The 112,919-nt window shown below is 72.8% G+C and carries 101 protein-coding genes (1 of these 101 running past the window's edge); 34 read left to right on the top strand and 67 right to left on the bottom strand.

What is annotated here, in order from left to right:
* Nucleotides 1–144 precede the first annotated feature (144 nt).
* Together ACFXG1_RS05750 and ACFXG1_RS05755 are read right to left on the bottom strand one after the other, a co-directional pair.
* Nucleotides 145–2,607, bottom strand: a complete 2,463-nt coding sequence (locus ACFXG1_RS05750) for an MFS transporter (RefSeq protein ID WP_384718738.1) — start codon at nt 2,605–2,607, stop codon at nt 145–147.
* A gap of 564 nt (nt 2,608–3,171) precedes the next feature.
* A complete protein-coding gene (locus tag ACFXG1_RS05755) occupies nt 3,172–3,618 on the bottom strand; it encodes an SRPBCC family protein (protein WP_384718740.1) in 447 nt (148 codons plus the stop codon).
* Nucleotides 3,619–3,787: 169 nt separating this feature from the next.
* Between ACFXG1_RS05755 and ACFXG1_RS05760 the strand changes: the two genes are divergently transcribed.
* On the top strand, nt 3,788–4,837 hold the full coding sequence (locus ACFXG1_RS05760) for an Rv2578c family radical SAM protein (protein ID WP_384718742.1): 1,050 nt from the start codon (nt 3,788–3,790) through the stop codon (nt 4,835–4,837).
* A gap of 62 nt (nt 4,838–4,899) precedes the next feature.
* Complete coding sequence (locus ACFXG1_RS05765; RefSeq protein ID WP_384741308.1) at nt 4,900–5,430, top strand: GNAT family N-acetyltransferase; 531 nt, start codon at nt 4,900–4,902, stop codon at nt 5,428–5,430.
* A 6-nt stretch (nt 5,431–5,436) separates the two neighbouring features.
* On the opposite strand, the gene ACFXG1_RS05770 is transcribed toward ACFXG1_RS05765, so the two are convergent.
* A complete protein-coding gene (locus ACFXG1_RS05770) occupies nt 5,437–6,795 on the bottom strand; it encodes a helix-turn-helix domain-containing protein (protein ID WP_384741310.1) in 1,359 nt (452 codons plus the stop codon).
* A 229-nt stretch (nt 6,796–7,024) separates the two neighbouring features.
* Between ACFXG1_RS05770 and ACFXG1_RS05775 the strand changes: the two genes are divergently transcribed.
* The gene (locus tag ACFXG1_RS05775) at nt 7,025–7,615 is read left to right on the top strand and encodes a hypothetical protein (protein ID WP_384720726.1); all 591 of its coding nucleotides are present in this window, start codon (nt 7,025–7,027) and stop codon (nt 7,613–7,615) included.
* 120 nt (nt 7,616–7,735) lie between these two features.
* Here ACFXG1_RS05775 and ACFXG1_RS05780 read toward each other — a convergent pair whose 3' ends face one another.
* Complete coding sequence (locus ACFXG1_RS05780; protein ID WP_384720723.1) at nt 7,736–8,317, bottom strand: HEAT repeat domain-containing protein; 582 nt, start codon at nt 8,315–8,317, stop codon at nt 7,736–7,738.
* A 384-nt stretch (nt 8,318–8,701) separates the two neighbouring features.
* On the opposite strand from ACFXG1_RS05780, the gene ACFXG1_RS05785 reads away from it, so the two are divergent.
* From ACFXG1_RS05785 to ACFXG1_RS05830, 10 genes are all read left to right on the top strand, one after another.
* A complete protein-coding gene (locus ACFXG1_RS05785) occupies nt 8,702–10,504 on the top strand; it encodes a 3-hydroxyacyl-CoA dehydrogenase family protein (RefSeq protein WP_384741313.1) in 1,803 nt (600 codons plus the stop codon).
* A 143-nt stretch (nt 10,505–10,647) separates the two neighbouring features.
* Nucleotides 10,648–11,484, top strand: coding sequence for a TetR family transcriptional regulator (locus tag ACFXG1_RS05790; RefSeq protein WP_384741315.1), 837 nt, complete (start codon nt 10,648–10,650; stop codon nt 11,482–11,484).
* Nucleotides 11,485–12,291: 807 nt separating this feature from the next.
* Nucleotides 12,292–13,629: a crotonyl-CoA carboxylase/reductase gene (ccrA, locus tag ACFXG1_RS05795; RefSeq protein WP_384715314.1), complete on the top strand. Its 1,338-nt coding sequence runs from the start codon at nt 12,292–12,294 to the stop codon at nt 13,627–13,629.
* A 12-nt stretch (nt 13,630–13,641) separates the two neighbouring features.
* Nucleotides 13,642–15,690 (top strand): protein meaA, encoded by a 2,049-nt coding sequence (locus ACFXG1_RS05800; protein WP_384715311.1) that lies wholly within the window; start codon nt 13,642–13,644, stop codon nt 15,688–15,690.
* A complete protein-coding gene (locus ACFXG1_RS05805; protein ID WP_384715308.1) occupies nt 15,687–16,658 on the top strand; it encodes an HpcH/HpaI aldolase/citrate lyase family protein in 972 nt (323 codons plus the stop codon). Before ACFXG1_RS05800 ends, ACFXG1_RS05805 begins: the two co-directional genes overlap by 4 nt.
* Before the next feature lie 5 nt (nt 16,659–16,663).
* Entirely contained in the window at nt 16,664–17,179 is a 516-nt protein-coding gene (locus ACFXG1_RS05810) for a MaoC family dehydratase (RefSeq protein WP_384715317.1), read from the top strand.
* The gene (locus ACFXG1_RS05815; protein ID WP_384715305.1) at nt 17,176–18,384 is read left to right on the top strand and encodes an acyl-CoA dehydrogenase family protein; all 1,209 of its coding nucleotides are present in this window, start codon (nt 17,176–17,178) and stop codon (nt 18,382–18,384) included. Before ACFXG1_RS05810 ends, ACFXG1_RS05815 begins: the two co-directional genes overlap by 4 nt.
* A gap of 178 nt (nt 18,385–18,562) precedes the next feature.
* Nucleotides 18,563–19,219, top strand: coding sequence for a phosphatidylserine decarboxylase (locus tag ACFXG1_RS05820; protein ID WP_384715302.1), 657 nt, complete (start codon nt 18,563–18,565; stop codon nt 19,217–19,219).
* The gene (pssA, locus tag ACFXG1_RS05825; protein ID WP_384715298.1) at nt 19,212–20,078 is read left to right on the top strand and encodes a CDP-diacylglycerol--serine O-phosphatidyltransferase; all 867 of its coding nucleotides are present in this window, start codon (nt 19,212–19,214) and stop codon (nt 20,076–20,078) included. The genes ACFXG1_RS05820 and pssA overlap by 8 nt, the downstream gene beginning before the upstream one ends.
* A gap of 161 nt (nt 20,079–20,239) precedes the next feature.
* On the top strand, nt 20,240–22,093 hold the full coding sequence (locus tag ACFXG1_RS05830) for an AMP-binding protein (RefSeq protein ID WP_384741317.1): 1,854 nt from the start codon (nt 20,240–20,242) through the stop codon (nt 22,091–22,093).
* Between the two features lie 57 nt (nt 22,094–22,150).
* Here ACFXG1_RS05830 and ACFXG1_RS05835 read toward each other — a convergent pair whose 3' ends face one another.
* Entirely contained in the window at nt 22,151–23,839 is a 1,689-nt protein-coding gene (locus tag ACFXG1_RS05835; protein ID WP_384741319.1) for a GNAT family N-acetyltransferase, read from the bottom strand.
* A 66-nt stretch (nt 23,840–23,905) separates the two neighbouring features.
* The gene (locus tag ACFXG1_RS05840; RefSeq protein ID WP_384741320.1) at nt 23,906–25,048 is read right to left on the bottom strand and encodes a glycerate kinase; all 1,143 of its coding nucleotides are present in this window, start codon (nt 25,046–25,048) and stop codon (nt 23,906–23,908) included.
* Between the two features lie 139 nt (nt 25,049–25,187).
* Here ACFXG1_RS05840 and ACFXG1_RS05845 point away from each other — a divergent pair, with 139 nt between their 5' ends.
* From ACFXG1_RS05845 to ACFXG1_RS05860, 4 genes are all read left to right on the top strand, one after another.
* Nucleotides 25,188–26,306: an ADP-ribosylglycohydrolase family protein gene (locus ACFXG1_RS05845; protein ID WP_384718580.1), complete on the top strand. Its 1,119-nt coding sequence runs from the start codon at nt 25,188–25,190 to the stop codon at nt 26,304–26,306.
* Between the two features lie 146 nt (nt 26,307–26,452).
* Nucleotides 26,453–26,959: an NUDIX domain-containing protein gene (locus ACFXG1_RS05850; protein WP_384718582.1), complete on the top strand. Its 507-nt coding sequence runs from the start codon at nt 26,453–26,455 to the stop codon at nt 26,957–26,959.
* A gap of 208 nt (nt 26,960–27,167) precedes the next feature.
* Entirely contained in the window at nt 27,168–27,770 is a 603-nt protein-coding gene (locus ACFXG1_RS05855; RefSeq protein ID WP_384741322.1) for a DUF6506 family protein, read from the top strand.
* Nucleotides 27,771–27,841: 71 nt separating this feature from the next.
* Nucleotides 27,842–28,588 (top strand): NAD-dependent deacetylase, encoded by a 747-nt coding sequence (locus tag ACFXG1_RS05860; RefSeq protein ID WP_384718586.1) that lies wholly within the window; start codon nt 27,842–27,844, stop codon nt 28,586–28,588.
* 53 nt (nt 28,589–28,641) lie between these two features.
* Here the strand turns inward: ACFXG1_RS05860 and ACFXG1_RS05865 are convergent, their stop codons facing one another.
* The 6 genes from ACFXG1_RS05865 to ACFXG1_RS05890 form a co-directional block, all read right to left on the bottom strand.
* Nucleotides 28,642–29,109 carry a hypothetical protein gene (locus ACFXG1_RS05865; RefSeq protein WP_384718588.1) on the bottom strand — a complete coding sequence of 156 codons (468 nt, stop codon included), beginning with the start codon at nt 29,107–29,109 and terminating at the stop codon, nt 28,642–28,644.
* A 108-nt stretch (nt 29,110–29,217) separates the two neighbouring features.
* Nucleotides 29,218–29,736 (bottom strand): methylated-DNA--[protein]-cysteine S-methyltransferase, encoded by a 519-nt coding sequence (locus ACFXG1_RS05870; RefSeq protein ID WP_384718590.1) that lies wholly within the window; start codon nt 29,734–29,736, stop codon nt 29,218–29,220.
* Nucleotides 29,733–31,244 (bottom strand): AlkA N-terminal domain-containing protein, encoded by a 1,512-nt coding sequence (locus tag ACFXG1_RS05875; RefSeq protein WP_384741325.1) that lies wholly within the window; start codon nt 31,242–31,244, stop codon nt 29,733–29,735. Before ACFXG1_RS05875 ends, ACFXG1_RS05870 begins: the two co-directional genes overlap by 4 nt.
* Nucleotides 31,245–31,380: 136 nt before the next feature.
* Complete coding sequence (locus ACFXG1_RS05880; RefSeq protein ID WP_384718244.1) at nt 31,381–31,914, bottom strand: O-acetyl-ADP-ribose deacetylase; 534 nt, start codon at nt 31,912–31,914, stop codon at nt 31,381–31,383.
* Between the two features lie 64 nt (nt 31,915–31,978).
* Entirely contained in the window at nt 31,979–33,406 is a 1,428-nt protein-coding gene (locus tag ACFXG1_RS05885; RefSeq protein ID WP_384718242.1) for a phytoene desaturase family protein, read from the bottom strand.
* A 108-nt stretch (nt 33,407–33,514) separates the two neighbouring features.
* Nucleotides 33,515–34,336 carry an inositol monophosphatase family protein gene (locus ACFXG1_RS05890; protein ID WP_384718240.1) on the bottom strand — a complete coding sequence of 274 codons (822 nt, stop codon included), beginning with the start codon at nt 34,334–34,336 and terminating at the stop codon, nt 33,515–33,517.
* Nucleotides 34,337–34,530: 194 nt separating this feature from the next.
* Here ACFXG1_RS05890 and ACFXG1_RS05895 point away from each other — a divergent pair, with 194 nt between their 5' ends.
* Entirely contained in the window at nt 34,531–35,595 is a 1,065-nt protein-coding gene (locus ACFXG1_RS05895) for a lipoate--protein ligase family protein (RefSeq protein WP_384718238.1), read from the top strand.
* Between the two features lie 23 nt (nt 35,596–35,618).
* On the opposite strand, the gene ACFXG1_RS05900 is transcribed toward ACFXG1_RS05895, so the two are convergent.
* The 6 genes from ACFXG1_RS05900 to ACFXG1_RS05925 all read right to left on the bottom strand — a co-directional run bounded on the left by ACFXG1_RS05900 (nt 35,619) and on the right by ACFXG1_RS05925 (nt 41,546).
* Nucleotides 35,619–36,626: a TIGR03842 family LLM class F420-dependent oxidoreductase gene (locus ACFXG1_RS05900; protein WP_384741328.1), complete on the bottom strand. Its 1,008-nt coding sequence runs from the start codon at nt 36,624–36,626 to the stop codon at nt 35,619–35,621.
* 78 nt (nt 36,627–36,704) lie between these two features.
* Nucleotides 36,705–38,111, bottom strand: coding sequence for a dihydropyrimidinase (gene hydA / locus ACFXG1_RS05905; RefSeq protein ID WP_384741330.1), 1,407 nt, complete (start codon nt 38,109–38,111; stop codon nt 36,705–36,707).
* Between the two features lie 150 nt (nt 38,112–38,261).
* The gene (locus tag ACFXG1_RS05910; protein ID WP_384719208.1) at nt 38,262–39,509 is read right to left on the bottom strand and encodes an aspartate aminotransferase family protein; all 1,248 of its coding nucleotides are present in this window, start codon (nt 39,507–39,509) and stop codon (nt 38,262–38,264) included.
* A 137-nt stretch (nt 39,510–39,646) separates the two neighbouring features.
* Nucleotides 39,647–40,489, bottom strand: coding sequence for a nitrilase-related carbon-nitrogen hydrolase (locus ACFXG1_RS05915; protein WP_384719206.1), 843 nt, complete (start codon nt 40,487–40,489; stop codon nt 39,647–39,649).
* A 141-nt stretch (nt 40,490–40,630) separates the two neighbouring features.
* Complete coding sequence (locus tag ACFXG1_RS05920; RefSeq protein WP_384719204.1) at nt 40,631–41,056, bottom strand: PPOX class F420-dependent oxidoreductase; 426 nt, start codon at nt 41,054–41,056, stop codon at nt 40,631–40,633.
* Between the two features lie 79 nt (nt 41,057–41,135).
* Nucleotides 41,136–41,546: a winged helix-turn-helix transcriptional regulator gene (locus tag ACFXG1_RS05925; protein ID WP_384719202.1), complete on the bottom strand. Its 411-nt coding sequence runs from the start codon at nt 41,544–41,546 to the stop codon at nt 41,136–41,138.
* Nucleotides 41,547–41,637: 91 nt separating this feature from the next.
* On the opposite strand from ACFXG1_RS05925, the gene ACFXG1_RS05930 reads away from it, so the two are divergent.
* The gene (locus ACFXG1_RS05930) at nt 41,638–42,318 is read left to right on the top strand and encodes an NAD(P)-dependent oxidoreductase (protein ID WP_384719200.1); all 681 of its coding nucleotides are present in this window, start codon (nt 41,638–41,640) and stop codon (nt 42,316–42,318) included.
* Between the two features lie 70 nt (nt 42,319–42,388).
* On the opposite strand, the gene ACFXG1_RS05935 is transcribed toward ACFXG1_RS05930, so the two are convergent.
* Nucleotides 42,389–42,640, bottom strand: a complete 252-nt coding sequence (locus tag ACFXG1_RS05935) for a helix-turn-helix domain-containing protein (RefSeq protein ID WP_384719198.1) — start codon at nt 42,638–42,640, stop codon at nt 42,389–42,391.
* 50 nt (nt 42,641–42,690) lie between these two features.
* Here ACFXG1_RS05935 and map point away from each other — a divergent pair, with 50 nt between their 5' ends.
* Nucleotides 42,691–43,458 (top strand): type I methionyl aminopeptidase, encoded by a 768-nt coding sequence (gene map / locus ACFXG1_RS05940; protein WP_384741333.1) that lies wholly within the window; start codon nt 42,691–42,693, stop codon nt 43,456–43,458.
* A gap of 76 nt (nt 43,459–43,534) precedes the next feature.
* On the opposite strand, the gene ACFXG1_RS05945 is transcribed toward map, so the two are convergent.
* The gene (locus ACFXG1_RS05945; protein ID WP_384721487.1) at nt 43,535–44,284 is read right to left on the bottom strand and encodes a glycoside hydrolase family 75 protein; all 750 of its coding nucleotides are present in this window, start codon (nt 44,282–44,284) and stop codon (nt 43,535–43,537) included.
* A gap of 247 nt (nt 44,285–44,531) precedes the next feature.
* A complete protein-coding gene (gene ggt, locus ACFXG1_RS05950; protein ID WP_384741335.1) occupies nt 44,532–46,361 on the bottom strand; it encodes a gamma-glutamyltransferase in 1,830 nt (609 codons plus the stop codon).
* Between the two features lie 136 nt (nt 46,362–46,497).
* Between ggt and ACFXG1_RS05955 the strand changes: the two genes are divergently transcribed.
* A complete protein-coding gene (locus ACFXG1_RS05955) occupies nt 46,498–47,250 on the top strand; it encodes a hypothetical protein (RefSeq protein ID WP_384741337.1) in 753 nt (250 codons plus the stop codon).
* Between the two features lie 385 nt (nt 47,251–47,635).
* Here the strand turns inward: ACFXG1_RS05955 and ACFXG1_RS05960 are convergent, their stop codons facing one another.
* From ACFXG1_RS05960 to ACFXG1_RS06030, 15 genes are all read right to left on the bottom strand, one after another.
* Nucleotides 47,636–48,523, bottom strand: coding sequence for an amino acid ABC transporter permease (locus tag ACFXG1_RS05960; protein ID WP_384721974.1), 888 nt, complete (start codon nt 48,521–48,523; stop codon nt 47,636–47,638).
* A complete protein-coding gene (locus ACFXG1_RS05965; RefSeq protein ID WP_384721971.1) occupies nt 48,520–49,164 on the bottom strand; it encodes an amino acid ABC transporter permease in 645 nt (214 codons plus the stop codon). The genes ACFXG1_RS05960 and ACFXG1_RS05965 overlap by 4 nt, the downstream gene beginning before the upstream one ends.
* 16 nt (nt 49,165–49,180) lie before the next feature.
* Complete coding sequence (locus ACFXG1_RS05970) at nt 49,181–50,191, bottom strand: glutamate ABC transporter substrate-binding protein (RefSeq protein ID WP_384741340.1); 1,011 nt, start codon at nt 50,189–50,191, stop codon at nt 49,181–49,183.
* Between the two features lie 14 nt (nt 50,192–50,205).
* Complete coding sequence (locus ACFXG1_RS05975) at nt 50,206–50,952, bottom strand: amino acid ABC transporter ATP-binding protein (protein WP_384741342.1); 747 nt, start codon at nt 50,950–50,952, stop codon at nt 50,206–50,208.
* Between the two features lie 162 nt (nt 50,953–51,114).
* Nucleotides 51,115–51,549: a DUF6278 family protein gene (locus ACFXG1_RS05980; RefSeq protein WP_384724239.1), complete on the bottom strand. Its 435-nt coding sequence runs from the start codon at nt 51,547–51,549 to the stop codon at nt 51,115–51,117.
* Nucleotides 51,550–51,674: 125 nt separating this feature from the next.
* A complete protein-coding gene (locus tag ACFXG1_RS05985) occupies nt 51,675–52,454 on the bottom strand; it encodes an exodeoxyribonuclease III (RefSeq protein WP_384710178.1) in 780 nt (259 codons plus the stop codon).
* Nucleotides 52,455–52,809: 355 nt separating this feature from the next.
* Nucleotides 52,810–53,436 carry an MBL fold metallo-hydrolase gene (locus tag ACFXG1_RS05990; protein WP_384710175.1) on the bottom strand — a complete coding sequence of 209 codons (627 nt, stop codon included), beginning with the start codon at nt 53,434–53,436 and terminating at the stop codon, nt 52,810–52,812.
* Nucleotides 53,437–53,448: 12 nt separating this feature from the next.
* A complete protein-coding gene (pcaC, locus tag ACFXG1_RS05995) occupies nt 53,449–54,690 on the bottom strand; it encodes a 4-carboxymuconolactone decarboxylase (protein WP_384710184.1) in 1,242 nt (413 codons plus the stop codon).
* 231 nt (nt 54,691–54,921) lie between these two features.
* On the bottom strand, nt 54,922–55,506 hold the full coding sequence (locus ACFXG1_RS06000; protein WP_384710172.1) for a hypothetical protein: 585 nt from the start codon (nt 55,504–55,506) through the stop codon (nt 54,922–54,924).
* 102 nt (nt 55,507–55,608) lie between these two features.
* Nucleotides 55,609–56,769: an ROK family glucokinase gene (locus ACFXG1_RS06005; RefSeq protein WP_384741346.1), complete on the bottom strand. Its 1,161-nt coding sequence runs from the start codon at nt 56,767–56,769 to the stop codon at nt 55,609–55,611.
* A gap of 195 nt (nt 56,770–56,964) precedes the next feature.
* Nucleotides 56,965–57,795, bottom strand: a complete 831-nt coding sequence (locus tag ACFXG1_RS06010; protein ID WP_384741347.1) for an ATP-binding cassette domain-containing protein — start codon at nt 57,793–57,795, stop codon at nt 56,965–56,967.
* Nucleotides 57,792–58,856 (bottom strand): ABC transporter permease, encoded by a 1,065-nt coding sequence (locus ACFXG1_RS06015; protein WP_384710166.1) that lies wholly within the window; start codon nt 58,854–58,856, stop codon nt 57,792–57,794. Before ACFXG1_RS06015 ends, ACFXG1_RS06010 begins: the two co-directional genes overlap by 4 nt.
* Nucleotides 58,853–59,869 carry a sugar ABC transporter substrate-binding protein gene (locus ACFXG1_RS06020; protein WP_384710163.1) on the bottom strand — a complete coding sequence of 339 codons (1,017 nt, stop codon included), beginning with the start codon at nt 59,867–59,869 and terminating at the stop codon, nt 58,853–58,855. The genes ACFXG1_RS06015 and ACFXG1_RS06020 overlap by 4 nt, the downstream gene beginning before the upstream one ends.
* Nucleotides 59,870–60,012: 143 nt before the next feature.
* Nucleotides 60,013–61,008 carry a substrate-binding domain-containing protein gene (locus ACFXG1_RS06025; protein WP_384710160.1) on the bottom strand — a complete coding sequence of 332 codons (996 nt, stop codon included), beginning with the start codon at nt 61,006–61,008 and terminating at the stop codon, nt 60,013–60,015.
* Between the two features lie 127 nt (nt 61,009–61,135).
* Nucleotides 61,136–61,909 (bottom strand): GntR family transcriptional regulator, encoded by a 774-nt coding sequence (locus ACFXG1_RS06030; RefSeq protein WP_384710157.1) that lies wholly within the window; start codon nt 61,907–61,909, stop codon nt 61,136–61,138.
* A gap of 101 nt (nt 61,910–62,010) precedes the next feature.
* Between ACFXG1_RS06030 and ACFXG1_RS06035 the strand changes: the two genes are divergently transcribed.
* Entirely contained in the window at nt 62,011–63,018 is a 1,008-nt protein-coding gene (locus ACFXG1_RS06035) for a Gfo/Idh/MocA family oxidoreductase (protein WP_384741350.1), read from the top strand.
* Nucleotides 63,019–63,117: 99 nt separating this feature from the next.
* On the opposite strand, the gene ACFXG1_RS06040 is transcribed toward ACFXG1_RS06035, so the two are convergent.
* Nucleotides 63,118–63,810: a response regulator gene (locus ACFXG1_RS06040; RefSeq protein WP_384741352.1), complete on the bottom strand. Its 693-nt coding sequence runs from the start codon at nt 63,808–63,810 to the stop codon at nt 63,118–63,120.
* Nucleotides 63,807–65,063 (bottom strand): sensor histidine kinase, encoded by a 1,257-nt coding sequence (locus tag ACFXG1_RS06045; RefSeq protein WP_384721277.1) that lies wholly within the window; start codon nt 65,061–65,063, stop codon nt 63,807–63,809. Before ACFXG1_RS06045 ends, ACFXG1_RS06040 begins: the two co-directional genes overlap by 4 nt.
* 145 nt (nt 65,064–65,208) lie before the next feature.
* On the opposite strand from ACFXG1_RS06045, the gene ACFXG1_RS06050 reads away from it, so the two are divergent.
* Nucleotides 65,209–65,430 carry a hypothetical protein gene (locus ACFXG1_RS06050; RefSeq protein ID WP_384721280.1) on the top strand — a complete coding sequence of 74 codons (222 nt, stop codon included), beginning with the start codon at nt 65,209–65,211 and terminating at the stop codon, nt 65,428–65,430.
* A gap of 78 nt (nt 65,431–65,508) precedes the next feature.
* Here the strand turns inward: ACFXG1_RS06050 and ACFXG1_RS06055 are convergent, their stop codons facing one another.
* Nucleotides 65,509–66,132 (bottom strand): hypothetical protein, encoded by a 624-nt coding sequence (locus ACFXG1_RS06055; protein ID WP_384721283.1) that lies wholly within the window; start codon nt 66,130–66,132, stop codon nt 65,509–65,511.
* A complete protein-coding gene (locus tag ACFXG1_RS06060; RefSeq protein ID WP_384741355.1) occupies nt 66,104–67,588 on the bottom strand; it encodes an MFS transporter in 1,485 nt (494 codons plus the stop codon). The genes ACFXG1_RS06055 and ACFXG1_RS06060 overlap by 29 nt, the downstream gene beginning before the upstream one ends.
* Before the next feature lie 72 nt (nt 67,589–67,660).
* Between ACFXG1_RS06060 and ACFXG1_RS06065 the strand changes: the two genes are divergently transcribed.
* Entirely contained in the window at nt 67,661–68,260 is a 600-nt protein-coding gene (locus tag ACFXG1_RS06065; RefSeq protein ID WP_384718250.1) for a TetR/AcrR family transcriptional regulator, read from the top strand.
* A gap of 132 nt (nt 68,261–68,392) precedes the next feature.
* Here ACFXG1_RS06065 and alc read toward each other — a convergent pair whose 3' ends face one another.
* Nucleotides 68,393–69,553 (bottom strand): allantoicase, encoded by a 1,161-nt coding sequence (gene alc, locus ACFXG1_RS06070; RefSeq protein ID WP_384741357.1) that lies wholly within the window; start codon nt 69,551–69,553, stop codon nt 68,393–68,395.
* Between the two features lie 2 nt (nt 69,554–69,555).
* Nucleotides 69,556–70,941, bottom strand: a complete 1,386-nt coding sequence (allB, locus tag ACFXG1_RS06075; protein WP_384741359.1) for an allantoinase AllB — start codon at nt 70,939–70,941, stop codon at nt 69,556–69,558.
* 283 nt (nt 70,942–71,224) lie between these two features.
* Here allB and ACFXG1_RS06080 point away from each other — a divergent pair, with 283 nt between their 5' ends.
* Complete coding sequence (locus ACFXG1_RS06080; RefSeq protein WP_384713123.1) at nt 71,225–72,028, top strand: IclR family transcriptional regulator; 804 nt, start codon at nt 71,225–71,227, stop codon at nt 72,026–72,028.
* Between the two features lie 116 nt (nt 72,029–72,144).
* Here ACFXG1_RS06080 and ACFXG1_RS06085 read toward each other — a convergent pair whose 3' ends face one another.
* The 3 genes from ACFXG1_RS06085 to ACFXG1_RS06095 all read right to left on the bottom strand — a co-directional run bounded on the left by ACFXG1_RS06085 (nt 72,145) and on the right by ACFXG1_RS06095 (nt 75,321).
* Nucleotides 72,145–72,834, bottom strand: a complete 690-nt coding sequence (locus ACFXG1_RS06085; RefSeq protein WP_384713126.1) for an alpha/beta hydrolase — start codon at nt 72,832–72,834, stop codon at nt 72,145–72,147.
* 144 nt (nt 72,835–72,978) lie between these two features.
* Nucleotides 72,979–73,242 carry a DUF5955 family protein gene (locus tag ACFXG1_RS06090; RefSeq protein WP_384741362.1) on the bottom strand — a complete coding sequence of 88 codons (264 nt, stop codon included), beginning with the start codon at nt 73,240–73,242 and terminating at the stop codon, nt 72,979–72,981.
* A gap of 207 nt (nt 73,243–73,449) precedes the next feature.
* Nucleotides 73,450–75,321, bottom strand: a complete 1,872-nt coding sequence (locus ACFXG1_RS06095; protein WP_384741364.1) for a protein kinase — start codon at nt 75,319–75,321, stop codon at nt 73,450–73,452.
* A 130-nt stretch (nt 75,322–75,451) separates the two neighbouring features.
* On the opposite strand from ACFXG1_RS06095, the gene ACFXG1_RS06100 reads away from it, so the two are divergent.
* From ACFXG1_RS06100 to ACFXG1_RS06110, 3 genes are all read left to right on the top strand, one after another.
* A complete protein-coding gene (locus ACFXG1_RS06100) occupies nt 75,452–76,087 on the top strand; it encodes an NTP transferase domain-containing protein (protein ID WP_384719967.1) in 636 nt (211 codons plus the stop codon).
* Between the two features lie 129 nt (nt 76,088–76,216).
* Nucleotides 76,217–77,842 carry a malate synthase A gene (gene aceB, locus ACFXG1_RS06105; protein ID WP_384719965.1) on the top strand — a complete coding sequence of 542 codons (1,626 nt, stop codon included), beginning with the start codon at nt 76,217–76,219 and terminating at the stop codon, nt 77,840–77,842.
* A gap of 288 nt (nt 77,843–78,130) precedes the next feature.
* Nucleotides 78,131–79,135, top strand: a complete 1,005-nt coding sequence (locus ACFXG1_RS06110) for an alpha/beta fold hydrolase (RefSeq protein WP_384741366.1) — start codon at nt 78,131–78,133, stop codon at nt 79,133–79,135.
* Nucleotides 79,136–79,200: 65 nt separating this feature from the next.
* On the opposite strand, the gene ACFXG1_RS06115 is transcribed toward ACFXG1_RS06110, so the two are convergent.
* The 7 genes from ACFXG1_RS06115 to ACFXG1_RS06145 form a co-directional block, all read right to left on the bottom strand.
* Nucleotides 79,201–80,160, bottom strand: coding sequence for a fibronectin type III domain-containing protein (locus ACFXG1_RS06115; protein ID WP_384741368.1), 960 nt, complete (start codon nt 80,158–80,160; stop codon nt 79,201–79,203).
* A gap of 99 nt (nt 80,161–80,259) precedes the next feature.
* On the bottom strand, nt 80,260–81,183 hold the full coding sequence (locus tag ACFXG1_RS06120) for an ABC transporter ATP-binding protein (protein ID WP_384717820.1): 924 nt from the start codon (nt 81,181–81,183) through the stop codon (nt 80,260–80,262).
* Between the two features lie 4 nt (nt 81,184–81,187).
* The gene (locus ACFXG1_RS06125; protein WP_384741370.1) at nt 81,188–82,291 is read right to left on the bottom strand and encodes a FecCD family ABC transporter permease; all 1,104 of its coding nucleotides are present in this window, start codon (nt 82,289–82,291) and stop codon (nt 81,188–81,190) included.
* A 4-nt stretch (nt 82,292–82,295) separates the two neighbouring features.
* Nucleotides 82,296–83,357, bottom strand: coding sequence for a FecCD family ABC transporter permease (locus tag ACFXG1_RS06130; RefSeq protein WP_384717832.1), 1,062 nt, complete (start codon nt 83,355–83,357; stop codon nt 82,296–82,298).
* Nucleotides 83,358–83,617: 260 nt separating this feature from the next.
* The gene (locus tag ACFXG1_RS06135; RefSeq protein ID WP_384717826.1) at nt 83,618–84,703 is read right to left on the bottom strand and encodes an iron-siderophore ABC transporter substrate-binding protein; all 1,086 of its coding nucleotides are present in this window, start codon (nt 84,701–84,703) and stop codon (nt 83,618–83,620) included.
* Nucleotides 84,704–84,777: 74 nt separating this feature from the next.
* Nucleotides 84,778–86,685, bottom strand: coding sequence for an ABC transporter ATP-binding protein (locus ACFXG1_RS06140; RefSeq protein ID WP_384741373.1), 1,908 nt, complete (start codon nt 86,683–86,685; stop codon nt 84,778–84,780).
* Nucleotides 86,682–88,403: an ABC transporter transmembrane domain-containing protein gene (locus ACFXG1_RS06145; RefSeq protein ID WP_384721726.1), complete on the bottom strand. Its 1,722-nt coding sequence runs from the start codon at nt 88,401–88,403 to the stop codon at nt 86,682–86,684. The genes ACFXG1_RS06140 and ACFXG1_RS06145 overlap by 4 nt, the downstream gene beginning before the upstream one ends.
* 240 nt (nt 88,404–88,643) lie before the next feature.
* On the opposite strand from ACFXG1_RS06145, the gene ACFXG1_RS06150 reads away from it, so the two are divergent.
* On the top strand, nt 88,644–89,246 hold the full coding sequence (locus ACFXG1_RS06150; RefSeq protein WP_384723343.1) for a TIGR03086 family metal-binding protein: 603 nt from the start codon (nt 88,644–88,646) through the stop codon (nt 89,244–89,246).
* Here ACFXG1_RS06150 and ACFXG1_RS06155 read toward each other — a convergent pair.
* The 8 genes from ACFXG1_RS06155 to ACFXG1_RS06190 form a co-directional block, all read right to left on the bottom strand.
* The gene (locus ACFXG1_RS06155; RefSeq protein ID WP_384741376.1) at nt 89,209–91,419 is read right to left on the bottom strand and encodes a hypothetical protein; all 2,211 of its coding nucleotides are present in this window, start codon (nt 91,417–91,419) and stop codon (nt 89,209–89,211) included. The genes ACFXG1_RS06150 and ACFXG1_RS06155 overlap by 38 nt on opposite strands.
* Nucleotides 91,420–91,615: 196 nt before the next feature.
* Nucleotides 91,616–93,094 carry a nucleobase:cation symporter-2 family protein gene (locus ACFXG1_RS06160; RefSeq protein WP_384720365.1) on the bottom strand — a complete coding sequence of 493 codons (1,479 nt, stop codon included), beginning with the start codon at nt 93,092–93,094 and terminating at the stop codon, nt 91,616–91,618.
* Between the two features lie 262 nt (nt 93,095–93,356).
* Entirely contained in the window at nt 93,357–94,733 is a 1,377-nt protein-coding gene (locus ACFXG1_RS06165) for an 8-oxoguanine deaminase (protein WP_384720359.1), read from the bottom strand.
* A 106-nt stretch (nt 94,734–94,839) separates the two neighbouring features.
* Nucleotides 94,840–95,763 (bottom strand): factor-independent urate hydroxylase, encoded by a 924-nt coding sequence (pucL, locus tag ACFXG1_RS06170; protein WP_384720560.1) that lies wholly within the window; start codon nt 95,761–95,763, stop codon nt 94,840–94,842.
* Between the two features lie 5 nt (nt 95,764–95,768).
* A complete protein-coding gene (gene uraH, locus ACFXG1_RS06175) occupies nt 95,769–96,167 on the bottom strand; it encodes a hydroxyisourate hydrolase (protein WP_384720557.1) in 399 nt (132 codons plus the stop codon).
* A 123-nt stretch (nt 96,168–96,290) separates the two neighbouring features.
* Nucleotides 96,291–96,836, bottom strand: coding sequence for a 2-oxo-4-hydroxy-4-carboxy-5-ureidoimidazoline decarboxylase (uraD, locus tag ACFXG1_RS06180; protein WP_384720566.1), 546 nt, complete (start codon nt 96,834–96,836; stop codon nt 96,291–96,293).
* A gap of 258 nt (nt 96,837–97,094) precedes the next feature.
* A complete protein-coding gene (locus tag ACFXG1_RS06185) occupies nt 97,095–97,415 on the bottom strand; it encodes a helix-turn-helix domain-containing protein (RefSeq protein WP_384720563.1) in 321 nt (106 codons plus the stop codon).
* Nucleotides 97,416–97,579: 164 nt separating this feature from the next.
* Nucleotides 97,580–97,831: a hypothetical protein gene (locus ACFXG1_RS06190; RefSeq protein WP_384720554.1), complete on the bottom strand. Its 252-nt coding sequence runs from the start codon at nt 97,829–97,831 to the stop codon at nt 97,580–97,582.
* Between the two features lie 205 nt (nt 97,832–98,036).
* Here ACFXG1_RS06190 and ACFXG1_RS06195 point away from each other — a divergent pair, with 205 nt between their 5' ends.
* Both ACFXG1_RS06195 and ACFXG1_RS06200 read left to right on the top strand, forming a co-directional pair.
* Entirely contained in the window at nt 98,037–98,879 is an 843-nt protein-coding gene (locus ACFXG1_RS06195; RefSeq protein WP_384741379.1) for a TIM barrel protein, read from the top strand.
* Nucleotides 98,880–98,937: 58 nt separating this feature from the next.
* Nucleotides 98,938–99,831 (top strand): 2-hydroxy-3-oxopropionate reductase, encoded by an 894-nt coding sequence (locus ACFXG1_RS06200; RefSeq protein ID WP_384723631.1) that lies wholly within the window; start codon nt 98,938–98,940, stop codon nt 99,829–99,831.
* Between the two features lie 482 nt (nt 99,832–100,313).
* Here ACFXG1_RS06200 and ACFXG1_RS06205 read toward each other — a convergent pair whose 3' ends face one another.
* Nucleotides 100,314–100,622 (bottom strand): hypothetical protein, encoded by a 309-nt coding sequence (locus ACFXG1_RS06205; RefSeq protein WP_384721628.1) that lies wholly within the window; start codon nt 100,620–100,622, stop codon nt 100,314–100,316.
* Nucleotides 100,623–100,763: 141 nt separating this feature from the next.
* On the bottom strand, nt 100,764–102,542 hold the full coding sequence (gene gcl / locus ACFXG1_RS06210) for a glyoxylate carboligase (protein ID WP_384721631.1): 1,779 nt from the start codon (nt 102,540–102,542) through the stop codon (nt 100,764–100,766).
* 303 nt (nt 102,543–102,845) lie between these two features.
* Here gcl and ACFXG1_RS06215 point away from each other — a divergent pair, with 303 nt between their 5' ends.
* Nucleotides 102,846–103,628: a hypothetical protein gene (locus ACFXG1_RS06215; protein ID WP_384741382.1), complete on the top strand. Its 783-nt coding sequence runs from the start codon at nt 102,846–102,848 to the stop codon at nt 103,626–103,628.
* A gap of 15 nt (nt 103,629–103,643) precedes the next feature.
* Here the strand turns inward: ACFXG1_RS06215 and cydC are convergent, their stop codons facing one another.
* Genes cydC through ACFXG1_RS06235 form a run of 4 tightly spaced genes read right to left on the bottom strand, consistent with a single transcriptional unit; the run spans nt 103,644 to nt 109,606 of the window.
* Entirely contained in the window at nt 103,644–105,374 is a 1,731-nt protein-coding gene (gene cydC / locus ACFXG1_RS06220; protein ID WP_384741384.1) for a thiol reductant ABC exporter subunit CydC, read from the bottom strand.
* A complete protein-coding gene (gene cydD / locus ACFXG1_RS06225) occupies nt 105,371–107,125 on the bottom strand; it encodes a thiol reductant ABC exporter subunit CydD (RefSeq protein ID WP_384741386.1) in 1,755 nt (584 codons plus the stop codon). The genes cydC and cydD overlap by 4 nt, the downstream gene beginning before the upstream one ends.
* Before the next feature lie 28 nt (nt 107,126–107,153).
* Nucleotides 107,154–108,257: a cytochrome d ubiquinol oxidase subunit II gene (locus tag ACFXG1_RS06230; protein WP_384715162.1), complete on the bottom strand. Its 1,104-nt coding sequence runs from the start codon at nt 108,255–108,257 to the stop codon at nt 107,154–107,156.
* Nucleotides 108,258–108,316: 59 nt separating this feature from the next.
* On the bottom strand, nt 108,317–109,606 hold the full coding sequence (locus tag ACFXG1_RS06235) for a cytochrome ubiquinol oxidase subunit I (protein ID WP_384715165.1): 1,290 nt from the start codon (nt 109,604–109,606) through the stop codon (nt 108,317–108,319).
* A gap of 229 nt (nt 109,607–109,835) precedes the next feature.
* Between ACFXG1_RS06235 and ACFXG1_RS06240 the strand changes: the two genes are divergently transcribed.
* Entirely contained in the window at nt 109,836–110,765 is a 930-nt protein-coding gene (locus ACFXG1_RS06240; RefSeq protein ID WP_384715168.1) for a LysR family transcriptional regulator, read from the top strand.
* Between the two features lie 47 nt (nt 110,766–110,812).
* The gene (locus tag ACFXG1_RS06245) at nt 110,813–111,337 is read left to right on the top strand and encodes a GNAT family N-acetyltransferase (RefSeq protein ID WP_384741389.1); all 525 of its coding nucleotides are present in this window, start codon (nt 110,813–110,815) and stop codon (nt 111,335–111,337) included.
* Nucleotides 111,338–111,420: 83 nt separating this feature from the next.
* Here ACFXG1_RS06245 and ACFXG1_RS06250 read toward each other — a convergent pair whose 3' ends face one another.
* Nucleotides 111,421–112,919 carry the 3' portion of an AMP-binding protein gene (locus ACFXG1_RS06250; protein WP_384709604.1) on the bottom strand. 220 nt of this gene lie beyond the right edge of the window, so only the last 1,499 of its 1,719 coding nucleotides appear in the window; its start codon lies off the right edge, out of view; its stop codon occupies nt 111,421–111,423.

A 112,919-nucleotide genomic window follows, 5' to 3' on the forward strand; every position in this document is an offset into this window, starting at 1 on the left:
TACACTTCTTTGGGGTGGTCTTTTTTTTTTTAATAACAGCCCCCCCCCGCGCGGGGGTTTGGGCGGGGGGGGCCCCGGCGCCCCCCCCCCCCCCCCGGGGGGCGGGGGGGGGTCGACGGGGCGGCCTCCGAGGTGCGGAAGGGGTCAGTCCGCGTGGCCGAGTTGGAGATCGCGTTCGGTCCTGCCGCCGCCCGCCATCCGAAGGACGGTGGCCACGGGCGGATACCCGGCGGCGATGACCGTGTACTCGCCGGACGACAGATCGACGAAGCGGAACGTGCCGTCGGGGCCCGTCGTCAGGGTGTCGACGACGTTCCCGGCCGCGTCGAGCAGGGTGACCCGGGCCTCCTCGACGGGCCTGCCGCCCCCGGCGCGTACGGTCCCCCGCAGGACGGCGCCCCCGGCGAGTTCGATGTCCTGCCGGGTCTCGCGCGACGCCTGCACGCTGACCGGGAGCGCGGCGGGCCGGAAGGCGGGGGCGCTGGCCGCCAGCGTGTACTCCCCGGCGACGAGTTCGGTCATCACATAGCCGCCCTCGCGTCCGCTGCGCGCGGTGGCGACGACGTCCCCGCGGACGTCCGTGAGCGTGACGGTCGCGTCCCGTACCGGAATGCCGTCGGCGGTACGGACCGCGCCCGCGAGCCGCCCCGCGCCGCCGAGGACGACATCGAGGTCGACCGGGCGCTCGCCGACGGTGACGGTCACGGCCTGCGGCTGGTGCCCGCCGGCCGCGGCGATCATCACATACGACCCGGGCCCCGGCACGCTCAGCGCGTAGCGCCCGTCGTCGCCGGAGGCGCCCCGTCCGATCTGCTGTCCGCGGACGTCGATCAGCGTCAGCGCCGCACGGGGGACGCTGGTGCCGTCGTGGTGCTGGACGGTGCCGCAGACCGGGACGCCGAAGGAGACCGGCGGCGCGGGCGCGCTCCGGGCCGGTGGCACGGCGGCCGGGGACGCGTACGGGACGCTCGGGGTGGTCGGGGTGCCGGGTTCGGCGGTGGGGGCGTTCTGGGACACCAGTGGTTTCTCCTTGAGGAAGAAGGCGATCAGGAGGCCGAGCACCAGCACGGGCACGAGATAGAGGAAGATCCTCGGCATGGCCTCGGCGTAGGCGGCGATATACGCGTCGCGGACGTCCGGCGGCAGACCGTGGACGAGTTCCGGGGTGACCGACTCGGGGTCGGTACCGGGCGGCAGCCCGGCACCGCCGGGGAGCCGGTCCGCCAGGGCGTCCGTGAGCCGGTCGGCGAAGAGGGTCCCGAAGACGGCGGCGCCGACGCTGCCGCCGATCTGCCGGAAGTAGGTGTTGGCGCTGGTGGCGGTCCCGAGGTCGGCGGGGCGTACGGAGTTCTGCACGGCCAGGATCAGGACCGGGATCACCAGCCCGACGCCGATGCCGAGGAGGGCCTGTCCGACGCTGTACTCCAGCCGGGAGGTGTCGGCCTCCAGCCGGGACAGCAGCCACATGCCGACGACGGAGAACAGACCGCCGATGACGGGGTACTTCCGGTAGCGGCCGGTCCTGCTGGTGAGCTGCCCGGCGACGATCGAGGCGACCACGACCCCGCCCATCATCGGCAGCATCAGCAGTCCGGACTCGGTGGCGGACGCCCCGTCGACCATCTGGAGGAAGGTCGGCAGATAACTCCCCGCGCCGAACAGGGCGATCCCCACGACCGCCCCGACGAGGCCGGTGACATTGAAGACCGAGTCGCGGAACAGCCGGAGCGGGATGACCGGTTCGGGGGCGTACGCCTCCACGACGACGAAGAGCAGAGCCGTGACGGCGGCCCCGGCGGCCAGGCCGATGATGGTCGCGGAACCCCACGCGTACTCGGTACCGCCCCAGCTGGTGAGCAGGACGAGACAGGTCGAAGCGACGGCGAGCAGCAGGGCGCCGAGGACGTCGAGACGGGCCCGGACGGCCGGCTTGGGCAGCTTCAGCACAACACTGACGACGAACAGCGTCACCAGGCCGAAAGGGACGTTGAAGTAGAAGCACCAGCGCCAGGAGACATGGTCGGTGAAGAAGCCGCCGAGCAGTGGTCCGGCGACGGAGGCCAGCCCGAACACGGCGCCGATGAGACCCATGTAACGGCCCCGGTCCCGGGGCGGGACGATATCGGCGATGATCGCCTGCACCCCGATCAGCAGCCCGCCCGCGCCGACGCCCTGGAGGGCGCGGAAGGCGATGAGCTGGTCCATGGTGCGGGACCAGCCCGCGAGCGCCGAGCCGATGACGAAGACGACGATGGCGAACTGGAAGACGCCTTTACGGCCGATGAGGTCGCCGAGCTTGCCGTAGACGGGGAGGGTGATCGTGGATGTGAGGAGGTAGGCGGTGACGGCCCAGGACATCCGGTCCAGGCCCTGCAACTCTCCGACGATCTTCGGCAGCGCGGTGGCGACGATCATCTGCTCCAGCGCGGCGAGCAGCAGGGCGAGCATCAGCCCGAAGAAGACGAGGCGTACCCGGCGGGAGTCGAGTTCCGGGCCGGGTTCCAGGGCGGGTTCCGGGCCGGGTTCCGGGCCGGGTGGGGGGAGCGCGCCACCGCCGGAGGCCGGCGGTGCGGTCCGTCCGCCCCGCACCGGAGTGCTGCCGCCCACGTCCTGGCTCCCCTCGTTCGACGCCGCCGTGTCTCTGTGCGGGCGCCATTCTGGGGGTGCGCGGTACGACGGCTCGCCCGCCGCCGACTCGCCGGGGCGGGCCTAGCGCCCACGTTCGACGACCATATGTCGGGCGCGAACAGGGGGTTTGCCGCGAGCGGCGGCGGGGCGGGCGGAGGGGGAGGCCGACGCGAGTTCCCCCGAACCAGTGACGGGCGCCTCCCGCTGTGGGGTGCGGTGGGGGTGGTTGCCGCTGACCCTCGCGTTTCGGGCGCGGCCCGTCCGTGGCTTGTCGCGCAGTTCCGCCCCCTATGCCTTCGGCAATGGGGGGACCCCCAGCGCCTTGGCTACCCGGGGTCAGGGTCGATGCCGGAGGCGTCCGGCATGCACAGGTGCTCTTCGGCCCGCAGGCCGGTGGGTGGCTTGTCGCGCAGTTCCCCGCGCCCCTGGATTCCGTGGCCTGCGCCCTGCGTGAGGCGCAGGCCCTCCTGTATCCGGGCATGACCGGGGCAGCGGGTACTTTTACGCACCGGGGCCCCGGGGCTGGGGCCCCGGGGTGGGGGGTCAGGCGGATTCGACCTCGGCGGCGAGGCGGGCGAGGACGCCGTCGTAGATACGGGCGAGACCCTTGGGGGCGAACGTCCGCTCGAAGAAGCCGCCGATCCCGCCGGCACCGTCCCAGACCGTCGTGACGACCGCCTTCGACTTGCCCTCCCCCGCCGGCGTGACCGTCCACGTCGTCACCATCGACGAGTTGCGGTCCTTCTCCACGAGCTGGCCGTCCGTCGGCTCGGTGACCTCCAGCAGACAGTCCCGTACCCGCTTCTTCGTGGCCTGGAGCCGCCAGTGGACCAGGGTGCCCTCGCCGTCGCCGCCCTCCCGGACCTCGTACTCGCTGAACTGCTCCGTCAGCAGCTTCCCTCGGCTGTTCTCGTAGTCGGCCAGGGTGTCGAAGACCGTCTCCGCCTTCGCCGAGATGATCCGTTCCGTGGTGGCCTCGACCTGCGCCATTGCCGTTCCTCCAGCCATCGGTACTTCGGGGGTGGCGCTAGCCAACCACCTCGCCGACGCGGGCCCAAATCCGGGGTCCCCGGACGGCACCCCGGCCCGGCGCGCCCGACACCGATCATGGGAACATATGTTCTATTGTGTGGTTCGAGCACCACCGAGGAGGCCGACCATGCGCTGGAACCACCTGGCCGACGACCCCACCCGCGCCCCCGGCGCCGCGAACCCCGCCCTGTTCGGTACGTCCGCGGTGACCACCCGCACCTTCGACACCCCCGAGTTCCGCGGGATCACCTTCCACGAAGTGCGGGCGCGTTCGATCGTCAACCGCGTGCCCGGGGCGTCCCGGATGCCGTTCGAATGGACGGTCAATCCGTATCGGGGCTGCTCCCACGCCTGTGTGTACTGCTTTGCCCGGAAAAGTCATAGCTATCTCGACCTCGACACCGGACTCGGCTTCGACTCCCAGATCGTGGTGAAGGTCAACGCCCCCGAACTGCTCCGGCGCGAGCTGGCCGCGCGCCCGTGGCAGGGCGCGCATATCGCCATGGGCACCAATGTCGACTGCTATCAGCGGGCGGAAGGCCGGTATCGCTTGATGCCGGGCATCATCGACGCCCTGCGCGACCACGCCAACCCCTTCTCGATCCTGACCAAGGGGACGCTGATCCTCCGCGACCTGGATGCGCTGTGCCGGGCCGCCGATGTCACCGAGGTCGGGATATCCGTCTCCGTCGGCTTCGTCGACCCCGAGCTGTGGCGCACGGTGGAGCCAGGCACCCCCTCGCCCGAGCGGCGGCTCGACGTGGTCCGCGCGCTCACCGCGCGGGGCCTCGGCTGCGGGGTGCTGATGGCGCCCGTGATCCCGTTCGTCGGCGACCGCCCCGAGCAGTTGCGCGCCACGGTCCGGGCGATCGCCGCGGCGGGCGCGACCTCGGTCACCCCGCTCGTCCTCCATCTGCGGCCCGGCGCCCGTGAGTGGTTCATGGAGTGGCTGGCCCGGCACCATCCCGGACTCGTATCGCGGTACGAGCGGTTGTACGCGGCCGGGGCCTACGCCCCCACCTGGTACCAGCGGCGGATCACCCGCCAGGTGCATGAACTGGCCGCCGAGTACGGCATCGGGCCATCGGGCCGGGGAGCGGCCCGCCGGATCGCCCCACCGGCACCGCCCGCCCCGGAGGCCGCGCCCGCCGGGCCCACCCAGCTCACCCTGCTGTGAGGCCGCCCGCCGGTGCCGTAATCCACTGGCTCACCCGGCCGCGTACCGGCGAGGATGCCGGGATGAGCGCGCACCCCCTGATCAGAACGCTGACGGACGACGACTGCGAGGCGGTGGCCGAGGTCCGGGTCCGCGGCTGGCAGTACGCCTATGCCGGTCTCGTACCCCAGCCGTATCTCGACGGGATGGACGTCGGCACGGAGGCCGAACGGCTCCGGGGCCTGATCGCGGCGGGCTCCGGCACCGTCACCCATCTCGTCGCCGAACGGGACGGCGCCGTCGTGGGCTGGGGCTGTACCGGCGCCGCCCGGGACGACGACACGGCCCCCGGCGAGGCCGAGCTGTACGCGCTCTACGTCCGCCCGGCCCGGCTCTCCACCGGGGTGGGCCGCGCCCTGCTCGCCGAACTGACCGCCCGCGCCCGAGCCGCGGGCCACCCCGCGATGCGGCTGTGGGTCCTCCGGGAGAACGTCCGCGCCCGCCGCTTCTACGAGAAGGCGGGCTTCCGCCCCGACGGCGCCGAGGAGCCGTTCGACGTGGGCGGGGCGTCCGTGCCCGAGGTGCGGTACGTACGCGACCTCGGCACGGACTAGGGCCTCTTACTCGGGGCGCGTGTACGGGATCCAGCGCCGGGCCGCCGTGTCGTACTCGTATACGGGACGCCCCGCGACCCCGCTGGTACGGAACGGGCGCCCGGCGTCGTCGATCCGTACGACACCCCGGCGCCCGCCGCTGGACCACTCCAGCTCCAGATACCAGTCGCAGTCGCACTCCCGGGCGTTCGCGGTGACCAGCAGGACCTCCGGGTCGGACGCCGACACCCGGTAGGGGAAGGAGACCGCCGGGATCGGGCCGTTCTCGCCGTGGCCGGGGACCGAACGGGCCAGGGGGCGCCGCCGGTCGAGATCCACCGCGAACGTACGGGGCGTGAGCACTCCCCCGCAGCCCTGGTCCATCCGGTACACATCGCCCGTCCTGGGCGGCTCGCGGCGTTCCGCCGTCCGTACCTGGAGGCCGTGGAGGACCACCGCCCGGTCGTCGGTGCCCTGTACGGTGATCCGCACCCGGGTCTCCCCGCCGTGCACGGCCCCCACCGAGCGGGCCCACTGCGGGGCGTCGGCCTCGACGGGCGGCGGCGGCACCGCGGACGGCCCGCCGCCGACGAGATACGCGTGACCGCAGCCGTACGCCCAGACATGCTGCTCGACACCCCAGGTGAACGGCGCGCCCGCGACCGGATGCGCCACCGGCGGCTCGGCGGCCCCCCGCGTACCACCGCCCGTCATACCCTTCGTCCGGCTCGCGCCGGGCGCCGTTCCGGGCTTCGGTACGGCGGATCGTGAGGCCGACGGGCTCACGGACGGCGCGGGGCCGCGGCTCGTGGGCGGCCCGCCGTCGGGGCCGCCCGCCTGTTCGCCGCCGTAGGTGCGCTCCCGCGGTTCCGCCCCGGCGCCGGGCCGCCCGTCCGGCCGGTTCCCGTACACCACGAGCGTGACGACAAGACCGACGGCGAGCGCCACCACCCCGGCGGCCAGGGCCGCGCGGCGAACGGCACGCGGCTGCCGGGACCCGCGCCCGGTTCTGTTCCCGCTCCCGAGTACCACGGTGCCGGCCGGCTCCTCCGCCACGGCGGGCCCGGGTGTCCCGGGCGGCTCGGGCGCGGCGACCCGGGGAGCGGTGGCGGCGGCCTCCTGGCGGCGGGTCCGTTCCTCGTCCGCGAGCACCCAGGCCTCGTGCAGGGCGATCAACTCGTGCCCCGTACAGCCGCAGAGCCTGGCGAGCCGTTCGACCGGGGCGAACTCCGCCGGGACCGTGGCGCCCGAACAGTAACGGTGGAGCGTGGAGGCGCTGACACCGATACGGCGCGCGAGGGAGCCGTAGCTCCGGCCCGAGCCGTCACGCAGCTCCCGCAGCCGCCGGGCGAACTCACCGGCGGCCGAACCCTCCACTGCCCCCACGGCCTTCCCCGCCTCCGTATCCGTGCCCGCCGTTCCGGGCGGCGTTCCACCCCCCTGTGTTCTCCCACGTCAATGGGGGTGGAACGGTTCCAGCGCGGCGAAGACTTGTGGACGCCTGGTCGCCGTACCGAAGCTGATGACCACTCCCCGGCGCACCGGCACAGCCCGGCGTCCCCGGCCGTGCCGGGTTCGAGCGCCCTATCCGTACCGAGCAAACGGGGTTCACCAGATGAAGACGCTCCGCTCCGCCGCCGTGAGCATCGCGGCCATCGGACTCACCTTCACATCGCTCTCCTGGGCGAGCGCGGCCCCCGGGCCCGCGTTCCTCTCCGCGTCCCAGCTGCCCGCGGCCCTCACCGCGTGGACCGCGGGCCCCGTGACGGCGGGCCTCCCGGACGACTTCTGCACCGGTGCGACGGCGCCGGGGGCCGCCAGCAAGTACCGCCTGTTCCATACCGAACTGGACACCAACGCCCGCCAGACGATCACCGTGGCGGCGAGTGAGGCCAAGGCCAGGCAGCTCGTCACCAACCTCCGCCAGCGGATCGCGACCTGCTTCGACCGGATGCGCGCCGAGAACCCGGACCTGGTCGGCGAATCCCTCTTCTACGGCGCGCTGCCGGTGGAGGAGGGCGCGTATGTCTACGGCATCGACACCGCCGACCCGGTGGGCGGCGCGAACGACGTATCGCTGTACTCGGTCGGCCGCGACGGCCGCACGGTGACGGTGGTGGCGTGGGGTCAGCTGGGGGACGGCTCGGACGCGGCGGTCACGGCGTTCCGCAAGACCACGACGACGGCGGTGAACAAGCTCCACTGATCCGCCCCACCGATCCACCGGTCCGTGCCCCGGGTCCCCGTGCCCCGGGCGCGGACCGGTGCCCTGCCCGTCCGCGACGGGCCGCACCCGAAGACGCGGAGGCCACCGGCGACGGCACCCTCAGCGGGCGGCGACCACCCTGGCGAGGGACGCCTCGGCCGCCGCCGCGAGATCCGCCCGGGTCCGCGCCGCCGTCAGGACGTCCCGGCCGCGGGGGTCGCCCAGCGCCCCGAGTCCCTCCACGCACGCCAGGGCCAGGCGCCCGTACGGATCACCCGGCACGAGCCGGCGGCGCAGGACGGTGACGAGCGCGGGCGCGGACTCCGGCGCCCGGAGCCGGATCAGCAGCCGGACGGGGACGAGCGCGTACGCCACCCGCAGTTCGTTCGTGGCGAGGGCCGCCGCCGCCCGAGGTGTCCTCGGGTCGGACAGCTCGTACAACGCGTGCGCCGCTGAGGCGCACCGCTCCGGGTCCCGGTGGTTGAGCAGCAGCACCAGGGCCTCGAACGCCCGGCGGTCCCCGGCGCGACCGAGCCGGAACGCGGCCAGCTCCCGCGCCCACAAGGGACGCCCGGGCGCGGTCAGCACGGCCGCCAACTCCTCCTGGTCCGCCGTCACCAGGAGTCGTTCGTACAGGGTCGAGGCGCCCGACTCGTGCCGCAGACGCCGGGCCAGTGACCGTAACTCGTCGTCGTCGTCCATAGTCCGAGCGTAGCGACGTTCCGTGGCGGCCCGGTCGCGGATCGCGACCCGGATCACACCGAAGCGTGCCCACCGGGGTCTGGCGCGCTCGTTACCCGCCGGTTAACCTCAACTGAGCGGGTATCCCCCGTGATACGCCCCGCGGCGGCCTGGTGACGCAGCCGCCGCGAGTGCGGTCGGTTCGGCGAGCAGCAACGGTACGGCGCGTGAGTCGGTCACGCGCCGCGTACGGCACGGCCCGGGACGGGGCCCGCCGCCCACGCACCTCGGGTGCGATCCGCACGCCCCGGGCGCAACACCGCGCGCCGGTCACCGCTCGGCCGGCGCGCGGCCCGCCCCCGCCGGTACCTCATCAGTCGTCACTCACCCCCTTGGAGTCCCCTGATGGACCCGATGGACACTCCCAGCACCCCGTTGCGCACAATCGCCGTCGTCGGTCTCGGCACCATGGGTACCGGTATCGCGGAGGTGCTCGCGCGCGCCGGCCGCGAGGTCGTCGGCATCGACGTCGACGAGTCCGCCGCGCGGCGCGCCGTCGCCGCGATCGAGGCGTCGACCGAGCGCGCCGTGGCGCGCGGCCGGATCACCGGGGCGGAGCGCCGGGCGGCGCTCGCCCGCCTGCGGACCACCACCACCCTGCGCGCCGCGGCCGGCGCCGATCTGGTGATCGAGGTGGTCCCCGAGTCGTACGAGGCGAAGCAGCAGGTCTTCCGGGAGCTGGACGAGATCGTCCGGCCGGGGACGATCCTGGCGACCGGTACCAACGCCCTGTCGGTGACCCGGCTGGCGGCGGACTCCCGCCACCCGGAGCGGGTGCTCGGGATGCACTTCTTCAACCCGGCCCCGGCGATGAAGCTGGTGGAGGTCGTCTCCTCGGTGCTGACCGCCCCCGCGGCGGTCGCCGCGGTCACGGGGCTCGCCCGGGAGCTGGGCAAGGAGCCCGTCGCGGTCGGCGACCGGCCCGGTTTCGTCGCGGACGGGCTGCTGTTCGGCTATCTCAACCAGGCCGCCGCGATGTACGAGTCGAAGTACGCGTCCCGGGAGGACGTCGACGCCGCGATGCGGCTGGGGTGCGGGCTCCCGATGGGCCCGCTGGCCCTGCTCGATCTGATCGGGATCGACACCGCCCGTACCGTGCTGGACGCGATGTACGCCGAGACCAGGGACCGGCTGCACGCGCCCGCGCCGATCCTCCGCCAGCTGGGTGCGGCCGGGCTGACCGGGCGCAAGGCGGGCCGGGGTTTCTACACCTACGCCGGGCCCGGCTCGGCCGAGGCGGTGCCGGACGCGCTGACGCCGTCCCCGGCGGCGACGACCGGTGCCGTGCCCCGGGAGGTGCGGTCCGTCGGGGTCGCCGGGTCAGGGACGATGGCGAGCGGTATCGCGGAGGTCTTCGCCAAGGCGGGGTACGAGGTGGTGCTCGCGGCCCGCTCGACGGCGAAGGCCGAGGCCGCGAAGGAGCGTGTCGCGGCGTCGCTGGCCCGCTCCGTCGACCGGGGCCGGACGACGGCGGCGGCCCGGGACGCGGCCCTGGCCCGGATCTCGGCCGCCGGGTCGCTGCACGCCCTGGCCGGGGCGGATCTGGTGCTGGAGGCCGTCGCGGAGGACCTCGCCGTCAAGCGGGCCCTGTTCGGGGCGCTCGACAAGATCTGCAAGCCCGGGGCGGTGCTCGCCACCACGACGTCGTCGCTGCCGGTGGTGGCCTGTGCCCGGGCCACCTCCAGGCCGCGGGACGTGATCGGGATGCACTTCTTCAACCCGGCCCCGGCGATGAAGCTGGTGGAGGTGGTGCGGACCGTGCTGACCGGGGACGACGTCCACGCCACGGTCCGGGCGGTGACCGCGACGATCAAGAAGCATCCGGTGGACTGCGGCGACCGGGCCGGATTCATCGTGAACGCGCTGCTGTTCCCGTATCTCAACAACGCGGTGAAGATGCTGGAGCAGCACTACGCGTCGGTCGACGACATCGACGCGGCGATCAAGCTGGGCGGCGGCTATCCGATGGGGCCGTTCGAACTGCTCGACGTGGTCGGCCTCGATGTGTCCCTGGCGATCGAGAAGGTCCTGCACGAGGAGTTCCGCGACCCCGGTCTGGCGCCGGCGCCGCTGCTGGAGCACCTGGTGGCGGCGGGATGCCTGGGCCGGAAGACGGGGCGCGGTTTCCGCGAGTACGCCCGCCGGTGACCGGGTCGCCACCGGGGCCGCCCGTGGCCGGGGACGGGGCCACGGGCGGCCCGCGGGCCCCCGGCCGGGCCGGTGCGCCCGTGCCGGTGTCCACCGGGCGGCCGAAGGCGCGGGCGTCCGTACGCATGCAGTACGTTCGGGTCATGGCCCAGCCCGCTGATCCCCGCAGTCGTACGACCCGACCGAAGTCCGCCACGGACGCGCCCGAGAGCGCCGCGGGCACCCGCGCGGCGGCGCAGCGTCTGAAGATGCGCCGCGAACTGGCGACGGCGGCGATGGAGCTCTTCGCCACCAAGGGGTACGAGGCGACGACCGTCGACGAGATCGCGGCGGCGGCCGGGGTCGCGCGGCGCACCTTCTTCCGCCACTTCCGCTCCAAGGAGGAGGCGATCTTCCCGGACCACGACGACACCCTGGTCCGCGCGGAGGCGGTGCTGAACGCGGCGCCGCCGCACGAGCATCCGCTGGACACGGTCTGCCGGGGCATCAAGGAAGTGATGCGGATGTACGCGTCGTCCCCGGCCGTCTCCGTCGAGCGCTACCGGCTGACCCGTGAGGTGCCGACGCTCCGGGAGCGGGAGATCGCGTCGGTGGCGCGGTACGAGCGGCTCTTCACCCGCTATCTGCTGGGCCACTTCGACGAGCGCGACCACCACGACGGCAACGACGATCCGCTGCTGGCGGAGGTCGCCGCGTCGGCGGTCGTCACGGCGCACAACCATGTCCTGCGGCGGTGGCTGCGGGCGGGCGGACAGGGCGATGTGGAAGCCCAGCTGGACCACGCCTTCGCCATTGTCAGGGACACTTTCGGTACGGGCATCATGGCGGGCCGGCCGCCGGCCGTGGAGACGCCGATGGTGACGGTGGCGACGCCGCACGAGGAGGTCCTGGTGGCGGTGGCGCGAACGGACGCGCCGCTGCCGGACGTCATGCGCACGATCGAAAAAGCCCTCCAGTCCCACCGGACCGCCTCCCGCTGAGGGTTCCCCCACCCCGGGGGCACCCGGTACCCCCGGGGCGCGGTGCCCCAGCCCCGTTCCCCGCGCCCCTGCAATGGCTTGCCCCTCCGGGCAGGATTGCGTTTCGGGCCCGGCCCGGCGATGGGCTTGTCGCGCAGTTCCTCCCCCTGCGCCTGGCGGCGCGGGGGGACCCCCACCTATGCCTTCGGTGATGGGGGGACCCCCAGCGCCTTGGCTACCCGTGGCCCGGGTCCCAGGACCGGACGCGTCCGGCGTCCACCGGTGCTCTTCGGCCCGCAGGCCGGTGGATGGCTTGTCGCGCAGTTCCCCGCGCCCCTGGATGCCCGACATCCCGTCCTGCGGAAGGTGGAGGCTTTTAGGGGCGCGGGGAACTGCGCGAGCAACCACGCACCGGGCCGCGGCCGAAACAAAACCCCGCCCCGTGGGGCGAGCACTTGACGGGGGCGGGGCGCCGGAGGTCCCGAGGGGCGAGCACTTGACGGGGGCGGGGGCCCCGGGGAAACCCCTCGCGAAAGAACTGGCACGGAGTGTCTTGTCAGTTGGCACGGCGTGCCATACCTTGAAGGCGTCCGGGCGGCCGGCCCGTAGTCACCAAACTCTCGCCGGTCCCGTCCCCGCGGCCCGCGCACCGCGCGGCCCGTGTGCCCGGACGCCTGCGTCACAGGCTTTCCGCCGCGCGACCGCGCGGGCCACGCACCACCGCTCCACCCGCCGAACCGACGGCACACCTCCACAGCAGCAGCACCGCCCCTCACCCTCTTCGGGGTCCGCGATGACACCCCGACGCGCTTTGCCGGAGGCAATACCGTGAAGGAAATCCTTGACGCGATCCAGTCGGCGGACTCCACGCCCGCGGACTTCGCGGCGCTGGCCGTCCCCGAGTCCTACCGCGCGGTCACCGTGCACAAGGACGAGGCCGAGATGTTCTCGGGCCTTGAGGGCCATGAGAAGGACCCCCGTAAGTCACTGCACGTCGAGGACGTCGCGGTGCCGGAACTGGGCCCCGGCGAGGCACTCGTCGCCGTGATGGCCAGCTCCGTGAACTACAACTCCGTGTGGACCTCGATCTTCGAGCCGGTCTCCACGTTCGGCTTCCTGGAGCGGTACGGGCGGGTCAGCGACCTCGCCCGGCGGCACGATCTGCCGTACCACGTCATCGGCTCGGACCTGGCGGGCGTCGTCCTGCGCACCGGTCCCGGCGTGAACGCCTGGCGGCCCGGCGACGAGGTCGTCGCGCACTGCCTCTCCGTGGAGCTGGAGTCCTCGGACGGGCACAACGACACCATGCTCGACCCGGAGCAGCGCATCTGGGGCTTCGAGACCAACTTCGGCGGTCTGGCGGAGCTGGCGCTGGTCAAGTCGAACCAGCTGATGCCCAAGCCCGCCCACCTCAGCTGGGAGGAGGCCGCGGCGCCGGGTCTGGTGAACTCCACCGCGTACCGCCAGCTCGTCTCCCGCAACGGCGCCCAGATGAAGCAGGGCGACAATGTGCTGATCTGGGGCGCGAGCGGTGGACTCGGCTCGTACGCCACCCAGTTCGCGCTGGCCGGCGGCGCCACCCCGATCTGTGTGGTGTCGAGCCCGAAGAAGGCGGAGATCTGCCGGGCGATGGGCGCCGAGGCGATCATCGACCGGAACGCGGAGGAGTACCGCTTCTGGAAGGACGAGCGGAGCCAGGACCCGCGCGAGTGGAAGCGGTTCGGCGCCCGGATCCGGGAGCTGACGGGCGGCGAGGACGTGGACATCGTCTTCGAGCACCCGGGCCGGGAGACCTTCGGCGCCTCGGTGTACGTGACCCGCAAGGGCGGCACGATCGTCACCTGCGCCTCGACGTCGGGCTATCGGCACGAGTACGACAACCGCTATCTGTGGATGTCCCTGAAGCGGATCATCGGCTCCCACTTCGCCAACTACCGGGAGGCCTGGGAGGCCAACCGGCTGATCGCCAAGGGGAAGATCCACCCCACGCTCTCCAAGGTCTATCCGCTGGCGGAGACCGGGCAGGCGGCGTACGACGTGCACCGCAATCTCCACCAGGGCAAGGTCGGGGTGCTGGCGCTGGCGCCCCGGGAGGGTCTGGGGGTGCGGGACGAGGAGACCAGGTCCCGGCACCTCGACGCCATCAACCGCTTCCGGAACGTCTGAGGCGCGGGGCGGATGACCGACTCCCGGAAGGACCGGAAGGACCGGAAAGAGGCGCCGCGGCCGAAGGACCGGCCGTGGCTGATGCGGACGTACGCCGGGCACTCCACCGCCGAGGCGTCCAACGAGTTGTACCGGCGCAATCTCGCCAAGGGCCAGACCGGTCTGTCGATCGCGTTCGACCTGCCGACGCAGACGGGGTACGACCCCGATCACGTCCTGGCCCGCGGCGAGGTCGGCCGGGTCGGGGTGCCCGTGGCACATATCGGCGATATGCGCCGGCTGCTGCGGGACATCCCCCTGGACCGGATGAACACCTCGATGACGATCAACGCCACCGCGATGTGGCTGCTGGCGCTCTACCAGGTGGTCGCCGAGGAGCAGGGCACCGATATCTCCACCCTCCAGGGCACCACCCAGAACGACATCGTCAAGGAGTACCTGTCGCGCGGAACGCATGTCTTCCCGCCGGGTCCGTCGCTCCGGCTGACCACGGACATGATCGCCTACACGGTCAACCACATCCCGAAGTGGAACCCGATCAACATCTGTAGCTACCACCTCCAGGAGGCGGGGGCCACCCCGGTCCAGGAGATCAGCTACGCCATGGCGACGGCGGTCGCCGTACTGGACGCCGTCTTCGCGTCCGGGCAGATCCCCGACGACCGCAGGGGCGAGGTGGTGGGCCGGATCTCCTTCTTCGTGAACGCGGGCGTCCGCTTCGTCGAGGAGATGTGCAAGATGCGGGCCTTCGGCCGGATCTGGGACCGGATCACCCGGGAGCGGTACGGCGTCGAGGACGCCAAGCAGCGCCGCTTCCGCTACGGCGTCCAGGTCAACTCCCTCGGTCTCACCGAGGCCCAGCCGGAGAACAACGTCCAGCGGATCGTGCTGGAGATGCTGGCGGTCACGCTCTCCAAGGACGCCAGGGCCCGGGCCGTACAGCTCCCGGCGTGGAACGAGGCGCTGGGGCTGCCCCGGCCGTGGGACCAGCAGTGGTCGCTGCGGATCCAGCAGGTCCTGGCGCACGAGTCGGATCTGCTGGAGTACGACGACATCTTCGCCGGGTCCCATGTGATCGAGGCCAAGGTGGCCGAGCTGGTCGAGGAATCGCTGGCGGAGATCGGCCGGATCGAGGAGATGGGCGGCGCGATGGCCGCCGTGGAATCCGGCTATCTCAAGTCCCGGCTGGTGTCGTCGCACGCGGAGCGCCGGGCCAGGATCGAGGCCGGCGAGGAGAAGATCATCGGGGTCAATGTCTTCCAGGCCACCGAGGAGAGCCCGCTGACCGCCGATCTGGACACCGCGATCATGACGGTGGACCCGGCGAACGAGGCCCGGGTGGTGGCCGCCCTGCACGCCTGGCGCGAGGCACGCGACGAGCCGCGGGCGACCGAGGCGCTGACCGTACTGAAGAAGACGGCGATGGGCACCGGGAATCTGATGGCCGCCACCGTGGAGTGCGCCCGGGCGGGCGTCACGACCGGCGAGTGGAGCTGGGCGCTCCGGGACGTGTTCGGGGAGTTCCGGGCGCCGACGGGGGTGTCGGGCGCGCCGCTCGCGGTGACCGCCGAGCCGGGGACCCCGCTGGCCGCGGTCCGCGAGAAGGTGACGCGTACGGCCGCGGAGCTGGGCGCCGGGCGGCTGCGGCTGCTGGTGGGCAAGCCGGGCCTCGACGGGCACTCCAACGGCGCCGAGCAGATCGCCGTACGGGCCAGGGACGCCGGGTTCGAGGTGGTCTACCAGGGCATCCGGCTCACGCCCGAGCAGATCGTGACCGCCGCGCTGGCGGAGGACGTCCACTGTGTGGGGCTCTCCATCCTGTCGGGCTCGCACGCCGAGCTGGTGCCGGATGTCGTGGCGCGGCTGCGGGCGGCCGGGGCGGGCGATCTCCCGGTGGTGGTCGGCGGGATCATCCCGGGCGCGGACGCGGCCCGGCTGCTGGCGGACGGGGTGGCCGCCGTCTTCACCCCGAAGGACTTCGGTATCACGGAGATCATCGGCCGTATCGTCGACGAGATCCGGCAAGCGCATCAGCTCGACCCTCTGGAGGTCCCCGTATGATCCGCCCCCTCGCCGACCGGCCGCTGCGGCCCCGCCGCTCCTGTCTCGCGGTGCCCGGCTCCAATCCCCGGTTCCTGGAGAAGGCCCAGGGCCTCGCGGCCGACCAGGTCTTCCTCGACCTGGAGGACGCCTGCGCCCCGCTGGCGAAGCCGGAGGCCCGGCATACGATCGTGAAGTTCCTCAATGAAGGGGAGTGGGGGAACAAGACCCGGGTGGTCCGGGTGAACGACTGGACCACCGAGTGGACCTATCGCGATGTGGTGACGGTCGTCGAGGGCGCCGGCGCGAATCTCGACTGCATCATGCTGCCGAAGGTGCAGGACGCCCAGCAGATCGTGGCGCTGGACCTGCTGCTCACCCAGATCGAGAAGACGATGGGCCTCGACGTCGGCCGGATCGGTATCGAGGCGCAGATCGAGAACGCCCGGGGCCTGGTGAATGTGGACGCCATCGCGGCGGCTTCGCCCCGGCTGGAGACGATCGTCTTCGGTCCCGCCGACTTCATGGCGTCGATCAATATGAAGTCGCTGGTGGTGGGCGAGCAGCCGCCGGGCTATCCGGCGGACGCGTACCACTACATCCTGATGCGGATCCTGATGGCCGCCCGGATGCACGACCTCCAGGCCATCGACGGCCCCTATCTCCAGATCCGGAACGTGGACGGCTTCCGCGAGGTCGCCGGGCGGGCCGCCGCGCTGGGGTACGACGGCAAGTGGGTGCTGCACCCCGGCCAGGTGGAGGCGGCGAACGAGGTGTTCTCGCCGTCGCAGGAGGACTACGACCACGCCGAGCTGATCCTCGACGCCTACGCCTACTACACCTCGGAGGCGGGCGGCAGGAAGGGTTCGGCGATGCTCGGCGACGAGATGATCGACGAGGCCAGCCGGAAGATGGCGCTGGTGGTCTCGGGCAAGGGCCGCGCCGCCGGTATGACGCGTACCGGCTCCTTCACACCCCCGGAGGCATGAGCACGATGCAGTTCGGCCGCACCTACGAGGAGTTCGAGGTCGGCGCCGTGTACAAGCACTGGCCCGGCAAGACGGTCACCGAGTACGACGACCACCTCTTCTGTCTGCTGACCATGAACCACCATCCGCTGCATCTGGACGCGCACTACGCGGAGGGCTCGACGGACTTCGGGCGCAATGTGGTGGTGGGCAACTACGTCTACTCCCTGCTGCTGGGGATGTCGGTGCCGGACGTCTCGGGGAAGGCGATCGCCAATCTGGAGATCGAGTCGCTGCGGCATGTGGCGCCCACCTTCCACGGCGACACGGTCTACGGCGAGACGACGGTCCTCGACAAGACCCCGTCCCGGTCGAAGAGCGACCGGGGGATCGTCTCGGTGGAGACCCGGGGCTACAAGCAGGACGGCACCCTGGTCTGTGTCTTCCGGCGCAAGGTGATGGTGCCGAACGCGTCGTACGTCGAGGCGCGCGGCGGCGAGCAGCCCGGCCGCCCCGAGCCGAAGGAGCGGGTGGCGCGATGACGGGACGGCTGGCCAGGACGGACGGGCTGACCGAGGTCCAGCGGGAGATCCTGGCGACGGTCCGGGACTTCGTCGACAAGGAGATACTCCCGGTCGCGACGGATCTTGAGCACCGGGACGAGTATCCGCTGGCGATCGTGGAGGGCCTGAAGGAGCTGGGCCTGTTCGGGCTGATGATCCCGGAGGAGTACGGCGGGCTCGGTGAGTCCCTGCTGACGTACGCCCTGTGCGTCGAGGAGCTGTCCCGGGGCTGGATGTCGGTCTCGGGCATCGTGAACACCCACTTCATCGTCGCGTACATGCTCAAGCAGCACGGCACGCCCGAGCAGAAGGACGCTTTTCTGCCGAGGATGGCCGCGGGCGAGGTGCGGGGCGCCTTCTCGATGTCGGAGCCGGGGCTCGGCTCGGATGTGTCGGCGATCACCTCCAAGGCGGTCAGGGACGGTGACGAGTACGTCCTCACCGGACAGAAGATGTGGCTCACCAACGGCGGCACGTCGTCGCTCGTCGCGGTTCTGGTCCGCAGTGACGAAGGCCACCCCGACGGCACCGCCCCGCATAAATCGATGACGACCTTCCTTCTGGAGAAGGAGCCCGGGTTCGGCGAGGTCAAGCCGGGTCTGACCATCCCCGGCAAGATCGAGAAGATGGGCTACAAGGGTGTCGACACCACCGAGATGATCATGGAGGGGCTGCGGGTCCCGGCCGACCGGGTACTCGGTGGCACCACGGGCCGCGGCTTCTACCAGATGATGGACGGCGTCGAGGTGGGCCGGGTCAATGTCGCCGCACGGGGCTGCGGCGTCGCCCGGCGCGCCTTCGAGCTGGGGATCTCGTACGCCCAGCAGCGCCACACCTTCGGCAAGCCGATCGCCGAGCACCAGGCCGTGCAGTTCAAACTGGCCGAGATGGCTACCAAGGTCGAGGCCGCCCATGCGATGATGGTGAATGCTGCACGCAAAAAGGACTCCGGGGAGCGAAACGACCTGGAGGCCGGGATGGCCAAGTATCTGGCGTCGGAGTACTGCAAGGAGGTCGTCGAGGACGCGTTCCGAATCCACGGCGGTTACGGCTTCTCCAAGGAGTACGAGATCGAGCGCCTGTACCGGGAGGCCCCGATGTTGCTGATCGGTGAAGGGACCGCCGAAATCCAGAAAATGATCATCGGACGCCGACTGCTGGAGGAGTACCGAATCCAGGGTTGATCGTCACGTTCGCCCGGGTTTAAACCTCCCGATGACGCGAAGTGGATCACATCCTGTGCTCGGCACCCCGTCGCCGACTCGGCTTCTGGCTTTCCCAGTTGCTGCCCGCAACCGCTAGCATCGCCGGAAAGCCGCCGTCCCCGACAACCGCGGCATTCATCCGCTACGAAGGTCATCCATGCCCCACAGCCAGAACTCTGCATCACGCGCCGGATTCCCCAAGGGACGTCTGGCCCGCGGATCGTCGCCATGGCTTCTGCCGACCGTCGCCACCGCGGCCGTCAGCCTCGCCCGGGCCCGCCGTTCCCGCGGTGCCGCGATCGTCGCCGTGCCCGCCACCGCCCTGGCGGCGGGCATGCTGTGGTTCTTCCGCGACCCCGAGCGGGAGATCGCGGAGGGCCGGGTCATCTCGCCCGCCGACGGTGTGGTGCAGAGCATCATGCCGTGGAAGGACGGCCGGACCCGGGTCGCGATCTTCATGAGCCCGCTGAACGTGCATGTGAACCGGGCCCCGCTGGCGGGCACGGTGACCTCCGTCGAGCATGTGCCCGGCGGCTTCGTTCCGGCGTTCAACAAGGAGAGCGAGAACAACGAGCGGGTCGTCTGGCACTTCGACACCGAGCTGGGCGACATCGAGATGGTCCAGATCGCGGGCGCCGTGGCCCGGCGCATCGTGCCGTACATCCCGGAAGGCACCAAGGTCGAGCAGGGCGACCGCATCGGCCTGATCCGCTTCGGCTCCCGCGTGGACATCTATCTGCCCGAGGGTGTCGAGGTCGCGGTCGAGGTCGGTCAGACCACCACCGCGGGGGTGACTCGCATTGACCGTGATTGATCCTGATACCCAGGCCCCCGGCTGGTCCGGGGAGAAGGCCGCCGACACCACGGCGGCCGATCACGACGCCGAGGAGATGCCTCTCTCCCTGCGGCTCTCGATAGCGGATACCCTCACCCTGGGTAACGCGACCTGCGGATTCATGGCGGTGTACTTCACCACCACCGGGATCCTCATCCCGCATATGCAGGGCAGCACGGAGTCCGGCATGGCGCGGCACAGCGCCGCGACCGCGGTGATCCTGATGCTGCTCGCCGCGATCTTCGACCTCTGCGACGGTCTGGTCGCGCGCAAGCTGCGCAGCTCGCCGATGGGCGCGGAGCTGGACAACCTCTCCGACCTGATCAGCTTCGGGCTGGCGCCGGCGTACTTCGTGCTGGTCTACGGCATGGTCGCGGACGACGCCCATCAGCGGGTCTCGGCGGTGGCCGCGATCGTGGTGCTGTTGGCGGTCGTCCTCAGACTCGCCAGATTCTCCTGCGTCACCATGAAGGACGGCATGTTCCAGGGCATGCCGAGCCCCTTCGGGGCGCTGACGGTCGTCTCCATCGTCCTGCTGGAGCTGCCGTTCATCCCGACCCTGCTGGCGATCATCGGTACGGCATGGCTGATGGTGAGCCGGGTCGAGTACCCCAAGCCCCGCGGCGTCCTCGCGGTGGCGATGCTCGGCTGGATCGTCTCCGCGATGGGGCTGCTCGCGGCCTGGGCGTTCGACGCGCCCGGCGGCCAGCTGCTGCTCCAGACCGGCTGCGCGCTCCAGGTGGTGCTGGGCGCGGTGATCCCGCTGTTCGCCACCGCGCGCCGGGTGAACACCTTCCGCTACAACCGGCGGGAGGCCAGGGCGGCGCAGCTGCCCTAGGGTCTTCCCTTCGGATCAGCCGGATCGGCCGGGGACGGCGACCTTTGTACGAGGCCGGGGCCCGGGACACCTGAGGTGTCCCGGGCCCCGGCCTCTCGCATGCCTTCTTCGGCCTGTTGTCCCCTCCCGGCGGGCGCCGGCTTCTGGGAGCATCGGCGGTCATGGCAGCAGGGGGAACGCTCCACGAACTGTTCGACGAGGGGATACGGGCCGCCGGACGGGACCGTACCGCCGTGATCACCGACCGTGTCCGGCTGTCCTACGGGCAGCTCGACATCCGGGCCAACCGGCTGGCCCGCCATCTGACCGAGACCGCGGATATCGGGCCCGGGGACCTGGTCGCGATCCGGACGCTCCGGGTCCCCGATGTGATCGTCGCGGCGCTGGCCGTGCTGCGGACCGGGGCGGCCTTCACCGTGGTGTCCCCCGGGGACCGTGAGCCCGCCGAGCTGGCCGGCGCCCGGGCGGTCGTCAGCCATCGCGTCCACTCCGGGCGGCTCGTGCCGTCCCTCACCCGGCCCCTGGTCTTCCTGGACGGGGACTCGGCCGCGATCGACGCCCGGTCGGACGCGCCCCTCGACCCGCCCGCGGGCCCGGATGCGGCGCTGCTGTTCACGGCGGGCACCACGGGCCCGCCGCGCGCCGTGCCCGTATCGCACGCCCGTCTCCGCGCCGCGTACACGGCCTGGGCCGAGGTCTTCCGGCTCGGGACCGGCGACCGGGTCCTGGTCACGGCGGCGCCCGACACGGCCGCCTTCACGGCCGCCCTGGTCCGCGTGCTGGGCGCGGGCGCGACGCTGGTCCTGAGCGCCCGGGAACCGTACGACGTCGCCGATACGGACCCCGTGACCGCCGACTCCCTCACGGCCGGTCCCGGCGGCCCGCCGGACGGGCTGCGACTGCTGGTCGTCGGCGGGGAGCGGGTCCGGCTGGCCGACCATGTGGCGCTGGAGCGGCGGCTGGCGCCCGGGGCGCGGCTGATCGGTCTCTACGGCCCGGCGGAGGTCACGGGGTGCGGTACGTGGTTCGAGACGGCGCAGCTGACCGGGCCGGTACGCGAGCCCGGGCGGCACGCGTACCTGGGGCGCCCGTTCACCGGGGTCACGGTCGAGCTGCGCGGCAAACGGATCTGGCTGACCCCGCCCGACGGCGGCGACGCGGTCCCCACCGGCGATCAGGGACGCGTCGACGGCGACGGGCCGCTGGAGTTCCTCGGCCGGGCCGCCGACCGCTTCAAGGCGGGTGGCCGTACGGTCGACCCGTACCGGGTGGAGGCCGCGCTGGTCGCCCATCCCGCGATCCGGGACGCCCTGGTCGGCCCGGGCGGATCGGCGGGCGACCGCCCGATCGCGCATATCGTGGCCGAGCCGGGACACACCCCCGACGAGCCCCTGGTCCGCGCGTTTCTCGCGACGACGGGGCACGGGGCGGAGACCCCGGCGGTGGTGGTACGGATCGCCGCGCTCCCCCGGACCGCGGCGGGCCGTCTCGACCGGGGCGCCCTCACCCGCCCGGCGCCCCGGCCCGGGGCGCGCTCCGGCCGGATCGTGTCCAGCGGCAAGGGCGCGCCGCTGACCCCGGACGAGACCCTCCAGTCGGTCGCCGGACCCGTGGCGCTCATCGCCCTGGTGGTGTCCGTGATGCTCACGGACGTCCTGTGGCCCGGATCCACGGACCTGGCGATGGTCCCGGACCCGTGGGCCTGGTTCTTCCGCGGCCTGTACGCCGCCGAACACCTGGCCTTCGCCGCGGGCGTCGGCTTCCTGATCGCGGGCCGCACGATGATGCCCCGGCACGCCGCGCCCAGGTCGCTGACGGCCGCCGCCCATCTGGCGATCGTCTATCTGCTGGCGTCCTGGTGGCCCCAGGACAACTTCTACCGCCTGGCGGCCAAGGACGACTGGGACCGCCAGGCCGCGCTGGTCTACGCCTTCAACATCCCCATGATGCTCGCCGCGGCGGTGGTGGCGCTCTGGGCGTCCTTCGCGGGCTTCCGCGAACGGGAGGAGGGCTAGGCCGTCTCTGGGGGATCGTGCCGGGCCTGCGGGGTCCGGCGACGCTCCCCCGCCCCCTCAGACGCGCAGCGCCCGGCACTCCGCCCGTACCAACGCGTCCACCGCCGCCAAGTGGTCGGCCGTCGGCGCGGCCAGTGCCACGCCCACATACGGTTCCGGCTCGTACGCCGCCGTCGGGATCGTGGGGACGAGGACCGTGCCGATCGCGGCGCAGCGCGCCGCGAGCCGCTCCAGGAAGGCGATCAGCTCCGCGTCCGGCAACCGCGCGCCCAGCGGTACCCGGTCGACGGTCCTGACGAGCGGCAGCCCGTCCGCCACCTCCGCCAGCCTTCGGTGGATCATGAACGCCGCCGAAGGACCGGTCAGCCGCAGATTGGTCTCCGTGGGCGCGAGCTGCCCGGTGCCGTCCGCCACGAAGTCGACGTCGAACCAGCCCCGGTAGCCCGTGGCGGCGAGTTCGCGCCCGACGGCACGGCCGAAGCGCGCGGCGCGGTCCGCCGTGTCGTCGGGTACGGCCCCGGGGCCTACGGTCGCGCCCCCGTAGGCCGTACCGTCCATGGTCATCGCGGCCACGCCGACGTCGTGGACCGTGCCCGCCGCGTCGACCAGGCCGTCGTAGGTGGGGTGGCCGCCGCCGGTGACGTACTCCTCCAGCAGCAGCGGCCCCCTGGGCAGGGAGCGGGCGCGGGGCCGCGCGGTGTGGACGACGGTGCCCGAGCCGCCCGCGCCGTGTTCGGTCTTGGCGACCGTGCCGGCGCCCGCGCGGGCCCTGGCGGCGATCAGCCGGGCGGCGGCCCGCCGGTGGGGCGGGGTCCAGCGGTCGGGTACCCGGATCCCGGGGTGGCCGGGCGCCAGGCGGGTGAAGAGTTCGTGGGAGGCCAGCTTGGACTCGTACCGCAGGGCGCCCGGTGGAAGGGGTGTCCCGGTGAGCGCGGCGACGGCCGGGGTGTGGCCCCAGGCGACGACGGGGGTGCCGTGCCAGCGCTCCCCCAGGCCGCCCCGGGCGACGAGGGCCGCCTCGGTGGTCTCGTCGTAGACCTCCACGGACGACCACCGCAGGCGGCGGGCGACGAACGCGAGCCAGCCATCGGGGACCCGGCGCGGCAGGACGACGGCGGCGGGGTGGAGTCCGGTGAAGGCGGCGAGACAGGCGTAGTGGGCGGCGGCCTCCCGCCCACGCCCGGTGGCGTCCCGGCGCCGCGCGGGCACCGGCGGGCCGAACTGTCCCTGGAACTCGGCGACGTTCCCGAGGTGGACCGCGCGCCGTCCGCCCGCCCAGGCGCGGGCCCAGCCGGGCCGGACGGGGACCGGGACCGTCAGGGCGGGCAGCGGAGCGCCGGCCGTGCCGGGTACGGGGCGGGCGCCGAGGGCCCGGTAGAACCCGACGGCGTGGGGGTCGGACTCGACGGTGAGACCGGTGAAGCCGAGCGCCCCGGCCTCCTCGACGAGATGGGCGTACAGCGCCCGGCCGAGCCCGGCGCCCATCGCGTACGGCGCCACGAACAGCAGGCCGATCCGGCCGTGCGGGGGTGTGCCGTCGAGGCCGGCGACCCCGGCGAACTCCCCGTCCAAGTCCTCGGCGACGACGATCCGCCGCCTCGGGACGTCGGCGGCCGTGACGGTCAGTTCGTCCCGGCAGGCGGCGAGGAACGCGTCGTCGTACCCCCAGTGGGCCTTGGAGGCGAGGACGAGCGCCGTGGCGGCGCTCGCCTCGGCCTCCGTGGGCCGGGCGGGACGGATCCACACCCTCGGTGTCCTCTCGCGAGACGGCGGACGACCCGACCCGTTCAGGTGAAGTCGGGTCGGGTCGGGTCAGGTCAGGAAGTCCCGGGCGATGTCCTCGGCGACCCGTTCCAGCAGTTCGCCCGCGTGGGTCATACAGCGTTCGGGGTCGGGTTCGACGGCCAGGAGGGGGTAGGCCCGGCGGATCCCGGCCCTGCCGAGCTCCTCCGGGGGCAGGGCGAGCCGCCCGCAGACGGCGACCACGTCGACCCCTCGCGCGCGGGCCGCGGCGGCGACCCCGGCCGGGGCCTTGCCGTGCAGGGTCTGGGCGTCGAGGGAGCCCTCTCCGGTGATGACCAGGGTGGCGCGGGCCAGCGCCGGGGCGAAGCCCAGGACGTCGAGGAGGACCTCGATACCGGGGCGGAAGACCGCGCCGAGCGCGACGAGCGCGCCGTAGCCGACGCCTCCGGCGGCGCCCGCGCCGGGCGCGTCGGCGAACTCCGGGCCGAGGACGTCCGCGTAGTGGGCCAGGGCCCGGTCGAGCGCGGCGACTTCGGCGGGTCCCGCGCCCTTCTGCGGCCCGTAGACGGCGGCGGCGCCCTCGGGCCCGGTCAGCGGATTGTCGACGTCGCTCGCGAGCACCAGATCGATGTCCCGGAGCCTTGGGTCGAGCCCGGTCAGATCGGCGGTGGCGAGGGCGGTCAGCGCCCCGCCGCCGGGTGGCAGGGGGGTGCCTCCGGCGTCCAGCAGCCGGGCGCCGAGGGCGGTGAGCAGGCCGGCGCCGCCGTCGGTGCCGGCGCTGCCGCCGATGCCGAGTACGACGGTCGCGGCGCCCGCGTCGAGCGCCGCGCGGACCAGTTCGCCGCAGCCGTGGCTGGTCGCCGTCAGGGGGGCGAACACACCGTCGGGGAGGAGCTGGAGCCCGGAGGACTCCGCGAGTTCGAGGACCGCGGTGCCGTCCCGCAGGGCGTAAGCGGCGGTCACCGGCTCCCCGAGCGGCCCGGTGACGCGTACCGTACGCCGCTCGAATCCGGCGGCCACCGCGGCCGCGACCGTGCCGTCGCCGCCGTCGGCGACGGGCAGGGACTCCACGTCGAGGCCGGGCACGACCCGCCGCAGCCCCGTCGTCACCCGTTCGGCGACCTGTACCGCCGTGAGGGATCCTTTGAATTTGTCAGCCGCGACGAGCACCCTGGGAGCGCCCGCGGGCTGGTTCACTGCGCCGTCCGTCACCTTGCGTCCTTTGCTGTCGAACAGGCAGTCGCGCCGGTGCGACCCTATCGGGGCGCCGGCGGCGCCGACCAGAGCGTGACGGGGCCCGAACGGCCCCCGGCCGCGCGGACGGGCCGCCCCGAACGGGTACACGGCCGGTATGAACACCACGAACGAAGCCGCGGGCGCGGACGGGCTCGCCGACCGGGTCCTCGGCGGCTGGCTGGGCCGGATCGCGGGCAATATGCTCGGCAAACCCGTCGAACGCGGCGACTACTGGACGCGTGGGCGCATCGACGCCTACCTGCGCCGGACGGACGCGCTGCCGCTCACCGACTATCTGCCACCGCCCCCGGCGGACGCGGCGCCCGGCGAGTTCGAGCTGCGGCCCGAGTGGCGGGAGTGCGTACGGGGGCGGGTGCGCGGCAGTTGCCGGGACGACGACGTGGACTACACGATCCTGGGGCTGCATCTGCTGGAGACGTACGGCTTCGGGTTCGATACCGAACAGCTGGGGCGGGTGTGGCTGGAGCGGTTGCCGTATCTCCAGACGTTCACGGCGGAACGAGTGGCGTACCGCAATCTGGTGAACGGCGTCGAGCCGCCGGAGACCGCCGGGCACGACAATCCGTACCAGGAGTGGATCGGCGCGCTGATCAGGGCGGATATCTACGGCTTGACGAGTCCGGGCGATCCGGCCGGGGCGGCGGCCCTGGCGCGGCGGGACGCGGCGCTCTCCCACCGGGCCAATGGTGTGTACGGGGCGATGTGGGCGGCGGCGACGGTCGCCGCGGCGTTCACCGCGGACGGGCCGCGGGCGGCGGTCACGGCGGGCCTGGCCACCGTCCCCGCGGACTCCCGGCTGGCGCGGACCGTACGGCACACGGTCGCGCTCCACGACTCGGGCGCCGACTGGTCAGCGACGCTCGACGAGATGGAGCGGCGCACGGCCGGTCTCGGCTGGATCCACGTCGTACCGAACGCCGCCGTCCTGACCGCGGGACTGCTGTACGGGGCGGGCGACTTCACCCGGACGATCGCGCTGACCGTCCGCGGCGGGCTCGACACCGACTCCAACGGGGCGACCGCGGGCTCGGTCGCGGGTGTGCTGTGCGGCGCGGCCCGGCTGCCCGCCCGGTGGACCGAGCCCCTGGAGGACCGGGTGCGTAGCGCCGTCTTCGGTTTCGACGGGGTACGGATCTCCGAACTCGCCCGCCGTACGGTCCGTCTGACGGCGGAACGGACGGCGACCGGCCGTGCGGCCGTGGTGTCCGGGTGACGAAAGTGGCCGGGGTGACCGGGGTGATCATGGTTTCGGGGCGGACCGTCCCGGAACGGGAGAATCCGTGAACGCTCGCCCGTGAAATTGCATCGGAACCGGAATCCGGGCCCCGTAACCCCTGGGTGTGCACCTAGGCTGCGGGGGTGACCACGGATCATGACAGCGACAGCGCGTACAGCGCCTATATCGCCACCCTGCCCCGTGTCCTGTCCGCCGCGGGGATACTGCTCCGGGACGAACTGGGCCGACTGCTCGTCGTCGAGCCCAATTACCGCGACGGCTGGGCGCTGCCCGGCGGCACGGTCGAGTCGGACGGCGGCGAGACGCCGCGTGAGGCCGCTCGGCGCGAGACGCTGGAGGAGATCGGGCTCGACGTGGAACCGGGCAGGTTGCTGGCGGTCGACTGGGTACGCGGCCCGCTGCGGCCGCCGATCGTGGCCTATCTGTACGACGGCGGAGTCCTGTCCCCCGGGACGCTGGACGCCATCCGCCTCCAGGAGGACGAGCTGCTGTCCTGGCGGCTGATCGACCGGAAGCACGTCCCCGACTATCTCCTGCCGCCCCTCGGTCACCGGGTCGCGGCGGCGCTGGACGCGCTGGACTCGGGGTGCGGGGCGGTCGAGCTGGTGGACGGGCATCCGCTCCGCTGAGCGGGGCGGGGGATGCGGAGCCCACGGTCGATCCGATCCGATCCGATCCGATCCGGTCCGATCCGGTCCCGGCCCGGCGGCCGGTGCGGGAATTCCCTTGCCGCCGGGCGGTGTTGACATGATCGACAGCGCCGCACGGCGACAGCGGACCGCGACCGGTCCCGCGGTGGTACGCCGGTGAAGCGGCCCGAGAACGGGGAGGCACGACATGGCCGGTGACACGGCGATCATCTTCCGGTCCGAGGAGCCCGGTGACCCGGGCGATCCGGGCCGGGACCCGGCCCCGGTCCGTACCGGGCCCGACGGCGCGGCCACCCATATCCTCACCGCGCCGACCCCGGCCGCCGCGGCGGCCCTCGCCGCCGAGTACGCGGACCGCGGGACGACGACCGTCGAACTGTGCGGCGCGACGGGCTATCCGTGGGTCGCGGAGGTCGAGGCCGCCGTCCGGGGCCGGGCCCGGGTCGGGACGGTGCTCTACGGCTTCGAGTCCCTGATCGACGTCGCCCGCTACAAGGAGCGGGCGATCGCGGGCGAGGCGCTGCGGGATCTGTTCCTGTACGTCCAGCCGGGCGCGGATCCGGCGAAGGACCGGTTCGTCCGCACGGCGGGCCCGAGCACCTCGACGTACGTCGCCGTACCGGAGGCGTCGGCGGGTGCGGCGGTCGCGGCCGAGTTCGCGGACTCCGTCCAGTTGATCGAGTTGTACGGCGGCTGGGACGGTCCTTCGGCGGCGGCGGTGATCCGGGCGGTGGACGAACGCGTCCCGGTCGGTGTCGCGGTCCACTCGGCTCCGCCGCCGGCGGGCTGACGGCGTTACGGGGCCGCGCGGCCGGTGAAAGCCGTTCGCGCGGACCCCGCTCGCCTGTTTAGGGTCGCGGTATGACTCTCGTCGCCCTGCTCAGCGGTGCGGGCATCTCCACCGACTCCGGGATCCCCGACTACCGAGGCCCGAACGGCCTGTGGCGGCGCGATCCCGAGGCCGAGAAGCTCGTCACGTACGACACCTACATGGCCGATCCGGAGATCCGCCGCCGCTCGTGGCGGATGCGCCGGGACAACGCCGCGCGCGGCGCCCGGCCGAACGCGGCGCATCTCGCGGTCGCCGAGCTGGAGCGGCGGCCGGGGATCGCGGTCCGGGTGATCACCCAGAACGTGGACGGTCTCCACCAGGCCGCGGGCCTGCCCGACCGCAAGGTCCTCGAACTCCACGGCACCACGCACTCCGTGGTCTGCACGGGCTGCGGCGCCCGTTCGGCTATGACGGAGGCGCTGGCCCGGGTCGACGCGGGCGAGGCGGACCCGGCGTGCCGGTCGTGCGGCGGGATCCTCAAGTCCGCGACGGTCATGTTCGGCCAGCCGCTGGACTCGGAGGTGCTGGCCCGGGCGGTGGCGATCGCGAAGGCGTGCGAGATCTTCATCGCGGTGGGCAGCAGCCTCCAGGTGCAGCCCGCGGCGTCCCTGACGGGGATGGCGGCGGAGGCCGGGGCGCGGGTCTCCATCGTGAACGCCGAGCCGACCCCGTACGACCCGGTCGCGCACGAGATCGTCCGCGACCCGATCGGCACGGCGCTGCCGGAGCTGCTGCGCCGGGTGGCCGACGAGGCCGGCGGTCCCGGGGACGCCTGACGCCGCGCCCGGAGGGCCCCGGAAACCGTCGGGCGTCCGTCATCAGTCGTCCGTCAGTCGTCGGCGTCCGGGGCCATGCCGGAGGCGCGCGCGATGCCGTCGACCTCCAGCCGGTCCGTACGGTCCTGGTCCTCCCGGCCGTCGATCCGGTCGCGCAGATCGCGCAGCCGGTCGGGGTCGGCGGCCATGTCGGGCGGAACGAGGGACATGACCTCCTTGGCGTGCTCGCCGTCGCCGAGCCGGGCCACGACATGGTCTGCCCGGTCCTCGTGGCCGGGGCGCATCGCGCCGATCAAGCCGATGAGCTGGAGCAGTTCCTGCCGTACCTCGGCGGTGAACAGCTCCTTCTCCTCGTCGTCGAGGCTGAGCCTGGCCGTACCGCCGCCCTGGGCGGCCCACAGCCGGACGACTTCCATCAACAGCCGGAACTGGGGCTCGGGCATCCGGGCCCGCAGTGTGTCGACGTAGAGCAGATAGCGCCGCAGCGCCAGTTCCTCCCCCGGTTCGTTCGCCTCCGCCACGACCTTCCCCCTCTCACCACCGGGCCCGGTGACCGGACCGCCGGTTCCACGGAGGGTGTCTGCCCGGCCGTGCCGCTGTCGACACGGCTCCTGGACCGACACGAAGTCCTAGAACAAGGCGTCCTCGGTCCCCGTGCGGCCCGACTCGAAGGCGAGCAGCCGCTGTTTGCGGTCGAGTCCGCCGCCGTAGCCGATGAGGTTTCCGGTCGAGCCGATCACCCGGTGGCAGGGGACGATGATGCTGATCGGGTTCTTGCCGTTGGCGAGGCCGACCGCGCGGGAGGCGTTGGGGTTGCCGAGGTCCTCGGCGAGTTCGCCGTAGGTGAGGGTCTCGCCGTACGGGATGCCCAGCAGCCGCTCCCAGACGCGGCGCTGGAAGTCGGTGCCCAGGAGCCGCATCGGCAGGTCGAACTCGGTCAGTTCACGGGCGAAGTACGCGTCGAGCTGCCGGATCGTCTCCCCGAAGGGTTCCGTCGCGCGCCCGCCGAAGGTCTCGTCCGCGGGGCGGTGGCGCTGCTCGGTCATATAGAGGGCGCTGAGGACGCCGTCGGTGGCCACGAGGGTGAGCGGCCCGTACGGGCTGTCGATCACCGTGTGCTGCCGGACGGCGCCGGTCGTGCTCTTCATGCGGGGACCTTCTCGTCGTGCGGGAGGTGGTTGATGGGGTGGTCGTCGGTGGCCCACAGGTACTGGACGGCGTAGGCGCGCCAGGGCCGCCAGGCGGCGGCGTGCGCGGTGAGCGCGGCCGGGGTGGCGGGCAGGCCGAGGCCCGCGGCGGCGCGGCGGGTGCCGAGGTCGGTGGGGAGGAAGGCGTCCGGGTCGCCGAGCGCGCGCATGGCGATCACCTCCACGGTCCAGGGGCCGAAGCCGGGGAGCGCCGACAGTCCGGCCCTGGCCTCCTCCCAGTCGCTGTCCACGCCGAGGGCGAGGGCGCCGTCGGCGAGGGCGGACACGAGGGTGGTCAGCGTCGTGCGTCTGCTGCGGGGCAGGGCGAGGGCCTCGGGGTCGAGTCCGGCGAGCGCCTCGGGCGTCGGGAAAAGCCGGGTGAGGCCGCCCTCCGGGTCGTCGACGGGTTCGCCGTGGGCGGTGACCAGTCGGGCCGCGTGAGTCCGGGCGGCGGCGGTCGACACCTGCTGGCCGAGGACCGCGCGGACGGCGAACTCGGCCGCGTCCACGGTCCTCGGGACACGGCGCCCCGGGGCCTTGTCCACCAGCGGGCGCAGCAGGGGGTCGGTCCTCAGCTGCTCGTCGACGGCGACCGGGTCGGCGTCGAGGTCGAGCAGCCAGCGGCAGCGGCTGATGGCGATCGTCAGATCGCGGGTGTCGGTGAGCAGCAGCCGGCAGGCGATGTGGTCCGGGCGCGGGGCGAGGGCGACGACGCCGGTGCCGTACGGCAGCCGGAGGGTGCGCCGGTACGCGCCGCCGCGCCACTCCTCCACGCCGGGGACGGCGGTCGCGGCGAGATGTCCGAAGAGGTTGTCGGGGTTGAGGGGCGTCCGGAACGGCAGCCGGAGCGTGATCACCCCGGGGGTGCCGGGGCCGGCGCCGTTCGCCCCGCGGGCCCCGGGGCGGCGGGCGGCCCGGGTCCGCAGCTCGCCCGGGGCGAGGGCGAAGACCTCGCGGACGGTGCCGTTGAAGGTACGGATCGAGGAGAAGCCCGCGGCGAAGGCGATCTCCGCCATGGGCAGAGCGGTGGTCTCGATCAGTACCCGGGCGGTCTGGGCCCGCTGGGCGCGCGCGAGGGCGAGGGGTCCCGCGCCCAGTTCGGCGCGGAGCTGGCGCTCGATCTGCCGGGTGGAGTAGCCGAGCCGGGACGCGAGCCCCGGAACACCGTCACGGTCGACGACGCCGTCCCGGATGAGCCGCATGGCCCGCGCCACGGTGTCCGCGCGGGCGTTCCACTCGGGCGACCCCGGGCTGGTGTCGGGCCGGCACCGCTTGCACGCCCGGAACCCGGCCTGCTGACAGGCGGCGGCGCTGGGGTAGAACGTCATGTTCTCCGGCTTCGGGGGGACGACCGGGCAGCTCGGGCGGCAGTAGATCCTCGTGGTCAGTACGGCGGTGAAGAACCAGCCGTCGAAGCGGGCGTCCTTCGACTGCACGGCGCGTACGCACCGCTCGGTGTCGGTGTGCATGCCTCCAGGATCCCCCACCCGGGCGCACCGGGCTGGCGAGAATCCGACATGGCCCTCGGGGCCCGGTTCTTCCCCTCCCGCGCCCGGGCCTGGCCCGGGCCACGGGTAGCCGAGGCGCTGGAGGCCCCCCGGAGGGTCAGAGCGCCGTGGCGGCGACGGCGGCGGAGAACTCCTCGTAGGCGTACTCGTCGAACAGGACGAAGCGGACCTCCGTCACCGGCGGGCGCGCCGACTCGCGGACCGTCCGGACCGCGATGCGCGCCGCCTCGTCCATCGGCCAGCCGTAGATGCCCGTGGAGATCGCCGGGAAGGCGACCGTCCCGGCGCCCAGCTCGGCCGCGAGCCGCAGCGACTCGCGGTAGCAGGAGGCGAGCAGTCCGCCGCGGTCGTGCTCGCGCGACCAGACGGGTCCGGGAGTGTGGATCACGTGGCCCGCCGCCAGCCGGCCGGCCGTCGTCGCCACGGCCTGCCCGGTGCGCAGGCCCTTGCCGTAGTGCGATGCCCTCAGCTTCCGGCAGGCCGCGAGGATCTCGGGACCGCCCGCGCGGTGGATCGCGCCGTCGACCCCGCCGCCGCCGAGGAGGGAGGTGTTCGCGGCGTTGACGATGACGTCGGCGTGCTGTTCGGTGATGTCTCCGCGCACGAGGACGATGGCGGGTCGCTGGCTCATGGCGTCATCATCCCACCGCCCACCGACAGTTCGGCACACGACCGCCGGGCTCCGCCGCCCCGGTTCAGCCCGCCGCGGACGCCGCGCGCAGCCGCCGCCAGACCGCTTTGGCGGCCCAGTGTCCGGACATCCCGTGGACTCCCGGCCCCGGTGGGGTCGCGGCCGAGCAGAGGAAGACGGCCGGGTGGGCGGTGGCGTACGGGACCCGGGCCAGCTTGGGCCGCAGGACCGTCTGGAGTCCCGAAAAAGCGCCGCAGGCGATGTCACCGCCGACGTAGTTCGCGTTGTGCGCGGCGAGCCGCGGCGGTCCCGCGACGGCACGGGCGAGGACGAGATCGCGGAAGCCGGGCGCGAAGCGTTCGATCTGACGCTCGATCATCTCGGTGGCGTCGCCCTCCCAGCGGGCGGGGACATGTCCGTACGCCCAGAGGATGTGCTTGCCCTCCGGGGCGCGGGAGGGGTCGACGAGTGTCGGCTGGGAGGTGATGAGGAACGGTGTCCGCGGATCGCGCCCCGTGACGGCGGCCTGGAGGGCGGCCTCGATCTCGCCGGCCGTCGGGCCGATGTGGACGGTCCCGGCGGACCGGGGCTCCTTCGCGGTCCACGGTACGGGGCCGGACAGCGCGTAGTCGATCTTGAAGACGGAGGCGCCGTAGCGGTAGCGGTCGTACGCGCCGCCCAGCCCGGCGATCCTGGCCAGGGCGGTCGGTGAGGTGTCGAAGACGTATGTCCGCGCGGGCGGGAGTTCGTCCAGCCGCTTCACCTCGACACCGGTGTGGATCGTGCCGCCCAGATCGCGGATGTACGCGGCGAGCGCGTCGGAGATCGCCTGCGAGCCGCCGCGCGGCAGCGGCCAGCCGCGTTCGTGCGCGGCGAGCGCGAACATCATCGCGATGCCCGTCGTGGCGACGCCCGAGGTGGAGGCGATGGCATGGGCGGCGAGCCCCGCGAGGAGCCCGCGCGCCTTGTCGCCGTCGAAGCGCCGCATCGTCCAGGTCGCGGGCCGGAGCGCCGTGAGCCCGAAGCGGGCGAAGCGGTACGGGTCGCGGGGCAGCCCCTCCCAGGGGGTGCGCAGGAAGTCCGCCGCGAGATCGTCCCAGTGTCCGAGGTAGGGCTCGACCAGCCGCCGGTACGCGCCCGCGTCGCGGGGCCCCAGGGACATGGCGCTCTCCCCCACGGAGCGGGTGAGCACGGCGGCGGTCCCGTCCGGGAAGGGATGGGCGAGCGCCACCTCGGGGTGCAGCCACTCCAGCCCGTACCGCGCCAGCGGCATCGCGGAGAACGCGGGCGAGCCGATGCCGAGGGGGTGCACGGCGGAGCACGGATCGTGCCGGAACCCCGGCAGGGTCAGCTCCTCGGTCCGCGCGCCGCCGCCGACGGTGTCGAGGGCCTCGAACACGGCGACGGAGAAACCGCGACGGGCCAGCTCGGCGGCGGCGGTGAGTCCGTTGGGCCCCGCGCCCACGACGACGGTATCGAGCATAGACGGCACCTCAGCCACTCCCTCCGTCAGCCGACAACCGGCTCCCCCCAGGGTATTCCGCCCCGCCGCGCGCCCCCGGGCGGGGTTGCCTTCCTGGCGCGCCCGGCGGCTCGGGCGTCAGACGCGGAGGGCCTTCAGGACGCGCGCCGCCGTGGCGGCGTCGCGGGCCGCGGTGAAGGGGAGCGCGTTGGCGCCGCCGATGGCGAACGGCTCGCCGTCGAGCGTCAGATGCGCCCCGCCCGCCTCGGTGACCAGCAGGAGCCCCGCCGCGTGGTCCCACGCCGCTTCCCAGGAGAAGGCGACGGCGTCCAACGCGCCCCGGGCGACGGCCAGGTACTCCAGTCCGGCGGAGCCGCAGGGCCGGGCGCGGAAGCCCGGCGCCCGGAGGCCCAGGAGCGCCTTCTTCTGGTCGTCGGTGGTGTAGTCGGGGTGCGACGTGGCGACGTCGAGGACCGCGTCCGCCGCCGGCGCCCCGGAGCGCAGGGCCGCCCCGTCCAGATACGCGCCACCGCCCCGTACCGCCGTGGCGAAGGTGTCGAGCGCGGGGGCGTAGGTCCACGAAGCGAGCAGTTCACCCCGGTGGGCGAGCGCCACGAGCGTGCAGAAGCCGTCCTCGCCGCGGACGAACTGGCGGGTGCCGTCGACCGGGTCGACGATCCAGACGGGCGCGTCGCCGGTGACGGCGCCGTACACGGCGGGGTCGGCGTGCACGGCCTCCTCGCCGACGACGACGGAGCCGGGCAGCAGCCGGGTCAGCGCGGCGGTGAGGTGCTCCTCGGCGAGCCGGTCGGCGGTGGTGACCAGATCGTGGGGGCCGCTCTTCTCGACGACGTCGTCCGCGGCCAGTTGCCGGAACCTCGGCATGATCTCGGCGGCCGCCGCCTTGCGCAGCGTCTCCTCGACATCGGACAGGTCCCCGGTGAGAAAGTCATCGATCATATGTCCAGCTAAGCACGTCCATGCAGGTGACCGGCGTGCGATCGGCGGTCCGCAACCCGAAGTTCACCACGAATCGGTCACATGTTCGCCACCGGGCGGCGGGCCGCCCCCGGTCAGGTCGCGGGAACAACACTCTCCGGGAGACCGTTGACGTCGACGGCAGGACCCGGTGGTGGGAACGGTGGAGGCGCGCGGTGCACGGAGAGTACAAGGTCCCCGGCGGCAAGCTGGTGGTGGTCGATCTGGCGGTCGAGGACGGCCGGCTGAAGGACGTCCGGGTGAGTGGTGACTTCTTCCTGGAACCGGACGATGCCATCGAGCTGATCGACACGGCGCTGGAGGGCGCTCCCGCCGATACCGACACCCCGGGTCTGACGGCCAGGATCGACGCGGCGCTGCCCGCGTCGGCCGTCCTGTTCGGCTTCTCGTCGGAGTCCGTGGCGATCGCGGTGCGCCGGGCGCTGGCCCAGGCCACGGACTGGCGCGACTACGACTGGCAGCTGATCCACGAGCCGCCGCAGTCCCCGGCCCTGCATATGGCGCTGGACGAGGTGATCACGGCCGAGGTCGCGGCCGGTCGGCGCCCGCCGACGCTGCGGGTGTGGCAGTGGGACGCCCCGGCGGTGATCATCGGCAGTTTCCAGTCGCTGCGGAACGAGGTCGACCCGGAGGGCGCGGCCCGGCACGGGGTGACGGTGGTCCGGCGGATCTCCGGCGGCGGCGCCATGTTCGCGGAGCCGCAGAGCACCATCACGTACTCCCTCTCGGTCCCGGACTCCCTGGTGTCGGGGCTGTCGTTCGCCGACTCGTACGCCTATCTGGACGACTGGGTGCTCGGCGCCCTCGGGGACATGGGCATCCGCGCCTGGTACCAGCCGCTGAACGACATCGCGACGGAGATCGGGAAGGTCGCGGGGGCCGCGCAGAAGCGGATGGTCGGCCCGGGCGGCGGTCCCGGCGCGGTGCTGCACCATGTGACGATGGCGTACGACATCGACGCCGACAAGATGACCGAGGTGCTCCGCATCGGGCGGGAGAAGCTCTCCGACAAGGGCACCAAGAGCGCGAAGAAGCGGGTGGACCCGCTGCGGCGGCAGACCGGGCTGGCGCGCGAGGCGGTGATCGAGCGGATGATCGAGTCGTTCCGGGCGCGGTACGGCCTGTCGGCGGGCAAGGTGACCGACGGGGAGCTGGCGCGGGCCGAGGAACTGGTGCGGACGAAGTTCGGCCACGAGGAGTGGACGACCCGCGTCCCGTAACGGCCGGCGGGGGCCGGCTCGCGTCACCGGCCCGCCAGCGCCGGAATGACCTCCTCCGCATAGCTGTCGATCACGGTCTCCCTGGCGTCGTGCATGGCGTAGACGGCGAAGTGGTCGACCCCGAGGTCCCGCAGCTCCCGCAGCTTGGCGATATGCGCGTCGACGGGTCCCAGGACGCAGAAGCGGTCCACCACCTCGTCGGGCACGAAGTCCGCCGACGGGTTCCCGGCCCGGCCGTGGTGACCGTAGTCGTAGCCGTGCCGGGCCCGGATGTACGAGGTGAGGGCCTCGGGCACCAGATCGGAGTGCTCCCCGTAGCGGGCGACCAGGTCGGCGACGTGGTTGCCGACCATCCCGCCGAACCAGCGGCACTGGTCCCGGGCGTGGGCGAGATCGTCGCCGATGTACGCGGGCGCGGCGACGCAGATCGTGATCGTGTCCGGGTCGCGGCCCGCATCGGCGGCCGCCGCCCGGACGGCGGCGATCATCGTCCGGGTCAGATACGGGTCGGCGAGCTGGAGGATGAAGCCGTCGGCCTTCTGTCCCGCCAATGCCAGAGCCTTCGGCCCGTACGCCGCCATCCAGACGGGCAGCCGGGCGCCGTCCGGGACCCACGGCAGCCGTAGCGGCTGGTCGCCGACGACGGCCTCGCGGCCCTCGGCCAGGTCGCGGATGACATCGATCGCCTCGCCGAGCCGGGCGAGGGTGTTGGGTCTGCGGCCCGCGACCCGCATCGCGGAGTCGCCGCGGCCGATGCCGCAGACCGTGCGGTTGCCGTACATGTCGTTGAGGGTGGCGAAGGTGGAGGCGGTGACCTCCCAGGTCCGGGTGCCGGGGTTGGTGACCATGGGGCCGACGACCAGCCGTTCGGTGTGGTCCAGGATCCGGCTGTGGATGACGAACGGCTCCTGCCACAGCACCGCCGAGTCGAAGGTCCAGCCGTGGGTGAAGCCGCCGCCTTCCGCGCGCCGCATCAGCTCGACGACGGCGGACGCGGGCGGATCGGTCTGGAGGACGAGTCCGAAGTCCATAAGCCTGTCCTTGGGTACGGGTGAGGTGCTGGTGAGGTACTGGTGAGGTGGGTGCGGTGAGGTGAGCGGTACGAGGGGTCAGTCGAGGTACTGACTGGTGGCGCGGGCGATGTACCGGCCGTGCCCGGCCCGGCCGGTATAGGTCCCCCGGTCGATGACGACCTCCCCGCGCGACAGCACGGTCTCCACCCGGCCGGTGACCCGTTTGCCCTCGTAGACGGAGTAGTCGACGTTCATGTGGTGGGTCTCGGCCGACAGGATCTGTGCCGTGCCGGGGTCGTAGATCACCACATCGGCGTCCGATCCCGGGGCGATGGTGCCCTTCTGCGGATAGAGGCCGAACATCCGGGCGGGGGCGGCACAGGCGATCTCGATCCAGCGGCGGCGCCCGATGTGCCCGTCGACGACGGCCTGGTGGAGGAGGTCCATCCGGTGCTCCACTCCCGGGAGCCCGTTGGGGATCTTGGAGAAGTCGCCCCGGCCCAGCTCCTTCTGTCCGGCGAAGCAGAAGGGGCAGTGGTCGGTGGAGACGACCTGGAGGTCGTCGGTGCGCAGGCCGCGCCAGAGCGCCGCCTGGTTCGCCTTGGGCCGCAGGGGTGTGCTGCAGACGTACTTGGCGCCCTCGAAACCGGGCTCCGCCAGCTCGTCAGTGGAGAGGAAGAGGTACTGCGGACAGGTCTCGCCGAAGACCGGCAGATCCTTGTCGCGGGCCGCGACGATCTCGGCGACGGCCTCCTCGGCCGAGACATGGACGACGTACAGCGGGGCGCCCGCGACCCGGGCCAGCTGGATCGCCCGGTGGGTGGCCTCGGCCTCCAGCAGCGCCTTGCGGACCTCCCCGTGGTAGCGGGGGTCGGTCCGGCCCGCGGCCAGGGCCTGTTCCACCAGGACGTCGATGGCGATGCCGTTCTCGGCATGCATCATGATCAGCCCGCCGTTGTCCGCGGCGCGCTGCATCGCCCGCAGGATCCGGCCGTCGTCGCTGTAGAAGACGCCCGGATAGGCCATGAAGAGCTTGAAGGAGGTGATGCCCTCCTCCACCAGCCGGTCCATCTCCCTGAGGGACGAATCGGTGACGTCGGAGAGGATCATATGGAAGGCGTAGTCGATCGCGCAGTTGCCGTCGGCCTTGGCGTACCAGGCATCGAGGCCCGCCCGCAGGGAGCGGCCGACGGACTGGATCGCGAAGTCGACGATCGTGGTGGTGCCGCCCCAGGCGGCGGCACGGGTCCCGGTCTCGAAGGTGTCGGCGGAGAAGGTGCCGCCGAACGGCATCTCCATATGGGTATGGGCGTCGACACCGCCCGGAACGACGTATTTGCCGGTGGCGTCGACGACCCGGTCGGCGGTCCACGCGTCGGCGGCGGCCGAGCCGTGGGTGGCGAGCGCGACGATCCGGCCGTCCTCGATCAGGACGTCGGCATGGGTCTCCTCGGCCGCGGTGACCACCAGTCCGCCGCGGATCAGGGTGCGGTTACTGCTCATGACGGGTGCGCTCCCTCTCGTACGCAGGGCTTCGAGACCGCCACCGCCACCGCTGTCGGCGACGGGCGACGACCGGCGGGCGACGAACGGCGGCCGGTGGACGGTGGACGGACGGTCCGCCCGACCGGTCGGACCGGGACGGACGGGGCGTCAGACGGCGCGCAGGGCCTGCTCGATCACGGCCGCGCCCTCCTCCGCCTCGGCGACGGTGAGGGTCAGCGGTGGGGCGATCCGCAGCACGCTGGTGTCGTGGCCGCCGCCCTTGCCGACGAGGAGTCCGCCCTCCCGGGCGGCTTCCAGCACGGCAGCGGTGGCCACCGGGTCGGCCAGGCCGGTACCGGGCCGGACGATCTCGATACCGATCATCAGGCCCCGGCCGCGCACCTCCCGGACGGCGGGTACCCCGGCGGTGATGCCGCGCAGCCGCTCGATGAGCAGTCCGCCGACCCGGCGGGCGTTGCCCTGGAGGTCGTGTTCCAGCAGATAGGAGAGGTTGGCCAGGCCCGCGGCCATGGTGACGGGCGAGCCGCCGAAGGTGGAGATGGAGTTGGCGTCGATGGCGTCCATGATCTCGGCGCGGGCGACGACACCGCCGACGGACATGCCGTTGGCGATGCCCTTGGCGAAGGTGACGAGGTCGGGCGGGCCGTTGCGGTCATGAGCTCCCCAGCCCCAGAAGTGGTCGCCGGTACGGCCCCAGCCGGTCTGCACCTCGTCGGAGATCCACAGCACGCCGTGCCGGTCGAGCACCTCGCGGAACGCGGCGTACAGCCCGTCGGGCGGCGAGGTGAAGCCCCCGACGCCCTGGATGGGCTCCGCGATCAGGGCGGCGGGTGGCCTGCCCTGGCCGATGAGGTCCTCCAGATCGGCGACGCACGCCTCGATGAAGCGGTCGTCGGTGAGGTGGGCGTACGGTCCCCGGGTGCGGACGCCGCCGTGGACGTACAGGGTCTGGAGCGGGGAGAGACCGGTCGGGGACCAGGCGCGGTTGCCGGTGATGCCCACGGACGAGAAGGACCGGCCGTGGTAGCTGTTGCGCATCGCGAGGATCTGCGGGGAGCCGCGGTACGCGGTGGCGAGGAGCAGGGCCGTGTCGGTGGCCTCGGTACCCGATGTGGTGAAGAAGACCCGGGCGTCGGGGATGCCGGAGAGCGCCGCGATCCGCTCGGCCAGCTCGATCATGGGCCGGTTGAGGTAGAGGGTCGACGAGTGGACGATCCGGCCGGCCTGTTCGCCGACGGCCCGGACGACCTCGGGCAGGGCGTGGGCGGTCATGGTGGTGAGGATGCCGCCGAAGAAGTCGAGGTACTTGTTGCCCTCGGTGTCCCAGACGTACCGGCCTTCGCCGTGGCTCAGTTCGATCGGGTCGGCGTAGTAGAGCGCGAGCCAGCCGGGCATGACGGCGCGGTGGCGGTCGTGGAGCGGGTTCGCGGCGGGCTTCGCCGCGGGTCTTCCGATCGGCGCCGCGGACGGTCCCGAGGCGGGTCCCGCGGCCCGTCCCGAGGTGGGGTTCGGGGCGTGGTTCGGGGCGTGGTTCACGGCCGCACCAGCCCTTCGTAGGCGTCGGGGCGCCGGTCGCGGTAGAAGGCCCACTGCTGCCGCACCTCGTCGATCAGGCCGAAGTCGAGGTCGCGGACGACCAGTTCCTCGGCCGTGTCGCCGGCGACGTCGCCGACGAACTGTCCCCGGGGGTCGACGAAGTAGCTGCTGCCGTAGAAGTCGTTGTCGCCGTACTCCTCCCGGCCCACCCGGTTGATGGCCGCGACGAAGTACTCGTTGGCGACGGCCGCCGCGGGCTGTTCGAGACGCCACAGATGGGCGGAGAGGCCGCGGGAGGTGGCGGAGGGGTTGTAGACGAGCTGGGCCCCGGCGAGACCGAGCTGACGCCAGCCCTCGGGGAAGTGGCGGTCGTAGCAGATATAGACGCCGATCCGGCCGGCCGCGGTGTCGAAGACGGGCCATCCGGCGTTCCCCGGCCGGAAGTAGTACTTCTCCCAGAAGCCCTTGACCTGCGGGATGTGGTGCTTGCGGTACTTGCCGAGATAGCTGCCGTCGGAGTCGATCACGGCGGCGGTGTTGTAGTAGAAGCCGGAGTCCTCGATCTCGAAGACCGGGACGACGATCACCATCCCGGTCTCCCGGGCCAGCTCCCGCATCCGCAGCACCGTCGGTCCGTCCGGGACGGGTTCCGCCCAGCGGTAGTGCTCCGGCTCCTGCACCTGGCAGAAGTAGGGCGCGTTGAAGACTTCCTGGAACCCGATCACCCGGGCGCCCCGCTCGGCGGCGGCACGGGCGTGCGCCTCGTGTTTGGCGATCATCGACTCGGTATCGCCGGTCCAGGTGGCCTGGACGAGTGCGGCGCGTACGACTGGGGCCATGGGCTGCTCCTTCGTCCGGGCAGGACCCGGCATCGGCGCATCGCCTCTACGCACGTAGACGCGGAACGTAGATGGAGAAAGTAAGCCCCGTCACACAGCGGGGCAAGACCATTGCCGCCGACCCGCTGAGTCGATCATGTTTCACCCGGTCGGCGGGGCCTCCGTACCGTCGCCGGAGGCGTCCGTGAGGGTGACGGCGATCCCCGCGTGCGGCTTCCCGCCCCGCCGCACCAGCCGGGCGGGCCAGTCGACGAGCCGGAACTGCCAGCCGTACTTGCGGGCGATGAGCCCGCGCACCCGGTCCGTGCCGTCCGGGTCGAGGAGTTCACCGGTGCCCTCGGCGTGCGCGGCGCCCTCGGCGATCCGGCCCCGGACATCGCACACGGTGACGGTGGTACGCGGGTCGCGGCGCAGCCGCTTCACCTTCCAGGAGTCTCTGTTGGTCCAGACGTAGAGCGTGCCGCCCTCCTCGGCGAACCACACCGGGGTCGCCACCCCGGTCCCGTCGCGGCGGAAGGTCGTCAGGCTGATGTAGCGGGCGCGGGCGATGTCCTGGGCTGCGGTCACCCGGCCGAGCCTACGCGGCCGGACCGGCCCGGGGGCCGGATCGGAGCCGGACACCGGAGTCGGCGGGGCCCGCACAGGGTCAGTCCTCGCGCGCCCGGTCGTACGCGTCCCTGGCCCGCCGGAGTTCGGTCCCGTGCTCGCGCGCCCAGGCGCAGGCGATGTCCATCGGCGCGATCAGGGACCGGCCCAGCGGGGTGAGGGCGTATTCGACGCGCGGTGGATTCTCGTCGTAGGCGGTACGGCTGACGAGGCCGTCGCGCTCCATCGCGCGCAGGGTCTCGGTGAGCACCTTCGGTGTCACCCGCCGCATCGGGACGCGGAGTTCCGTGAAGCGGCGCGCGCCGCCCTCCAGGCAGCGCAGGACCATCGCCGACCACTTGTCACCGAGGCGGAGGGGCCGGTCCCGGGGGTCGCAGGCGTCGGCGAACAGGTCACGCGGCAGCGGGGTCCGTACGGCGTCCGTGGTGTCCATGGTGTCCGTGGCGTCCATGGATCCATTGTCGCGGTCCGAGCGCGCCCTTCGCCCGCCCGGCGCCGGTACCGTTGAAGTAACCGGCGGGTGCCGTTCTACCGTCCCGGCCATGAACGACACAACGAACGTACAGGCACAGGGAATCGTCGTCTTCGGGGCGGGTGGCCGCGTCGGCCGGGCGGTCGTCACGGAGGCGGTGACCCGGGGGCACCGGGTGACGGCGGTGGTACGCGACCCGGACCGGGCTTTCGGCCTCGGCTCGGACGCGGTGACGGTGGTACGGGGGGACGTCGGCGACCCGGAGTCGGTCGCCGCGGTCGCGGCGGGCCACCGGGCGGCGATCAACGCCACGGCACGGCTCGACATACCGTCCGAGGAGTTCTTCGTGGGCGCGGCGAAGGCGCTGGTGGCGGGGTTGACGCGGGCGGGCGTCGGCCGGCTGGTGACGCTCGGCATCGTCTCCACGCTGGAGACCGCGCCAGGGGTGCGGCTGATGGACGACCCCGGCTTCCCGGAGCCGCACCGGATCTTCGCCCGGGGACACGCGGCGGAGTTCGACCTGCTGCGCCGGGAGGCGGGCGGGCTGGACTGGCTGATGGTGTGTCCGCCGGACCTGTCGGCGGGGATACCGCGCACCGGCCGCTACCGCACCGCCGACGGTACGGTGATCCCGGACGGCCGGATCTGCCACGACGATCTCGCGAAGGTGCTGCTCGACGAGGCGGTCACCCCACGCCACCACCGCGTCCAGCTGGCGGTGGCCTCGACCGGCGCCGTGCCCCGCGGGTAGCGGGATCGCCGTCGCCCCTCGACCGGCGCCGTGCCCCGCGGGTAGCGGGAGACCCGCGGGCCGGGCCGGCCTACGTCGGCGTCAGGACGCACGCCGTCGCGAGGTCGTCCGTGGAGAGCCGCAGCGCCGCGGCGAGCGCGGCCACGGTGAAGAAGGCGGGCGTCGGCGCCCGGCCGGTCTCGATCTTGCGGAGCGTCTCCGCGGAGATCCCGGCCTCGGCGGCCACATCGACCATGCTGCGGGGGCCGCGCGCCTCGCGGAGCAGCTGGCCCAGCCGTTCGCCGCGTTCGCGCTCTTCGGGGGTGAGGGGGGTACGAACCATGCCGTCATTCTAATACCGGAACCGCCGATCGGACCGGTATAGTAATTGGCATGGTTGAGATCAAGACGGAACAGTCGATCGAGGCGATGCGCGCGGCGGGCCGGGTGGTGGCGCACGCCCTGGCCGCCGCGCGCACGGCCGCGGCGGTCGGCGTGGAGCTGCGGGAGCTGGACCGGGTGGCGCGGGCGGTGCTCGACGAGGCGGGCGCGAAGTCCCCGTTCCTCGGCTACCACCCCTCCTGGGCCCCCACCCCCTTCCCGGCGGTGGTCTGCGCCTCCGTGAACGACGCGGTGGTGCACGGCATCCCCGACGGCTACCGGCTGGGCGACGGCGACCTCGTCAGCCTGGACTGCGGCGCCCTGCTCGACGGCTGGGCCGGCGACGCGGCCGTGAGCTTCACCGTGGGCCGGGCGAGGCCCGAGGACACCCGGCTGATCGCCACCGCGGAGGAGGCGCTGGCCGCCGGTATCGCCGCGGCCGTGCCCGGCAACCGGATCGGCGATATCGCCCACGCCGTCGGACGGGTGAGCCGCGCCGCGGGCTACGGCATCCCCGACGGCTACGGCGGCCACGGCATCGGCCGCGCCATGCACGAGGACCCGGGCGTCCCCAACGAGGGCCGCCGGGGGCGGGGGATGGTGCTGCGCGCCGGCATGGTCCTGGCGATCGAGCCGATGCTGATCGCCTCCGGCTCGGACGACACGTACACGGCGCGCGACGGCTGGACGGTCCGCACACTCGACACGAGCCGCGCGACGCACGCGGAGCACTCGGTCGCGATCACGGAGTCGGGCCCCAGGATCCTGACAGTCCCGTAGCCCTTGCGGGGCAGTGACGAGGCCGGAGTCCGGGGCGGAGCCCGAGCGGCACCGCCCGGGGTCGGTTCGCCCGGAGTCAGTTCGCCCGGACGAACGCGCGGGCCAGCCGCTCCCCCAGGCTCGTCGCCGAAGCGCGGCTCTCCACCGGATCCGCCTTCGAGCCGCGGAAGAGGATGTACGTCACACCGGACGGGACGCCCCCGGAGACCGGGTCGGGATCGATGCCCAGGGACTCGGCCATGGCGTAGGACGCCTCGCCGATGATCTTCGCGGGGCCGGTGTCGCCCACGACCCCGTACCGCACCCGGCCGTCGTGGACGACCGCGACGACTCCCCCGCCGCGGATCCCGGACTCCGGGTACCTCCAGACCGGTCCCGGCGTCGGCACCACCACGTACGGCAGACCCGCCGCGTCGAGCGATCTGCCGTCGGACTGGCGGACCGCGGTCCCGGGCAGGTACCAGGGGTCGGTCTTCCGGTTGCACCGCTCGCTCTCCCGGCCGTCGCAGGCGACGTCCAGGTCGGCTCTCCAGTACACCGCGCCCTCGGCGCCGCACACCGGCACGGTCGCCTTGGCTCCGACGTCCTTGGCGTAACTCCCCCGGGAGACCCGGTCGCAGCCCTTGGTCGCCGCGAGCAGTTCGGCGGCTCCGACGACACCGGTGCCGCCCACGACACCGGCGGCACCGGCACCGGCGGCGCCCGCACGCGCGTACCGGGGCGGCTGCGGCACGAACATCGCCGCCGCGGGCGGCGCGGGAGCCGCGGCCGCCAGAAGGGCCGCCCCGGAGGCGGTGGCGAGGGCGGCGAGGGTGCGAACGTGCATGGCTGGATCGCCTTTCGGTGCGAATATCGCGCGGAAAAGCGTCCTTACCCGCTCCCGGTGACGACCGATCCCCCCGCCCCCGGGCCGATCGGGCCACCACCGGGGCCAAGTGCGTGGTGAGTGAAGGTGGTTGCTCCCGGATGGACCGCCGGCACCTGGAACCGGATGGAGTACGCCCGTACGGGAGCGGGGCCGGATCCCGGACCGTACACCCCGCTCCCGTACGGAAATCACCTCGTATGAGCGGCTACGAGCGTCCGCTCTCGCGTACCACCATCGCCGAGCCGCCGCCGCGGCGTGTCTTCTCCGCCGCCGCGAGCCAGCGGCCGTCCGGCAGCCGTTCGATGCCGGTCGCCGCGCCGATCTCGGCGTTCTGCCGGAAACCGTGGCCGATGCGCTCCAGTTCGGCCCGGAGCGGACTGTTCCAGAGGCCGGGTTCCAGTTCGGTCGTGGTCTGGTTCCGCTGGCTGGCGCGCGGCGCCGCGATCGCCTCCACCAGCGGCAGTCCGCGGTCCAGACGGCCCGTCAGGGTCTGGACGACGGTGGTGATGATGGTCGCGCCGCCCGGCGAGCCGAGGGCGAGCACCGGCCGCCGGTCGTCGTCGAGGACGATCGTCGGGGAGATGGACGAGCGGGGCCGCTTGGCAGGACCCGGCAGGTTGGGGTCGTGGACGGCCGGGTTCGCCGGGGCGAAGGAGAAGTCCGTCAACTCGTTGTTGAGGAGGAATCCGCGCCCGGGGACGGTGATCCCGCTGCCGCCGGTGGACTCGATGGTGAGGGTGTACGCGACGACGTTGCCCCACCGGTCGGCGGTGGTCAGATGGGTGGTGTTCTCGCCCTCGTACGTCGTCGGGGCGGCGGTGCCGGTCCCGCCGCACGGCACCGGGTTCCGCGGGTCACCGGGCGCCAGCGGGCTGGTGAGCACCGCGTCGTCCTTGATCAGGCAGCCGCGGCTGTCCGCGAACCGCTGCGACAGCAGGCCCTTGACCGGGACGTCCTCGAAGGCCGGGTCGCCCACCCAGCGGCCCCGGTCGGCGAACGCGATCCGGCTGGCCTCGATGAAGCGGTGCAGATACGCGGCCTGCGAGGCCCGCGACAGATCGGTCCGCTCCAGCATGTTGAGCGCCTGGCCGACGCTGGTGCCGCCGGAGGAGGAGGGCGCCATCCCGTAGATGTCCAGACCCCGGTAACCGACCTTGGTGGGCGCGCGCCGGATCGTCTCGTACGACCGCAGATCGCGCTCGGTCAGATCGCCGGGGCGGACGATCCTGGTGGATCCGGCGGCCACCGGCGGCCTGCGGACGGTGTCGACGATGTCCTTGGCGATCTCGCCCCGGTACAGCGTCTCGACGCCCTCCCGGGCGAGTTCCCGGTACGTCCGAGCGAGGTCGGGGTTCTTGAAGGTGGAGCCGACGACGGGCAGCGCCCCGCCGGGCAGGAAGAGCTCCGCGGTGGCCGGGAAGTCGGCGAACCGCGCCTGGTTGGCCTCGGTCTGGGCGCGGAAGGTGGCGTCGACCGTGAAGCCGTTCCCGGCCAGCTTCTCGGCGGGCTTCAGCAACTGGGCGAGCGGCCTGCTGCCCCAGGCGCGCAGGGCCGTCTCCCAGGTCGCGGGGGTGCCGGGGGTGCCGACGCCCAGACCGCTGGTCTGGCCCTGGTCGAAGGGGATGGGCCGGCCGTTCTCCAGGAAGAGGGACGCGTCGGCCGAACGGGGCGCGGTCTCCCGGCCGTCGACGGTGTGGACGGTACGGGTACGGGCGTCGTAGTAGACGAGGTAGCCGCCTCCGCCGATACCGGCCGAGTACGGCTCGGTGACACCGAGGGCGGCGGCGGTGGCGACGGCCGCGTCCACCGCGTTGCCGCCGCGCCGCAGGACCTCGATCCCGGCGGCGGAGGCGTCCGCGTCGACACTGGCGACGGCGCCTCCGTGGCCGACGGCGACCGGCTTCTTCACCGGCTGCCCGCCGGGCGAACCGGGGTGCTCGGGCGGCGGATCGGCGGCCGGGGCCGCGGCGCCGATCGAGACGACGGCCGCGGCCGCGGCCAGGAGTGCGATGTTCCGGGCGGTGGTACGACGCATCCGAACGAACCTCCAGTCGACACCAGTGCGGACAACCTAGCGGGCCGGGGCCGCCCCCGTCAGGGGCGCCCCGCGCGGCGGACCGGCGCCCCGCCCGCCGCCCGGGGCGTGCCGTACGGAAGTAGCATGCGCCGTCATGAACGACGACATACGCAATATCGTCCTCGGGCTCGTCGCCGCGGGACTCAGCGCCCTGATCGGCTGGCTGGCCCGCACCTACCGCTGGCGCCGGTCCCTGCGCCGTACCCAGGACTTCTTCGGGTTGCCGCCGAGTTCGGACGCGCTGCTGGTCGTCAACCGCGAGGCCGGGCGGGACGGTTCGGTGAAGCGGGGGGACGTCTTCGCCCTGCTGGAGCTGGCCGCCCTGATCAAGGACTGCGGGGCGCGGGCCCAGGTGATCTGGCACGACGAGGCCCGCCAGGGGGTGGGGGAACAGGCCGAGTTCTGTGTCGGCGGACCCGTGTCGAACCAGCGGATGGGGGCCCATCTGCGGAGCCTGCTGCCCGGGGTCGCGATGGACACATCGGCGGAACCGGGCCCGGACCGGGGTGCATTCCGGATCGGTACGGAGGTGTACCGGGCCGAGTACGGGACGGCGGAGTACGTGCTGCTGGCCCGGCTGACGCCCGGTGAGGAGGGGCGGCCCGTCTTCCTCCTCTGCGGTCAGCTCGCGACCGCCAACCAGGCGGCGGCGCGCTATCTGGCCCGTAATCACCGGCGGCTGGCCCGGGCCCACCGGAAGGGGGCGTTCTGTCTGCTGCTGAAGGTGGTGGACTCGGCGGCGTACGGACCCGATGTGGTCGAGGTGGTCGCCGATGTCACCGAGACGGCGAGGACTCCGCGCCCGGCGGTGGAGGCCGGAGCTGCCGGAGCTGCCGGTCCGGCGTGACCGCCCGCGTGACCGCCCGCGCGGTGGATGCGGGCCGGACCGGGCGGATCCGGACCGGGCGGATGCGGACCGCGCGGATGCGGACCGGATCGGCGGATGCGGCGGTGAACCGGCGTCCCTCACCTTTCCCCGGCCCCGGACCGCAGGGGACGCGCCGGCCGCGCCGTACGGTGGTACGGAACGACCGCCGCGCCCCCTGCCCGGGGTCTCCATCGGGCACGTTCCCCGCCCGCCCCGCCCCGACCGCAGCTGACCTTCCCCTCGCCGCCGTGTCCGGCGCGCACGATCGTCCGTGCCGGGCCCGGAGGGCGAGGAGTGATCACCGGCTGCCGCCGGGGTCGTACCGGGGCCGGGGGTCGGTGCCCCATGAGCCGCCGCCCCTGCCCTACGTCCGGCCGGGCCCGGGTGGTGGACCCTGGGGTCCACCGGGCAGCAGCGTCCCTGGTTCGGCCGGGGCGATGTCCACGGCCTCCGTCTTCGGATTGCGGCGCTGTCGCCGGGCCACCCAGTTGGCGAACCAGGACAGCAGCATGCACATCCCGATGTAGATCGGCGAGATCACCATCACGACGGGGATGAACGGCAGATCATAGTCGAGGTTCGACGCGATCAGCTTGCCCGCGTGGAGGAACTCCTCGTAGGTGATGAGATAGCCGAGCGATGTGTCCTTGAGGGCGACCACGAGCTGGCTGATGATCGCGGGGAGCATCGCCCGGACCGCCTGGGGCACCAGGACGTACGTCATCACCTGCGTCTTGCGCATCCCGACGGCGTACGCGGCCTCCCGCTGCCCCCGGTCGACGGAGTTGACCCCGGTACGGAAGACCTCGGCGAGTACCGAGCCGTTGTACAGGGTCAGTCCGGCGACCAGGGCGGGCAGCGGCTGGACCTTCAGCGCCACGAAGATGAAGAAGATCATCACCAGTACGGGCATCGCCCGGAAGAACTCGACCAGCAGGGTGGCGACCCAGCGCACCGGGCGGTGTTCCGAGAGCCGCCCGGTGGCGAGGACGCCACCGAGGACGAGGGAGAACACGGCCGCGTACCCGAACGCCTTCAGGGTGTTGCCGAGCCCCTTCAGCAGGAGTTCCTGGATGCCCTTGTACTCGAAGGGGGTCCATTTCTCGGCGGTGAACTGGCCGGTGTCGAAGAGCAGATAGACGATCCAGCCGATCAGACCGGCGATGGCGAGGGTGGCGGCGATCCCGTAGAGGCGGTGCCGCTTGCGGGTACGGGGTCCCGGGATGTCGTAGAGGGCGGTGGAATCGGTCATCTGGCGACTCCGTAGCGCTTCTCCAGCACGTTGAAGAGCGCACTGATGGACAGGGTGATGATCAGATATCCGACGGCGATCCAGACAAAGGTCCAGATGATGTTGTAGCCCAGCTCGCTCAGCGTCTTGTAGGTGCCGAGGAGTTCGGTGACGCTGAAGGCGCCCGCGATCGCGGAGTTCTTGGCGAGCGCGATCAGGGTGGAGCCGACGGGCGGGATGACGGACCGGAACGCCTGGGGCAGCACCACCGTGTGCAGGGTCTGTCCGAAGGACATCCCGAGGCTGCGGGCGGCCTCGCCCTGCCCCTTGGGCACGGTGTTGATCCCGGAGCGCAGCGCCTCGCAGATGAAGGCCGAGGTGTAGCAGCCGAGCGCGAGGATCGCGAACAGCTCGAACGGCAGGACGATCCCGAAGCGCGGCAGTCCGAGGACGACGGCGAAGAACAGGAGGGTGAGCGGGGTGTTGCGGAGGACGGTCACCCAGACCGTGCCGAAGGCGCGCAGCGATCCGACGGGCGAGACCCGGAACGCCGCGATCAGGAAGCCGAGTACGAGGGCGAGTACCGAGGAGTAGAAGGTCAGCTCGACGGTGCCGAGGAACCCCTGCCAGTAGAGGGAGATGTTGTCGGTCAGTACGTTCATGCGCCGGGTCTCCTCCTCAGCTCGCCGGATAGCGGTCGATCGGGGGCGGCGTGGGTGCCGGAACCCCGGAGAGTCCGAGGGTGGCGTCGTACGCCTGCTTCCACTCGCCGCTCTTCTCACCGGCCGCGAGGGCGTCGTCGATCGCGAACCGCAGGGCGTTGTCGTCGCGCGGTACGCCGATGCCGTACGGCTCCTGCGAGAAGGGTTTGCCGACGACCTTCAGCTCGTCGGGGACCTTGGCGGCGTAGCCGATGAGGATGGCGTCGTCGGTGGTGACGGCGTCGACCTGGTAGGTGAGGAGGTTGTCCACGCAGATCGAGTAGGTGTCGTAGCCGACGAGGGTCGCCTTCGGGTAGTCGGCCTTGATCCGCTGGTAGGGGGTGGAGCCGGTGGCGGAGCAGACGCGTTTCCCGGCCAGGTCCTGGGGGCCGTGGATGTCGTTCTCGTCGGCGCGGACCAGCAGGGACTGTCCGGCCATGAAGTACGGGCCGGCGAAGCCGACGAGTTTCTTGCGCATGTCGTTGATGGTGTAAGTGCCGACGTAGTAGTCGATCTGGCCGTTCTGGAGGGCCGTCTCGCGGTTGGCGGACGCGATGGTACGGAAGTGGATGCCGGCCGGGTCGAATCCGAGGTAGGCGGCGACCATTCTGGCGATCTCGATGTCGAAGCCGGAGTAGAGGCCCGTCGCGGGGTCCTTCTCGCCGAGGTAGGGCTGGTCCTCCTTGGCGCCGACGACGAGGTGGCCGCGGTTCTTCGCGCGCCGCCAGGTCGGGGATTCGGGGAGCTGGAATCCGGTGTTGACCCGGTATTCGGGGAGTTTGTCGACCTGGGGGCCCTTCACGGGCGGGCTGCCCTCCTTGCCGCAGGCGGTGGCGGCGACGGCGGCCAGCGCGAGCAGCAGCGCCAGCAGGGCGCGCGCCGCCCGCCGGGGGCGGGGCGGGTGCCCGCCCGGCGGCGGCGGGTCGTGGGGGGCGGTCGGCGGCAGCGGGGCGTGGGGGGTGGTCGGGATCTTCCGGGTGCGCGGCATCGAGGTCCCCCCGCTCAGTGCTTGAGGATCTTGGAGAGGAAGTCCTTGGCCCGGTCGCTCTCCGGATGGGTGAAGAAGTCCTCGGGGGCGCGGTCCTCGACGATCTTTCCGTCGGCCATGAAGACGACCCGGTTGGCGGCGGAGCGGGCGAAGCCCATCTCATGGGTGACCACGACCATCGTCATGCCGTCCCGGGCGAGCTGCTGCATCACTTCCAGCACCTCGTTGATCATCTCGGGGTCGAGGGCCGAGGTGGGCTCGTCGAAGAGCATCACCTTGGGCTCCATCGCCAGCGCGCGGGCGATCGCCACCCGCTGCTGCTGACCGCCGGAGAGCTGGGCCGGGTACTTGTCCGCCTGGGAGGCGAGCCCGACCCGGTCCAGGAGTTCCCGGGAGCGCCGTTCGGCCTCCTCCTTGCGGCGCCCGCGGACCTTGCGGGGGGCGAGGGAGATGTTGTCGAGGACGGTGCGGTGGGCGAAGAGGTTGAAGGACTGGAAGACCATGCCGACATCGGCGCGGAGCCGGGCGAGGCCCTTGCCCTCCGCGGGGAGCGGCTCGCCGTCGATGGTGATCGTCCCGGACTCGATGGTCTCCAGCCGGTTCACCGTCCGGCAGAGGGTCGACTTGCCGGAGCCGGACGGGCCGATGACCACCACCACCTCCCCGCGGCCGACGGTGAGGTTGATGTCCCGCAGGACGTGCAACTGCCCGAAATGCTTGTTGACGTCCCGCAGCTCGATCAACGGATCGACGACGGCCATACGCTGCCCTACCCACTCGTTGCTGTGTCGAGGTCAGCGCAAACTATCCACCCCGGAAAGGGACTTCGCGCGCGACACGCATAAAAGGGGCATAAGCCGTATTTATTGGCTATATATCAGCTCATGTACGAGCGCCGACGCTCGCGCGGCGGGGCAGGACGGTCACGCCTCGGCGGCCTCGGCATAGACCTGGGACAGCTCGGGCGCGCCGTGCATCGCCCAGTCGAGACCCGCCTCCACCACCCCGATCTCCCGGCCGGAGGCCAGCCGTACCACCGGGTGCCCGCCGGGCCAGACGTGCCAGGCCGCGCCCGGGACGGTCCGTACGATCACCGTACCGAGGTACAGCCCGGCGTCGTTGCCGATCCAGGGCAACTCCTCCGGATCGTCCCGCCAGCGCGGCGGCAGCTGGTCGAGCGCCGCCAAGGAGGCCGGGCTGTCGTCCAGTTCCAGCCCCATGCGTGCGATCCGCACCCGCAGCAACTCGCACTCCGCGAACAACTCGGCCATCGCCGAGGCACGCTCGGGGTCGTCGAGCCCGCCCCGGGTACCGGGGCCCTGTCGCTTGAGCCAGTTGTCCAGGAAAGGGATGTTCATACCACGAAGACTGGCACCTCACCCGGGTTGTTGACAGGAGCAGCGCGCCGAAGATCCCCGGGATATCCCGGGGATGTCCACGAGGGCTCCCCGGCCGGGGCCGCCCCCGGCCGTGCGGCGCGGCCTCAGACGTCGAGGTCGACCACGACCGGGGCGTGGTCGGACGCCCCCTTGCCCTTGCGCTCCTCGCGGTCCACGTACGCGTCCTTGACGGCGGCGGCGAACGGGGCGTTGCCGTAGACGAGGTCGATCCGCATGCCCCGGTTCTTCGGGAAGGCGAGCTGACGGTAGTCCCAGTAGGTGTACGGGTGGTCGTACTTCAGCGGGCGCGGCACCACATCCGTCAGACCGGTCTGCCGCAGCCCGGCGAGGGCGGCGCGCTCCGGCTCGGTGACATGGGTGGCGCCCTCGAAGACGGAGCGGTCCCAGACGTCGTCGTCGGCGGGCGCGATGTTGTAGTCGCCGAGCACCGCGAACGGGACACCGCCAGCGGCGTCCTCGGCGACGGCGGTCCGCAGCGCGTCGAGCCAGCGGAGCTTGTACGCGTAGTGGGGGTGGTCGACCTCGCGGCCGTTGGGCACGTAGACCGACCAGAGCCGGACCGGTCCGCAGGTCGCGGAGACCGCGCGGGGCTCCTGCGCGCCGTCGTACTCCGGGCCGTCCGGGAGCCCCTTGACGACCTGGTCGAGCCCGACGCGGGAGATCAGCGCCACGCCGTTCCACCGGCCGTCGGCGTGCACCGCCGACTCGTATCCCAGCTCGCGCAGCTCGTCGGCGGGGAACTGCTCGGCCGTGCACTTGGTCTCCTGGACGCACAGCACATCCGTGCCGGTGGCTTCCAGCCAGGTCAGGAGGCGGGGCAGCCGGGCGGTGACGGAGTTGACGTTCCAGGTCGCGATACGCATACCGGCAGCCTAATCGCTCCCCGGAGCCGCTTCCCTTTCCCCAGCGCCCGGGCCGCGGGTCTCCAGAGGCGCGGCTCCGTTCCCAACCGCCTCGGTCCAGGTATCCAGGGGCGCGGCTCCGTTCCCAACCGCCTCGTTCCGGGTATCCAGGGGCGCGGGGAACTGCGCGACCAGCCGTCCACGGTCCGCGGTCGGGCGATCACGCGATGGCGCAGCTCCTTCGCCGCGAAGGCGGCGCACCGAGGTGCGACTGAGCGCCGTGACGCGCCTGCGGCACGTGCGTGGCTGGTCGCGCAGTTCCCCGCGCCCCTTCTTGGGCGCACCCGCCCCGGTGGGGGGAACGGGGCGTACCCCGTCAGAAGAGGTGGGCGTCGCCCGGGGCGAGGCGTTCGTGGGCGGTGCCGCCGAGGTTGGTGACGTGGCCGTCGTAGATCGGCCGGGCCAGCTCCGTGAGCAGCGCGTCGTGGATGTCGATCGTCAGCCGGGGCCGTACCTCCCGGACGTAGTCGACGACCTCGGAGAGCTTGTTCCAGGGCGCCATCACCGGCAGCATCAGCGTGTCCACGGCCCGCTCCGGCACGGTCAGCGCGTCGCCGGGGTGGAAGACCGCGCCGTCGAGCAGGAAGCCGATATTGGTGATCCGCGGCAGGTCGGGGTGGATCACGGCGTGCAGTTCGCCGTGCACCTCGACGTCGAAGCCCGCCGCGTGGAAGGTGTCGCCGTGGCCGACGGTGTGGATCCGCCCCGGGAACGCCGCGCTCAGCCGCTCGGCGACGCTCCGCAGCGTCCACACCTCGGCCCCGGCCTCCAGGGCGGCCCGGACGCGGCCCTCGTCGTAGTGGTCGGCGTGCTCGTGGGTGATGAGCACCGCGTCCGCCCCGGCCGCGGCGTCCTCCTCGGAGAACGCGCCCGGGTCCACGACGAGGACCGCGCCGTCCTTCTCCAGCCGTACGCAGGAGTGCTTCTTCTTGGTGAGCCTCATGGGCCCATCCTGCTACGGACGGGGCGTGGTCTCCTCCCGTACGACCGCTCCCGCGACCCGGAACGCGGTGTTGGCGGCCGGGAGCCCGCAGTACACGGCCGCGTGGAGGAGGATCTCCTTGATCTCGTCGGGTGTCAGCCCGTTGCGGAGGGCGGCCCGGACATGCGCGGCCAGCTCCTCCGGCCGCCCCTGGGCCACCAGCGCCGAGATGGTGACGGCACTGCGGGTCCTGCGGTCGAGGCCCTCCCGGTTCCAGACCTCGCCCCAGGCGTACCGGGTGACGAGTTCCTGGAAGTCGGCGGCGAAGTGCTCCTCGTCGCCGGTCGCGGTGTCCACGAAGGCGTCGCCGAGTACCTCACGGCGGATCTTCATGCCCTGTTCGTACGGGTCGGGGCGCTCCTCCTCGTCCGGTGCCCCGGGTCCTGCGGGCCCGGTCTCCGGGGCGGCGGGCGCCGCGACCGGGGCCGGGGGCGCGGCGACCTGCTGGAGGGGAATGGCCGTGAGGGTGTCCTGCGGCACGGCCGAGAAGTGGCGTACCAGCAGATCGGTGACGGCGGCGGGCTGCTCGACGGCGGCGAGATGGCTCGCGCCCGGCACCAGGGCCAGCCGGGCGTCCGGTATCCCGGCGACCAGGGTGCGGGCCTCGGCGGGTCCGGTGATCCGGTCCTCGGAGCCCACCAGGACGAGGGCGGGCACCGAGATCCGGCCGATTTCGGACCGGACGTCGAAGGCGGCCAGCGCCTCGCAGGCGGCGATGTAGCAGCCGGGGTCGGTGGTGCGGACCATCTGGACGGCCCACTCCACGATCGCGGGCTGGGCGGCGGCAAAGTGCTCGGTGAACCAGGCCTCGGGGGCCGCCAGCGCCACCGGGTCGAGCCCGTTGGTCCGGACGATCACCCCGCGGCCGCGGAACTCGTCGGCCGTGCCGAACCGGGGCGACGCGGCGATCAACGCCAGCGACCCCACCCGGTCCGGTCTGCGCAGCGCCAGATCGAGGCCGACGGCTCCGCCGATGGAGCAGCCCGCGTAGCCGAAGCGCTGAATGCCGAGTCCGTCGAGGGTGGCCAGCAGCCGGTCGGCGAGTTCGCCCACCGATTCGGCGGGCAGGGCGGGCGCGCCGCCGTGGCCCGGCAGGTCGTAGCGGAGGATCCGCCACTCACGGGACAGCTCGGCGATCTGCCGGTCCCACATGTGCCAGGTGGTGCCCAGGGACGGGCCGAGGACGAGTACGGGCGCGTCGTCGGGACCGTCGATCCGGTACTGGAGGGTCGGCGGGGCCTCCTCGGGGCTCTGTCCGGGGCTCTGCTCGGGGCTCTGTCCGGCACCTTGGTCAGCGCTGTGCTCAGGGCTTTGCTCAGGGCTCTGGTGGGGGGTCTGCGTCTCACTCACCCGGTCCACCGTAGTGACCGCCGGGGGCGGCGGTGGGCGACCCCCCTCCTCTCACCCCGGCGGGTGGTTCACGGCAGGTGGTTCACAGCGGGTGGTTCACGGCGTGGTGGTCGACACCACGTAGACGCCGATGGCGAAGGGGTGCGTGGTGTCGATGACGATGTGCTGGTCGGGCCGGGGCGCATCCCGCATATGGGAAAGCCCGGACCATTCCCGCTCCCCGGGGACGAAGCGCCAGCCCGCGGTCGCGGCGTCCTTGGCGCTGATGGCGGGGACGCCCGGCTGGAGGTCGGACCGGCCGGCGCCGATGGACGCCAGGAAGTGGTCGAGCCCGTCGGCGGTGGTGCTGAACTGGACGTAGAGCCTGCTGGTCTTCCAGTTGCTGGTCTCGTAGTAGGCGACGCTCCACGCGTTGTCCGGGATCGGCACCTCGAAGATCCGGCGCTTCATCTGGGACGGCCAGGCGTCCCTGAGCCCCTTCGACGAGGACTCCGTCGCCTTGTCCCGCCCGCTGGCCCGGCTCTGCTCGGCGGAGACCACCAGATATCCCGCCGGGACGCCGATCAGCAGGACGATGACCACCAGCGTCGCCACACGCCGAATGATCATGTGGCGACGGCCCTCGGGCGGCCGGAAGGCTGGCTCGTCCGGCCGCGGGGCCGGTCTGGGTACGACACTCATGACTGCGGGTTCCTGGTGGGTGGGCGGACCTGAAGTCTACGGTTCGCCACCGGCCCCCGCGCGGAAGCCCGGAAAATCAAGATCATCGGGATGGTGTCCGGCTCACACCTCTCGCGACGGGCGGGGCGTTCCGGGGTTCCGCAGCGCCTGGGCGTACCGCTCGTACCGTTCATGGCGTTCGACGCGGCGGCGGTTGGCCCGGCGGAACCGGCGGGCGACCAGCCGGGCGAGGTCCGCGGCGCCGACCATGCCGGCCTCGGGCCCCAGCTCGGCCTTGACGATCCGGGCCTCGGGCCGGTAGCCGCGCCCGGTCAGATGGCGGCGGAACGCGTCCCGCGCGGGTCCGATCAGCAGATCGTCGGCGGCGCTCACCCCGCCGCCGACGACGAAGCAGGAGGGGTCGAGGGCGGCGGCGAGATTGGCGATCCCGACGCCCAGCCACTGGCCGATGTCCTGGAACAGTTCGACGCACATCGCGTCGCCCTCGCGGGCCAGCTCGGTGATGAGCGGCCCGGTGATGTCGCCGATGGTGCCGCCGACCCGGTCGATCAGGACATGAGCGACCGGGGAGTCCGCGGCGGCCAGCTCCCGGGCCTCGCGGACCAGGGCGTTGCCGGAGCTGTACTGCTCCCAGCAGCCGCGGTTGCCGCACGGGCAGCGATGCCCGCCCGGCACCACCTGCATATGCCCGAATTCCCCGGCGACGCCGTACTTGCCCCGCTTGACCTGGCCGTCCTGGAGGATGGCCCCGCCGATACCGGTCCCGAGGGTGATCATCACCAGATGGTCCTCGCCGCGTCCCGCGCCGAACCGCCACTCCGCCCAGGCGGCGGTGTTGGCGTCGTTGTCGACCAGGACGGGGACCGCGAGCCGGGCGGAGAGCGCGTCGCGCAGCGGCTCGTTGCGCCAGGCGAGATGCGGGGCGAAGAGCACGGTGGAGCGGTCGGCGTCGACCCAGCCCGCGGCGCCGATCCCGACGGCGTGCACATCGTGGCGGTCGGAGAGGTCGAGGACCAGCTCGCAGATGACGTCCTCGACGACCTTGGGGCTCTTGGACTTGTCCGGGGTCTCGGTCCTGATCTTCTCCAGGATGACGCCGTCCGCGTCGACGACGCCCGCCATCACCTTCGTACCGCCGATGTCGATCCCGACGGTGGGGACCCGGGGGGCGGTCAGATGGGACCGCCGCTCACGGGTGCCGACGGTACGCAGGACGGTGGCGCGGGCGGAGCCGCGGTGCGCGAAATCGCGGTAGGTGCTCATGTCCCTGCGGTTGCTCGGAGTCAAGGTGGTCACTGCGGGTGGCGGGACGACCCGCCGTACCGATTCTTTCACGGCACCCCCCGGGGGCCGCTCCTCGGGAGCGGGACGGCCGGGTGCCCGCGGCGGGGTACGGGAGGGGCCGCCGTCGCCCGGAGGGGGCCGTGCCCGGGGCGCGGCCCCCTCCGGGGTGGTGGATCACTCCTGTGCCGGGTCGCCGGGTCCTGGGCGCTCCAGCTCGTGGCGGAGGTCGTCCAGCTCGGAGCCGCCCGCCATCTGGCGGGTCAGCTCGTCCAGCGTCACCGAGTCCTTGGTGTGGCTCGCGGTCATCGTGCCCCGCTTGAGCAGCACGAACCGGTCGCCGACCAGGTAGGCGTGGTGCGGGTTGTGGGTGATCAGTACGACACCCAGTCCGGCGTCGCGGGCCGCCGCGACGTACTTGAGGACCACCCCGGACTGCTTGACGCCCAGCGCGGCGGTGGGCTCGTCGAGTACCAGGACCTTGGCGCCGAAGTGGACGGCGCGGGCGATCGCCACGCACTGCCGCTCACCGCCGGAGAGGGTGCCGATGGGCTGGTCGACGTCGCGCAGGTCGATCCCCATGCGCAGCAGTTCGGACCGGGTCGTCTCGCGCATGGTCCCGACATCGAGCCGGCGCAGCGGCCCGGAGCCCTTCACCGGCTCGGAGCCGAGGAAGAAGTTCCGCCAGACCGGCATCAGCGGCACCACGGCGAGGTCCTGGTAGACCGTGGCGATGCCCCGGTCGAGGGCCGCGCGCGGATTGGCGAGCCGGGTCTCCTCGCCGTCGATGGCGAACGTTCCGGCGTCGTGCTGGTGCAGCCCGGCGATGATCTTGATGAGGGTGGACTTCCCGGCGCCGTTGTCGCCGAGGACACAGGTGATCTCCCCGGCCCCGACCTCCAGGGACACCCCCTCCAGGGCCCGGATGTTGCCGTAGTACTTGCTGACCCGGTCGAGGGCGACCAGGGGCGGCCGGTCCTTCTCCGGTGTCGTGGCGTCCTCGGTCATCGTGTCGCCTCCGCCCGTTTGCGCACCCACGCGTTGAGCAGGGTGGCGAGAAGCAGCATCGCCCCGAGGAAGAACTTGAACCAGTCGGGGTTCCATTCCGCGTAGACGATGCCCTTGCTGGTCATGCCGAAGATGAAGGCGCCCACCGCGGAACCGATCGCGGAGCCGTAGCCGCCGGTGATCAGACAGCCGCCGATGACGGCCGCGATGATGTAGATCAGCTCATTGCCGACACCCTCGCCGGACTGCACCACGTCGAAGGAGAACAGCAGATGCTGGCCGGAGATCCAGGCGGCGAAGGCGACGCCCATATAGAGCCCGATCTTCGTCTTGACGACCGGGACGCCGACCGCGCGGGCCGCGTCGGCGCCACCGCCGACGGCGAAGATCCAGTTGCCGAAGCGGGTCCGCAGCAGGACCCAGGTGGCGACGGCGACCAGGCCCAGCCACCACAGGATGGTCACCTTGAGGCTGACGTCCCCGATGACCAGCTCCGACGCGAAGACCTTCTTCGCCGAGGCGAAGCCCTCCATATCGCTGATCGAGTCCGTGGAGACCCGGCCGGTGATCAGCTTGGTGAAGCCGAGATTCAGCCCGGTCAGCATCAGGAACGTACCGAGCGTGATGATGAAGCTGGGCAGTTTCGTCCGGGTCAGCAGAACCCCGTTGAAGACCCCGACGGCCAGGGTGACCAGCAGGGACACCAGGATGCCGACCCAGACGTTGGCGGTCATCTGGTAGCTGAACATCGAGGACACCAGCGCCGAGCTGGTGACCAGGACGCCCGCCGACAGGTCGAACTCTCCGCCGATCATCAGCAGGGCGACGGGGACCGCCATGATCCCGATGGTGGACGCCGCGTACAGCACGGTCGAGAAGCTCGACGCCTGGAGGAAGGAGTCGGCGACGATCGAGAAGAACACGAAGACGGCGACCGCGCCGACGACGGAGCCCAGCTCGGGCCGGCCCAGCAGCCGGCGCAGCGGTGACGTCCGCAGCAGCCGTTCGTCTCCGGCGGGCCCCTTGGTGAGGTCCGCCGGTGGTGGTGCGGTCGAGCTCATCGGGTCCCCCGCCTCGTGTAGTCCTCCAACGTCGCCGCCTCGGCCTCCGTGACGATCTGCGGCCCGGTGAGCACGGGCCGGCCGCCGCCGAGGACGTCGGCGTTGTACCGGTAGAGCCAGAGCAGGTCGACCGCCTCGTACCCCTGGAGATAGGGCTGCTGGTCGACGGCGAAGCCGAGGGTGCCGTTCTTCAGCCCGGCGGCGACCTTGGGATTGAGGTCGAAGGTGTCGATCTCGGCCTTGCTGCGGGCCGACTCCTTGGCCCGTACGGCGGTGTCCGCGAACGGGGCGCCGAGGGTGACGACGGCGTCGATGGAGCGGTCGGTCTGCAGCTTGGCCTCGATGGACGCCTGGACGTCGGGCATGTTGGTGCCGTCGACGTAGAGGTTCTGGAGCTCCCCGTCGAAGGTCTTCCCCACCCCGGCGCAGCGCTGCTCGTGGCCGACGTTGCCCTGCTCGTGCAGGACGCAGACCGCCTTCTTACGGCCCCGCTCGTTCAGCTCGTCGCCGACGGCCTCGCCGGCGATGGTCTCGTCCTGCCCGATATGGGTGAGGGCGCCGTACTCCTTCGACTGGGCCGATCCCGAGTTGATGGTGATCACCGGGATGCCGGCGGCGACGGCCTTCTTCACCACGTCTTTCATGGCGTCGGGCTTGGCGAGGGTGACGATCAGACCGTCGACCTTCTTGTCGATGGCGGCCTGGACGAGCTGGGCCTGCTGCTGGCCCTCGTCGTTCTTGGAGTACAGGAAGTTGATGTTGTCCTTGGCCGCGGCCTCCTGGGCCCCCTTCTGGACGATGTCCCAGAAGGTGTCGCCGTCGCCCGAGTGGGTGACCATGGCGAAGGTCCAGCGGGGCGTGCTGACCGTGGCCTTCCCGGCCGCCTCGGCCCGGGCCTCGCGGGCGTCCGCCGCGCGCTTGCCCCCGGTGCTGCTGCATCCGACGAGGGACGCCCCGAGCACCGCCGCCAGCATCGCGCCCAGTGCGCGTACCCCTGTCCTTGCCCTTGCCACGACCCCGTGCCCTTCTCGCCGTACCGCTCGTCCTGCGGCCCGCCGCGCCCGGTGGCACGGCAGGGGGGCGAAATGTCGTGCCCCAGCCGACCAAGTATGGGTCACGGCAGGTCGGAGGGTGGGCATCGGGTACTCCGCGGAGGTCATCGGGTCCCGGCTGCGGTCAGCTTCTCCAGCGCGTCGGCGTCGTTCTGCCGGATCAGGGCGGGGCCGGTGAGGACGGGCTTCCCCCCGCCGGCGACATTGCGGTTGACCCGGTGGAGCCAGAGCTGATCGACCGCGAGATAGCCCTGGAGATAGGGCTGCTGATCGACGGCGAAGCCGACCTCGCCGGCCTTGAGCTGCTTGATCACATCCGCGTTGAGATCGAAGGTGTTGATCTCGGCGGAGGAGTTCGCGCCCTTCTTCGCCTGGACGGAAGCGGCGGCGAAGGGGGCGCCGAGGGTGACGACGGCGTCGATGTCGCGGGTCGCCTGGAGCTTGGCCTGGACGGTGGAGGTGGTGGCGGGCATGTTCACGCCCTCGACCTGGAGGTTCTCGACACTGCCCTTGAAGGTCTTCCGGACCCCGGCGCAGCGGGCCTCCAGGGACACATTGCCCTGCTCGTGGATGACGCAGACGGCTTTCTTCTTGCCCCGGCGGGTCAGCTCCTCGCCGACGGCCTCACCGGCGACTGACTCGTCCTGGCCGATATGGGCGAGGGCGCCGACGGCCTTCGACGACTCGCCGCCGGAGTTGATCGTGACCACGGGTATGCCCGCGGCGACGGCCTTCTTCACCACGTCCCGGACGGCCTCGGGCTTGGCGAGGGTGACGACGATCCCGTCGACCTTCTGGTCGATGTACGCCTGGACGAGCTGGGCCTGCTCCTTGCCCTCCTTGTTGGCCGCGTACAGGAACTCGGCGTTGTCCTTCTTCGCGGCGGCCTTCGCGCCGCTCTGGACGATGTCCCAGAAGGTGTCGCCCTCGCCCGAGTGGGTCACCATCGCGATCTTGATCCGGGGGGTGTCCGCCGCGGCTCCCCCACCGCCGTCCGCGGCCTTCTCCTCGGCGTCCTTGCCCCCGGAACCGCTGCATCCGGCGGTGAGGACCAGGGCACTCGCGGCGAGCAGGGCTGCTGCCGTGCGGTGGACTCGCATGGTGGTCCCGCCTTCTCTCCCGGGCCGCTCCGTTGCGGCTGGGTGAGTTTCTACGGCGGGCCCGCGACCCCGTCAAGACTTTGTCCGAACATTCTTACCGAGCTGACATGCGGTCGGCCGGATCGGTTCAGGGCCGGACCAGGAGCTGGAACTCGAAGGAGTAGCGGGAGGCCCGGTAGATGTGGGAGCCGTATTCGACGGCCCGTCCGGTGTCGTCGAAGGTGGTGCGTTCCATGGTCAGGACGGGTGCGCCCGGCGCCTCCCCCAGCAGGTCCGCCTCGGCGGCGGTGGCCGCCCTGGCGCCCACCGACTGGCGGGCGCTGTGGAGGGTGATCCCGGCGGCCCGCATCAGCCGGTAGAGGCCGGTGGCCTCCAGACTCGCGGTGTCGAGGGCGAGCAGCCCGCCGGGCAGGGCGTTGGTGAGCAGGGCTATGGGCTCCCCATGGGCGTATCGGAGTCGCTCGACGGAGTGAATCTCTCCGCCCTCCGCGATCCCGAGGGCGGCGGCGATCCGCCCGGTCGCCCGGTCGGCGGTGTGGGCGACGACGACGGTGGCGGGGCGCTGCCCGGCGGCCTCCAGATCGTCGTAGAGGCTGCTCAGCTCCAGTGGGCGGCGGACCTTGCTGTGCACCACCTGGGTGCCGACGCCGCGCCTGCGGACCAGCAGCCCTTTGTCGACGAGGGACTGGATGGCCTGGCGGACCGTGGGCCGGGACAGGCCGAGCCGTGCGGCCAGCTCGATCTCGTTGCCGAGCAGGGTGCCGGGGGTGAGCGCACCCTTTTCGATCGCGGCTTCCAGCTGCTGGGACAGCTGGAAGTAGAGGGGGACGGGGCTGGTGCGGTCCACACTCAGCTGGAGCGGCGGGGACGGGTCCGTCTCCGGACCGGGCTGCTTGGGCACGGGGCGAGCGTAATCGGGTCTTATGTTGACGGGAAGTCGTGAAGTCCGGTTGTCAGGACAAAGCCTTGACAGCGTCCGCGGCCGGGCCCCATTTTTGGCGCATGCGCATCGGACTCATCGGTACCGGACGTATCGGCGCCTTCCACGCGGCGGCGCTCGGCCGCCACCCGGAGGTCGGCTCCCTGGTCGTGGCGGATACGGACGCCGCACGGGCGGCGTCCGTGGCGCAGCGGGTGGGCGCGACGGCGGCGCCGAGCCCGCACGAGATCTTCACCTGGGGCGTGGACGCGGTGGTGATCGCCTCGGCGACCGCGTCGCACGCGGAGCTGATCGGCCGGGCGGCCCGGGCGGGGCTCCCGGCGTTCTGCGAGAAGCCGATCGCCGTCGACCTGCCGGGCACGGTCCGGGCCCTGCGCGATGTGGCCGCGGCCGGTACCGAGCTGCAGCTGGGCTTTATGCGGCGCTTCGACGCGGGGTACGCGGCGGCGCGGGAGCGGGTGCGATCGGGAGGGCTGGGGCGGCTGCACACGGTCCGGACGGCGTCCTCCGACCCGGCGCCGCCGCCCGCCGGATATCTGCCGCTCTCCGGCGGCCTGTACCGGGACTGTCTGGTTCACGACTTCGACATCGTCCGATGGGTGACGGGTCGGGAGATCACCGAGGTGTACGCGACCGGGTCCGACGCCGGGCCCGCGATGTTCCGCGACGCGGGGGACGTCGCCACGGCGGCGGTGGTGCTCACGCTGGACGACGGGACTTTGGCGACGGCGACGGCGACGCGGATCAACGGCGCCGGGTACGACGTACGGATGGAGCTGGCGGGCGAGCTGGACCAGATCGTGGTCGGCGTCTCCGGCCGTACGCCCCTGACCTCGGTGGAGCCGGGCGCCCCCGGCCGCCCCGAGGAGCCCTGGCCGGGCTTCCTGGAGCGGTTCGCCCCCGCGTACGAGGCGGAGCTGGACGCGTTCCTCCGCCTCGCGCGGGGCGAGGCGGAGAACCCGTGCGACGGCCGGGAGGCCCTGGAGGCGCTCCGGGTCGCTGAGGCCTGCGAGCGCTCACGCCGCGAGGGAAGGCGGGTTCCCCTCTCGGAGATCCCGTCGCTGACGTAGCCGGCCGGGTCGGCCGAGGTCTCCTCGCCCGGAGTTCGTGTGCGGCTCTCGTCGTGGTCGGCGAACCACCCGCGGGTCGGTGGTCCCCATCCGCCCGGTCTACGCGGCACCCTCCGGATCGTCGCCGTCGAGGAGTCCCGCGTCGTGGGCGAGGAGCGCGATCTGGACACGGTTGTTGAAGCCGAGTTTGGCCAGGATCCGCGATACATGGGTCTTGACGGTGGGGACGCTCATATACAGGGCCGCGGCGATCTCCGCGTTGGACCGGCCGCGGCCGACACCGACGGCGACCTCCCGTTCCCGGTCGGCCAGCAGGCCCGCCCCGGCGAGCGCGGCGGCGCGGCGCGTATCGCCGCCGGACGCGGCCGCGGTACCGGCGACATGGCTCATCAACTGGCGGGTCACGGCGGGCGAGAGCACCGGTTCGCCCGCGGCGACCCGGCGTACGGCGGCGACGATCTCGACCGGCGGGGTGTCCTTGAGGACGAACCCGGCGGCTCCCGCGCGCAGCGCCCGCAGGACCTGCTCGTCGGCGTGGAAGGTGGTGAGGACGACGACTTCGGGGGCGCCGGGGCGGCGGCGCAGTTCCTCGGTGGCGGTGAGTCCGTCGACGCCGGGCATCCGGATGTCCATCAGCACGACGTCGGGCGCGAGCCGTTCGACGAGCGCCGGGACTTCGGCGCCGTCTGCAGCCTCGCCGACGATCCGCAGGTCGTCGGCGCCGCCGAGCATCAGGGACAGTCCGGCACGGACCAGGGGGTCGTCGTCGACGACGAGCAGTCGGATGGTCATGCCGCCCACGGTAGCCAGGCCCGGACGTGGAATCCGCCGTCGCCCGTCTTCCCGTGCTCCAGGCTGCCCCCGGCGAGGGTGGCGCGTTCGGAGAGCCCGATGAGGCCCTGCCCGGAGCCGGGGACGGGGGTGACGGTCCGGCCGGGTGCGGGGTTGTCGACCGAGACGACGACCCCGTCGCCGGGGGCGCCGGTCACAGCGAGGGTGACCTCGGCGCCCGGCGCGTGCTTGCGGGCGTTGGTGAGGCCCTCCTGCGCGATGCGGTAGACGGTACGGCCGAGGGCCGCGGGTACCCGCGCCGGTTCCTCGATGCCGTTGTCGAGCCGGACGGCCATTCCGGCGTCGCGGGATTCGGCGACCAGGGTGTCGAGGGTGGCGAGCGTCGGCTGCGGCCGGTCGCCCGGTTCGCCGTCGCCGGGGGCGCGCAGTACCCCGATGATCTGCCGGAGGTCCTGGAGGGCGTCGTGGGCGGAGTCCCGGATCACCCCGGCCGCGCGGGCGACCTCGGCGGGTGGCGCGTCGGGCCGGAACTCCAGGGCTCCCGCGTGGACGCTGAGGAGGGTGAGCCGGTGGGCGAGTACGTCGTGCATCTCCCGGGCGATGGCCTCCCGGGCGAGCCGCTGTGCCTGCTGGGCCCGCAGCTCGGCCTCGGTCTCGGCGCGCCGGGCGCGTTCGCGCAGGGCGACGTAGAGCTGGCGCTGGGAGCGGACCAGCATGCCCCAGCCGGTGACCAGCAGGACGACGACGATTCCGCCGATGATCGAGGCGAGGAGGGTGGTGGTCGGGTCGGGCCGGACCAGGGGCTGCACCAGGCCGAGGACGAGCCCCATGGCGCCGACGACGGCGACCGTACGGAACGGCCGGTGCACGGCGAGGCTGAAGAGCGCGACGAGCAGGGCGCCGGCCGCGGCCGGGGAGAACACGCTCAGCAGGCACAGGGCGACGGCGAGATGGACGGGCCGGCGGCGGCGCAGCCAGACCGAGCAGCAGGCGACGAGACCGGCCGCCTCGTCGAAGTGGACGACACCGGCCCCGGCGCCGTTGATCTCGGCGCTCTGGTCGATGACCACCAGGGCCATCAGCACGGCGAAGAGGAAGGCGGCGAGGTCGACGAGCCAGTCGCGTACGGTACGCCGCGGCCGCCCTCGGGCGGTGGTCCGTACGGGCCGCCCGCCCGCCGGTTCCGGGTCGTACAGCTCCGGGTCCGCGACCATGGCCGACGGCAGCAGCCAGGAGTATTCCGTACGGGTCATACGACCACGTTACGCAGGGGGAACGCGGGCCGCTGCCGGTTGCGGGCGGGGCGCTACCAAAGTCGGGCGACCGAAGACTTTCGGCTACGCCCCGGGGCCCGACGGCCGACGCGCGCGCACGGCGCGCGGCGCCAGCATCGGTGTCATGAGGAAGTTGCTGGAGTCCGCGGGCGGACTGCTGATGTTGGTGGGGGTCGCCGGGGCGATCCGGGAGCTGACGGGCTGGTTCCCGTTCCTGGGGGGCGCCGACAAGCTCCTGGAACAGGTGCCGTACCTCGACGACCAGGCGCTGTTCACCTATGTCGTGGTCGCCGTGGTGGGCTTTGTACTGGTCATGATCGCGGAAGCGGAGCCGGGGCGCCGGTGAGGATCCCGGCGGCCCGGCCCCGTGGCGGGGGCGCGTGCCGACCGCCGTCGCGCTCGTCGGCGGGCGCGGCGGGAGGGGTCAGACCCGCGCGTACGGCGGCGCCGGGCGGGGGCCGCTGCCCTCCCGCGCCGCCGTCCACTTGTCGTGCAGCCACATCCGGGTGGCCCGCCGGTTCCCGGCGGCGTCCCAGCGGATATCGCGTTCGTACGTGACGACCTCGCCCCGGTCGTCGACGATCACCCAGGTGTAGAGCCCGTTCTCGTGCCGGCTCTTGACCTTGGCGCCGCTGACGGTGTGCCGGGCTCCGGCCCGGTCGCGTACCTCCTCGTCGTGCCGGTCGACCCATTGCACGGAGAGCCCCGCCGAGTGCTCGGGGACGAAGCGCCCCATCCAGGCGAAGGCCGCCTTCTCCGCCGCCTCGTCGGAGGGCAGGGGCAGGGCTGTCGCGTCGGCGGTCATCCGGGTGTAGCCGAGCAGGGTGCCTTCGCCGTCCAGCACGGTGGTGATGTGTTCGCCGCCGAGGGTGCGCCCGGTCCCCCGCTCGTAGCGGACGACCGTCACCGGCCGGTTGTCGTGCCGCTCCGCGCGGACCTGGACCGGGCGCCAGCCGGCCGGGAGCGGGAGCCCGGCGGCCGTCAGGGACTCCCGGGACCGCCGGGTGGCGGATCGCTCGTCATCGCCGCCCGGCGGCAGGGGCCTCACCTGTTTGTTCTCCTGTTCCGTCGTCTGGAGGGTCCCCGGCCCGCCGTTCACAGGACCGGCGGTCGGGGCGGCGGCCGTCGCGCCGGGGGACGTATCGTCGCCGGTGGCGTCGATCAGCAGGGCCGTACCCAGCAGGCAGGCTCCGCCGAGGGCCAGGGCGGGGATCAGGACGCGGGATCGCATGGTCGTGTCGTTCCTTTCCTACGGTGGCGTTCTTCCGTGCGGTGATCAGGTGCTGTCCGGCGGCCGCCAGCGCCGCACCCGTGTACAGGGCCCCGGCGACCAGGGCGGAGACGGTCGCGAAGCCGCCGCCGACGGAGGTCGCCAGCTGCGGGCCGAGGCCGGCGCCGGTGAAGAGGACGAAGGTGTAGAGCGCCACCGCAGCGCCGCGGGCCGGGCCCGCGGCGGATCCGATGACCTCGACGAAGGCCGGGGCGGCGACCGCGACTCCGAGCGCGAAGACGAACAGCAGGGCTCCGAGCGCCACCGGGCCGAGGCCGCCGCCGGCGGTGAGCAGGGCCGTCGCTCCGCTCACGGTGCCCGCCAGGAACAGGGCCCCGACCACCCGGTGGGCGGCGGGCACCCGGACGAGGAGGGGGGTCGCCAGGGGTACCAGCACCATGGCGGGCAGCGCGGCGGCCCGCAGGAGCAGCATGGTGCCGGGCCGGTCGGCCGATACGGCGGGGCCCGCCGACGGGAGTCCGGCGTAGAGGGCGACGAAGCCGCCGAGCAGGGTGGCCGTGGCGAGCAGGAAGAGGACCGTGGAGGGGCGGGTGAGCAGCCGGCCCATGGCCCGGTAGGCGTCCGGGGCGGAGACAGCGGCGGTGCTCCCGTCGGACGGGAGCACGGTACGCAGCAGTACGGCTCCACCGGCCATGGCCGCGGCGCAGACCAGGAAGACGGCCCGCCAGGTCCAGATCTCGGCCACGGCGTGCGAGAGCACCTGGCCGATGACGCCCGCCGCGAGGAACGAACTGGTCAGCCAGGTCATGGCGGTGACGCGGCGGGCCGGTTCGATCCGTTCGGCGAGACAGGCGAAGGCGGCGGGCGCGAAGGTGGACGCCGCCAGGCCCTGCGCGGCGCGGACGGCGCAGCCCGTCACCAGGTCGGGCGCCGTCGTGACGACGGCCGTGGCGATCGCCGTGAGCACCAGGCCGCCGACGATGATCCGGCGGCGGCCGTACCGGTCCGAGAGGGGGCCGGAGACCAGGAACCCCGCGGCGTAGCCGAAGCCGAAGGCGGTGGTGGCCCAGCCGGCCGCCGATGTGGTCGTGGACCAGGAGTCGGCGAGGTCGTCGAGGACCGGGAGCGGGGTGTAGAGCTGCCCGACGACCAGGATGCCCACGGCGCACAGGGCGAAAACGGTCCGCCCGAAGGGGGCGGTCCCGGGTCCGGCCGGAGTCGGGGTTTCGGCCCGACGGGCGTGCTGTGAGGGGCAGTTGGCGTCGGAGGTCATGCGCCACATCAGACCAACCAACTAGTTGGATGTCAAGGCGGATCCAACTGTCCGGTTGGATAAGGTGGGGTCATGGTGAGAGATACAGCCGCGACGAAGCAGAAGCTCCTGCGGGCGGCACGGCGGGAGTTCGCGGCCCTGGGGGTGGCGGGGGCCCGGGTCGACCGCATCGCGGAGCTGGCCGGGGTCAACAAGGAGCGGCTGTACGGCCACTTCGGCAGCAAGGAGGGCCTGTTCGCGGCGGTGGTGAGCGCCGCGATGGACGAACTCACCGAGGAGGTGGGCGAACCGGGCGAGGACGTCGCGGCCTGGGTGGGGTCGGTGTACGACTTCCACCGTGAGCGTCCCGAGCTGCTGCGGCTGCTGCTGTGGGAGGCGCTGAGCCGCGACGGGGACGAACTCCCGGGCGAGCAGGGGCGCGCCGACCGCTACGCCCGCAAGGTCGACGCCCTGTCGGAGCGGCTCGGGGTCGAGCCCGGCCCCCGTACGGCCGTCGCGCTGCTGTCCCTGATCGGCCTGGCGGCGTGGCCGAACTCGGTGCCCCAGCTCACCCGTCTGATCGTCGGCCCCCACCTGGGGACGGACGATACGTCCGACGTGGTCCGCAGCGCGGTGGTGGAGCTGGCGTCGGGCCTGGTGAAGGGGGTACGAGAGACGGGGACGGCCGGGTAGCACCCGCACCGCCGAGGGCCCGTTACGCGCCCCCGCACTCCGGACGTTCCGGGCCCCGGTTGGGGCATCTTCGCGCCATGGCGCCGCCCGGCGCACGGGGCGAACCCCCGGACACGGCCCGGGGGTTCCGGATCAGCCGCCCAGTTCGCGGTGGCGCGCGTTCAGCCGGGCCGCGCCTTCGCCCGTGAGGGAGCCGAAGAGGCGGAGCCGGGAGATCCCGCCGTCGGGGTAGATGTCGATCCGGACCTCCCGCGCGGTCACCGGCGCGTCCAGCACGATCCGGTGATCGGTGTCCGGCTGGAGCCGGGTCCTGGGCACGATCTCCGTCCACGCCCCCTCCCCCTCCGTACCGCTGTCGCGTACGGAGAGCGCGGCCCAGCCCGCACTGTTGCCCTTGAGGTACGCGGTGTCGATCTCGATCGCGCGGATATCGGCCTGCTCGACGAGCCGGTAGCGGATCCAGTCGTTGCCGTGGTCGCGACGGCGCCGGGTCTCCCAGCCGTCGTCCATCTTGCGGGAGCGGCCCGGCTGGATGGTGTGGGTGGCCGGTGAGTAGAAGCGGTCGGACGCGTCCTCGACCCGGCCGCCGTTCTCCAGCGCCGCGAGGTCGAAGGTGCCCAGGACGCCCAGCCACGCGGGGTCGGGCGCGATCTCCCCGTACACCCGCAGCCGGGCGATCCCGCCGTCCGGGTGCTGCTTGAGCCGGAGATGGGTGAAGCGCCGCTCGGCACGGACGGTGAAGCCGTTGGCCGCGTGGCCGCCGATGTCCGTCCGGCGGACGAGGGACGTCCAGGCGACGTCGTCCGCGAGCAGCTCCTCCGGCGACGGGCTGCCGGGCAGGGCCGTCGCCTCGACGGAGACGGCCCGCGGGTAGTTGCCCCGGAAGTGGGCGGTGTCGACGACGACGCCGCGAATGATTCCGGGGGCGCCGAGGCGGATCAGGGCCCAGTCGTGGTCCTCGTCCGCCGGGTGCGGCAGTTCGGCGGAGACGCCCCGGCGGCGGCGGGTCTCCCAGCCGTCCATGACCTTGCCTTTGTGCCCGAAGTGCTCGGGGTCGAAGACGGCGGGCGCGGGGACGAGCAGGTTCTCCCGATGGGCGAAGAACTCGTCGTTGGCGGCGATCACGGCCCCGCCCAGGCGCCGGTCGGCGAGGTCGGGGTGGTGGGTGAAGGGGAAGTCGGCGGTGCGGTAGTCGGCGTAGGGGTCGCCGCCGCCGTAGGGGCGGGCGTCACCGGTGAAGGACGGAAAGGCGCGGGTGTCAGGGGTCTCGGCGGTCGTCTCGGTCGGGGACATGTTCAGTTGTTCCTTTCGAGGAGGCGGCCGGTGGGTCCGGCCGGGGTTCCGTCCGTCGCGATCCGCGCCCCGCGCAGCCAGGTGGAGCGGACGACCCCGCCGAGGGTCCGGCCCGCGTAGGCGGTCACCGGGTTGCGGTGGTGGAGCCGGGCCGGGTCGACGGTGAAGGTCTCGTCGGTCGCCAGGACCGCGAAGTCGGCGTCGCGCCCCGGCTCGATCGCGCCCTTGCGGTCGAGCCCGGCGAGCAGCGCGGGGCCCGCGGCCATCCAGCGGGCCACGTCGTCGATGCCGTGGCCGCGCCGCCGGGCCTCGGTCCATACGGCGGAGAGTCCCAGCTGGAGCGATGAGATACCGCCCCAGGCGGAGCCGAAGTCGGCGGTCTTGAGGTCGCCAGTACAGGGCGAGTGGTCGGAGACGACGCAGTCGATCGTCCCGTCGGCGAGCCCGGCCCAGAGGGCGTCCTGGTTGGCGGCCTCCCGGATCGGCGGGCAGCATTTGAACTCCGTGGCGCCGTCGGGGACTTCCTCGGCGGTGAGGGTGAGGAAGTGCGGACAGGTCTCGGCGGTGATCCGTACGCCGTCCGCTTTGGCGCGGGCGATCAGCGGCAGGGCGTCGGCGGACGACAGATGCAGTACGTGGACACGGGGCGCGCGGTCACCGAGTTCGCGGGCGAGCGCGACGAGGGTCTCGACGGCCGCGTTCTCGGCGGCCCGGGGGCGGGAGGCGAGGAAGTCGGTGTACCGGCCGCCGGACGGTCCTTCCGCCAGCTCCCGGGGGTCTTCGGCGTGCACGATCAGCAGCCCGCCGAAGCCGCCGATCGCGGCCATGGCCCGGGCCAGCCGCTCCCGGTCCAGTTCGGGGAACTCCTCCACCCCGGACGGCGAGAGGAAGCATTTGAAGCCGAAGACCCCGGCGTCGTGCAGGGGCCGCAGATCGGCGGTGTTGCCGGGGATCGCGCCGCCCCAGAAGCCGGTGTCCACATGGACGGCGGGCCGGGCCACGGCCTGCTTGACCCGCAGATGCTCCACGGTGGTGGTGGGCGGCCGGGAGTTCAGCGGCATATCGATCAGGGTCGTGACACCCCCCGCGGCGGCGGCCCGGGTGGCGGCCCTGAAGCCCTCCCACTCGGTGCGCCCCGGGTCGTTCACATGGACGTGGGTATCGACCAGACCCGGCAGTACGGCGTCGTCGCCGACGTCCTCCAGCGGGATGTCCGGCGGTGGGACGGTGTCGTACGGCAGCACCCCGGCGATCCTGCCGCCGGCGACGGTGACGAGGGCGGGCCGGATGCCCTCGGGGGTCACCACCCGGGTCGAGCGCAGCGCCAGCCGGGCACCCGGCGCCGTACCCGTATCCACCGCTTCCGCCGCTTCCACCGATTCCGCCATCGGCCACTCCGCCCGTCCAGAGACTTCAACGAATTGTTGAATAGCTGTGGGAGGCATCCTCGTCACACCGACCGGCGCCGTCAAGGGTTGGATTTTTCCGTAAAATGGAAGGAGAATACCGCCAGGCAGAATGAGTGGAGGTCGACATCCGCTCCCCGGCAACCGCATCGCACCGGGACGAACACCCCCTGACCGGCGCGGACTCCGGGGCGGGGACGGTGTGCCGACGCCGACCTCCCGGTAGGCTGCACTCTTGTCCGCCCGCCCGAAAGGACCGCCGCCCGTGCCGACGTCCAGTGCCAGCGCCCGCTCCACCGACGCCGCCAAACCGTCGAGCGGCGGGGGTGTGCAGTCCTTGGAGCGCGCCTTCGATCTGCTCGAACGCATGGCCGACGCCGGGGGCGAGGTCGGACTGAGCGAGTTGTCGGGCAGCAGCGGACTGCCGCTGCCCACCATCCACCGGCTGATGCGCACGCTGGTGGCCTGCGGTTACGTCCGTCAGCAGCCCAACCGCCGCTATGCGCTCGGCCCCCGGCTGATCCGGCTCGGCGAGTCCTCGGCCCGGCTGCTCGGCACCTGGGCGCGGCCCTATCTGGCGCGGCTGGTCGACGAGACGGGCGAGACCGCGAATATGGCGCTGCTCGACGGTGACGAGATCGTCTATGTGGCGCAGGTGCCGTCGAAGCACTCGATGCGGATGTTCACCGAGGTGGGACGGCGGGTGCTGCCGCACTCCACCGGGGTCGGCAAGGCGCTGCTCGCCGGATGTCCGGCGGACGAGGTGCGGGCGCTGCTGGCCCGGACCGGGATGCCCGCGGCGACCGAGAAGACGATCACCACTCCCGAGGGCTTCCTCGCCGCTCTGGAGCAGGTCCGCCACAACGGCTACGCCGTCGACGACAACGAGCAGGAGATCGGGGTCCGCTGCCTCGCGGTCCCGGTGCCCGACTCCCCCACGGCGGCGGCCATCTCGATCTCGGGCCCGGCGGGCCGGGTGACGGACGCGGCCACGGAGAAGATCGTGCCGGTCCTCCAGGAAGTGGCCCGGGACCTCTCGGCGGCCCTGGCGAACACCTCGACCGGCTGACGCGCTTCACGACCGACACGCTTCACGACCGACACGCTTCGGGGCGCGGTGCCCGCCACGGCCATCGGCCGACGACGGACACCGCGCCCCGGAGGACAGTCGTGCGCGGCTACGACTTACGACGCGCTCGCGGCCTCGTCGATGAGGTCCACGACCGCCTTCGGCTGGGACGCCAGCGACGCGTGACTGGCGTCGAGTTCGATGACCTTGCGGGGGTTCATCCGGGCGGCCATCCGGCGCTCGTTGTCCGGATGGATCATGCGGTCGTCGGTGGACACCTGGTACCAGACCGGCTTGTTGCGCCAGGCCGGTGCGGTGATGTTGTCGCCGAAGGTGGAGGCCAGCGGCGCCTTCTGGGTGACGGCCATGACCAGCGCGTCGTCCTCGGGCAGATCCTGGCCGAAGCTCCAGTGGAACTTGTCCTGCTTGATCCAGAGGTAGCCGTCGGAGTCCGGCACGAGGTTGTCGAAGGCGGCGGGCGGGTGCTCCTGGCTGATCTGACCGGGGCTCTCACCGGCGTCGGGGGCGAACGCCGCGATGTACACCAGTGCGGTGACATTGGGCAGATCGCCCGCCTCGGTGATGACGGCACCGCCGTAGGAGTGACCCACCAGCACCACGGGCCCGTCCACCTGCCGGACCATCTTCCGGGTGCGCTCGGCGTCCTCCGCGAGGGACGTCAGCGGGTTCTCGACCGCGTAGAGCTTGTCGTACCCTCGGCTCTTCAGTTCCAGGATCGCCTTGCCCCAGTGGGCGGCACCGCCCCAGAAGCCGTGTACCAGAACGATCGTCGGCTTGTCGGCCATGTCCACACCTTCGTATCGGTCGTGTGTCGGTGGACCCCCCTGCCGTTCCACGCTATGACCGGGTACGGACCCCCGCCACCGCAGCCGGAGCCGGGCGGGGCCGGGGCGGCCCGCCCGGGACGGGCGGGCGCCCCGCGGGGCGGGTCACCGCCGGCGCGGCACCTCGCCGAACATGTCCACGGCGTTGCGCACCCCGAGCACTCCGGGGGCGAGCGCGCTGACCGAGCCGATGGCCCCGGCGATCAGCAGCAGGGCCCGGCGCATCCGGGCGATATCGGGATCGCCCCGGGCCGCCATCTCCGCCAGTACGCCCAGCTCCTCCTCGGCAACGTCCCGATCGGAGAAGCGACCCGGGTGGGCCGCCAGTTCCCGGCGGAGCCGGGAGACCGCGGCACGCAACCCGGTCACCCTCGGGTCCTCACCACTGTCCGTCACCTGCGCCTGCCCCACGCTCCGCAAGAGACCTCAACCCCCCTCGCCGGCAACCGGATGCTTCGACACTCTGGGTCGATATTCAACCACCCTGAGTTGCGGGTCAGTTAACGCCATCCGGGGCGGTGTGCGCCACTCCACGGACCGAATTCGGCCCGGATGCAGGCAGGATTCAGGCCGTTTTCAGGATGTCGGCTGGACGGGCTCCACGGCGCTGAGCCAGGTGGTCACATCGACCGTGACAAACCTGCTCGGATCCGAATCGGGGGATTTCCCCTGGTAGGTGACGACGCCGACATGACCGGAGTCGGTCAGCACACAGAACACGGAGCCCTTGGAGATCCCGTCGAGGTTCAGTTTCTGGGCATAGCGGGTCTCCGTCCGGCAGGTGGCCAGATCCGGCTTCTGTCCGCTGCGCAGGAGAATCAGGCGTCCGTCGCGTACCTCTAGTTGACCCAGGTTCCAGTCGTAGTAGACGTCCTGGTTGGTGGAGTCGTCCTTGACGGGCTTGAGCGGGTCGTCGCCGAAGGTCAGGTGGTATCCGCTGACGAGGTTGATACCGCGGTACTCACGGGGTTCCGGGTCGTCGAGCGGCTCGGCGGGGGCAACCGGAGCCGACGAGTCCGGCGCCTCGGCGGTGCCGTCGGCGGCCGGGTCGTCCACCGGCGGCCCGGCCGGTTCCCGGGCGGCCGGCGTGGTGTCCCCGGAGCTCTTCGGGGCGGCGTTGTCCCGGGTCTCCCCGGAGTCGTCGCCGGCGAGCGCGAGATAGGCGCCGCCGCCCGCGAGCCCGCCCACGACCAGGGTCGCGGCCACGGCGACGGCGATGATCCGGCCGCGCCCGCGGCGCTCGGGCCCGGTGGCGGCGGGGCCCGTGGCGGACTCGGGTACGTACGGCGCCGGGGCCTGGGCCCCGTAGGCGGCACCGGGGACCGTGGGCGACGCGGCGGGCGGGGTGGAGCCGTACGCGGCCGGGGGCGGCCCGAAGCCGGGCGGCGGGGTCGCCGGCGCGGACGCCGCGGTCGGCTCGGGCGCCGGGGCACTCACGGGCTGCGGCGGGGCGACCGGCTGCGGCGGGGCCGCGTTCACCGGGGGCGCGGGGTTCACCGGCGGCGCGACGGGCGGCGGCGGTGTCACCGGCGGCGCGGGCGCCGCCTTGCGGGTGCCGATCTCCGCCGCGACCGCGCCCGGCAGCCACTCCTCGGGCCTGCGCAGCACGGTCTCCCCGTTGGCGCTCTGACAGATCGTGAGCACCTCGGCGACGGACGGACGTTCGAGGGGGTCCTTCGCGAGACAGCGGGTGACGAGTTCCACGAGGCGCTCGGGGATCGCCGACAGATCCGGCTCTTCGTGGACGATGCGGTAGAGGACTCCGTGGGAGGTGCCCTCCCCGAAGGCGGCCCGGCCTCCGGCCGCGTACGCCGCGACCAGACCGAGCGCGAAGATGTCGGTGGCGGGTGTGACCGTCGTCCCGGCGGCCTGCTCGGGCGCCATGAACGAGGGGGTGCCGATGGTGACCCCGCTACTGGTGAGCGATGTGGCGTCGGCGGCCCGCGCGATCCCGAAGTCGATGACACGGGGCCCGTCGGCGGCGAGCAGGACGTTCGCGGGCTTGAGGTCGCGGTGGACGATGCCCGCGCCGTGGATGACCTGGAGCGCCTCGGCGATCCCGGCGACCAGCAGCAGCACGGTCTCCACCGGGAGCTTGCCGTGCTCGGCGACGGCGGCGGCGAGGGAGGGCCCGGGGACGTACGCGGTGGCGAGCCACGGCTGCGCGGCCTCCGGGTCGGCGTCGATCACCGGCGCCGTGTACAGCCCCTGCACCCGCTGCGCCGCGTGCACCTCCTGGGCGAAGCGGCGCCGGAACTCGGCGTCCTGCCCGAAGTCGGGGCGGATCACCTTGATGGCGACCGGGCGTCCCCCGGGCGTATAGGAGAGATAGACCTTCCCCATGCCACCGGCGCCGAGCCTGGCGGCGAGCCGATAGCCCGCGACATGGCGCGGATCCCCTTCCCCAAGCGGCTGGAAAACCGTTCCTTCGGGTATGCGCCCACTCATCGTTGTGTGTCCCCCACGAACCACCGCGAACTACGCGCGCGGGCCCGTGAATCGGGCCGCGCACCGGAGGGGTGCACCCTATAACGGGGTGTGCGCGCCGCGATCGGCAGGCATGCGGTAGGCAGGACGTATGAACGGAACGATCCGGAACGAGCGGGACGACCGGCCCGCGGTGGCGGGGCTGCTGCTCGCCGCGGGCGGCGGCCGGCGGCTGGGCGGCCGCCCGAAGGCGTTGCTACGGCACCGGGGCCGCCCGCTCGTGGAACACGCGGCCGACGCGCTGCGCGCGGGCGGCTGCGACCCGGTGCACGTGGTGCTGGGCGCGGCGGGTGAGCGGGTGCGCGCGGAGGCCGATCTGACGGGGTGTGTCCTGGTGGACAACCCCGGCTGGGCGCGGGGCATGGGCTCGTCGCTGCGGGTGGGCCTGGCGTCGCTCGCGGCGGCACCGGCGGTGGACGCGGCGCTGGTGGTCCTGGTGGACCAGCCCGGGATCGGCGCGGCGGCCGTCGCCAGGATCCGGGCGGCCGTCTCCCCGGACGGCCGCGCCCGCGACGCCCTCGTGTCGGCGTCGTACGGCGGCGAGCGGGGCCACCCGGTGCTCTTCGGCGCGGCGCGCTGGCCGGAGATCGCGCGCGGTGCGACGGGCGACCGGGGCGCGCGGGCGTATCTCCTGGCGCACCGGGAGTCGCTCACCCTGGTGGAGTGCGGCGACGTGGCGAACCCCTTCGACATCGACACCCCGGAGGACCTCCCGCGACTCGTCTAGGTTTCCGGGCGGTACGGCGATAAGGGCGCGGCCGGCCCGTGGGCGGGAATCGGCGCCTTGTTCTTCCACGATGAGGAAACTACTATCCATTTCGATCATCCCTCCGCTCGCCGAAGGAAGTGACCGCTCATGTCCGCACCAGCGCCGTCCCCGCTGGCCGTCGTCGCGGCCCAGAACCCGCCCCGGCAGGAGGAGGTGCTCACCGGCGCCGCCCTCGCGTTCCTCGCCGAGCTGCACCGGCGCTTCACCCCGCGCCGGAACGAGTTGCTGGCCCGCCGCGCCGAGCGCCGCGCGGAGATCGCCCGTACATCCACCCTCGACTTCCTCCCCGAGACCGCCGCCGTCCGGGAGGACGATTCATGGCGCGTCGCCCCCGCTCCCCCGGCCCTCGCGGACCGCCGGGTGGAGATCACCGGGCCCACGGACCGGAAGATGACGATCAACGCGCTCAACTCGGGCGCCCGGGTCTGGCTCGCCGATTTCGAGGACGCATCCGCACCGACCTGGGAGAACGTCGTTCTGGGGCAGCTGAATATGAGCGATGCCTACCGGCGCGCGATCGACTTCACGGACGAGCGCTCCGGGAAGACGTACGCCCTGAGGCCGGACGAAGAACTGGCGACGGTCGTGATGCGCCCCCGCGGCTGGCATCTCGCCGAACGCCATCTCGTCGCGGCGGACGGCACCCCGGTCCCCGGCGCGCTCGTCGACTTCGGCCTCTACTTCTTCCACAACGCCCGGCGGCTGATCGACCTCGGCAAGGGGCCGTACTTCTACCTCCCCAAGCTGGAGTCGCATCTGGAGGCCCGGCTCTGGAACGACGTCTTCGTCTTCGCCCAGGAGTATGTGGGCATCCCTCGGGGCACGGTCCGTGCCACGGTCCTGATCGAGACCATCACCGCCGCGTACGAGATGGACGAGATCCTCTACGAGCTGCGCGACCACGCGGCCGGGCTCAACGCGGGTCGCTGGGACTATCTCTTCTCCATCATCAAGAACTTTCGCGACGGCGGCGAGAAGTTCGTACTCCCGGACCGCAACGCGATCACGATGACCGCGCCCTTCATGCGCGCGTACACCGAACTCCTGGTCCGCACCTGCCACCGCCGCGGCGCCCACGCGATCGGCGGCATGGCCGCGTTCATCCCCTCACGGCACGACCCCGAGATCAACAAGGTGGCGTTCGAGAGGGTCAAGGCGGACAAGGACCGGGAGGCCGCGGACGGCTTCGACGGCTCCTGGGTGGCCCACCCCGATCTGGTGCCGGTCGCCATGGCCTCCTTCGACGCGGTCCTGGGTGACCGGCCGAACCAGAAGGACCGGCTGCGGGAGGACGTCTCGGTGGCCGCCGGCGACCTGATCGCCGTCGACTCGCTCGACGCCCGGCCGACGTACGAGGGGCTGCGCAACGCCGTCCAGGTCGGGATCCGCTATATCGAGGCGTGGCTGCGCGGGGTCGGCGCGGTCGCGATCTTCAACCTGATGGAGGACGCCGCCACCGCCGAGATCTCCCGGTCCCAGATCTGGCAGTGGATCGACGCGGGGGTCGTCTTCGAGAACGGCGAGCGGGCCACACCCGAGCTGGCGCGGCGGGTCGCCGCCGACGAACTGGCCGCCGTCCGCGCCGAGCTGGGCGAGGAGACGTTCGCGGCGGGCCACTGGCAGGCGGCGCACGATCTGCTGCTGCGGGTGGCGCTGGACGAGCGGTACGAGGACTTCCTCACGCTGCCCGCGTACGAGCGGCTCACCGGCTGAGGACGACGGTCGGCCGAGGATCACGACCGCCTGAAGATCACGACCGTCTGAGGAACACGACCGTCTGAAGAACACGACCGCGCGCCACCGTCGGCCCGCGGTCCCGGGAGCGTTCCCGGGACCGCGGGCCGATACGCGTACCGCCGTCCGCCGGGCCACACCCCCCGCGCCCCACCGTCACCCGGACGGTCCGCGCCGTCACTCTCCCGCGCCGTGCGGCGTGCGGTCCGGGGAGCGGGCGAAAACGCTGAGGTCGACAGCCCCCTGCGAAAGAATCGAGAAACCACCATGGCTGTGTCCCCACCCTCCGCGTCCGCCACCGCCCGCCGCCGGATATCCCGGACCTGCGCCCTCACCGTCGCCCTGGCGACGACGGCGCTGACCGCCGCGCCCGCCTCGGTCGCCGCCGCCGAGACCGCCTCCGGCGGATCCGGCGGTGTCAAGCCGACCGTCGTCCTGGTGCACGGCGCGTTCGCGGACGCCTCCGGCTGGAACGCGGTCGCCGAGGAACTGCTGGATCACGGCTACAAGGTGATCGCGCCCGCCAATCCGCTGCGGAGCCTGGTCTCCGACTCGGCGTACATCGCCAGCGTGCTCAAGAGCATCGACGGGCCGATCGTGCTCGCGGGGCACTCCTACGGCGGTGCCGTGATCGGCAGCGCCGCGGTGGGGAACCCGAACGTCCGGGCGCTGGTGTACGTCTCGGCGTTCATGCCCGACAAGGGGGAGAACCTGGGCGCGCTGTCGACCAAGTTCCAGGGCAGTGAGCTGCAGCCCGCGCTCAATCCGGTCCCGTACACGGACGGCACCGCCACCGGCCAGGACCTGTACATCAAGACGGACAAGTTCCACAGCGTCTTCGCCGCCGACCTGCCGGCCTCGCAGACCCGGCTGATGGCCGTCGAGCAGCGCCCGATCGCGGCGGCCTGTTTCGAGCAGGCCGCGCCGGGCGCGGCATGGCGGACGGTCCCCTCGTGGTTCGTGGTCTCCAAGCACGACAAGGCGATCGCCCCCGACCTGGAGCGCTGGCAGGCCGCCCGCGCCAAGTCGAAGACGGTGGAGATCGACTCGTCGCATGTGTCGATGATGTCCCACCCGGGCGTGGTCACCCGGCAGATCCAGGACGCGGCCAAGGCCACCGCCACCGGGACGAAGCAGAGCGCGGCGCTGGCCGAGACGGGTTCGCGGACCATGGCGCTGGTCGGCGTCGGCGGTCTGGCGGGCACCGCGATACTCGCGGGCACGGCGCTGCTGGTGACGACGCGCCGGCAGAGCGCGGCGCGCGGCGACTGAGGTATCCGTTCGAGCCGCCGACGGGACGGCCGGGTGCGACGGTTCGCGCCCGGCCGTCCCGCGGTTCAGCGGACGACCACCGTCCGCTGGGCCGAGAAGTCGCCCCATTTGCCGTCGGGCAGCTTGGCGCGGATCTTCACGCTGTAGCGGGTGCCCGGCGGGTCGGTGACGACCATGGTGTACGTCGCCCGACCGTCCGGCGGCTCCGCGCCCCAGACGATCGTGGTGCCGAGCCTGCCGTTGAGATACAGCTCGTGGGACTTGACGGCGCCGCCGATGTCCGGCGGCAGCCAGCTCAGTTCGATTCTGCCCTTCTCGACCTCGGTGGTCAGATCGGTGGGGGCGGTGCTGGGTCCCTTGCCGGGGGCGGGCTCGGTGGTCAGGTCCACGGAGTTGCTGTCGGGCGAGGAGTTCTCGGAGGCGTCCCGGGCCCGGACGGTGAAGGTGTAGACGATCCCGGGCCGCAGTCCCGGTACCTGGGTGGTGGTCTCGGTGCCGGAGACGCTGTGGATACGGGTGTCCTCCTGGTAGATGTCGTACGCCGTCACCTTGAAGTTGTCGGTCGACCCCGACCAGCTCAGGGTCACCGACCGCTGCCCGTCGACCGTGCCCCGCAGCTTGCCCGGTGTGGTGGGGGGCTTCTTGTCGTTCGGTGTGGGGGCCGGGGTGGTGACGGCCGCGGCGGGACCGGCCGGGGAGACATTGCCCGCGGCGTCCCGGGCCCGGACGGTGAAGGTGTACGCGGTCGCGGGGGCGAGGCCCTCGACATCGGCCATGGTCCGGTCGCCCGGCACGGTCTTGACCCTCTTGCCCTTCTGGTACAGCTCGTAGCCGGTGACGGCCTTGTCGTCCTTCGCGGCGTGCCACATGAGGTGGACGGAGGTGGCGCTGCCCGCCTCGGCGTGGACGCCGGTGGGGGTGGTGGGCGGCTTGGTGTCCTTCTTCTCCCCGCCGTCGGAGCAGCCGGTGAGGAGCAGGAGGACGGCGGCGCAGAACAGCGCGGCGGGTGTGGGGGGATGGCGCACGATCGGGCCTCCGCTGACGAGAGCGTCGTAATGGTCCAGACCAACTGGTCCAATATCCCGCCGGTACGCCCCCGGTATCAACCCCCTGTCGAAACCCCTTCAGCCGACGGCGGGCACGACGTTCGGTGCGGCGCCCGGTGCGGTGTCGGATTCGGCGTCCGGTGCGGCCTCCCGTTCGGTCTCCTGTTCGGCGGCGGGCCGGTGGTGGCGGCCGATGGGCACAACCAGGGGTGTCCCGCTCACCGGGTCCGTGACGATCCGGCAGCGCAGCCCGAACACGTCCGCCACCAGCTCGGGCGTGATCACCTCGGCGGGGCGGCCCTCGGCGACGAGCCGGCCGCCCTTCAGGGCGATGATGTGGTCGGCGTACCGGCAGGCCTGGTTGAGGTCGTGCAGCACCATCACGACGGTCCGGCCCTCGGTCCGGTTCAGATCGGTGACGAGGTCGAGGACGTCGATCTGATGGGCCAGGTCGAGATAGGTAGTCGGCTCGTCGAGCAGCAGATACGGGGTCTCCTGGGCGACGGCCATGGCGATCCAGGCGCGCTGCCGCTGGCCGCCGGAGAGTTCGTCCACGGACCGGTCGGCCAGCTCCGTCAGCCCGGTGGCGCGCAGGGCGTCGTGGACGGCGCGCTCGTCCGCCGGGGACCACTGGCGCCACCAGGTCTGGTGCGGGGAGCGGCCGCGGGAGACCAGGTCGACCACGGTCAGCCCGTCGGGCGCGACGGGCGACTGCGGAAGGATGCCGAGCAGGCGGGCGAGTTCCCGGGTCGGGGTCTCGTGGACGGAGCGGCCGTCGAGTGTGACCGCTCCGGCGGCCGGGGCGAGCAGCCGGGCCAGCGCCCGCAGCAGGGTGGACTTGCCGCAGGCGTTGGCGCCGACGACGGCGGTGATCCGGCCGGTGGGGAAGGAGACGTCGAGGTCGTCGACGACGGTCCGGTCGTCGTAGCCGAGCCGCAGGGACCGGGCCCGAAGCCCTTGGTCAGCGGTGGCCGGTTCGGGCTCCACGGAGTGGTCGGACATGTGTTCAGCCTCCTGAACCGGCGCGGTTGGCGCGGACGAGCAGCCACAGCAGTACCGGCGCTCCGAGCACTCCGGTGACGATCCCCACGGGCAGTTCGGTGCCGTGGATCAGCTTGCGGGCGATGAGGTCGGACACCAGGACCATCAGGGCCCCGGTGAGCCCGGACGCCAGCGGCGGCGGCCAGGGGGTCCGGGCGAGCCGCAGGGCGATCTGCGGCGCGGCGAGGGCGACGAACGCGACGGGCCCGGCGACGGCGGCGCCGAACGCGGCGAGCCCGACCCCGGCGAGCAGCGCCGCCACCCGGACCGGCTGGACCCGGATGCCCAGGCCCCGGGCGACGTCGTCGCCGAGCTGGAGGTCGCGCAGCTGGCGGCCGAGGAGCAGGGCGGGCGGCACCAGGAGCACCATGGCCCAGATCAGCGGGGTGACCTGGGGCCAGTCGCGGCCGTTGAGGTTGCCGACGAGCCAGCCGAGCGCCGCCTGGGCCTCGTACCGTTCGCCGCGGGCCAGCAGATAGTCGGTGACGCTGGTGCAGATCCAGCCGACGCCGATACCGACGAGGACGATGCGGTAGCCGGTGGTGCCGCGCCGCCAGGCCAGAACGTAGACGACGAGGGCCGAGCCGAGCCCGCCGGCCAGGGCCAGCAGCTGGGTGCTGACACCGTCCCGGCCGCCGAGGACGATACCGGCGACGACCGCGGTGCCCGCGCCCTGCGTGATGCCGATCATGTCGGGGCTGGCGAGCGGATTGCGGGTGAGGGTCTGGAAGAGGGCTCCGGCGATACCGAAGGCGCAGCCGACGAGGAGGCCCGCGAGGGCCCTGGGCAGCCGTAGCTCGCGGACGACGAGTTCATCGCCGGGGTCGCCGGTGCCGAGAAGGGCGCGGACGACGTCGCCGACGGCCAGGGGCATGTCCCCGACGGTCATATGCCAGCAGAAGACGGCGGTGGCGGCGACGGCGAGGCCCGCGGTGACGGCGGCGAGCCGGGGCCGCAGCACTCCGGAGACGGGCGGGGCGGTGAGCCGGAAGGGCAGCCGGTCCCGGCGGATCCCGGCCCCGGGGGCCCGGTCCTTCACCGGATCGCGTCCTGGCAGGAGTCGGGTCATGGGATCACAGCTCCGCGAGTCGTCGGCGGCGGACCATCACGATGAACAGCGGTCCGCCGACGAAGGCGACGAGGATGCCCGCCTGGATCTCGGCGGGCCGGGCGAGCAGCCGTCCCGCGACATCGGCCGCGAGCAGCAGCGAGGGCGCGAGGAGGGCCGAGAGCGGCAGCAGCCAGCGCTGGTCGGGGCCGATCCCGGCGTACTGGAGGAGGACCCGCACGACATGGGGGACGACGAGACCGATGAAGATCACCGGCCCGATGACGGCGACCGCCGCGCCCACCAGCAGGGTCACCGCGACCACCCCGAGGGCCCGGATCCGGCCGGTGCGCAGCCCGAGCGATCTGGCCACGTCCTCGCCCAGGGCGAGGCTGTTGAGGGACGGCGCCAGGGCGAACGCGATCACGGCGCCCAGCGCCAGGAACGGCAGGATCCGCAGGAGTTCGTCCGCGGACTGGTTCGCCAGCGACCCGGCGGACCAGAAGCGGTAGCGGTCGAGGGAGTCGGGGTCGGTGAGGACGACGGCGCTGGTGAGGGAGAAGAGCAGGGAGGTGACGGCGACCCCGGAGAGCGCGAGCTTCACGGGGGTGGAGCCGGAGCGGCCGAGCCCGCCCATCACGTACACCAGGGTGCTGGCGGCGAGCGCGCCCGCGAAGGCGAACCAGATGAAGGAGTAGGCGGAGCCCAGGCCGAACAAGGCGACGGAGACGACGATGGCGAACGCCGCCCCGGCGCTGACCCCGAGCAGTCCGGGATCGGCCAGCGGGTTGCGGGTCAGGGCCTGCATCAGGGCGCCCGCGAGCCCGAGGGCGGCACCGGCGGCGATACCGAGTCCGGTACGGGGGACCCGGACGGCCCAGATCGCGTTGTCGACCCGGCTGTCGGGGGCGTCGCCCAGGAGAGTGCGCCATACCTCGGCTGCGGGCACGTCCAGGGCGCCGTACAGCATCGAGACGGTGACCAGGACGAGGAGCAGCGCCGCGGACGCGGTGACCAGCAGGACACCGCGGGCGCGGCGCGCGGCGGCCGGGCGGGGCGGGGGCGCGGGCGGCGTGGCCTTCTCCAGGCTCACCGGAGTCGCCGGATCCACCGGTTGTCTCCTTCTCGGTACGCCGCGCGGGTCGGATGCGCGACTGTTCGGTGCGGGGTCGTCGGGGCGCGGGCCGGGGCCGGCCGGGGCGGGGCGGCCGGGACCCGGCCGGACGCGGGTCCGGCGGACGCGGCCAAGACCGGGGCGCGGGCCGGGCGCGTTCGGCGGGCGCCCGGCCCGGTGGTCAGGTCCGTCAGACCCGTCAGGTCCGTCAGTCCGTCTGGTCCGTCAGGCCGTCAGGACGCGGGCTGGGCGACCGCGGTCGCCGGCTTGCCGTCGACCGCCGCGGTCAGCTGCGGGGCCAGCCGCTCGACCACGTACGGCAGGCTGAGCACGGTGCCGAAGGACAGCGCGTTGCCGTAGTCGCTGGTCTCGTGGACGTAGATCTCGCGCCCCTCGTCGACGACCTTCAGATCGCCGTAGGAGGGGTCCTTGCGGAGCTTCTCGGCACCCTTGGCCACGTCGCCGACCATCCACACGATGGCGTCGTGGTCCAGCAGGTCGGTGCGCTCCTTGCTGATACTGGCGCCGAACTGGTTGCCGATCACCTTGTCGAGATCGGCGGGCAGCTCGAAGCCGAGCTGGGTGAGGAGCCGGGAGCGGGGGTCCTGGCTGCCCCAGATGAAGAGCCCCTCGTACGGGGTGCCGATGACGGCGGTCTTGTTCTTGAACTCGGGCCGTACGGCCGCCGCGATCTTCTTCTCGGTCTCGGCGACGGCCTTCGCCGCCTCGGCGGGCCGGCCGACGGCCTTACCGACGATCTCGGTCTGCTCCTGCCACGACACGCCCCAGTCGTTGTACTCGCCGGGCTGCGCGACGACGGGCGCGAACTTCGACAGCGCCGTGTACTGCTCCTTCGTCAGACCGCCGTAGACGGAGAGGATCAGATCGGGCTTGAGGGCCGCGATCTTCTCGACCTGGGGTCCGCTGCCGGAGACCTTGAGGACGGTCGAGATCTTCGCGTCGCCCAGTTCGTCCTTCGCCCACGGGCCGACCGCGCCTTCGTAGCCGCCGGTCCACTCGGTGGTGGCGACGGGCACCTTGCCGACGGCGAGCAGGGCGTCCTGGTCGGTCAGGCCGAGGGTGACGATCCGCTTCGGCTCGGATTCGACGGTGGTACTGCCGAACTTGTGCCCGAGGGTGACGGGGAAGGAGCCGGAGCCCTTCGCGCCGTCCTTCCCTTCGGACTTCCCCTCGGACTTCCCATCGGATGTCGCGGACGAGCCGCCGGAGTCGGAGCCGCAGGCGGTGGCGGCGGTCAGAAGCAGCAGGGTGGAGGCGACCGCGGCGGTGACGCGGGCGGTCCTCTTCGAGCGGGCCATGAGGGTTTCCTTCGGTGTGGGGTCGTTCGGTACCGCGGGTGATGCGCTGTACTGCGGGTCCGGGGGGTGCCTTCCTACGGCTCCGGTACGGGACGGTGCGCGGGCTCCCCGGGGGTGCGGGGGCCCGGCGGCGCGGGTTCGGTCGCGCGGCTGAGGGACCAGGCGTCCCAGAGGGCCGCGTAGGGTCCGCGGGCGGCGCGGAGTTCGTCGTGGGTGCCGGACTCCACGACGCGTCCGGCGTCCATGACGACGATCCGGTCGGCGGCCGCGGCCTGGGTGAGCCGGTGGGCGACGATCAGCGCCGTACGGCCTTCGACGGCTCGGGCGACGGCCTTCTCCAGGGAGCGCGCGCCGGTACTGCCCGCCTCGGCGGTGGCCTCGTCGAGGACGACCACGGGCGGGTCGGCGAGGATCAGCCGGGCGAGGGCCAGGGCCTGGACGCGGGCGCCGTCGATCCGGTGGCCGCCGTCGCCGACGACGGTCTCCAGACCGTCGGGCAGCGCGTCGGCCCAGTCGGCGGCGTCGACGCGTTCGAGGGCGTCGCGCAGTTCGGCGTCGTGGGCGCCGGGCCGGGCGAGCCGCAGATCGTCGGCGAGCGGCCCGGCGAAGACATGGGTCTCCTGCGAGACGAGGGCGACGGTACGGCGGACCGCGGCGGGCGGCAGATCGGCGAGCGGTACGCCGCCGATCGTGACCGTGCCTGCGGACGGTGTGTGGATTCCGGCGATCAGCCGGGCCAGGGTCGTCTTCCCGGCCCCGCTGGCCCCGACGAGGGCCACCCGCTCACCGGGCCGGATCGTCAGATCGACACCGTGCAGCACGGGATGGCCGGACGCGTACGCGTGGTGGAGCCCGGTCACGGCGACGGCCGGGGGCCGGGGTGACTCGTCGGCGGCGCGCCGGGGCGCGGGCACGACTGCGGCCGTCCCGCTGCCGCCGCCTTCCGTCCCGTCCGTCGTCGTCCCGTCCTGCAGCAGATCGGCGACGCCGACGATCCGCGCCAGGCCGGACACCGCGGACTGGGCGTCGTCGAGCAGGACGAGTACGGCGTTCATCGGGGTGAAGAGGCTGTGGAAGTAGAGCGCGGCGGCGGTCGCGGTACCGACGGACGCGGAGCCGTCCCGTACCAGCAGATAGCCGGTGGCGAGTACGGCGGCGAGCCCGGCGAACTCGGCGATGTGCAGCCTGCTGTAGAAGGAGAGGACGAGGTTCACACCGCGCAGGGTCAGCGCGACCAGGGCGCCGGAGCGCTCGGTGACCCGCTCGGTGTGCTCCCGCTCCAGCCGGAAGGCCCGTACGGTCGCCGCGCCGCGCACGGTGTCGAGGAGCTGTTGCTGCTGGGTGCCCCCCGCGATCCGCTGACGGGCGTAGAGGGGGACGGCCCGCCGGATGTACCAGCGCGCGGTCCATGTCTGGATCGGCAGGGCGACCAGGGCGGCGAGCAGGAAACGCCAGTCGAGTACGGCGAGGGCGCCCAGGGTGAGGACGATCGCGAGGGCGGAGCGGGTGAACTCGGGCAGCGCGCGGCGCACGGCCTCGGCGACCACGGCGACGTCGCCGGTGACCCGGGCGGTCAGATCGCCGGACCCGGCCCGTTCGATCCGCTCCAGCGGCAGCCCGAGAGCCCGTTCGACGAAACGTTCCCGCAGACGGGCGAGCACGGTCTCGCCGAGCCGGGCGACCAGGGCGAGACCGGCGGTGGTGGCCAGTCCCTGGAGGAGGGCGACGGCGACCAGGGACAGAACGACGGCGGTCAGGGTGTCGAGGGGGCGGTTCCCCGCGGCGATGTCGACGATCCGGCCGAGCAGCGGCTGCGTCAGCAGCCCGACGGCGGTCGCGGCGAGCAGGGCGGCGAAGCCCGCGGCGGCGAGCGCCCGGTGGGGCCGGATCAGCTCCCGTACGGCGGCGCGGGTCCTGGCGGGGCTCGCGACGGGCAGCAGCTCACGGGCCGTTTCTTCGGTCCCCGGTGGCGTGGTGGTCATGAGAGCACCGCCGCGCGGTAGGAGTGGCTGTCGCGGATCAGATCGGGATGCGCGGCCTCGGCCGTCACCCGCCCGTTCTCGACGAGGACGACGGTGTCGGCGGCGGACAGCAGGGCGGGGCTGCTGGTGACGACGACCGTGGTCCGGCCGCGCCGCAGCTCCCGTACGCCGGTGGCGATCCGGGCCTCGGTGACGGAGTCGACGGCGGTCACCGGGTCGTGCAGGACGAGTACCGGCGCGTCGGCGGCGAGCGCCCGGGCCAGGGCGACGCGCTGACGCTGCCCGCCGGAGAGGGAGCGGCCGCCTTCGGTGATCTCGGTGTCGGCGCCCCGGGGCAGCGCCCGGACCACCTCGTCGGCGGCGGACGCCAGGAGGGCGGGTCCGGTGCCGTCGGATCCGGTGCCGTCGGGCCCGGCGGTAGCAGTGGGCGCGGCGGCGGCCACGTTCGCGGCGAGGGTGCCCGCGAAGAGGTCGGACTCGTGCGGGGCGACGAGGACGGCGGCCCGCAGCGCGTCGGCCGTGAGACCGGGGAAGGCGGTCCCGTCGAGTTCGGCGGTGCCGTGGTCGGGGTCGCGGCGGCGGGCCAGGACGTCGAGCAGCGCTTCGGCGTCGGCCGGGTCGGTGGTGACGACGCCGGTGAAGGAGCCGGGCGGCAGATCGAGGTCGAGCCCGCCGAGGGTGCCGTACGACACCCCGCGCAGCCGGAGCCCGCCCCGGACGGGGGCCGTGGGAACGGCTGTACCGGGGGTCACGGCGGCGGGGGCGTTCAGTACGGACGCGATCCGGTCGGCGGAGGCCCGGCCCTGGGCCAGTTCGGCGTTGACGTAGGAGAAGAGGGAGAGGGGGCCGATCAGGACGAGTGCGAGCCCGGCCGCCGTCACCAGTTCGCCGAGGGTGATGTCGCCGCGGGCGGCGAGCCGGCCGCCGACGAGGGCGACCAGGGCGATGAACACCCCGGTCAGGGCGAGGACCATACCGTTCTGGGCGGCCTGGGCGCGGGCGGCGGCCAACGTGGCGGTGAGCGACGCGCGGCTGGTCCGCCGGTAGCGGGCGACGGCGGCGGGCTCGGCGCCGATGCCCTTGAGTACCCGCAGACCCGCGACGAGGTCGGCGGCCACCCCGGAGGCATGGGCGGCACGTTCCTGCTCGGCCGCGCTGCGCCGCTCCAGCGGCTTGCTCAGCAGATGGCCCGCCCACAGCAGCAGCGGGGTGCCGACGAGGACGACGAGCCCGAGGAGGGCGGAGATCCGCAGCAGGAGAAACGCGCTGACCAGGAGGCCGGTCAGCGCCCAGCCGCCGAGGACGATGGCCATCAGCGCGGCCCCGACGCGCTTGGCGTCCTCGGTGGCGATATTCGTCAGCTCACCGGGCAGCCGTCCGGTGTCGGCGCCGCCCTCGGGCGCGAGGACCCGGGCGGCCAGTTCGGTACGGAGCCGGTGCGCGGCGTTCTCGGCGGCGCGCTCCCCGGCGCGGGCGCCGAACCGGAACCCGAACGAGAGCAGCAGATAGACGAGGCCCAGTACGCCGAGGCCGATCAGCAGTCCGGAGCCGTCGCCGCCGGCGATGCCGCGGTCGATCACGACGCCGATCAGTACGGGTACGAGCGCCTCACCGGTCTGATGCGCGGCCCCCACGCTCCAGGCGACCCCGAGATCCCGGCGCTGCCCCCGCACGGCCCGCCCCAGTACGGAGCGCCGCGACAGGTGTGTCACCCCCACCGCACTCCTCCACCCGGGCCGGCTCCGCCGCGCCCGGGGTCACACCCCGGGCCTTTCAGTTAGGTAAGGCTAGCCTATGTTTTTCACCCCTCCAATTCCCCGGTCGGGGGGTCCTCCACGGGGCGCGAGCCGTGCGCCCCCGGCCGCCCGCGCCCGCAAGGGCGCAAACCCCATGGTCCGGGGGCGCGAGGAACCGCGCGAGACCGATGAGTTCCGGGGGCTTCGGGGGTCGGACCTGGTATGGACGACAACCGAGAAACCCCGCCCGCTCTCCAGCCCGCCGCAGACGTCGTCGCCCGGCTGCTGCCCGGCATCGCCGATGCGCGGCTCGACGATCCCACGCCCTGTCCCGACTACGCCGTACGGGAGCTGCTCGGGCATCTCGTGATGCTGGCGACCGCCTTCCGGGACGCCGCGCGCAAGGAGCTGGGGCCGACCACGGACACCCCGCCCGGCAGCGCGCTCCCGGTCCTGGAGCCGGACTGGCGGGAGGTGCTGCCGGTACGGCTGAAGGAGCTGGCGGCGGCCTGGGAAGCACCGGGGGCCCGGGAGGGCATGACCCGGGCCGGGGGTGTCGCCCTGCCCGCCGAGGTCGCGGGTCTGGTGGCGTTGAACGAGCTGGTCGTCCACGGCTGGGACCTCGCCCGCGCCACCGGGCAGCCGTACGATCCGCCGACGGCCGGGCTCCGGGCCTCTTACGAACTCCTCTCGGCGACCGGCGACGACGACCCGAGCCGCGGCACGATCTTCGGGCCGGCCGTGCCGGTACCGGCGGACGCTCCCCTGCTGGACCGGGTGATCGGTCTCAGCGGCCGCCGCCCGGACTGGTCGCCGCGCCCGTGACCGTCCGCGACCGCCGTGCGGCCAGCAGCGCCCGGGCCCGGGCGCGCAGTTCGTCGTCGGAGCGGATCGTGTCGGAGCGGATCGCCCGCTCGCCCGGCGCCCGTATCAGCACGCGCCGGTCGCGTTCGGCCAGCGCGGCCAGCCGGGCCGCTTCCGCGGCGGTGAGGGCGTCCGCGCCCAGCCACTCCAACGCGGTGAGACACCCGGGCGGGTCCACATTCCGTTCGGCGCAGTCGAGGACGATCCCGGCCGCGTCCGGCGGTGGTGTCCCGATCGCGTGGAGCGCCGTGACCGCGGCCGGGGCGAGGGCGGACTCGGTGAGCAGCGCCCTCAGCGCCGGGGCCAGCGGCCTCGCCCCGGGGCCGAGTTCGGCGGCGGCGCCGGCGCATCGGGCGGCCACCCGGGGGACGTCCCGGCCCGCGGCGGCGGCGAGCACGCCGTCGAGGACCGCCACCGTCTCGCCGGGGTCGCGGGTGAGCCGCCCCAGGGCCACCCCCGTGGCGGCGTCGGCGAGCAGCTCGGCCCCCGGCGCGCCCTCCGTCGCGAAGGCGAGCCCCGCCCGCAGCCGTGGCACCAGCACCAGGCCTTCGGAGCCGAGTCCGCCCGCGGTGTCGGCGACGCGTTCCCGGGTCAGCACGGCGTCGGGCGCGCCCGTCAGCGCTTCGCGGAGCACATCGACCAGGGGCGCGGTCTCCCCGGTGAGGGCGTACAGGGCGTCGGCGGCGGCATGGCGGTCGGCGGGCCGCCCGGCCGCCGCGGTCCGCCGGAGCAGCGCGGCGGTCTCCTGCCTGGCCTCGGCCGGGCAGACCGCGACGACGGCCCGCGCGAACTCCGCCGGAGCCCGCCGGAACAGCGCCGTCAGCTCGGGCAGGGCCGCCGCGGCGAGCCCGCCCCAGCCGGTCAGCCACCGGGCGAGCCGGTGTCCGGAGAGCAGCGCGGCGGGGTGCTCCGGGATCCAGCCGGTGTCGATCGAGGTCAGGGCGATCCGGATGGCGTTCAGCAGCTCGGGCGTATAGGCGAGGGGCAGGGTGTGCAGGGCGGGTGCCCGTTCGACGAGGACGGCGACAGTACGGCCCCGGTCGCCGAGGTCGCGGGTGAAGAGCCGGGCCGCCCGCCGGGGGGTGATTCCGGCGAGCACCTCCAGCGCGCGGTCGGCCAGTTCGCCGCCGCCCTCGACCAGGGCGGTGAGTGCGGGCGCGGCCGCCGCCGCGTGGTCGCCGAGCTGCTCCAGCACGGGCAGCAGGGACGCCGTGTGCGGGAAGGTGGGGTCGTCGATGAGGGCGACCAGGGCGGGCGCGAGCCGGGGCGGCGCGGCGCGGGAGATCAGACAGGCGTGTTCGGCGGCCCAGAGCGCTTCGGCGCGGGCGTCGCCGTCGGCGAGCCGAAGCGCCGACTCGACCAGCTCGTACGCCGCCGTGCGGTCGGTGTCGTTGTCGCGGGCGAGCAGCAGCTCGACCACATACGTCAGCGGGACGCCGTACTCCCCGGCGAACCGGCCGGTGACCAGTGGGGCGGCCGGGAGCAGTGTCAGCAGCGCGTCCCGGTGGGCCGGGGTCCACTCGGCGCCGGCCTCGGCGGAGGTCGTCAGCGCCACGATCCGGGTCTCGGCGCCCTCGCCGTCGGCCAGGGCGTCCTCGGCCCGGCGGGCCGCTCCCGCGGGGTCGACCCGGGCGAGCGCGGCCAGCAACTCGGCTCGTACGCCCGGGTCCTTCTCCTCGGCGCGGCGGCTGTCGAGGACGGCCAGGGCCGCGGGGTCGGCGGTGTTCCCCGCGGCCCGGACCGCGGCCCGCCGGGTCCGGACGTCGGGGTGGTCGACCAGCGGCAGGATCAGGGGGAGCCGGGCGGCGACGGCGGCCCGGCAGCCGCCGGGGCCCGCCGGGGCACCCTCGTCGGTGCCCGCGGCGATCTCGCCGAGCAGGACGAGGAGTTCGGCGGGGCGCACTCCGGCGGCGGCCAGCCGGGCGAGGAACGGCACGGCCGCGATCCCCGCCTCGTACACCGTCCCCTGGAGGAGAAGGACGCCCCACAGCTCGTCGAGTGCCTCGGACGACTCGTCGTCGTCGCCCGCGAGGGCCCGCAGCAGCCCGGGGATGTCCTCCGCCCCGCCGAAGGCGTGCTCGACCGCGGCCCAGCGCACGGCGTCGATGCCGACGAAAACCCGTTCGAGATCCATGAGATCGAGCATCGCACGGAGGTCTGACATTCCCGGCGCGGCGAACGACGGGCCCGGGCCGGGCCCGAAGAGAGGCCCGAACCGGGGCCGGACCGGGGCCCGAACCGGGCATCGGACGCGGTATCGGGCGCCGGGTATCGGACGCGGGACGGAAACGCGGTCGGCCCCGCCGTCGGACCCATGGTCCGACCCGCCGTCAGTGCGCCGCCGCGGGGCTGCCCGACCCGCTCGGCACCCGGCCGGCCACGGTCTCCTCCAACTCCGCGTAGCACTCGCCCTCTTCCCCGTCCCCTTCCTCGCCCCGGCGCCCCTTCCCCAGGTGGTTGAAGGCGAGGTTCAGCGCGATCGCCACGATGCACCCGGTGGAGATCCCGGAGTCGAGAACGACGAGCATGCCGTCGGGGAAGGCGTGGTAGAACTCCGGCGCCGCGATGGGGATCATGCCGATGCCCACGGCCGCCGCCACGATCAGCGCGTTCTCGCCCTTCTCCAGCGCGGCGGACGCCAGGGTCTGGATACCGCTGGAGGCGACGGTGCCGAAGAGCGCGATACCGGCTCCGCCGAGTACCGGCAGCGGGACGAGCGCGATGACGGACGCGGCGACCGGGAACAGGCCCAGCAGGATGAGGATGCCCCCGGCCGCGGCGACCACGAACCGGCTGCGGACCTTGGTCATCGCCACCAGGCCCACGTTCTGGGCGAAGGCGCTGCACATGAAGCCGTTGAACAGCGGGCTCAGGGCGCTGCCGAGGGTGTCGGCGCGCAGTCCGCCCTCGATGGTCCGCTCGTCGGCGGGCCGGTCGACGATCTTGCCCAGGGCGAGCATGTCGGCCGTGGACTCGGTCATGCAGACCAGCATCACGACGCACATGGAGATGATGGCGGCTATCTCGAACTGCGGTCCGCCGAAGTGGAACGGGGCGGGGAAGCCGATGACGTCCGCGTCCCGGATGGCGTCGGTGTTCGACATCCCGAGCGGCAGGGCGACGAGGGTGCCCGCGACGAGACCGAGGAGGATCGCGATCTGCTGGAGGAAGCCGCGCAGCAGTTTCCGCAGAGCCAGCACGATCGCCAGGGTGAGGGCGGCCATCCCGATGTTCCGCATCGATCCGTAGTCGTCGGCCGCGGCGTCGCCGCCCTGGGCCCAGCGGAAGGCGACCGGCAGCAGGGAGAGCCCGATGAGGGTGATCACGGTCCCGGTGACGACCGGTGGGAAGAAGCGGACGAGTTTGCAGAAGTAGGGGGTCAGGAGGAAGCCCGCGATCCCGGCGACGATGATCGCGCCGAAGATGACGGCGATCCCGTCCTCGCCGCGGTCCCGCCCGATGGCGACCATGGGGGTCACGCCCGCGAAGGAGACCCCGTTGACGAACGGCAGCCGGGCGCCGATCTTCCAGAAGCCGAGGGTCTGCAACAGGGTCGCGATCCCGGCGGTGAACAGACTGGCGCCCATCAGGAAGGCCGTGTCCTGGGCTCCGAGCCCCACCGCGGGACCCACGATCATGGGCGGCGCCACCACGCCCGCGTACATCGCGGCGACGTGCTGGAGTCCGCTGGTGAAGAGCTTGAAGGGCGGGAGGGTCTCGTCGACGGGATGGGTACCGGGCCCATTCCGCGGGGAGTCCGGTACTCGGTCGGCGCTTTTCGCACGGTGAAACCTGGGCTTGGCTGTCACGGCGGTTCCTCCGGTCGGTTGCACGTCGGCGGAGACGTGGAGGTCAAGGAGGCGGTACGGAGTGGTGTCCACTGGTGCGGCAGTGGTCTTCGTCTCGAAGGGCGACGGCGGTCGTACGAGGGCACGCGGGCACGGCGGCACGAGCGGTACGCCTCGTACCGCTCCGGCGCGGATGGGCCGGAGCGGTAGTACGGTTCACGGTTCACGATGCACGGTCACGATGCACGGCGCTGTACCCGACCGGGAGACGTTGCGCAGAGCTTCAAACAGGGCGGGCGATCTCGGCGAGGCGCCTGGCCTCGGTACGGGTGGCGCGGGCGACGGCGTCCTCGTCGACGGTCACCAGACGGCCGTCCGCCACGACGGGACGGCCGTCGACGAGGGAGAGGGTGACGGGGGCCGGGGCGCCCAGGACGAGGGCGGCCACCGGATCGGCGATGGAGGCGTGGGCGAGGGTGTCCAGCCGCCAGAGCACCAGGTCGGCGAGTTTGCCGGGCTCCAAGGAGCCGATCTCCTCCTGCCGGCCCAGTACCCGCGCCCCGCCGTACGTCCCGAGCCGTAGCGCCTGGCGGGTGGTCAGGGCGGCTTCGCGATGGCTGCCGAGCCGGTTGATCAGCAGGGCGTTGCGGAGTTCGGTGTGGAGTTCACCGGACTCGTTGGAGGCGGTCCCGTCGACGCCGAGACCTACGGGCACCCCGGCGGCGAGCATGTCGGGGACCCGGGCTATCCCGGCGGCGAGCCGGGCGTTGGACGAGGGGCAGTGCGCGACCCCGGTACCGGTTTCGGCGAAGGCGGCGATGTCGGAGTCGTTCATATGGACGCAGTGGGCCATCCACACGTCGTCGCCGAGCCACCCCGTCTCGGCGAAGTAGTCGGTGGGCCCCATCCCGAACAGCTCCTTACAGAACCGTTCCTCCTCAAGGGTCTCGGAGCCGTGGGTATGCAGCCTGACACCCTTGCGGCGGGCGAGTGCCGCGCCCTCGCGCAGCAGCTCGGTGGAGACGGAGAACGGGGAGCAGGGCGCGACGGCGATCCGGGTCATGGCGCCGGGGGCCGGGTCGTGATGCCGGTCGATCGCCTCCTCGGTGGCGGCGAGCGCGCCGTCGATGCTCTCCACGGCGAAGTCGGGCGGCAGTCCGCCGTCGGACGCGCCCCGGTCCATGGACCCCCGGGCCAGGGTGAACCGGACGCCCAGTTCCCGGGCCGCGCCGACGATCGCGCCGGTCAGGTCACCGGCGCCGCGGGGGTACACATAGTGGTGGTCCATGGCGGTGGTGACCCCGCCGCGGGCCATCATCGCCAGTGATCCCTCGGCCGCGGCGCGGACCATCGGCTCGTCGATCCGGGCCCAGGTGGGGTAGAGCGCGACCAGCCAGTCGAAGAGGTTGTGGTCGGTGGCGAGACCCCGGGTGATCCACTGGTAGAAGTGGTGGTGCGTGTTGACCAGTCCGGGTGTGGCGAGATGTCCGGTGCCGTCGATCCGGCGGGCCACGTCCGGCAGTCCGCCGGGCGCGGGCCCGGGGCCCACCGCCTCGATCCGGTTGCCGTGGACGACGACATGGCCGGTGGCGTACTCGGTGTCCCGGGCGTCGACCGTCGCCACGGCGCAGTTCTCGATGACGATGCGCGAATGCGTCATGCTTGCCTCGATTTCCTGTCGCTCCGCCCGGGTACCGGCGCCGGGCGCCGCCCCGCCCCGGGCTGCCGGGGCGCGCGGCGCCGTACGGTCGCGGCCGCGGTGCGGGTCAGAGGTTGGTCGTGTCCACCGGGATGGCCGCGTCGGCGCCCTCCCGCAGCACCGTCGCCTCGATCAGACCGTAGGGCCGGTCGGCGGCGAAGTAGACCTCGTTCTCGTTCGTCAGCCCGAACGGTTCGAGATCGGCCAGGAAGTGGTGCTTGTTGGGGAGGGAGAAGCGGATCTCGTCGATCTCGCTCCGCGCCTCGATCACCCGCGAGCCCATCTGGTACAGCGTCTGCTGGAGGGAGAGGGAGTACGTCTCCGCGAAGGCCTCGAGTATGTGGCGGCGGGCCCGTGCGTAGGACTTCTCCCACTGGGGCATGTGCTGCCCGTCCGAGGTCCAGTTGTAGCGCCAGCGGGCCGAGACGTCGGTCGCCAGAATCCGGTCGTACGCCTCCTTCAAGGTGGTGTAGCCGTCCTTGACGTACCCCCGGAACTCGGAGTTCGTGGAGTTGAGGACCGTCAGGTCCTTCAGTCCGGAGATCACCTCCCAGCGCGTGCCGTCGTAGGTGATCTGGGTCAGCCGGGTCTCCTGACCCTTGCGGACGAAGGAGTGCCGTATGTCGTCGGCGCCGATGGGACGGGAGTCGGCGGCCGGGGCCGCGATGCGCTCCCAGTCGTACTCCTCGATCCTGATCCGGGCCCGGTGGATCGCCTCCTGGGAGGTCACGAAGTGCCGGGCGAGATGGATGCCGAACTGCTCGGCGGAGTCGATGCCGTGCTTCTTGGCGAACGCGAACACCGTGTTCTTGGTGGTGTCGGTCGGCAGGACATTGGCGTTGGAGCCGGAGTGGTGGACCTCCGCCATGTCGCCGCTGAGCGCGACGGAGACATTGAGGTCCTTGATGTGGTGGGTATCGCCGTCCCGGACGATCCGCACCACGCGGTTCTCCGCTTTGCCGTACTGGTTCTGGCCGAGAATCGTGGGCATTCCTGCTAGCTCCCTCGGTAAACGGAGTAGCCGAACGGGTTGAGCAGCAGCGGTACGTGGTAGTGCTCGCCCGGGAGGACGGCGAAGACGATCGCCACCTCGGGGAAGAACACCGGGCCCGTATCGCCGTCCCGATGCGCGGGGGCGTCCTGCTGTGCCTCGGCTCGCCTGGTCAGGAAGTACGCCTCGGTCCCGAAGTCGAGGCGGACATGGGTGGTGCCGTCCGGCGGTGCCGGAAGGTCCTTGCAGCGCCCGTCCGGGTCGGTGGCGGAGCCGCCGATGTCCGTCCAGGCACCCGCCGCGCCGGACCTGGCCGACAGCCGGACGGGGACGCCCGCGGCGGGGCGTCCGGCACTGGTGTCCAGGATGTGGGTGGACACCGAAGCGGTGGTCTCCGTGCTCATAAGCCTTCGCTTCCTCGGTGGTTCCGGGTGGGGGCGCCGGACCCGGCGGGGTACCGGGTACCGACCGTCCCCGAACGGCCGGGAACGGGTAAGAACGGTGGATACGGACGGGTAGGGCCGGGGTCAGCCGTCCTCCGGCGCGGACCCGGCGAGCCGGGTGAGCCGGATCCGGTTGATACCGGCCAGCTCGGTCCTGATGATCTCCCGCTCGCGCTCCGGGGTATGGCCGAGCCGGGCCCGGGCCGCGTCGCGCATCTCCTCGCCGGTGCGCCCGGTGGCGCAGATCAGAAAGACATGGCCGAACTTCTCCTGATAGGCGAGGTTCAGTTCCAGCATCTCCGTCCGCAGGGCGTCGGACGCCCCGGCCATGCCGCGCTGTTCGCGCGCCGAGGCCGGATCGCCGGCCCGGGGACGGCCGATCGGGGGATGGCCCGCCATCGCCTCGGCGAGGTCACCGGCCGTCAGGGCGGCGGTGGCGGCGTCACCGGCGGCGACGAGACCGTCGACGGTGGCGTACGGGCGGCCGCGGAGGAGGGCGTTCCCCCAGGCCGTACTGGCGCAAATCTCGTGGAGTGCGGCGCTCGCGTCCTGCTGTGGAGCGGAGTTGAAGCGGCTGAGGCCCTCGGGTGGGTCCTCGGGTCCACCGGGGGATCCGGCCGCTTCCCGCACTCCCGCGTGGCGTGGTGGACTCGACGTCACGGGAACCTCCGTGGCTGATGGTCACGTGGGTCTGCTGCGACTGCTGGGACTGCTGGGCCCGTTGAGCCTGTCCGGTCGGGCACCTAGTCGGGCTGCGCATAGCTAACGCGCTCCACAACCGAAGGTCAACACTTTGTTGAAAACTTCGGCCATCACCTGTTCACCCGGCCGGCACCGGCACGTACGCCCGCGCACGGCGATCCGCACGGCGATTCCGGCACTCCGGCGTCAACCGCCCCGGGCCGCGTTCTCCCTGTTGAGGTAGTTGTAGACGGTGAAGCGGCTGACGCCGAGCGCCCCGGCGACGGTCTCCACGCCATGGCGCACCGAGAAGGCGCCGCGCGCCTCCAGATTCCGTACGACCCGCTGCTTCTCCTTGCGGTCCAGCTCGGCCAGCGGCTTGCCGTGGTTGCGCTCCAGCGCGGCCAGGATGCGGTCGAGGGAGTCGGAGAGCTGCGGCAGCCGTACGGCGACGACCTCGCGGCCCTCCCAGGTGAGCACCACGTCGTCGGGCCCGGCCAGACCGGGGCGGACCAGTTCGGCACCCATGGCGTCGACGAGGGGCCGGAGGGCCCGGGTCAGCGGATGCGCGTCGGCATCGACTTCGACCGCGGTTTCGGTTGCGGCGGCGACTTCGACCGAGGCGGCGGCTTCGGCGGGCGCGGCCGGATCAGGGGGGCGGGCGGTCGCGGGCCGCCGGGCATCGGGAGAGTTCACCGCTCCTCCCCCGGCACCACATTGACCTGGAGCGATATCCGGGTCGCCCCGGCCTCCAAGGAGCGGCGCAGCAGGGCGTCCACGGCGGCGAGCACCGGTTCGGCCCGCCCTTCCACCGTATTGCCGAAGGGCCCGACGTCCACGGCGTCGAGACCGGCGCCCAGGATCACCTCTTTGGCGACGACCGCGTGCGGCGGTGCTTCGTCGAGGTCGAAGGGCTCGGTCGTGAACTCCACTGTCAGTCGCATCCCGCGCACTCTCTCCCCAGACCACCGCGACGTTCCGGCTCACGGTACGCCCGTCCGGCCACCGCGAGCCGACCCTAACGGACGCGGCCCCACCGCGCGGACCGGAGCCGCGAGCCCTCTTGACAACCCCCTCACCCCACCCGCACGCTTCCATTGAGCAGAAACTTACTTCCACATTACGGAAAGAGAAGGGGTACGGCTCCTCATGGGCTACACCGGCCACCGCTTCGATGTGAATCTGTCGATCCTCTTCACCGAACTGCCGCTCCTCGACCGTCCGGCGGCCGCCGCGGCGGCCGGCTTCACCGCGGTCGAGCTGTGGTGGCCGTGGATCGACGATCCGACCCCTTCACGGACCGAACGGGACGCGCTGCGGCAGGCGCTGACGGACGCGGGCACCCGGCTGGTGGGGCTGAACTTCTACGCCGGACGGCTGCCGGGCCCGGACCGGGGCGCGCTCTCCGTCCCCGGCGAGGAGTCGGCCCGCTTCCGCGCCAATGTGGAGGTGGCGGCGTCGTTCGCCGATTCCGTGGGCTGCCGGGCGCTCAACGCGCTCTACGGCAACCGGGTCCCGGGCGCCGACCCGGCGGCCCAGGACGCTCTCGCCCTGGAGAATCTGGCGCTCGCGGCCCGGGCCGCCGACCGGATCGGCGCCACCCTGCTGCTCGAGGCGCTCAACCGGCCCGAGTCCCCGGACTATCCGCTGGTGACCGCGGCGTCGGCGGTGGAGGTCGCGGACAAGGTGAACGCGGCGACGGGCCTCGGGAACGCGAAGTTCCTGCTCGACCTCTACCACCTGGCCAGGAACGGGGAGGACCTCGGCGCGGCGATCGCCGCGTACGCGGACCGCGTCGGACATGTCCAGATCGCCGACGACCCCGGCCGCGGCGCGCCCGGCACGGGCACGCTCCCCCTCGAACGGCTGCTGGACGACCTCACGGCGGCCGGTTACCCGGGCTGGGTCGGCCTCGAGTACAAGCCGGGCGACCGGCCGAGCGCCGAGAGCTTCGACTGGCTGCCGTACGAGGCCCGAGCGGCCCGCGCCTGACCCCCCGTACCCCCCTCTCCCACACCCCCGAAGCCCCCGCGGCCGGAAAGGCATCCATATGAGCACTCAGCCCACGGTGGCATGGATCGGTCTCGGCATCATGGGCTCGCCCATGGCCGAGAACCTGTTGAAGGCCGGTTACACGGTCACCGGCTTCACCCTGGAACAGGCCAAGCTGGAGCGGCTGACCGCGGCGGGCGGCACCGCCGCCGCGTCCGTCGCCGACGCGGTCCGCGACGCGGATGTGATCGTCACAATGGTCCCGGCCTCCCCCCAGGTCGAGGCGATCGCCTACGGCCCCGACGGGATCCTGGAGCACGCGAGGCCGGGCGCCCTCCTGATCGACATGTCGTCGATCACCCCGCGGACCTCCGTCGAGCTGGCGGCCGCCGGCCGGGAGAAGGGTCTCCGGGTCCTGGACGCCCCGGTCTCCGGCGGCGAGCCCGGGGCGGTCGAGGCGGTCCTCTCCATCATGGTCGGCGGCGAACGGGCCGACTTCGACAGCGCGCTGCCGCTGTTCGAGGCGCTCGGCAGAACGGTCGTCCACTGCGGTCCGCACGGCGCGGGCCAGACGGTGAAGGCCGCCAATCAGCTGATCGTGGCGGTCAATATCCAGGCGTGCGCGGAGGCCGTGGTCTTCCTGGAGAAGTCGGGCGTCGACCTCGCCGCCGCCCTCGACGTCCTCGGCGGCGGACTCGCCGGCTCCACGGTCCTGGCCCGCAAGAAGGACGCGTTCATCCGGCGCGACTTCCGTCCCGGCTTCCGGATCGACCTGCACCACAAGGACATGGGCATCGTCACCGACGCGGCCCGCGAGGTGGGCGCCGCGCTCCCGGTCGGCGCCGTGGTCGCCCAGCTGATCGCGTCCCTGCGGTCCCAGGGCGACGGCGGGCTCGACCACGCGGCCCTGCTGCGCTCCGTCGAACGGCTCTCGGGCACACCGACCGGCTGACCCCCGCCGCCGTTCCGGCCCCGGACTCCGGGTGGCGACGGCGCCGACACCTGTCCTGTCGCGCCCAGGCACCGTCGCCACCCGGATACCCCCACGGCCGCCGCGTCAAGACGCGTCCCGCACACCGCGCGACGCGTACACCCACGAACCCGCCCGGGGCCGCGCCCCGGGCGACCCGAACCGCCGTGCGGATCCGCTGAGGTGTTGACCCGTACGGCTCGCCGACGACCCGTTGTGCGGTCAAGCTTCTTCCCAGGCCGGAGGTACCCCGACTCGGGGCACCTCCGGCCTTCTCATGTCGGCATCCTGACGAACACTCGGAAGCACACCGAAGCCTCTGCGCACACGGGCACCCCCGTGATCGCCCGTTCCGTCCGGGCGCGGTTGCCCCTGCCCGGGCAGAAGCCGAAAGCCATCGCCCCGGCGGCCCGCCGTGACGACCAAGGCGACGGCCCGGAGAGCCGTAGCGCGGGTGCGGATCGTCAGCGCCAGTGCTGCGGGATGTTCGCCAGCTGGGTCAGCAGGTCCCAGTCCGGGGGACGGTGGTACGGGCGGTACCAGACCGCGCCGTTCCCCACCCACCAGCCGCGGAAGGCCCGGATCCCCTCCAGATGGCGGGCGTTCCCGGGCCAGCCCATGTCGCCGATGCCGGACTCGGTGCCGCAGCAGGCGCAGATGCTCGCAGTGGGCCAGCCGTCCTCCCAGGTCAAACCGCCGTCGGTCCAGCCGCACATCCGGCAGATGTCCTCGGTCACGGGGACGAATCCCTCCGGCAGGCCCGGGGTCTCCATGGGGTGGCTCCTTCGTGGTGCTGTGTCCGGGACCACCGTAAGCCGTTGCAACGTACAGCGGCTTCGGATTTCCGGGCCCGGGCCCGCTGAAACGCGTGTGCCCCCGCCGGGGATCGGCGGGGGCACGGCACCGTTCCGGCGTCAGATCTCCAGCGGTACGACGGACGTGGGGGCGTGGCCCGGTTCCGTGGCCACCTCCTCCCACTCGTGGACCGCGTCGATCTGGACTCCCATGGAGATATTGGTGACCCGTTCCAGGATCGCCTCCACGACCACCGGCACGCGGTACTCCGCCGCCAGCTTCCGCGCCTCCTCGAAGGCGGGCAGCAGCGCGTCCGGCTCGGTGACCCTCAGGGCCTTGCAGCCCAGGCCCTCGACGACCTTGACGTGGTCGACACCGTAGACGCCGAGTTCGGGGGAGTTGATGTTCTCGAACTCCAGATTGACCTGGAAGTCGATATCGAGGTTCCGCTGCGCCTGGCGGATCAGGCCGAGGTAGGCGTTGTTGACGAGAACGTGGACGTAAGGGATGCGGTGCTGGGCCCCGACCGCCAGCTCCTCCAGCATGAACTGGAAGTCGTAGTCGCCGGAGAGCGCGACGACCGGGGTGTCGGGGTCGGCGGTGGCGACGCCGAGGGCGGCCGGGATGGTCCAGCCGAGCGGCCCGGCCTGGCCGCAGTTGATCCAGTGGCGCGGCCGGTAGACGTGGAGCATCTGGGCGCCGGCGATCTGGGAGAGGCCGATGGTGGTGACGTACCGCGTCTCGGGGCCGAAGGCGCGGTTCATCTCCTCGTAGACGCGCTGCGGTTTCATCGGTACGTCGTCGAAGTGCGTACGCCGCTGGAGGGTCGCCCGGCGCCGGCGCGCCGACGCCGCCCAGGCGGAGCGGTCGGGCAGGGTGCCCGCGTCCCGGTGCTCGCGGGCCAGCTCCACGAAGAGGCCGAGGGCGGCGCGGGCGTCGGAGACGATGCCGTAGTCGGGGGCGAAGATCCGTCCGATCTGGGTGGGTTCGATATCGACATGGACGAAGGTCCGGCCCCGGGTGTAGACGTCCAGACCGCCGGTGTGCCGGTTGGCCCAGCGATTGCCGATACCGAGGACGAAGTCGGACTCCAGGAAGGTGGCGTTGCCGTAGCGGTGGGAGGTCTGGAGGCCGACCATCCCCGCGTTCAGCTCGTGGTCGTCGGGGATCGTGCCCCAGCCCATCAGCGTCGGCACGACCGGCACCCCGGTCAGCTCGGCGAACTCGACCAGCTCCGCCGACGCGTCCGCGTTGACGACCCCGCCGCCCGCCACGATCAGCGGCCGTTCGGCGGCCAGCAGCATCTCCAGCGCCTTGGCGGCCTGGGCCCGGCTCGCGACCGGCCGGTGGACGGGCAGCGGGGTGTACGTATCGGGGTCGAACTCGATCTCCGTCTGCTGGACGTCCAGCGGCAGATCGATCAGTACCGGGCCGGGGCGGCCCGAGCGCATCAGATGGAACGCCTGCTGGAACACCCCGGGGACCTGCGCGGCCTCCATCACCGTGGTGGCCGCCTTGGTGACGGGCCGGGCGATGGACGCGATGTCGACGGCCTGGAAGTCCTCCTTGTGCATCACCGCGGTGGGTGCCTGGCCGGTGATGCAGAGGATCGGGATCGAGTCCCCCATGGCCGAGTAGAGCCCGGTGATCATGTCGGTCCCGGCAGGGCCCGACGTACCGACACAGACCCCGATGTTCCCCGGCCGGGTCCGGGTGTACCCCTCCGCCATATGGGAGGCGCCCTCGACGTGCCGGGCGAGGGTGTGGGCGATACCGCCGCCCTCCTTCAGCGCCTTGTAGAACGGGTTGATCGCGGCGCCCGGGACGCCGAAGGCATGGGAGACGCCTTCCCGCTGGAGGATCTCGACTGCCGCGCGGGCAGCGGTCATACGAGGCATGTGCGCCCCCCGATCTGCTCGGACCCCTCATCGCGAACCGCCGTGTCCCTCACATGGGACCTTAACAACTTCCGCGATTCGGAAAAGAGATTCTGGTATGTGAAATCAATGTAGAAGCCGGTCCGGGCAGCGTCAAGGGACGGGGGTGGGGCTCCCGGCCGACCGCCGGGTGCGGGACCATGGGTCCGACCGAACCACCAGCGATACGACGACCGCCGCGCCACCGGCCCGGCGGGGCCCGCGTGCCCGGGGCGTCCGCCCGTACGGCGCCGCCGGCGCGCCGGGCACGGAAGAGGGGACGCCATGACGGCCGAGCCGGTCCACCTGCGCTGTCCCGCCTGCCATCGGGACCACCGCTATGTCTCCCCCGTCTACCCCTGCCCCTGCGGCGCCCCGGTCGCGGTCCCCCTGCGGAGCGCCACCGCGCCGGAAGTGCTCCACCGCCGGGTCTGGGACGACGAGTGGGTGACCGTCCGCTGCGAGAGCTGCGGCCGCGACGACGACTGGCCCCGGCCCGAACTGGGCTGTCCGTGCGGGACGCTGCTCCGTCCGCCCGTCCGGGCGCCGGGCGACCCGGACTCCGAGCAGGACGGCCCGCCGCCCGCCGCCGAACGACCGGGGGCGGCCGACCGCGTCCCCCGGCCCCGCGCGGGCGGGGAGCCACGTCCCCCGTTCCGGCCGGTGCCCATCCGGACCGCCCGGGACGCGGTCGGCGCGGCCGGGCGCTTTCTGACCTGGCTCGGCTACCGCGATGTGGTGCCGCAGGTGGTGCACCAGCCCGAGCCGCGCGCCGGGGCCCCCGCCGGACCCCGCCCCCCGACGGGCACCGATCTGCGCGGCCGGGGCGTCATCGCGCAGGTCGAACCCTCCACCCTGCGGACGACGCTGCGCGATGTGGAGTGCCTCTGGCTCAACGGCCTCAGCGCGGCGGCGGCCACGGTCTACTTCGCCCTCGCCGGTTACACCGACGAGGCGCTGACCCGCGCGGACTACCTCGGGATCCCCCTGTTCACGGTCGATCTCGCGGGCGAACCGCAGCCCGTGAACGACCCGGCCCGCCGACTCCTGGCGACGGGCGCGCCCTGACCTCGCGTCAGCCGGTCAGCCGGTGGCTGTGGCGGTGTCGGTGGCGGTGTCGGTGGAACGCATCCGGCCCCGGTCGAGGGTGACCACCAGGTCCGCCGCCTCGATCCCGGCCCGCTCATGGGTGATCAGGAGGGTCGTACGCCCCCGGGTGGCGTCGAGGACGTCGGCGAGCACGGCTGCTGCGGTGTCCGCGTCGAGCCCCTCGGTGGGTTCGTCGAGGACGAGGACGGGTGGATCGGCGAGCAGCGCGCGGGCCAGCAGCAGCCGTCCGCGCTGCCCGCCGGAGACCGTGGCGCCGTCCCCGCCGACGAGGGTGTCCCAGCCGTCGGGCAGCGACTCGATCCAGTCGAGGATCCTGGCCCGGCGCGCCGCGCCGCGCAGTTCGGCTTCGGTCGCGCCGGGTTTGGCCATGAGCAGGTTCGCCCGGATCGTGGCGTGGAAGACATGGGCGTCCTGCGTCATCCCGGTGATCACGCGCCGGACGTCGTCGCCCGCCAGTTCGCGCAGTTCGCGTCCGCCGACTTGGATGCTCCCGGCCTCGTAGGGGACGAACCGGAGCAACGCGGCGACCAGGGTCGACTTCCCGGAGCCGCTGGCGCCGACGAGGACGGCCCGGCGACCGGGCGGCAGCCGCAGGCTCACCCCGTCGAGCGCCGGGGGCCCACCGGGACCGTGCCGTACCCGCAGATCCGCGATGTCGACCCCGACCGGGCCCGTTTCCGCCGGTGGCAGGGGGGCGGGCGGGTCCGTCACGGGCGGCGGGGTGTCGAGGAGTTCGGCCAGGCGGCGGGCGGAGACACGGACGGCCGCGAGCCGCCGGGCGGCGGCGGGCAGGGGCGCCAGGGCGTCGAAGGAGACCAGCGCGAGGACGGCGAGGACCGTGAGATGGACGGCGGGCAGCGCGCCCGTCGCGTGGGCCCGCAGCGCGAGGGCGACGACTCCGACCGTCGCCGCGGCCTGGAGCAGGCGTACGGTGGCGGTCGCCGTGGACTCGGTCAGGGCGCCACGGCGTTCCCACCCGGCGATCCGGGCGGTGACGCGCCGGACCCGGTCGTGGGCGCGGCCCCGGGCACCGTACGCGGCGAGATCCACCGCTCCGCGGGTCATGTCCACGGTGAGTGCGGCGAGTTCGGTCCGGTCCGCCTTCTCGGCCCCGCCGGTACGGCGCGCCAGGACGAGCACGGGCAGCGGCACCAGGATCCCCGCCGCGGCCAGTGATGCCCCCAGCAGGAACCCGGCCTCCGGCAGCAGCGCCACGGCGGTGGTGGTGGCGGCGGCCGCGACCGCGCAGGCAGCCGCGACCGGGATCAGGATCCGCAGCAGCAAGTCCTGTACGGCGTCGACGTCGTCGACGAGCCGGGTCAGCAGATCGCCGTCCCGGAACGCCGGGAGACCTCCGGGGGCGAGCGGGACCAGCGCCTCGTACACTCGGGCGCGGAAGCCGGCGGCGGCCCGCAGGACACCGTCGTGGCCCAGCAGCCGCTCGGTGTAGCGCAGCAGTCCCCGCCCGATGGCGAGGGCGCGTACGGCGACGATCGCCAGGCTCACGGCGGCGAGCGGCGGCTGCTCGGCGGCGCGGGTGATCAGCCAGGCGGCGGTCGCCGTCAGGGCCGCCCCCGCCAGTTCCCCGGCGGCCGCTGCCAGGACGGCGGGCAGCAGAGCCCACCGGTAGGGGACGAGGAGCCGCAGCAGCCGGAGCGTGGGTGCCGCGGGTGCCGGGCGGGTTCGTACGACGGTACGTGTCATCGGGACACCGGCCCTTCCACGGCCTCGACGGGCGGGCCCTCGAAGGACGCGGCCACGGCGGACGCCGCCACGACGGGCGCTTCCTCGACGGGCGCTTCCTCGACGGCGCCGCCGCGGACCCGGACGATCCGGTCGGCGTGCGGCAGCAGGCTCGTCCGGTGGACGGCCATCACAGTGGTACGGCCCCGCGTCAGGGCGACGACGGCGCGGGTCACGACGGCTTCGCTCACCGGGTCGAGATGGGCCGTCGGTTCGTCGAGGAGGAGGACGGGCGCGTCCTTGAGGAAGGCGCGGGCGAGCGCGATCCGTCCGGCCTGCCCGGTCGAGAGTCCGGCGCCCCGCTCGCCCAGCACGGTGTCGTACCCGTACGGCAGTTCGGCGACGAAGCCGTCGGCGTGCGCGGCGCGGGCCGCCGCGCGTACCTCGTCGTCGGTCGCCCCGGGGCGGCCGATACGGATGTTGTCGGCGACGGACGCCGCGAACAGATGGGGCCGCTGGGGCACCAGGGCCACCTGGGCGCGCCAGGCGTCGGGGTCGAGGTCCGCGAGGTCGGTACCGCCGATCCCGACCCGGCCCCCGGCCGGGATGACGAGCCCGGCGAGCACGGACAGCAGGGTGGACTTGCCCGCGCCGCTGGGGCCGACGAGGGCGACGCGCTCACCGGGCCGGACGGTCAGGGTGACGCCGTCGAGGGCGGGGGCGGTACGGCCCGGGTGGCGGACCGTCACCCGGTCGAGGCGGAGGGGAGCCGTACGGGCGTCGGGGACGGGGACGGGGAGGCGCCGGGCGCCGTCCCGCCGCGGCGGGACGGCGTCGAGTACGGCGAAGACCCGTTCGGCCACCGCGACGCCCTCGGCGCTCTCGTGGAAGGCCCCGGCGGCGGCCCGCAGCGGCACGTAGGCCTCCGGTGCGAGGAGCAGCACGGTCAGGGCCGTTGCCAGGTCGGTCCCGCCACCGAGCAGCCGCAGTCCGACCGGGACGGCGACCATGGCGACGGAGAGGGTGGCGACGGTCTCCAGGACGAGGGACGAGAGGAACGCCACCCGCAGGGTCCGCAGGGTGGCCCGGCGGTGGGCGTCGGCGGTCTCGGCGAGTACCCGGGCCTGGTGCCCTTCGCGGCCGAAGGCGCGCAGGGTCGGCAGCCCGGCGACGACGTCGAGGAAGTGGCCGCCGAGCCGGGCCAGCAGCCGCCACTGGCGGGCGGTGCGGCGGGCGGTGTGCGCGCCGACGAGGGCGCCGAAGACCGGGATCAGCGGCAGGGTGAGGACGACGACGAGCGCCGATGTCCAGTCGGTCCACGTCAGCCAGCCGATGACCGCGGCGGGGATCACCGCGGTGGCGGCGGCGGTGGGCAGATAGCCGGTGACGTACGGGTCGAGTCCGTCGAGGCCCCGGGTGAGGAGGGTGGCGGTCTCGCCGTGGCGCCCGGCGGCGAGCCGTGACGCGGGGGTGCGTTCCAGGGCGGTGGTGAGCCGGTCGCGGAGCGCGCGTTTGGCGTCGGCGGCGGCGCGCCGGGCGAGGAGGTCGCGCAGCCTGGTCAGCAGGGCGCGTCCGGCCATCACGGCGCCCAGGGCGATCAGCGGGGCCGGGGTGACCGTCCGTCCGGCGAAGCCGTCGGCGACGATCCCCGCCAGGAGGACGGCCTGGGCGACGACGAGGGCGGCGGCGGGCAGTGCCAGCAGCAGACAGCGGGTCCGGTGCCGTCGCAGGACGGGGAGTTCCCGGGTCAGTCGGTGTCGGTCGGGTCGCATTCCGGGCACCTCTCGGGGGATCGCCGGGTCAGAAGTAGTGGGGATGGCGGCGGCCCGTGCGTCCCCTGAAGGTCCACCAGCTCCAGGCCTGGTAGCCGAGGATCACCGGGATCAGCACGGCTCCGAAGCCGGTGAGGAGGTGCAGCGTGGCGTCGTCGGTGACGGCCTGGTCCACGGTCATCCCGTCGCCCGCCGGGGTGATCAGGACGTACGGGTGGTGTCCGGCGCCGACCAGCGGTACGGGCAGGGCGGTGGCGCAGGCCGTGGCCGCGAACGCCCGGCCGGGGCGCCCCGCGGCGAGGAACCCGCGGGCGAGCGCCAAGGCCGCCGCGAACAGGGCGGCGATCATCGCCGACGGGCCGGGGTTCGTCATCGCGGGGCCCGCGCCCGCCAAGGTCAGCAGCAGGGCCGCCAGGGCGGTGGCCCCGGCCCACGGCAGGAGCGCCGCGGCCGTGCGGCGGGCCGCTTCGGCGGGCCCCGGCGCCGCCCGCAGGGCGACGAACGCGGCACCGTGCGCGGCGAAGAGGAGCGCGGTGGTCGCCCCGCAGGCGAGGACGAACGGCGCGAGGACGTCACCGGCGCCGATGTGGAAGCTGCCGTCCGGGCGGCGGGGCACACCGGACAGGAGGAGCCCCAGGACGAGCCCCCAGCCGACGGCGGGCACCGCTCCACCGAAGACGATCAGGGCGTCCCAGCGGCGGCGGGCCCGGGCGTCGTCGGACCGGCCGCGGAGCTGGACGGCCGCGCCGCCGAGGACGAGACCGACGAGGATCGTCACGATCAGCGGATACAGGCCGGACAGCAGGCTGCCCTCCCAGTAGGGGAAGGCGCCGAACAGGACACCGGTGAAGGCGACCAGCCACACCTCGTTGCCGAGGAAGTACGGGGCGACGGCGTCGAGGGCGGCGTTCCGCCCGGCCCCCGGGCGGTGTCCGGAAGCTCCCGTCCGGCCCGGGGCACCCGGCGGCCCCGCCCCCGGCGTCGACGGCGCCGCTGTCCGGACCCGGCCGTCCGGCGTGGCCCGGTTCAGCCGGCGGTGGAGCATCTGGGCCCCGTAGTCGTAGCCGCCGAGGACGAAGTACCCGGCCAGGAGCAGCCCGAGGAGGACCAGCCAGAGGGTCGCGAGGCTCATCGTCGTGCTTCCTTGTCCGTAGGTCCGTAGGTCCGTAGCGTCGGAGGGGGTGCCAGGGGTCACAGGGCGGGTACGGCGGGCCGCTCGTCGTCGGTGCCGGGTATGTCGTCGGGGAGGGGCTCGACGACACCGAGCCGGACAGCGTCAGGTCCGCCGCGGGCGAAGCGGGTGATCAGGGTCGTGTTCACGACCGCGAGGGCCACGAAGACGGTGATGAACACGGCGCAGGAGACGGCGAGTGACGTCCGGTCGACGGAGGAGAGGGCGTCCTCGACGGTCAGTTCGCCGTAGACGATCCAGGGCTGGCGCCCCATCTCGCGGACCACCCAGCCGCCGATGGAGGCGAGGAACGGGAGCGGGATCATCGCCGTCATCAGGTAGGCGATGAAGCGCCGCCGGATCAGCAGGTCCCGCCACAGCAGCAGAACGGCGACGAGGGTGACGGTGGATACCGTGTTGCCGATGAGGGTCATCGAGTCCATGCCGAAGCGCACCCACTCCTGCGGGGGCGTGTAGTCGCCGGGCCCGTACACCCGTGACAACCGCCCCTGGAGCTGTTCGACGCCGTCGCCCTCCAGGACGGCCGTCTTCATGGGCTGGGTCCGGCGGATCACCGGGAGTTGCAGATCCCCGACGATGATCACGAAGAAGGAGGCGATCGTCGCCACCGGGAGTCCCAGGCGCAGGGAGCCCCGGAACAGCTCCGTCTCCCGGGTGCCGCGGGCGAGGTGGTACGTGCTGATCCCGGTGACGAGGACGCCGCCCGTGGTCAGCGCGGCGAGCGCGACATGCGCCAGTGCCAACAGCGCGCTGGGGTTGGTCAGCATCGCGCCGAAGTCGGTGAGGTGGGCGACGCCGTCGCGGACCTCGTAGCCGACGGGGTGCTGCATAAAGCCGTTGGCGACCAGGATCCAGTAGGCGGAGGCGTACGCCGTCAGAGCGACCAGCCAGATCAGGGTGAGGTGCGTCCCGCGGCGCAGCCGCCCCCAGCCGAAGATCCACATACCGAGGAAGGTGGACTCCGCGAAGAAGGCGATCAGGGTCTCCAGCGCCAGCGGGGCGCCGAACACATTGCCCGCGAACTTGCTCAGACCGCTCCAGCTCAGCCCGAACTGGAACTCCATCACCAGGCCGGTGACGATGCCGACGGCGTAGTTGATGACGTAGATCTGGCCCCAGAAGCGGGTCATCCGCTCCCGGACGGCCCTGGTGGCGGGGTCACGGGTGTACGCGGCCCGGGTGTGCATGATCGCCACGAGGGGGACGAGCCCCATGGTGAGGACCACGAACAGCCAGTGGATGCCGACCGTGGCCGCGAACTGGAGCCGGGCCAGTTCCGCAGCGCTCATGATGCGACCTTCCTCGGTGACGAACGGGCGGGAGAAACAGGTGGGAGAGACGGGCGGGAGAAACGGGCGGGAGAAACGGGTGGGAGGGGCGAGGAACCGGGCGCCGTCCCGCTTGACCGGCCGCCGCCGCGTCCCCCTGTCGAACGACCGTAGGGACCTTTGCTTATGCCTTCCAAGACCGATTTCGCCATGTGAAGATGCTTTGAGAGGCATAAGCAAAGGTGGGCCCGTGGATCTGCGTCAGTTGCACTACTTCAGGACCGTCGCCCGCCATCAGCACATCAGCCGGGCCGCGGAGGAGCTTCGGATCGCCCAGCCGTCCCTGAGCCGGGTGATCGCCCGGCTGGAGGACGAACTGGGCACACCCCTCTTCCACCGGGAGGGCCGCCGGATCCGGCTCAATCAGTACGGCGCGGTCTTCCTGCGCCATGTCGACCGCGCCCTGAGCGAATTGGACGACGGGCGGCGGGCGTTGCGGGACGCCAGGGAGGAGGGACTCGGGCAGGTGGCCGTGGCCTGCGAGACGCTGCTGACCATCGCGCATCTGCTGGGCGGCTTCCGGACCGCGTACCCGCGGGCCGAGACCCGGCTCTTCCAGTCGAACGCCGAGGAGATGGAGCGCCGGCTCCGGGCCGGGGAAGTCGACTTCTGTGTGGCTTCGCAGCCCCTCGCGGGCGCCCGGCTGGCCACGGTCGAGCTGCTGCGGGAGGAGGTCCTGCTCGCGGTGCCGCTCGGCCACCGGCTCGACGGGCGGGACAGCGTGACGGTCCGCGAGATCGCCGACGAGCCGTTCGTCACCACGCGCCGGGGCCACTGGCAGCGCGCCCTGCTCGACCGGCTGTTCACCGCCGAGGGACTGACCCCCCGGCTGTCCTGCGAGGGCGACGAGCCGGGCAGCAGCCAGGACCTGATCAGCGCCGGGCTCGGCGTCGGGCTCATCCCGTCGGTGTCCCGGGTCGTCGGGACCGATGTCCATGTCCCGGTGGCCTGGGTACGGGTCGACGCGCCCGGCTGCCATCGGACCCTCACCCTGGTCTGGCGCGAGGACCGCTATCTCTCCGACGCGGCCGTGAAATTCCGGGAGTTCGCCACCGGCCGCCCCCTGCTGTCCCACCGGCTGCCGGACCCGCGCCGCGGACGCGGCGGCGCCCGGGACTGACCGGCCCCGCGAGCCCGCCCATGGCCGTCCGGTGGATACTGATGGGTATGCGCATACGACGGGCCGAAGCCGCCGACCTGCCCCTTCTGCGGGATATCGAACGGGCCGCCGGGGAGCCCTTCCGGGGGATCGGCATGGTGGAGATCGCGGAGGACGAACCCCCGGCGGAGGAGATCCTGGAGCGCTATCGCGCGGCCGGACGCGCCTGGGTGGCCGTCGACGACGACGACCGCCCGCTGGCCTATCTGATCCATGACACCGTCGACGGGGCCGCCCATGTGGAGCAGGTGTCGGTCCGTCCGGACGCCGCGCGCCGCGGGCTGGGCCGCGCGCTGATCGACCACCTCGGCGAGCGGGCGGCGGCCGAGGGGCTGGGCGCGCTGACCCTCACCACCTTCGCCGAGGTGCCGTGGAACGCCCCGTACTACGCCCGGATCGGCTTCCGGGCGCTGGACGACGCCGGGATCACGGAGGGGCTGCAGGAGATCCGGCGCGCGGAACAGGAGCACGGCCTCGACCGCTGGCCCCGGGTCTGTATGCGGCGCGAACTCCCGGGGCCCGGCGGCGCCTGACGGCGACCGGCGCGTACGGTACGCGTCCGTCCCGCGCGTACCGTACGCCCCTCGGGGACGCCCCCCTCCACGGCGGGCCCGCGTCAGCCCCGCGCGTACCGCTCCCGCAGCTCCACCTTCCGGACCTTGCCGCTCACCGTCATCGGGAAGCCGTCGACGATCTCCAGCCTGCGCGGGATCTTGTAGCGGGCGAGCCGCTGGTCGCAGTACGCGGTCAGGGAGTCGAGCGTCGGCGGGTCGGCGGGGTCCCTGGGGACGACACAGGCCAGGATCTCCTCCCCGTACCGCGGGTCGGGCACCCCCACGACCTGCACGTCCGCGATCTGCGGATGGGAGTGGAGGAACTCCTCGATCTCCCGGGGGTACACGTTCTCGCCACCCCGGATGATCATGTCCTTGATCCGGCCGACGATCTCCACGAAGCCGTCGGGGCGCATCACCGCGAGATCGCCGGTGTGCATCCACCGCCCGGCGTCGATCACCTCGGCGGTGCGTTCCGGTTCGTCCCAGTAGCCCAGCATCACGCTGTAGCCGCGGGTGCACAGCTCCCCCGCGCCGCCCCGGGGCACGGTCACCCCGGTGACCGGGTCGACGATCTTCACCTCGATATGGGGCAGGGCCCGGCCGACGGTGCCGGTGCGCCGTTCGATGTCGTCGTCGCGGCGGGTCTGGGTGGAGACGGGCGAGGTCTCCGTCATGCCGTAGCAGATGGCGACACCCGCCATGTTCATCTCGGCGACGACCCGCCGCATCACCGCGACCGGGCAGGGCGAGCCCGCCATGATGCCGGTACGCAGCGACGACAGGTCGTGGTCGGCGAAGCGGGGGTGGTCGAGTTCGGCGATGAACATCGTGGGGACCCCGTACAGCGACGTACAGCGCTCGGCGGCGACGGCGGCCAGGGTCGCCTCGGGGTCGAAGGAGGGCGCGGGGATCACCATGCACGCGCCGTGGGAAGTGGCGGCCAGATTGCCCATGACCATGCCGAAGCAGTGGTAGAAGGGCACGGGTATGCATATCCGGTCCCGCTGCGTGTAGTCGAGGCTCTCCCCCACGAACCAGCCGTTGTTGAGGATGTTGTGGTGGGAGAGGGTGGCGCCCTTGGGGAAGCCCGTGGTGCCGGAGGTGTACTGGATGTTGACGGGGTCGTCGCACGACACCGCCGACTCCCGGGCCGCGAGGTCCTCGCCGGTCACCCCGTCCGCCGCCGCCAGCAGCTCCGCCCAGGAATCGCCCGCGCCGCCCGCGCCGCTGTCACCGGCTCCGCTGCCATCGGCGTCCGCGGCGCCCTCGGCGTCCTCGATGTAATGAACCGCCCGCAGCCCGGGGCAGTCGCCGCGGACCCGCTCCACCAGGGCGCGGTAGTCGGTGGTCCGGTGCCGGGGGGTGGCGCAGAGCAGGGACACCCCGGCCTGCCGCAGCACATAGCCGAGTTCCCGCGACCGGTAGGCGGGGTTGACGTTCACCATCACGGCCCCGATCCGGGCCGTGGCGTACTGCGTCAGCACCCACTCGGGGCAGTTGACCGCCCAGATGCCGACCCGGTCGCCGGGCGCGACCCCGGCCCCGATCAGGGCCCGGG

This window comes from Streptomyces sp. NPDC059248 (assembly GCF_042753905.1).
In the GTDB taxonomy this organism is placed as follows: Bacteria; Actinomycetota; Actinomycetes; order Streptomycetales; family Streptomycetaceae; genus Streptomyces.

Excerpts from the sequence above, each read along its gene's own strand:
- uraH (WP_384720557.1), bottom strand. The coding sequence starts at position 96,167 with ATGAGCACGGAGACCACCGCTTCGGTGTCCACCCACATCCTGGACACC.
- ACFXG1_RS06050 (WP_384721280.1), top strand. The coding sequence starts at position 65,209 with ATGAGGAAGTTGCTGGAGTCCGCGGGCGGACTGCTGATGTTGGTGGGG.
- ACFXG1_RS05830 (WP_384741317.1), top strand. The coding sequence starts at position 20,240 with ATGGCAGCAGGGGGAACGCTCCACGAACTGTTCGACGAGGGGATACGG.
- alc (WP_384741357.1), bottom strand. The coding sequence starts at position 69,553 with ATGTCCCCGACCGAGACGACCGCCGAGACCCCTGACACCCGCGCCTTT.
- ACFXG1_RS05760 (WP_384718742.1), top strand. The coding sequence starts at position 3,788 with ATGCGCTGGAACCACCTGGCCGACGACCCCACCCGCGCCCCCGGCGCC.
- ACFXG1_RS05900 (WP_384741328.1), bottom strand. The coding sequence starts at position 36,626 with ATGGACTTCGGACTCGTCCTCCAGACCGATCCGCCCGCGTCCGCCGTC.
- ACFXG1_RS05945 (WP_384721487.1), bottom strand. The coding sequence starts at position 44,284 with ATGCACGTTCGCACCCTCGCCGCCCTCGCCACCGCCTCCGGGGCGGCC.
- map (WP_384741333.1), top strand. The coding sequence starts at position 42,691 with ATGGTTGAGATCAAGACGGAACAGTCGATCGAGGCGATGCGCGCGGCG.
- ACFXG1_RS06195 (WP_384741379.1), top strand. The coding sequence starts at position 98,037 with ATGGGCTACACCGGCCACCGCTTCGATGTGAATCTGTCGATCCTCTTC.
- ACFXG1_RS05810 (WP_384715317.1), top strand. The coding sequence starts at position 16,664 with ATGCAGTTCGGCCGCACCTACGAGGAGTTCGAGGTCGGCGCCGTGTAC.
- ACFXG1_RS06095 (WP_384741364.1), bottom strand. The coding sequence starts at position 75,321 with ATGAGTGGGCGCATACCCGAAGGAACGGTTTTCCAGCCGCTTGGGGAA.
- ACFXG1_RS05880 (WP_384718244.1), bottom strand. The coding sequence starts at position 31,914 with ATGAGCCAGCGACCCGCCATCGTCCTCGTGCGCGGAGACATCACCGAA.
- ACFXG1_RS05855 (WP_384741322.1), top strand. The coding sequence starts at position 27,168 with ATGGCCGGTGACACGGCGATCATCTTCCGGTCCGAGGAGCCCGGTGAC.
- ACFXG1_RS05930 (WP_384719200.1), top strand. The coding sequence starts at position 41,638 with ATGAACGACACAACGAACGTACAGGCACAGGGAATCGTCGTCTTCGGG.
- ACFXG1_RS06040 (WP_384741352.1), bottom strand. The coding sequence starts at position 63,810 with ATGACCATCCGACTGCTCGTCGTCGACGACGACCCCCTGGTCCGTGCC.
- ACFXG1_RS06100 (WP_384719967.1), top strand. The coding sequence starts at position 75,452 with ATGAACGGAACGATCCGGAACGAGCGGGACGACCGGCCCGCGGTGGCG.
- ACFXG1_RS06120 (WP_384717820.1), bottom strand. The coding sequence starts at position 81,183 with ATGTCCGACCACTCCGTGGAGCCCGAACCGGCCACCGCTGACCAAGGG.
- ACFXG1_RS06005 (WP_384741346.1), bottom strand. The coding sequence starts at position 56,769 with ATGAGCACCTACCGCGATTTCGCGCACCGCGGCTCCGCCCGCGCCACC.
- ACFXG1_RS05765 (WP_384741308.1), top strand. The coding sequence starts at position 4,900 with ATGAGCGCGCACCCCCTGATCAGAACGCTGACGGACGACGACTGCGAG.
- ACFXG1_RS06200 (WP_384723631.1), top strand. The coding sequence starts at position 98,938 with ATGAGCACTCAGCCCACGGTGGCATGGATCGGTCTCGGCATCATGGGC.
- cydD (WP_384741386.1), bottom strand. The coding sequence starts at position 107,125 with ATGCGACCCGACCGACACCGACTGACCCGGGAACTCCCCGTCCTGCGA.
- ACFXG1_RS05785 (WP_384741313.1), top strand. The coding sequence starts at position 8,702 with ATGGACCCGATGGACACTCCCAGCACCCCGTTGCGCACAATCGCCGTC.
- ACFXG1_RS05980 (WP_384724239.1), bottom strand. The coding sequence starts at position 51,549 with ATGAACATCCCTTTCCTGGACAACTGGCTCAAGCGACAGGGCCCCGGT.
- ACFXG1_RS05875 (WP_384741325.1), bottom strand. The coding sequence starts at position 31,244 with ATGCACACCGACACCGAGCGGTGCGTACGCGCCGTGCAGTCGAAGGAC.
- ACFXG1_RS05960 (WP_384721974.1), bottom strand. The coding sequence starts at position 48,523 with ATGACCGATTCCACCGCCCTCTACGACATCCCGGGACCCCGTACCCGC.
- ACFXG1_RS05925 (WP_384719202.1), bottom strand. The coding sequence starts at position 41,546 with ATGGACGCCACGGACACCATGGACACCACGGACGCCGTACGGACCCCG.
- ACFXG1_RS05870 (WP_384718590.1), bottom strand. The coding sequence starts at position 29,736 with ATGAAGAGCACGACCGGCGCCGTCCGGCAGCACACGGTGATCGACAGC.
- ACFXG1_RS06245 (WP_384741389.1), top strand. The coding sequence starts at position 110,813 with ATGCGCATACGACGGGCCGAAGCCGCCGACCTGCCCCTTCTGCGGGAT.
- ACFXG1_RS05890 (WP_384718240.1), bottom strand. The coding sequence starts at position 34,336 with ATGATCGATGACTTTCTCACCGGGGACCTGTCCGATGTCGAGGAGACG.
- cydC (WP_384741384.1), bottom strand. The coding sequence starts at position 105,374 with ATGACACGTACCGTCGTACGAACCCGCCCGGCACCCGCGGCACCCACG.
- ACFXG1_RS05815 (WP_384715305.1), top strand. The coding sequence starts at position 17,176 with ATGACGGGACGGCTGGCCAGGACGGACGGGCTGACCGAGGTCCAGCGG.
- allB (WP_384741359.1), bottom strand. The coding sequence starts at position 70,941 with ATGGCGGAATCGGTGGAAGCGGCGGAAGCGGTGGATACGGGTACGGCG.
- ACFXG1_RS06025 (WP_384710160.1), bottom strand. The coding sequence starts at position 61,008 with ATGCGAGTCCACCGCACGGCAGCAGCCCTGCTCGCCGCGAGTGCCCTG.
- ACFXG1_RS05805 (WP_384715308.1), top strand. The coding sequence starts at position 15,687 with ATGATCCGCCCCCTCGCCGACCGGCCGCTGCGGCCCCGCCGCTCCTGT.
- ACFXG1_RS05800 (WP_384715311.1), top strand. The coding sequence starts at position 13,642 with ATGACCGACTCCCGGAAGGACCGGAAGGACCGGAAAGAGGCGCCGCGG.
- ACFXG1_RS05755 (WP_384718740.1), bottom strand. The coding sequence starts at position 3,618 with ATGGCGCAGGTCGAGGCCACCACGGAACGGATCATCTCGGCGAAGGCG.
- ggt (WP_384741335.1), bottom strand. The coding sequence starts at position 46,361 with ATGCGTCGTACCACCGCCCGGAACATCGCACTCCTGGCCGCGGCCGCG.
- ACFXG1_RS05915 (WP_384719206.1), bottom strand. The coding sequence starts at position 40,489 with ATGGCCCCAGTCGTACGCGCCGCACTCGTCCAGGCCACCTGGACCGGC.
- ACFXG1_RS06045 (WP_384721277.1), bottom strand. The coding sequence starts at position 65,063 with ATGACCCGTACGGAATACTCCTGGCTGCTGCCGTCGGCCATGGTCGCG.
- ACFXG1_RS05955 (WP_384741337.1), top strand. The coding sequence starts at position 46,498 with ATGAACGACGACATACGCAATATCGTCCTCGGGCTCGTCGCCGCGGGA.
- ACFXG1_RS05790 (WP_384741315.1), top strand. The coding sequence starts at position 10,648 with ATGGCCCAGCCCGCTGATCCCCGCAGTCGTACGACCCGACCGAAGTCC.
- ACFXG1_RS05965 (WP_384721971.1), bottom strand. The coding sequence starts at position 49,164 with ATGAACGTACTGACCGACAACATCTCCCTCTACTGGCAGGGGTTCCTC.
- ACFXG1_RS06235 (WP_384715165.1), bottom strand. The coding sequence starts at position 109,606 with ATGAGCGCTGCGGAACTGGCCCGGCTCCAGTTCGCGGCCACGGTCGGC.
- ACFXG1_RS06035 (WP_384741350.1), top strand. The coding sequence starts at position 62,011 with ATGCGCATCGGACTCATCGGTACCGGACGTATCGGCGCCTTCCACGCG.
- ACFXG1_RS06010 (WP_384741347.1), bottom strand. The coding sequence starts at position 57,795 with ATGACCGAGGACGCCACGACACCGGAGAAGGACCGGCCGCCCCTGGTC.
- ACFXG1_RS05990 (WP_384710175.1), bottom strand. The coding sequence starts at position 53,436 with ATGAGGCTCACCAAGAAGAAGCACTCCTGCGTACGGCTGGAGAAGGAC.
- ACFXG1_RS06190 (WP_384720554.1), bottom strand. The coding sequence starts at position 97,831 with ATGCGACTGACAGTGGAGTTCACGACCGAGCCCTTCGACCTCGACGAA.
- ACFXG1_RS05780 (WP_384720723.1), bottom strand. The coding sequence starts at position 8,317 with ATGGACGACGACGACGAGTTACGGTCACTGGCCCGGCGTCTGCGGCAC.
- ACFXG1_RS06205 (WP_384721628.1), bottom strand. The coding sequence starts at position 100,622 with ATGGAGACCCCGGGCCTGCCGGAGGGATTCGTCCCCGTGACCGAGGAC.
- ACFXG1_RS05845 (WP_384718580.1), top strand. The coding sequence starts at position 25,188 with ATGAACACCACGAACGAAGCCGCGGGCGCGGACGGGCTCGCCGACCGG.
- ACFXG1_RS05975 (WP_384741342.1), bottom strand. The coding sequence starts at position 50,952 with ATGGCCGTCGTCGATCCGTTGATCGAGCTGCGGGACGTCAACAAGCAT.
- aceB (WP_384719965.1), top strand. The coding sequence starts at position 76,217 with ATGTCCGCACCAGCGCCGTCCCCGCTGGCCGTCGTCGCGGCCCAGAAC.
- gcl (WP_384721631.1), bottom strand. The coding sequence starts at position 102,542 with ATGCCTCGTATGACCGCTGCCCGCGCGGCAGTCGAGATCCTCCAGCGG.
- pucL (WP_384720560.1), bottom strand. The coding sequence starts at position 95,763 with ATGCCCACGATTCTCGGCCAGAACCAGTACGGCAAAGCGGAGAACCGC.
- ACFXG1_RS05775 (WP_384720726.1), top strand. The coding sequence starts at position 7,025 with ATGAAGACGCTCCGCTCCGCCGCCGTGAGCATCGCGGCCATCGGACTC.
- ACFXG1_RS06015 (WP_384710166.1), bottom strand. The coding sequence starts at position 58,856 with ATGAGCTCGACCGCACCACCACCGGCGGACCTCACCAAGGGGCCCGCC.
- ACFXG1_RS06110 (WP_384741366.1), top strand. The coding sequence starts at position 78,131 with ATGGCTGTGTCCCCACCCTCCGCGTCCGCCACCGCCCGCCGCCGGATA.
- ACFXG1_RS05860 (WP_384718586.1), top strand. The coding sequence starts at position 27,842 with ATGACTCTCGTCGCCCTGCTCAGCGGTGCGGGCATCTCCACCGACTCC.
- ACFXG1_RS06165 (WP_384720359.1), bottom strand. The coding sequence starts at position 94,733 with ATGACGCATTCGCGCATCGTCATCGAGAACTGCGCCGTGGCGACGGTC.
- ACFXG1_RS05985 (WP_384710178.1), bottom strand. The coding sequence starts at position 52,454 with ATGCGTATCGCGACCTGGAACGTCAACTCCGTCACCGCCCGGCTGCCC.
- ACFXG1_RS06065 (WP_384718250.1), top strand. The coding sequence starts at position 67,661 with ATGGTGAGAGATACAGCCGCGACGAAGCAGAAGCTCCTGCGGGCGGCA.
- ACFXG1_RS06185 (WP_384720563.1), bottom strand. The coding sequence starts at position 97,415 with ATGGGTGCCGAACTGGTCCGCCCCGGTCTGGCCGGGCCCGACGACGTG.
- ACFXG1_RS06155 (WP_384741376.1), bottom strand. The coding sequence starts at position 91,419 with ATGGATCTCGAACGGGTTTTCGTCGGCATCGACGCCGTGCGCTGGGCC.
- ACFXG1_RS05820 (WP_384715302.1), top strand. The coding sequence starts at position 18,563 with ATGCCCCACAGCCAGAACTCTGCATCACGCGCCGGATTCCCCAAGGGA.
- ACFXG1_RS06215 (WP_384741382.1), top strand. The coding sequence starts at position 102,846 with ATGACGGCCGAGCCGGTCCACCTGCGCTGTCCCGCCTGCCATCGGGAC.
- ACFXG1_RS06230 (WP_384715162.1), bottom strand. The coding sequence starts at position 108,257 with ATGAGCCTCGCGACCCTCTGGCTGGTCCTCCTCGGGCTGCTCCTGGCC.
- ACFXG1_RS06135 (WP_384717826.1), bottom strand. The coding sequence starts at position 84,703 with ATGGCCCGCTCGAAGAGGACCGCCCGCGTCACCGCCGCGGTCGCCTCC.
- ACFXG1_RS06125 (WP_384741370.1), bottom strand. The coding sequence starts at position 82,291 with ATGACCCGACTCCTGCCAGGACGCGATCCGGTGAAGGACCGGGCCCCC.
- ACFXG1_RS05935 (WP_384719198.1), bottom strand. The coding sequence starts at position 42,640 with ATGGTTCGTACCCCCCTCACCCCCGAAGAGCGCGAACGCGGCGAACGG.
- ACFXG1_RS06085 (WP_384713126.1), bottom strand. The coding sequence starts at position 72,834 with ATGGCCGACAAGCCGACGATCGTTCTGGTACACGGCTTCTGGGGCGGT.
- ACFXG1_RS06150 (WP_384723343.1), top strand. The coding sequence starts at position 88,644 with ATGGACGACAACCGAGAAACCCCGCCCGCTCTCCAGCCCGCCGCAGAC.
- ACFXG1_RS05910 (WP_384719208.1), bottom strand. The coding sequence starts at position 39,509 with ATGCCCGGCTGGCTCGCGCTCTACTACGCCGACCCGATCGAACTGAGC.
- hydA (WP_384741330.1), bottom strand. The coding sequence starts at position 38,111 with ATGAGCAGTAACCGCACCCTGATCCGCGGCGGACTGGTGGTCACCGCG.
- ACFXG1_RS06060 (WP_384741355.1), bottom strand. The coding sequence starts at position 67,588 with ATGACCTCCGACGCCAACTGCCCCTCACAGCACGCCCGTCGGGCCGAA.
- ACFXG1_RS06140 (WP_384741373.1), bottom strand. The coding sequence starts at position 86,685 with ATGACCACCACGCCACCGGGGACCGAAGAAACGGCCCGTGAGCTGCTG.
- ACFXG1_RS05970 (WP_384741340.1), bottom strand. The coding sequence starts at position 50,191 with ATGCCGCGCACCCGGAAGATCCCGACCACCCCCCACGCCCCGCTGCCG.
- ACFXG1_RS06000 (WP_384710172.1), bottom strand. The coding sequence starts at position 55,506 with ATGAGTGTCGTACCCAGACCGGCCCCGCGGCCGGACGAGCCAGCCTTC.